This is a genomic window from Sediminicola luteus, assembly GCF_040566555.1.
Taxonomy (GTDB): domain Bacteria; phylum Bacteroidota; class Bacteroidia; order Flavobacteriales; family Flavobacteriaceae; genus Sediminicola.
In genome coordinates, this window is record NZ_JBEWYP010000002.1 from 173,015 (window position 1) to 288,357 (window position 115,343).

106 protein-coding genes, 2 tRNA genes and 1 pseudogene (2 of these 109 running past the window's edge) are annotated in these 115,343 nt (G+C 40.5%); 56 read left to right on the forward strand and 53 right to left on the reverse strand.

The window, feature by feature from the left end; genetic code table 11:
• From glgB to ppk1, 4 genes are all read right to left on the reverse strand, one after another.
• Positions 1-1,733, reverse strand: the 5' portion of a protein-coding gene (gene glgB / locus ABXZ32_RS04440; protein ID WP_354617465.1) for a 1,4-alpha-glucan branching protein GlgB. It extends 163 nt beyond the left edge of the window; the window shows 1,733 of its 1,896 coding nt (coding positions 1-1,733); its start codon is at positions 1,731-1,733; the stop codon falls past the left edge of the window.
• A gap of 8 nt (positions 1,734-1,741) precedes the next feature.
• Complete coding sequence (locus tag ABXZ32_RS04445; protein ID WP_354617466.1) at positions 1,742-3,373, reverse strand: trehalose synthase; 1,632 nt, start codon at positions 3,371-3,373, stop codon at positions 1,742-1,744.
• Positions 3,374-3,376: 3 nt separating this feature from the next.
• Positions 3,377-5,314 (reverse strand): alpha-1,4-glucan--maltose-1-phosphate maltosyltransferase, encoded by a 1,938-nt coding sequence (locus ABXZ32_RS04450; protein WP_354617467.1) that lies wholly within the window; start codon positions 5,312-5,314, stop codon positions 3,377-3,379.
• A gap of 898 nt (positions 5,315-6,212) precedes the next feature.
• Positions 6,213-8,270: a polyphosphate kinase 1 gene (gene ppk1, locus ABXZ32_RS04455; protein ID WP_354617468.1), complete on the reverse strand. Its 2,058-nt coding sequence runs from the start codon at positions 8,268-8,270 to the stop codon at positions 6,213-6,215.
• A 279-nt stretch (positions 8,271-8,549) separates the two neighbouring features.
• On the opposite strand from ppk1, the gene ABXZ32_RS04460 reads away from it, so the two are divergent.
• A complete protein-coding gene (locus ABXZ32_RS04460) occupies positions 8,550-8,999 on the forward strand; it encodes a ferritin-like domain-containing protein (protein ID WP_354617469.1) in 450 nt (149 codons plus the stop codon).
• Positions 9,000-9,270: 271 nt separating this feature from the next.
• On the opposite strand, the gene ABXZ32_RS04465 is transcribed toward ABXZ32_RS04460, so the two are convergent.
• From ABXZ32_RS04465 to ABXZ32_RS04485, 5 genes are all read right to left on the reverse strand, one after another.
• Positions 9,271-10,377, reverse strand: coding sequence for an endonuclease/exonuclease/phosphatase family protein (locus tag ABXZ32_RS04465; protein ID WP_354617470.1), 1,107 nt, complete (start codon positions 10,375-10,377; stop codon positions 9,271-9,273).
• 71 nt (positions 10,378-10,448) lie between these two features.
• Positions 10,449-10,985: a hypothetical protein gene (locus ABXZ32_RS04470; protein WP_354617471.1), complete on the reverse strand. Its 537-nt coding sequence runs from the start codon at positions 10,983-10,985 to the stop codon at positions 10,449-10,451.
• 233 nt (positions 10,986-11,218) lie between these two features.
• On the reverse strand, positions 11,219-12,523 hold the full coding sequence (locus ABXZ32_RS04475) for a hypothetical protein (protein WP_354617472.1): 1,305 nt from the start codon (positions 12,521-12,523) through the stop codon (positions 11,219-11,221).
• A 216-nt stretch (positions 12,524-12,739) separates the two neighbouring features.
• Entirely contained in the window at positions 12,740-13,474 is a 735-nt protein-coding gene (locus ABXZ32_RS04480) for a phosphatase PAP2 family protein (RefSeq protein ID WP_354617473.1), read from the reverse strand.
• A 19-nt stretch (positions 13,475-13,493) separates the two neighbouring features.
• Positions 13,494-15,059, reverse strand: a complete 1,566-nt coding sequence (locus ABXZ32_RS04485; RefSeq protein WP_354617474.1) for a hypothetical protein — start codon at positions 15,057-15,059, stop codon at positions 13,494-13,496.
• Between the two features lie 296 nt (positions 15,060-15,355).
• On the opposite strand from ABXZ32_RS04485, the gene sbnA reads away from it, so the two are divergent.
• The 7 genes from sbnA to ABXZ32_RS04520 all read left to right on the forward strand — a co-directional run bounded on the left by sbnA (position 15,356) and on the right by ABXZ32_RS04520 (position 22,045).
• Positions 15,356-16,360, forward strand: a complete 1,005-nt coding sequence (gene sbnA, locus ABXZ32_RS04490; protein WP_354617475.1) for a 2,3-diaminopropionate biosynthesis protein SbnA — start codon at positions 15,356-15,358, stop codon at positions 16,358-16,360.
• Positions 16,361-16,365: 5 nt separating this feature from the next.
• Positions 16,366-18,207, forward strand: a complete 1,842-nt coding sequence (locus tag ABXZ32_RS04495) for an FAD/NAD(P)-binding protein (protein ID WP_354617476.1) — start codon at positions 16,366-16,368, stop codon at positions 18,205-18,207.
• Positions 18,188-19,660, forward strand: coding sequence for a type III PLP-dependent enzyme domain-containing protein (locus ABXZ32_RS04500; protein WP_354617477.1), 1,473 nt, complete (start codon positions 18,188-18,190; stop codon positions 19,658-19,660). Before ABXZ32_RS04495 ends, ABXZ32_RS04500 begins: the two co-directional genes overlap by 20 nt.
• A gap of 1 nt (position 19,661) precedes the next feature.
• Positions 19,662-20,186, forward strand: coding sequence for a DUF421 domain-containing protein (locus tag ABXZ32_RS04505; RefSeq protein WP_354617478.1), 525 nt, complete (start codon positions 19,662-19,664; stop codon positions 20,184-20,186).
• A gap of 144 nt (positions 20,187-20,330) precedes the next feature.
• A complete protein-coding gene (locus tag ABXZ32_RS04510; protein ID WP_354617479.1) occupies positions 20,331-20,729 on the forward strand; it encodes a VOC family protein in 399 nt (132 codons plus the stop codon).
• 575 nt (positions 20,730-21,304) lie between these two features.
• A complete protein-coding gene (locus ABXZ32_RS04515) occupies positions 21,305-21,457 on the forward strand; it encodes a YqaE/Pmp3 family membrane protein (protein WP_354617480.1) in 153 nt (50 codons plus the stop codon).
• Positions 21,458-21,463: 6 nt separating this feature from the next.
• On the forward strand, positions 21,464-22,045 hold the full coding sequence (locus ABXZ32_RS04520) for a hypothetical protein (protein WP_354617481.1): 582 nt from the start codon (positions 21,464-21,466) through the stop codon (positions 22,043-22,045).
• A gap of 78 nt (positions 22,046-22,123) precedes the next feature.
• On the opposite strand, the gene ABXZ32_RS04525 is transcribed toward ABXZ32_RS04520, so the two are convergent.
• The 8 genes from ABXZ32_RS04525 to ABXZ32_RS04560 all read right to left on the reverse strand — a co-directional run bounded on the left by ABXZ32_RS04525 (position 22,124) and on the right by ABXZ32_RS04560 (position 29,341).
• The gene (locus ABXZ32_RS04525; RefSeq protein WP_354617482.1) at positions 22,124-22,576 is read right to left on the reverse strand and encodes a ferritin-like domain-containing protein; all 453 of its coding nucleotides are present in this window, start codon (positions 22,574-22,576) and stop codon (positions 22,124-22,126) included.
• Between the two features lie 269 nt (positions 22,577-22,845).
• Entirely contained in the window at positions 22,846-24,192 is a 1,347-nt protein-coding gene (locus ABXZ32_RS04530) for a GAF domain-containing sensor histidine kinase (protein WP_354617483.1), read from the reverse strand.
• A gap of 232 nt (positions 24,193-24,424) precedes the next feature.
• Positions 24,425-26,683, reverse strand: coding sequence for a xanthine dehydrogenase family protein molybdopterin-binding subunit (locus tag ABXZ32_RS04535; RefSeq protein WP_354617484.1), 2,259 nt, complete (start codon positions 26,681-26,683; stop codon positions 24,425-24,427).
• 26 nt (positions 26,684-26,709) lie between these two features.
• Positions 26,710-27,174 (reverse strand): (2Fe-2S)-binding protein, encoded by a 465-nt coding sequence (locus tag ABXZ32_RS04540; RefSeq protein ID WP_354617485.1) that lies wholly within the window; start codon positions 27,172-27,174, stop codon positions 26,710-26,712.
• A 116-nt stretch (positions 27,175-27,290) separates the two neighbouring features.
• The gene (locus tag ABXZ32_RS04545; protein ID WP_354617486.1) at positions 27,291-27,734 is read right to left on the reverse strand and encodes a putative quinol monooxygenase; all 444 of its coding nucleotides are present in this window, start codon (positions 27,732-27,734) and stop codon (positions 27,291-27,293) included.
• Positions 27,735-27,776: 42 nt separating this feature from the next.
• Positions 27,777-28,394 (reverse strand): flavodoxin, encoded by a 618-nt coding sequence (locus ABXZ32_RS04550; RefSeq protein ID WP_354617487.1) that lies wholly within the window; start codon positions 28,392-28,394, stop codon positions 27,777-27,779.
• A 14-nt stretch (positions 28,395-28,408) separates the two neighbouring features.
• The gene (locus ABXZ32_RS04555; protein WP_354617488.1) at positions 28,409-28,858 is read right to left on the reverse strand and encodes a nuclear transport factor 2 family protein; all 450 of its coding nucleotides are present in this window, start codon (positions 28,856-28,858) and stop codon (positions 28,409-28,411) included.
• 30 nt (positions 28,859-28,888) lie between these two features.
• Positions 28,889-29,341 carry a nuclear transport factor 2 family protein gene (locus tag ABXZ32_RS04560; protein WP_354617489.1) on the reverse strand — a complete coding sequence of 151 codons (453 nt, stop codon included), beginning with the start codon at positions 29,339-29,341 and terminating at the stop codon, positions 28,889-28,891.
• A 219-nt stretch (positions 29,342-29,560) separates the two neighbouring features.
• Between ABXZ32_RS04560 and ABXZ32_RS04565 the strand changes: the two genes are divergently transcribed.
• Positions 29,561-30,466: a helix-turn-helix domain-containing protein gene (locus ABXZ32_RS04565; RefSeq protein ID WP_354617490.1), complete on the forward strand. Its 906-nt coding sequence runs from the start codon at positions 29,561-29,563 to the stop codon at positions 30,464-30,466.
• Between the two features lie 180 nt (positions 30,467-30,646).
• Here the strand turns inward: ABXZ32_RS04565 and ABXZ32_RS04570 are convergent, their stop codons facing one another.
• From ABXZ32_RS04570 to ABXZ32_RS04585, 4 genes are all read right to left on the reverse strand, one after another.
• The gene (locus tag ABXZ32_RS04570; protein WP_354617491.1) at positions 30,647-31,393 is read right to left on the reverse strand and encodes a LamG domain-containing protein; all 747 of its coding nucleotides are present in this window, start codon (positions 31,391-31,393) and stop codon (positions 30,647-30,649) included.
• 91 nt (positions 31,394-31,484) lie between these two features.
• The gene (locus ABXZ32_RS04575) at positions 31,485-32,069 is read right to left on the reverse strand and encodes a Crp/Fnr family transcriptional regulator (protein WP_354617492.1); all 585 of its coding nucleotides are present in this window, start codon (positions 32,067-32,069) and stop codon (positions 31,485-31,487) included.
• A 917-nt stretch (positions 32,070-32,986) separates the two neighbouring features.
• Positions 32,987-33,060 (reverse strand) — tRNA-Ala (locus tag ABXZ32_RS04580).
• Positions 33,061-33,132: 72 nt separating this feature from the next.
• Complete coding sequence (locus ABXZ32_RS04585; RefSeq protein ID WP_354617493.1) at positions 33,133-33,933, reverse strand: universal stress protein; 801 nt, start codon at positions 33,931-33,933, stop codon at positions 33,133-33,135.
• A gap of 54 nt (positions 33,934-33,987) precedes the next feature.
• Here ABXZ32_RS04585 and ABXZ32_RS04590 point away from each other — a divergent pair, with 54 nt between their 5' ends.
• Genes ABXZ32_RS04590 through ABXZ32_RS04605 form a run of 4 tightly spaced genes read left to right on the forward strand, consistent with a single transcriptional unit; the run spans position 33,988 to position 37,132 of the window.
• A complete protein-coding gene (locus tag ABXZ32_RS04590) occupies positions 33,988-34,488 on the forward strand; it encodes a GNAT family N-acetyltransferase (RefSeq protein WP_354617494.1) in 501 nt (166 codons plus the stop codon).
• Positions 34,489-34,499: 11 nt separating this feature from the next.
• Positions 34,500-35,834 carry an MATE family efflux transporter gene (locus ABXZ32_RS04595; protein ID WP_354617495.1) on the forward strand — a complete coding sequence of 445 codons (1,335 nt, stop codon included), beginning with the start codon at positions 34,500-34,502 and terminating at the stop codon, positions 35,832-35,834.
• A gap of 25 nt (positions 35,835-35,859) precedes the next feature.
• Positions 35,860-36,627 carry an enoyl-CoA hydratase/isomerase family protein gene (locus tag ABXZ32_RS04600; protein WP_354617496.1) on the forward strand — a complete coding sequence of 256 codons (768 nt, stop codon included), beginning with the start codon at positions 35,860-35,862 and terminating at the stop codon, positions 36,625-36,627.
• Between the two features lie 28 nt (positions 36,628-36,655).
• Positions 36,656-37,132 carry a DUF4199 domain-containing protein gene (locus ABXZ32_RS04605; protein ID WP_354617497.1) on the forward strand — a complete coding sequence of 159 codons (477 nt, stop codon included), beginning with the start codon at positions 36,656-36,658 and terminating at the stop codon, positions 37,130-37,132.
• A gap of 141 nt (positions 37,133-37,273) precedes the next feature.
• Here the strand turns inward: ABXZ32_RS04605 and ABXZ32_RS04610 are convergent, their stop codons facing one another.
• On the reverse strand, positions 37,274-37,912 hold the full coding sequence (locus ABXZ32_RS04610; RefSeq protein ID WP_354617498.1) for a 2OG-Fe(II) oxygenase: 639 nt from the start codon (positions 37,910-37,912) through the stop codon (positions 37,274-37,276).
• A 234-nt stretch (positions 37,913-38,146) separates the two neighbouring features.
• Here ABXZ32_RS04610 and ABXZ32_RS04615 point away from each other — a divergent pair, with 234 nt between their 5' ends.
• Together ABXZ32_RS04615 and ABXZ32_RS04620 are read left to right on the forward strand one after the other, a co-directional pair.
• Positions 38,147-38,599 carry a 6-pyruvoyl trahydropterin synthase family protein gene (locus ABXZ32_RS04615; protein ID WP_354617499.1) on the forward strand — a complete coding sequence of 151 codons (453 nt, stop codon included), beginning with the start codon at positions 38,147-38,149 and terminating at the stop codon, positions 38,597-38,599.
• Positions 38,600-38,608: 9 nt separating this feature from the next.
• The gene (locus tag ABXZ32_RS04620; RefSeq protein WP_354617500.1) at positions 38,609-39,376 is read left to right on the forward strand and encodes a UDP-2,3-diacylglucosamine diphosphatase; all 768 of its coding nucleotides are present in this window, start codon (positions 38,609-38,611) and stop codon (positions 39,374-39,376) included.
• A gap of 446 nt (positions 39,377-39,822) precedes the next feature.
• Here ABXZ32_RS04620 and recJ read toward each other — a convergent pair whose 3' ends face one another.
• Positions 39,823-41,511, reverse strand: coding sequence for a single-stranded-DNA-specific exonuclease RecJ (recJ, locus tag ABXZ32_RS04625; RefSeq protein WP_354617501.1), 1,689 nt, complete (start codon positions 41,509-41,511; stop codon positions 39,823-39,825).
• A gap of 43 nt (positions 41,512-41,554) precedes the next feature.
• Positions 41,555-41,977: an OsmC family protein gene (locus ABXZ32_RS04630; protein ID WP_354617502.1), complete on the reverse strand. Its 423-nt coding sequence runs from the start codon at positions 41,975-41,977 to the stop codon at positions 41,555-41,557.
• A 55-nt stretch (positions 41,978-42,032) separates the two neighbouring features.
• Between ABXZ32_RS04630 and ABXZ32_RS04635 the strand changes: the two genes are divergently transcribed.
• On the forward strand, positions 42,033-42,623 hold the full coding sequence (locus tag ABXZ32_RS04635) for a carboxymuconolactone decarboxylase family protein (RefSeq protein WP_354617503.1): 591 nt from the start codon (positions 42,033-42,035) through the stop codon (positions 42,621-42,623).
• Entirely contained in the window at positions 42,624-44,249 is a 1,626-nt protein-coding gene (ade, locus tag ABXZ32_RS04640) for an adenine deaminase (protein ID WP_354617504.1), read from the forward strand.
• 30 nt (positions 44,250-44,279) lie between these two features.
• On the opposite strand, the gene ABXZ32_RS04645 is transcribed toward ade, so the two are convergent.
• The 3 genes from ABXZ32_RS04645 to ABXZ32_RS04655 all read right to left on the reverse strand — a co-directional run bounded on the left by ABXZ32_RS04645 (position 44,280) and on the right by ABXZ32_RS04655 (position 46,898).
• Entirely contained in the window at positions 44,280-45,407 is a 1,128-nt protein-coding gene (locus ABXZ32_RS04645) for a DUF819 family protein (protein WP_354617505.1), read from the reverse strand.
• 38 nt (positions 45,408-45,445) lie between these two features.
• Positions 45,446-46,117 (reverse strand): 16S rRNA (cytidine(1402)-2'-O)-methyltransferase, encoded by a 672-nt coding sequence (rsmI, locus tag ABXZ32_RS04650; RefSeq protein ID WP_354617506.1) that lies wholly within the window; start codon positions 46,115-46,117, stop codon positions 45,446-45,448.
• Between the two features lie 85 nt (positions 46,118-46,202).
• Complete coding sequence (locus ABXZ32_RS04655) at positions 46,203-46,898, reverse strand: hypothetical protein (RefSeq protein WP_354617507.1); 696 nt, start codon at positions 46,896-46,898, stop codon at positions 46,203-46,205.
• Between the two features lie 184 nt (positions 46,899-47,082).
• Between ABXZ32_RS04655 and ABXZ32_RS04660 the strand changes: the two genes are divergently transcribed.
• From ABXZ32_RS04660 to ABXZ32_RS04680, 5 genes are all read left to right on the forward strand, one after another.
• On the forward strand, positions 47,083-47,730 hold the full coding sequence (locus ABXZ32_RS04660) for a thymidine kinase (RefSeq protein WP_354617508.1): 648 nt from the start codon (positions 47,083-47,085) through the stop codon (positions 47,728-47,730).
• Positions 47,723-48,832, forward strand: coding sequence for an alanine racemase (gene alr / locus ABXZ32_RS04665; RefSeq protein WP_354617509.1), 1,110 nt, complete (start codon positions 47,723-47,725; stop codon positions 48,830-48,832). Before ABXZ32_RS04660 ends, alr begins: the two co-directional genes overlap by 8 nt.
• Positions 48,833-48,905: 73 nt before the next feature.
• The gene (gene mscL, locus ABXZ32_RS04670) at positions 48,906-49,328 is read left to right on the forward strand and encodes a large conductance mechanosensitive channel protein MscL (RefSeq protein WP_354617510.1); all 423 of its coding nucleotides are present in this window, start codon (positions 48,906-48,908) and stop codon (positions 49,326-49,328) included.
• A gap of 144 nt (positions 49,329-49,472) precedes the next feature.
• The gene (locus ABXZ32_RS04675) at positions 49,473-50,012 is read left to right on the forward strand and encodes a GNAT family N-acetyltransferase (protein ID WP_354617511.1); all 540 of its coding nucleotides are present in this window, start codon (positions 49,473-49,475) and stop codon (positions 50,010-50,012) included.
• Positions 50,013-50,106: 94 nt separating this feature from the next.
• A complete protein-coding gene (locus ABXZ32_RS04680; protein ID WP_354617512.1) occupies positions 50,107-51,096 on the forward strand; it encodes an aspartate-semialdehyde dehydrogenase in 990 nt (329 codons plus the stop codon).
• 83 nt (positions 51,097-51,179) lie between these two features.
• Here the strand turns inward: ABXZ32_RS04680 and ABXZ32_RS04685 are convergent, their stop codons facing one another.
• A complete protein-coding gene (locus tag ABXZ32_RS04685; RefSeq protein WP_354617513.1) occupies positions 51,180-52,430 on the reverse strand; it encodes a S8 family serine peptidase in 1,251 nt (416 codons plus the stop codon).
• A gap of 281 nt (positions 52,431-52,711) precedes the next feature.
• On the opposite strand from ABXZ32_RS04685, the gene ABXZ32_RS04690 reads away from it, so the two are divergent.
• The 3 genes from ABXZ32_RS04690 to arfB all read left to right on the forward strand — a co-directional run bounded on the left by ABXZ32_RS04690 (position 52,712) and on the right by arfB (position 56,346).
• On the forward strand, positions 52,712-54,868 hold the full coding sequence (locus ABXZ32_RS04690; protein ID WP_354617514.1) for a prolyl oligopeptidase family serine peptidase: 2,157 nt from the start codon (positions 52,712-52,714) through the stop codon (positions 54,866-54,868).
• 93 nt (positions 54,869-54,961) lie between these two features.
• On the forward strand, positions 54,962-55,936 hold the full coding sequence (locus tag ABXZ32_RS04695) for an ABC transporter ATP-binding protein (protein WP_354617515.1): 975 nt from the start codon (positions 54,962-54,964) through the stop codon (positions 55,934-55,936).
• Between the two features lie 5 nt (positions 55,937-55,941).
• On the forward strand, positions 55,942-56,346 hold the full coding sequence (gene arfB, locus ABXZ32_RS04700; RefSeq protein ID WP_354617516.1) for an alternative ribosome rescue aminoacyl-tRNA hydrolase ArfB: 405 nt from the start codon (positions 55,942-55,944) through the stop codon (positions 56,344-56,346).
• A 15-nt stretch (positions 56,347-56,361) separates the two neighbouring features.
• Here the strand turns inward: arfB and ABXZ32_RS04705 are convergent, their stop codons facing one another.
• The 8 genes and pseudogenes from ABXZ32_RS04705 to pdxA form a co-directional block, all read right to left on the reverse strand.
• Entirely contained in the window at positions 56,362-56,820 is a 459-nt protein-coding gene (locus ABXZ32_RS04705; RefSeq protein ID WP_354617517.1) for a 3-oxoacyl-ACP synthase, read from the reverse strand.
• A 14-nt stretch (positions 56,821-56,834) separates the two neighbouring features.
• Complete coding sequence (locus ABXZ32_RS04710; protein WP_354617518.1) at positions 56,835-57,947, reverse strand: NAD(P)/FAD-dependent oxidoreductase; 1,113 nt, start codon at positions 57,945-57,947, stop codon at positions 56,835-56,837.
• A 143-nt stretch (positions 57,948-58,090) separates the two neighbouring features.
• The gene (gene accC, locus ABXZ32_RS04715; protein WP_354617519.1) at positions 58,091-59,443 is read right to left on the reverse strand and encodes an acetyl-CoA carboxylase biotin carboxylase subunit; all 1,353 of its coding nucleotides are present in this window, start codon (positions 59,441-59,443) and stop codon (positions 58,091-58,093) included.
• Between the two features lie 91 nt (positions 59,444-59,534).
• On the reverse strand, positions 59,535-60,020 hold the full coding sequence (gene accB, locus ABXZ32_RS04720; RefSeq protein ID WP_354617520.1) for an acetyl-CoA carboxylase biotin carboxyl carrier protein: 486 nt from the start codon (positions 60,018-60,020) through the stop codon (positions 59,535-59,537).
• Between the two features lie 44 nt (positions 60,021-60,064).
• Positions 60,065-61,059, reverse strand: a pseudogene (locus ABXZ32_RS04725) (beta-ketoacyl-ACP synthase III).
• Between the two features lie 171 nt (positions 61,060-61,230).
• Positions 61,231-61,428, reverse strand: coding sequence for a 50S ribosomal protein L32 (gene rpmF / locus ABXZ32_RS04730; protein WP_062057070.1), 198 nt, complete (start codon positions 61,426-61,428; stop codon positions 61,231-61,233).
• 9 nt (positions 61,429-61,437) lie between these two features.
• A complete protein-coding gene (locus ABXZ32_RS04735) occupies positions 61,438-61,974 on the reverse strand; it encodes a YceD family protein (RefSeq protein WP_354617522.1) in 537 nt (178 codons plus the stop codon).
• Between the two features lie 179 nt (positions 61,975-62,153).
• Positions 62,154-63,206 (reverse strand): 4-hydroxythreonine-4-phosphate dehydrogenase PdxA, encoded by a 1,053-nt coding sequence (gene pdxA / locus ABXZ32_RS04740; protein ID WP_354617523.1) that lies wholly within the window; start codon positions 63,204-63,206, stop codon positions 62,154-62,156.
• A gap of 58 nt (positions 63,207-63,264) precedes the next feature.
• Here pdxA and ABXZ32_RS04745 point away from each other — a divergent pair, with 58 nt between their 5' ends.
• Complete coding sequence (locus ABXZ32_RS04745; protein WP_354617524.1) at positions 63,265-63,855, forward strand: riboflavin synthase; 591 nt, start codon at positions 63,265-63,267, stop codon at positions 63,853-63,855.
• Between the two features lie 8 nt (positions 63,856-63,863).
• Here the strand turns inward: ABXZ32_RS04745 and ABXZ32_RS04750 are convergent, their stop codons facing one another.
• The 5 genes from ABXZ32_RS04750 to ABXZ32_RS04770 all read right to left on the reverse strand — a co-directional run bounded on the left by ABXZ32_RS04750 (position 63,864) and on the right by ABXZ32_RS04770 (position 68,992).
• Positions 63,864-65,060, reverse strand: coding sequence for a hypothetical protein (locus ABXZ32_RS04750; protein ID WP_354617525.1), 1,197 nt, complete (start codon positions 65,058-65,060; stop codon positions 63,864-63,866).
• Complete coding sequence (locus ABXZ32_RS04755; RefSeq protein WP_354617526.1) at positions 65,057-65,929, reverse strand: type 1 glutamine amidotransferase; 873 nt, start codon at positions 65,927-65,929, stop codon at positions 65,057-65,059. Before ABXZ32_RS04755 ends, ABXZ32_RS04750 begins: the two co-directional genes overlap by 4 nt.
• Positions 65,930-65,962: 33 nt before the next feature.
• Positions 65,963-67,060 (reverse strand): carboxylate-amine ligase, encoded by a 1,098-nt coding sequence (locus ABXZ32_RS04760; protein WP_354617527.1) that lies wholly within the window; start codon positions 67,058-67,060, stop codon positions 65,963-65,965.
• 65 nt (positions 67,061-67,125) lie between these two features.
• The gene (locus ABXZ32_RS04765; RefSeq protein WP_408016693.1) at positions 67,126-68,250 is read right to left on the reverse strand and encodes an ATP-grasp domain-containing protein; all 1,125 of its coding nucleotides are present in this window, start codon (positions 68,248-68,250) and stop codon (positions 67,126-67,128) included.
• Between the two features lie 31 nt (positions 68,251-68,281).
• Positions 68,282-68,992, reverse strand: coding sequence for an alpha/beta hydrolase-fold protein (locus ABXZ32_RS04770; RefSeq protein ID WP_354617528.1), 711 nt, complete (start codon positions 68,990-68,992; stop codon positions 68,282-68,284).
• A gap of 104 nt (positions 68,993-69,096) precedes the next feature.
• Here ABXZ32_RS04770 and ABXZ32_RS04775 point away from each other — a divergent pair, with 104 nt between their 5' ends.
• Together ABXZ32_RS04775 and ABXZ32_RS04780 are read left to right on the forward strand one after the other, a co-directional pair.
• Positions 69,097-69,909 (forward strand): alpha/beta hydrolase, encoded by an 813-nt coding sequence (locus tag ABXZ32_RS04775; RefSeq protein WP_354617529.1) that lies wholly within the window; start codon positions 69,097-69,099, stop codon positions 69,907-69,909.
• A 128-nt stretch (positions 69,910-70,037) separates the two neighbouring features.
• Positions 70,038-70,775, forward strand: coding sequence for a sulfite exporter TauE/SafE family protein (locus ABXZ32_RS04780; protein WP_354617530.1), 738 nt, complete (start codon positions 70,038-70,040; stop codon positions 70,773-70,775).
• An 86-nt stretch (positions 70,776-70,861) separates the two neighbouring features.
• On the opposite strand, the gene ABXZ32_RS04785 is transcribed toward ABXZ32_RS04780, so the two are convergent.
• On the reverse strand, positions 70,862-71,095 hold the full coding sequence (locus ABXZ32_RS04785; protein WP_354617531.1) for a hypothetical protein: 234 nt from the start codon (positions 71,093-71,095) through the stop codon (positions 70,862-70,864).
• 128 nt (positions 71,096-71,223) lie between these two features.
• Between ABXZ32_RS04785 and ABXZ32_RS04790 the strand changes: the two genes are divergently transcribed.
• From ABXZ32_RS04790 to ABXZ32_RS04815, 6 genes are all read left to right on the forward strand, one after another.
• A complete protein-coding gene (locus ABXZ32_RS04790; protein ID WP_354617532.1) occupies positions 71,224-72,582 on the forward strand; it encodes a Kelch repeat-containing protein in 1,359 nt (452 codons plus the stop codon).
• A 130-nt stretch (positions 72,583-72,712) separates the two neighbouring features.
• Positions 72,713-72,889 carry a hypothetical protein gene (locus ABXZ32_RS04795; RefSeq protein ID WP_354617533.1) on the forward strand — a complete coding sequence of 59 codons (177 nt, stop codon included), beginning with the start codon at positions 72,713-72,715 and terminating at the stop codon, positions 72,887-72,889.
• A 332-nt stretch (positions 72,890-73,221) separates the two neighbouring features.
• The gene (locus ABXZ32_RS04800; RefSeq protein ID WP_354617534.1) at positions 73,222-74,013 is read left to right on the forward strand and encodes a protein-L-isoaspartate(D-aspartate) O-methyltransferase; all 792 of its coding nucleotides are present in this window, start codon (positions 73,222-73,224) and stop codon (positions 74,011-74,013) included.
• An 88-nt stretch (positions 74,014-74,101) separates the two neighbouring features.
• Positions 74,102-75,253, forward strand: coding sequence for a methionine adenosyltransferase (locus ABXZ32_RS04805; RefSeq protein WP_354617535.1), 1,152 nt, complete (start codon positions 74,102-74,104; stop codon positions 75,251-75,253).
• A gap of 298 nt (positions 75,254-75,551) precedes the next feature.
• The gene (locus ABXZ32_RS04810) at positions 75,552-76,853 is read left to right on the forward strand and encodes an APC family permease (protein WP_354617536.1); all 1,302 of its coding nucleotides are present in this window, start codon (positions 75,552-75,554) and stop codon (positions 76,851-76,853) included.
• 233 nt (positions 76,854-77,086) lie between these two features.
• Positions 77,087-77,476 (forward strand): hypothetical protein, encoded by a 390-nt coding sequence (locus ABXZ32_RS04815; RefSeq protein ID WP_354617537.1) that lies wholly within the window; start codon positions 77,087-77,089, stop codon positions 77,474-77,476.
• A 259-nt stretch (positions 77,477-77,735) separates the two neighbouring features.
• Here ABXZ32_RS04815 and ABXZ32_RS04820 read toward each other — a convergent pair.
• A tRNA-Ile gene (locus ABXZ32_RS04820) sits at positions 77,736-77,809 on the reverse strand.
• Positions 77,810-77,886: 77 nt separating this feature from the next.
• A complete protein-coding gene (gene mce / locus ABXZ32_RS04825) occupies positions 77,887-78,291 on the reverse strand; it encodes a methylmalonyl-CoA epimerase (protein ID WP_354617538.1) in 405 nt (134 codons plus the stop codon).
• A 71-nt stretch (positions 78,292-78,362) separates the two neighbouring features.
• On the opposite strand from mce, the gene rbfA reads away from it, so the two are divergent.
• A complete protein-coding gene (rbfA, locus tag ABXZ32_RS04830; RefSeq protein WP_062057041.1) occupies positions 78,363-78,755 on the forward strand; it encodes a 30S ribosome-binding factor RbfA in 393 nt (130 codons plus the stop codon).
• A gap of 2 nt (positions 78,756-78,757) precedes the next feature.
• Entirely contained in the window at positions 78,758-79,966 is a 1,209-nt protein-coding gene (locus tag ABXZ32_RS04835) for an ABC transporter permease (protein ID WP_354617539.1), read from the forward strand.
• A gap of 53 nt (positions 79,967-80,019) precedes the next feature.
• Here the strand turns inward: ABXZ32_RS04835 and dusB are convergent, their stop codons facing one another.
• The gene (gene dusB / locus ABXZ32_RS04840) at positions 80,020-81,018 is read right to left on the reverse strand and encodes a tRNA dihydrouridine synthase DusB (protein ID WP_354617540.1); all 999 of its coding nucleotides are present in this window, start codon (positions 81,016-81,018) and stop codon (positions 80,020-80,022) included.
• Between the two features lie 54 nt (positions 81,019-81,072).
• On the reverse strand, positions 81,073-83,487 hold the full coding sequence (locus tag ABXZ32_RS04845; RefSeq protein ID WP_354617541.1) for an outer membrane beta-barrel family protein: 2,415 nt from the start codon (positions 83,485-83,487) through the stop codon (positions 81,073-81,075).
• 195 nt (positions 83,488-83,682) lie between these two features.
• Between ABXZ32_RS04845 and lepA the strand changes: the two genes are divergently transcribed.
• Entirely contained in the window at positions 83,683-85,479 is a 1,797-nt protein-coding gene (gene lepA, locus ABXZ32_RS04850; RefSeq protein WP_354617542.1) for a translation elongation factor 4, read from the forward strand.
• A 41-nt stretch (positions 85,480-85,520) separates the two neighbouring features.
• On the opposite strand, the gene ABXZ32_RS04855 is transcribed toward lepA, so the two are convergent.
• On the reverse strand, positions 85,521-87,377 hold the full coding sequence (locus ABXZ32_RS04855) for a cation:proton antiporter (protein ID WP_354617543.1): 1,857 nt from the start codon (positions 87,375-87,377) through the stop codon (positions 85,521-85,523).
• Between the two features lie 109 nt (positions 87,378-87,486).
• Here ABXZ32_RS04855 and ABXZ32_RS04860 point away from each other — a divergent pair, with 109 nt between their 5' ends.
• Together ABXZ32_RS04860 and ABXZ32_RS04865 are read left to right on the forward strand one after the other, a co-directional pair.
• Positions 87,487-88,344, forward strand: coding sequence for a universal stress protein (locus ABXZ32_RS04860; RefSeq protein WP_354617544.1), 858 nt, complete (start codon positions 87,487-87,489; stop codon positions 88,342-88,344).
• A gap of 2 nt (positions 88,345-88,346) precedes the next feature.
• A complete protein-coding gene (locus ABXZ32_RS04865) occupies positions 88,347-90,575 on the forward strand; it encodes a SulP family inorganic anion transporter (protein ID WP_354617545.1) in 2,229 nt (742 codons plus the stop codon).
• A gap of 10 nt (positions 90,576-90,585) precedes the next feature.
• Here ABXZ32_RS04865 and ABXZ32_RS04870 read toward each other — a convergent pair whose 3' ends face one another.
• A complete protein-coding gene (locus tag ABXZ32_RS04870; protein WP_354617546.1) occupies positions 90,586-92,607 on the reverse strand; it encodes a cation:proton antiporter in 2,022 nt (673 codons plus the stop codon).
• Between the two features lie 246 nt (positions 92,608-92,853).
• On the opposite strand from ABXZ32_RS04870, the gene ABXZ32_RS04875 reads away from it, so the two are divergent.
• Genes ABXZ32_RS04875 through ABXZ32_RS04885 form a run of 3 tightly spaced genes read left to right on the forward strand, consistent with a single transcriptional unit; the run spans position 92,854 to position 97,249 of the window.
• Entirely contained in the window at positions 92,854-93,714 is an 861-nt protein-coding gene (locus tag ABXZ32_RS04875; RefSeq protein WP_354617547.1) for an MBL fold metallo-hydrolase, read from the forward strand.
• Between the two features lie 22 nt (positions 93,715-93,736).
• Positions 93,737-95,374 carry a S8 family peptidase gene (locus ABXZ32_RS04880; protein ID WP_354617548.1) on the forward strand — a complete coding sequence of 546 codons (1,638 nt, stop codon included), beginning with the start codon at positions 93,737-93,739 and terminating at the stop codon, positions 95,372-95,374.
• A 54-nt stretch (positions 95,375-95,428) separates the two neighbouring features.
• Positions 95,429-97,249, forward strand: a complete 1,821-nt coding sequence (locus tag ABXZ32_RS04885; protein ID WP_408016791.1) for a M1 family metallopeptidase — start codon at positions 95,429-95,431, stop codon at positions 97,247-97,249.
• Positions 97,250-97,317: 68 nt separating this feature from the next.
• Here the strand turns inward: ABXZ32_RS04885 and ABXZ32_RS04890 are convergent, their stop codons facing one another.
• Both ABXZ32_RS04890 and ABXZ32_RS04895 read right to left on the reverse strand, forming a co-directional pair.
• Positions 97,318-98,520, reverse strand: coding sequence for a succinylglutamate desuccinylase/aspartoacylase family protein (locus ABXZ32_RS04890; protein WP_354617550.1), 1,203 nt, complete (start codon positions 98,518-98,520; stop codon positions 97,318-97,320).
• Positions 98,521-98,522: 2 nt separating this feature from the next.
• Positions 98,523-100,382, reverse strand: coding sequence for a CBS domain-containing protein (locus ABXZ32_RS04895; RefSeq protein ID WP_354617551.1), 1,860 nt, complete (start codon positions 100,380-100,382; stop codon positions 98,523-98,525).
• A 130-nt stretch (positions 100,383-100,512) separates the two neighbouring features.
• On the opposite strand from ABXZ32_RS04895, the gene rnpA reads away from it, so the two are divergent.
• The 9 genes from rnpA (at position 100,513) to ABXZ32_RS04940 (ending at position 108,357) form a co-directional block, all read left to right on the forward strand.
• The gene (gene rnpA, locus ABXZ32_RS04900; RefSeq protein ID WP_354617552.1) at positions 100,513-100,899 is read left to right on the forward strand and encodes a ribonuclease P protein component; all 387 of its coding nucleotides are present in this window, start codon (positions 100,513-100,515) and stop codon (positions 100,897-100,899) included.
• Positions 100,883-102,511, forward strand: a complete 1,629-nt coding sequence (locus ABXZ32_RS04905; RefSeq protein WP_354617553.1) for a S41 family peptidase — start codon at positions 100,883-100,885, stop codon at positions 102,509-102,511. The genes rnpA and ABXZ32_RS04905 overlap by 17 nt, the downstream gene beginning before the upstream one ends.
• Positions 102,512-102,655: 144 nt before the next feature.
• On the forward strand, positions 102,656-104,662 hold the full coding sequence (locus ABXZ32_RS04910; RefSeq protein WP_354617554.1) for a S9 family peptidase: 2,007 nt from the start codon (positions 102,656-102,658) through the stop codon (positions 104,660-104,662).
• Between the two features lie 116 nt (positions 104,663-104,778).
• Positions 104,779-105,255: a nucleoside deaminase gene (locus ABXZ32_RS04915; protein WP_354617555.1), complete on the forward strand. Its 477-nt coding sequence runs from the start codon at positions 104,779-104,781 to the stop codon at positions 105,253-105,255.
• Between the two features lie 15 nt (positions 105,256-105,270).
• Positions 105,271-105,897, forward strand: coding sequence for a chloramphenicol acetyltransferase (locus tag ABXZ32_RS04920; protein WP_354617556.1), 627 nt, complete (start codon positions 105,271-105,273; stop codon positions 105,895-105,897).
• Between the two features lie 113 nt (positions 105,898-106,010).
• Complete coding sequence (locus ABXZ32_RS04925) at positions 106,011-106,202, forward strand: cold-shock protein (protein WP_354617557.1); 192 nt, start codon at positions 106,011-106,013, stop codon at positions 106,200-106,202.
• 88 nt (positions 106,203-106,290) lie between these two features.
• Entirely contained in the window at positions 106,291-106,749 is a 459-nt protein-coding gene (locus ABXZ32_RS04930; RefSeq protein WP_354617558.1) for a DUF4174 domain-containing protein, read from the forward strand.
• Positions 106,750-106,853: 104 nt separating this feature from the next.
• Entirely contained in the window at positions 106,854-107,462 is a 609-nt protein-coding gene (locus ABXZ32_RS04935) for a YkgJ family cysteine cluster protein (protein WP_354617559.1), read from the forward strand.
• 151 nt (positions 107,463-107,613) lie between these two features.
• Complete coding sequence (locus ABXZ32_RS04940; RefSeq protein ID WP_354617560.1) at positions 107,614-108,357, forward strand: LytR/AlgR family response regulator transcription factor; 744 nt, start codon at positions 107,614-107,616, stop codon at positions 108,355-108,357.
• Here the strand turns inward: ABXZ32_RS04940 and ABXZ32_RS04945 are convergent.
• Positions 108,354-110,315 (reverse strand): sensor histidine kinase, encoded by a 1,962-nt coding sequence (locus ABXZ32_RS04945; RefSeq protein ID WP_354617561.1) that lies wholly within the window; start codon positions 110,313-110,315, stop codon positions 108,354-108,356. The two genes, ABXZ32_RS04940 and ABXZ32_RS04945, sit on opposite strands and share 4 nt — an antisense overlap.
• Before the next feature lie 198 nt (positions 110,316-110,513).
• Between ABXZ32_RS04945 and ABXZ32_RS04950 the strand changes: the two genes are divergently transcribed.
• The 5 genes from ABXZ32_RS04950 to ABXZ32_RS04970 all read left to right on the forward strand — a co-directional run bounded on the left by ABXZ32_RS04950 (position 110,514) and on the right by ABXZ32_RS04970 (position 114,783).
• Complete coding sequence (locus ABXZ32_RS04950) at positions 110,514-111,059, forward strand: ester cyclase (RefSeq protein WP_354617562.1); 546 nt, start codon at positions 110,514-110,516, stop codon at positions 111,057-111,059.
• Positions 111,060-111,061: 2 nt separating this feature from the next.
• Complete coding sequence (locus tag ABXZ32_RS04955) at positions 111,062-111,832, forward strand: hypothetical protein (RefSeq protein WP_354617563.1); 771 nt, start codon at positions 111,062-111,064, stop codon at positions 111,830-111,832.
• A 28-nt stretch (positions 111,833-111,860) separates the two neighbouring features.
• Positions 111,861-112,781 (forward strand): nuclear transport factor 2 family protein, encoded by a 921-nt coding sequence (locus ABXZ32_RS04960; protein ID WP_354617564.1) that lies wholly within the window; start codon positions 111,861-111,863, stop codon positions 112,779-112,781.
• A 175-nt stretch (positions 112,782-112,956) separates the two neighbouring features.
• The gene (locus tag ABXZ32_RS04965; protein ID WP_354617565.1) at positions 112,957-113,994 is read left to right on the forward strand and encodes a methyltransferase; all 1,038 of its coding nucleotides are present in this window, start codon (positions 112,957-112,959) and stop codon (positions 113,992-113,994) included.
• Between the two features lie 24 nt (positions 113,995-114,018).
• Positions 114,019-114,783: a hypothetical protein gene (locus ABXZ32_RS04970; RefSeq protein ID WP_354617566.1), complete on the forward strand. Its 765-nt coding sequence runs from the start codon at positions 114,019-114,021 to the stop codon at positions 114,781-114,783.
• A gap of 84 nt (positions 114,784-114,867) precedes the next feature.
• Here the strand turns inward: ABXZ32_RS04970 and ABXZ32_RS04975 are convergent, their stop codons facing one another.
• On the reverse strand, positions 114,868-115,149 hold the full coding sequence (locus ABXZ32_RS04975; RefSeq protein ID WP_354617567.1) for a TIGR03643 family protein: 282 nt from the start codon (positions 115,147-115,149) through the stop codon (positions 114,868-114,870).
• A gap of 9 nt (positions 115,150-115,158) precedes the next feature.
• A protein-coding gene (locus ABXZ32_RS04980; RefSeq protein WP_354617568.1) for a DUF2452 domain-containing protein crosses the window boundary here: on the reverse strand, positions 115,159-115,343 show its 3' end. Its footprint extends 235 nt past the window's final position; the window shows 185 of its 420 coding nt (coding positions 236-420); its start codon lies beyond the right edge, outside the window; its stop codon occupies positions 115,159-115,161.

Here is a 115,343-nt window from a genome sequence, read left to right on the forward strand (position 1 = left end):
GGAACTCCAATGTGATAATTCTCCCTAGGCACCGGGGTAAAATTACAGGCGATGAAAAGATCGTTCTTTTTGTCGTGTCCTTTTCTGGTATAGGTAAGTACAGAATGTTCATGATCCCCATAGTCTATCCACTGAAAGCCCTCGGGACTGAACTGCTTCTCATAAAGAGCCGGATAACTTTTATAGATATTATTCAAATCCTTTACCATCTGTTGTACTCCCAAATGAACATCGTATTGGAGTAGGTGCCAATCCAAGCTTGTTTCGAAATCCCATTCCGAAGATTGTCCAAACTCCGCCCCCATAAACAACAAATTAGTCCCTGGATGGGTATACATATAGCCCAATAACAACCTAAGATTAGCGAAACGCTGCCATTCATCCCCGGGCATTCTGTAAAGAAGGGATTGCTTCCCGTAAACTACCTCATCGTGTGAAAAAGGAAGCATAAAATTTTCTGTAAAGGCATAGGTCATACTAAAGGTAATATCATTCTGATGATGTTTCCTGTAGATGGGTTCGTTTTTAAAGTAGGTCAGCGTATCATGCATCCATCCCATCATCCATTTCATACCAAATCCTAGTCCACCCAAATTTATAGGCTTAGAAACGCCTGGAAAGGCCGTTGATTCTTCTGCAATGGTCTGAACTCCTTTAAAACTCTTGTACACTTCCTCATTAAGCTCTTTGATAAAGGCTATAGCATCCAAATTTTCATTCCCCCCATATATATTGGGCTCCCATTCTCCATCTTCCCTTGAATAATCCAAATAAAGCATAGAGGCCACAGCATCTACTCTTAATCCATCTACGTGATACTGATCTAGCCAATAAACGGCGTTACTGATCAAAAATGCCTTCACCTCATTTCTTCCGTAATTAAAGATAAGGCTCTTCCAATCTTGGTGGTAGCCCTTTTTTCTATCCGGGTGTTCGTATAAGTGGGACCCATCAAAAAATCCAAGACCATGGGCATCTTCTGGAAAATGGGAAGGTACCCAGTCCAAAATGACCCCAATATCGTTCTGGTGCATTTTATCCACCAATAATTTAAATTCTGCCGGACTCCCAAAACGGCTAGTTGGGGCAAAATATCCTGTAAGCTGGTATCCCCAAGAAGGGTCATACGGAAATTCCATGATGGGCATGAACTCTACATGCGTAAAACCCATTTCCTTTACATAGGCGACCAGTTCATCGGCCATCTCCGTATAGGTTAGAAATTCCTTCTCATTTTTCTTTTTCCACGATCCTAAATGTACCTCGTAAACGGCATACGGTCTGTCCAATCCATTCTTATCCTCCCTGTAGCCCATCCAGGCGGAATCTTTCCATTTATAGTCGTCCTCCCATACCACAGAAGCTGTCTTTGGTGGATGCTCGCAAGATCTTGCAAAGGGATCCGCCTTTTCGGTTTTCATGTCATAGTTATGGGAATGTATTTTATACTTATAGACTGCACCTTGGCCAACATTGGGAACGAATCCTTCCCAAATACCGCTGCCGTCCCAACGCACATTTAATTTATGGTCACCTTCTAGCCAATAATTGAAATCTCCAACTACAGAGACCGATTTGGCCGTGGGAGCCCAGACGGCAAAATAAGTGCCCTTTTCCCCGTTTACTTCAATTTGGTGCGACCCTAATTTATCATATAACCTATAGTGTTTACCTGCCTTGAACAAGTTTATATCGAATTCTGAAAATAAACTATGTGGTATGACTTTTCCCATGTATCCTTCTAATTTGACTCGTTAATTATGCTCATTATCCCTTGTAGGGGAATTACTGCCCATTGGGGCCTTGAATTCATTTCATATCCCAATTCGTATACCGCTTTCTCCAACATGCAGTATTTCAAAATAAAGATGCGTTCCTGGGAGTATCCAATATTCAAATTGTGTTCCCTTACCAACCCAACGTAAGTTCCCATAAATACCCCTATAAAATAGCGGTACAAAATTTCTCCTGCCTTGAATAACTCTTCCTGGCTATATGGAAATTCTTCCCCATGGCTAAATATAGTTGAATATATGGCATAATGAAAGGAACGGAAGATTCCGGCCACATCCTTTAGTGGCGGTTGTTTTACTTTTCGGTCCCTAATGGTACTCTCAGGTTCCCCTTCAAAATCCAACAAGTAAAAATCATCATCCTTCACCAAAATCTGTCCCAAGTGATAATCTCCATGGATTCGAATCCGTTCTCCCTTTAGCTTGGTCCAATCAAAATTGATAAACCGCTTTCGGATTTCATTTTTCCGTTCTAAGAATTCCTTTCCAAGGTCCAAGGAAAGCCCCTCTAACCGATGCATGTTGTTCTCTACAATATTTAGCCTGTTCTGGAATTGATAGAGTAATCTATTCTTTAGCCATACCTCGTAATCCCCATTAAAATGGGTTGGCGTAAATGCAGTATCCCCATGCTCCGATCCTAGGGCAATGTGCATTTCTGCCGTACGCTTGGCCAATATTTGTAATTTCAGGAACACATTGAGTCCGGCCCAATCAATAATCTGATGAGGCACATCGTTAATCCCAAGACTTGCGAAAATGGGCACTTCTGGCAACATGTCAATATTTATATGCTTATACTCCAGATTGCCAAAGACCTTTTTCACCTCCTTCAACATATACTCCCAAGCATCTCCCTGGTTTGGAACCAGTTCCTGCATTAGGGCCACGGTGATGTTAAAGTCGTCCTCCACCACATTGATGCTCCCCTGATAGGCAGGTGTATTTTTAAATCCTTTAATCTCCGATAGGAAACAGCTCATTTCATAATCCGGATTCTTATCAGAATAGATACGCCTAAAGAATTTGATGACCGATCTATCATTGATAATAATGGAGGTGTTGCTCTGTTCCAGACCCATAAATCGGGAAGAAACGTACTCGGTATCGTGGAAATTAACGCTCTTATGGTACCTTACCTTGGTAGTGTCATTGGGAACAGAGTTCACTATCCGTTCAAAAACAAGTTTTCTGAATGCCTCTAAATTAAGGGCATCTACGATAAAGCCTTCCTGGTTCTTTATGGATAATGGCAAAATCCGTTCCTTCTCATCAAAACTTCCATCAGAGATAAAGGCAATGGGCAAAAAATAATGCTGAAAAAAAGCTTCTTCAAAATTCACTTCCAACAACAACCCATAATAGACCTCTTCGTTTTGTTGTATCCTAAAATATTTCTGAAGTTCAATATATTTCAACTTGCTGGACTTGCCTCCGTACCAACGTTGTTTTACAATATAGTTCTCCAGCACATCGGACAAAAAGGCCTTAGTGAATTTGGCATCCTCCATTAAGGATTCCCATGGAGTATCAAAGGTATAAGGGGGTTGTGCTATCGTATCTTTTTTTGCTTTTCCCATTATTTACTTATTTATATGAAACACGTGAAATGGCAACGTTGGATTTAATTCAACATAGTTCCATTCCGAATTCCAATTATAACTATTTCCTGTTATTGCATCCCTCATAGAAAATTGATGTCCATCGTTCACCCCCAAAGATGACAGCGGAAGCTGAACAAACCCTTGTTGGGTATGATGTGAATCTAGACTGATAACTGTTAAAGTCTCGTCCGAATTATCATCACTCCATTTGTAAAAAGCGATCAAATTATTGTTCTCTATATGACAAAATTGAATATTATTTGTCTGCTGTAAGGATGCATGCTTCTTACGGGCCTCGTTTATTTTGGTGATCAGGTAGGTGATTTTGTTTTCTATGGTCCAATCCCAATGCCTAATCTCGTATTTTTCGCAGTGGATATACTCTTCCTTCCCTGGCATGGCATCTGAAACCATGTATTCAAAGACAGGACCATAAATTCCCAAATTTCCACATAATGTACCCGCTAGAACGTACCTGATGAGATGCATTGTCTCATTTGCGCCCTGTAGATGATAAGGATTGATGTCTGGAGTATTTGGCCAGAAATTAGCACGGTAATATTCCTTCATATCCGACTGCGTCAGCTCAGTTAAATATTCCATAAGCTCACCTTTGTCCACTCTCCAGGTAAAATAACTATATGATTGTGAAAAGCCCTGTTTGGCCAATTGCTGCATTACCTTAGGCCGTGAAAATGCCTCGGCAAGGAACAGTACGTCTGGGTGTTTCTTTTTAACCTCATCAATTAACCATGCCCAGAAGTAATAGGGTTTTGTATGCGGGTTGTCTACCCTAAAAATGTTTACCCCACAATTGACCCAATGTAAGGCAACACTGAGCAACTCTTCCCATAATTCCTTGTACGCCTTGGTTTCAAAATAAAAATTGACAATATCCTGATATTTTTTAGGTGGATTTTCGGCATACTGCATGGTGCCATCCGGCCTTTTTCTAAACCATTCAGGGTGGTCCGTGATATAGGGATGGTCCGGTGCCGCCTGAAAGGCTAGATCCATAGCTATTTCAATACCATGGTTGTTCGCTTGTTGTATTAAATTCTTGAAATCGTCCTCTGTTCCCAATTCTGGATGAATAGACTTATGGCCTCCCAAATGGGAGCCTATGGCCCATGGCACACCAGAATCCCCTTCTTTGGCATTGGTAGCATTGTTCTTGCCTTTTCTGTTCTTTTCACCTATGGGATGTATTGGAGGAAAATAAAGCGTATCAAACCCCATACCTGCTATTCTTGGAAGTAAGCGTTCACAATCTTTAAAAGTTCCATGCTTTCCTGGTTCTGAAGCTGCCGATCGGGGGAAAAATTCGTACCAGGTACTAAAATTGGCTTTTTTACGATCTACATACACCTGTAGGATTTTGCTGGTATTGGCAAACAAGCGCTGTGGATGTTCTATAAACATTCTACACAGTTTTTTGGAAGTAGCCGTTTTCACAGCGCTGTCATATGAATGTTCATCCCCAAACTCTCTCATCCAAGTGAGCACCTGCTCCTTCTCACTTTCGGGTACCACTTCAGAAATATACTCTAGGTACTGTATGCCATCCAACAACTCGCTTTTTACATATTGCCCATCTTTTATCTTGGCCTCAATTCCATGCTGCCAGTTCAAGGAATAATCTACCCATCCTCTAACACTGTATTCGTAAAATCCTTGTTTTTCTACTTTAAATGAGCCGGTATACACGTCGTTTCCCACGTGCCTCATATGAATGGTTGAGGCACTTTTATCCTTTTCGTGCTTACATAGAATTTCCACCTGAATAATATCGTGACCATCGGGGAGAACATCTGCTGTAACCTTGACCGTTTCTCCAACGACCCTTTTGATAAAAAAACTGCCGCATTGCAATTGTGGTGCTACATTTTCTATTATTACACGATGTTGTCTTAACATAATTTAATTCGGTTTAGTTGTGCTATAAGATATTTCCAGTACTCAATATACATTATTTAATGACATTATTTTCTATGGTATGGCGCTAAAACTAATTGACAACAAAAAGTAATTTAATGCCTTCCTTTTTCTCTTTTGGTCTTAGGCCCTTCATTAAGATGCCCCTAAAATAATGGTATGGATCATCTGATCACCTGAGCTTCCAACAATTAAATTGGCATATCATCAATATTAAATCCTTGTGACCCTAAAAAAATGAAACGTATTGTCGTTCATTTGGAAAAATCCAAAACGAATCCTCACAAAACCAACACTCGTTTCCGGGATATCCCAGAAATTAAGTCGCGCTTTTGCATCATAGTAAAATAAATCATTACTATTTTGACAAGCATGTCCTCATCAAAACTTTTAGGAGAGAAGTAAAAATAAAAGTTCCGATAGTCGTAAATATAGGATAATTTTTAAAAATTTAAGAACTATACAAAAGATTCCGTAACCTAGTGGCACCTTCGGATCAAATTGAAACAACACCCTTTCTATGCTGGCGTCTGACAGACTAGCGATCATTAAATTCTCGTCAGCTTCCTTTTCAAAGGATCATTTATGTCAATAATTTGTAAAAGTTATCAACCGAAATCGATTTCTTTTCGGATGTTATTGTTTTTGACACAAAAAACAACACAATTGACAGTTTTTTATGAAGATTTATGTATATTTTTAAATCGAGAAGTAAAAATAACAATTAGATACGATCAAAAGTTATTGAGTTGTTAAATAAGGTTATGATTTTAAGATAGTTCACTGAGGTACTGCCTGGGTGGACTATTTTTTTTGTCTCCAATACTAGATTTAAAACCTATGTATTGAATTGTAATCTCCTATCGCCCAGGAAATATTCCTAACTGCCTTGGTTGGAACCCAAATATTCATAAATATCATATTGGGAACGAATTTTATCCTTTACTGCAGGTATCTCTAAATAATCATTATTGGATTCCCTATCCAAGATTCTTGCCTTGGTGTTATCTGAAAGTTGTATTTCCAGTATATCTTTAAGTTCGCGAAAAATATCTTCGTCTAAAATAGGCGTAACCACCTCAATACGCTTATCAAGATTTCTGGTCATCCAATCCGCACTACCCATAAAGAGTTCTTCCTCCCCATTATTGTGGAAGAGAAACACCCGGGCATGTTCCAGGAAGCGGTCAACTACACTGATAATCTCGATATTCTCACTCTGACCTTTGACATTTGGGACCAGGCAACAAAACCCTCGAACCAATAATTTAATACGGACTCCTGCATTACTTGCCCTATACAGCCAATCTATCATTGTTTGATCTTCCAAACTGTTCATCTTGGCTACGATAAATGCTGGTTTATCATTCTGGGCATGTTGGATCTCTCGCTGGATCATTTCCTCAAAACGGGAACGCAGGTTATAAGGAGAAATCAATAAGGTTTTAAATTTAGGGAGAAGCACTTCCCGTTTCAAAATTCTGAACACTTGCTCCAGGTCTTTTGTGATTTTTGGATTTACAGTAAAGAGGGCATGGTCACAATAAAATTTTGCCGTCATCGCATTGAAATTTCCTGTCCCGATATAGGCGTAACCCCTTACTCCATCGTCTTCCCTACGCCTCATATACAGGATTTTGGAATGCACCTTTATATTTGGAAAACTATAATACACATGTGCTCCCTTTTCTTCAAATATCTTCCCCCATGTTATGTTGTTTTCCTCATCGAACCTGGCCTTGGCCTCAACAAATATGGTGACCTCTTTCCCATTCTCCAGGGCTTCCAACAAGGCAGAGGTTAAACGCGACTCCTTCGCTATCCGGTACAACGAAATATGAATGGAAATTATATGCTGGTCTTTAGCCGCTTCTGCAATCCAATCTTCCAAATAGCTAAAATCCTGATACGGGAAGTGTAGCAAGCGATCCTTCTTTTTTACGAGCTCGAAGATACTTCCAGATGCCTCAAATGCCTTGTGCTTCAGGGGAGGAAACGGCTCAAAGTTTAAGCTGGGATTCTCATTTGGATTGGGGAATGAGAAAAAATCACTAAAATTATGTCGCTTCCCCCCTTCCATCAAATCTATTTTTCCAAGACCCAACAGCACTTTTATCTTGTTATATATTTCTTCTGGCATGCCTTTTTCATAAAGTAACCTGGTAGGCTGGCCGACCTGCCTTTTTGCCAAGGAATCATATATTTGCTGCACCCACTCCCCTTCATAGTCATCATCTAAATACAGTTCTGCATCTTTGGATAATTTTATGTTCCAGAGTGTTTCGATCTTGGAATTTGGAAATATTCTGTCAGTATTTAGTTTTAGAATGTCTTCCAGAAAGGTATACTTAAAACAATTACCCTCAGTGGTTAGCTCTTTAAATCGGCCTACGCTATCGGTGGGGACTTTCACAAATCTAATCCCATTCAAATTTTGATCGTAACCCACCATATAAAGTTGCCCCTCTTCAAAGGTCTCCGTTGTTATCCCATCACTGTTAAAGGTTTTTAGATGATCTAAAATGTGGCTCTCAAAATAATCTTTGAGCTCAGCTTTCTGTTCCTTGGTATAATTGGAAACCTGCAATATATGTATGTTGCTTTTTGCCAGTTCTGGTAGGATCTCGTCGTTAAAGATTTTACCGAAAAGCTCTTGTTGCCGGTCTATTTCCTCAAAAAGGATTTTTAAAGTCTTATTTGGGCGCAATCCCAAAGGTTTTCTGACCTTCTTCTTGACTTTCTTAAGTTGGCGAAGTTTTGAAATTCTGACCTTAAAGAACTCATCCATATTGGATGAAAAAATAGCCAGAAATTTCAATCGTTCCAATATGGGGTTTATATGATCCGCAGCCTCTTGCAGTACGCGTTCATTAAAACGGAGCCAATCCAATTCCCTATCCTTATATATAAATTTCTCTTGCTGATCTATTCCTTCCATAACCCCAAAATTATGAATTCTAAATAATCCATATTGGAAAATTATTAACTCTAACCACCAAGCCTTAACATGCGATCAATGTCCAAATTTTACTTGGGTGGGCGTGCTCGGATGCAAAAATAAGAACAAGGAAATAGGCCAATGCAATTATATAATTCCTCTTTTCACCAATGAAATTCTTTTAGTATCAAATCGATCAATAATTGAATTTTTAAGGTTAATCAAAAAACGATGTTATAGGTAATTTCACCATATACAATAATTTAAAACAACACTATTATGGATACAAGAAGTAAAGAACTGGTTGATCAGTTAGAAGAGATTTTAGAAAAAAACAGGGATGCCGAAAAGGGATATGCCAAAGCGGCCGAGAATGCAAAAAGTCATGGCTTACAGAACTATTTTAGGAGAAAGTCCGACGAGCGTAGGGATTTCAACAATCAATTGAGAAGAATGTTGGTTGCCAACTACGATGAGATTGACGAAAATGGAAGTTTTACCGGAAGCATACACCGTGCATGGATGGATGTTAAATCGTTCTTTTCAGGAAATGAAGATGAAGCTATGCTAGAAGAAGCTATTCGCGGAGATAAGGCTGCGGTTAAGGAATACGAGGAAGTTTTGGAAGACAATGTGTTGCCCGTTGCGATAGATACCTTGATTCGCGACCAAAAGGCAAGAATACAATCAGATTTGAATACGATCAAGTCTTTGGAAGATTTGGAATAGTAGTTAGTTGGCTTGTTTTAGAAGGGGCGATTCAATACGTTTGAATCGCCCCTTCTTTTTAGAGGCAGACTTTCAAGCCATAATGGGACTGGTCCAATAAGGAATAAACAGTGCCCAAATACACTGTCTTAAATATTTCTAGGGCGCTATATTATGAGAACGAACTAAAAAATTAATCGGTAGACATATGGGCAACACTTATTAAAGTCACCATCCTGTTTTTTGTAAACCCTAATAAGGCAGTGCCTTTATGTTGGAGGTACTTTTTAGATTAATTACCATTCGATTTATCATCTTCCTCTTCTTTGTTAATTTGTTCAAATGCCTCTTCAATTTCCTTTTTGCTAGGTCTTGGCAATTGCTGTTCCGAAGCCAGCTCAGGTTCCAAACTTAGTTTTGTATAAAACGGAAAGTGATCGGAGCCTGTCTTTTCACCTCTTTGTACATCCACAACCCTAAAATCAGCCGATGAAAAAACATGGTCTAGCGGCCAACGCATCAGCCAGCTCTTGGCATTATAGGTGCTAAAAAAACCTCTACCCTTTCGCAAGTCAAGCAGACCACTGAATTTTGAAAACAAACTTGTTGTTTCTGACCATGCCACATCATTAAAATCCCCCATCACAATCACCGGATATTCAGAGTTAAGGCTCAATTTTGCTGTTTTCATCATTTCAGCATCTCGGTCCACAGAAGAAGGATTGTGTTGGGGAGTCGGTGGGGCTGGATGTATGGCATACAATTGGATCTTTTTGCCCGAGGGAAGTTTTATCTTGGTATGGATAGATGGGATCGTATCTTCAATGAGATACTTAATGCTTTCTTCCTCGAAACTGTATTTTGAAAGTAAAAGCATGCCGTAGGTGTTTTCCAAAGGCACCTCAATTTTATGCGGATACTTATGACCCAATCCTTTATTCAGTGAATTTACCCACTTCATGTTCGTTTCCGTGAAAAGCACTACATCCGCATCGAATCTCTCAGTATCCTGGACCACCAAATCTACATTATCATTGTCCTGTAGTACATTAGCCGTATAAATGCTAACAAAATCTTCCGCTTCACTTGAAGCATCGTTCACCTCATAATTGGCGAAGGCAGTATATGGGAAAATTTTCATTCCTTGAAAAAGAAAGCAAGCGGAAAGTGCAATGACAAATAAATAATCTTTAAAATCACGAATGTCAAACCTATAAAAGTAGGTCAACAGAGCGAGCATTGTTAATAAAGTAAGCTGCAAATGAGGGAAGTCGAAAACCCTTACTGTCCAATGATCAACAGCTACAAAGGGAAATATGGTAAGTATGATTGCCACCACTCCAAAGATTTGAAGAAATAGCTTTAAAGAAAAACTGGACATTAACCTTGATAATTTCATCTCTAGTTATATTTTGTAAAATTAAGTAGGTTAAGTTAGGCTCTTTGCTTGCCTGCCAAAAGATGGAGCGATTATTTGGGATTATCGTCTTCCTCTTGAATAGCTAAAGGATGATCCTTATCCCCGAGCCCAACAATCTTTATGATATTCGCTACCGTATTATAAAGCATCAGCACAACAACGATTAGGGCAGAGCTCAGCACACTGGAAATAGCCAATGAAATATAATAAATGGTGCTGAACCAATTACCAGGCACAGAGTCGGATTCTGTTATGGGTAAATTAAGCAATAGAAACGCCATTACTGAAGCTATAAATACAGTGGTGTCAACTTTAGCTATCAGCAAAACATGCTTGTAGTGCTCCTTCTTCAATTTCGATGAGGAACTGGAGCTCAGGCTCAACAAGGTCAATAGAAGCGCCAAAATAGTTGCAGATGCCAAAGCAATGGTATTACAAAGGGTATTTAAACCGTCGATGGAGTTTTTAATCAAAACTTTAGCCTCGTACCCGCTGAGGTGTCCCAAAAGAAAAGTACCGGTAGTAATAACCATAAGTGATATTGCGCCCCCTAGAAGTGCCCTTTTAGTGTAAATGCTAATTTTCATTTTACAAATTTTTAAATCTGTTATAGTCTATGAATACTTAATTCTAAATTCTTTCAGCGTTTTTCTCCTATTGCACCAGTCAGTTATAAAGCTGTGCGGTCCCTGTCACAGTAGGTATGTTTACATAGCTTTGATACATTTCTTAAAGTACAAATCAGAGGGCCATCAATTCCAACGCACCATCCCATGTTTTTATCCCTAAATCAACGGAGTTAGGCCAGGCGAATTAAACATCACTCTTCAAGGGCCTTAAATTTATAATCTTCCTCTGTGCAATCGAAACACTTGGCCAACATCCCAGTAAGTTCAAGTTCATCTGTTCCTTTTAAAACAATATCTTTTTTAGGCCTTCGCTGAAGTATCCCGTAGAACTTCTCCGCAGTCACTACTAAATTTTCCCTTCTAGCCCTTATTTTCTCCCTTATTTCGGGTCCTTTAATACTATCTATCTCCTTTGTCCAGATTTTAAAAGAACTTTCAATTTTGGAATCAGTCATTAGCTCCTTTAATTTAATGGCCTCTTGTTTAAATTGTTCAAGGGATCCAGATCTCAAGAAATACTCGTCAAATTCAGAAACGAGCCCTGGCAGAAAACCAATTTCCTTTTCGAAGGTCTGTACCTTTGGATGTGAAATATCATTGGCGACCAAGGAAGGTATTACGCCTCCAAGATTAAAAAAAGCATTGTCGCGATCTGTGGGTACCGGAATGGCGGTAAACTTGCCGTCCTTTTCCTGCACTGCCCACCCCCATTGTTTTGCGTGTCTGTCCCAATCCCCGATAAGCAGATCGAAAAGTCGGGCCCGTATCATGGCGTTTATATCAATCGACACAGCTTCCCCTTTTTCCAACTTCAGTTTAAGAAGGCTTTCATTGTCCATGATTTCCTTTATGTCTTTAAGAGCCGTCCAATTGACCTTGCCTTCACTTTCGAATTCCAGAAAATAAAGCCGGTTCCCGTACTTTTCATTGAGCTTGCCCAAGGTCTTTTGTTTGGGGATGAACATTAATTTTGGATTTGTGTGCAATATTTCCGCTGCCTCCGATAGTTTAGCGACTACCAATGCCGCATAGGGATGTTGTGCGGACACCCCATCAACAACGATGTTTTCCAGCCCAAGCTCTTTGGCCATCTCAGGTACTAGTTTTACAGGATCCTTACTTAAGCTCCGAAGGGTATAACGAATGCCCCTTTTATCTTCCAATTCAAGGGAATGGGTTTGTTTTCCGCCCCCCTCTTCGATGACTTTTAGTCCACCTTTCAAGGTATCAAGAAATGCAATAGGAACGGTAACTGGCGTGGCCCAAGCCTCACGAAATTGCTCCCCTTGCATTATTTTCTTGAGGGGACTGGCCTTATAAAGTATGTTGGCAGCCACGGTGACCGAATCAAAATCCCCGAACTTAATTTTATCGAGATCGTCAATATCAAGTACCTCACTGGTCCGGAAGCTTTCCTTAGTTTCAGACACCGATAAATAAACCAATGCTATAAACACTAGAAGTAAGGTTGAGCCGATGATTATAAATTTACGCATAGTTGTTTGTTTCTTATTAGTTATAGGTTTCATTATCAAACATCCATTAATGGATTCCACCAATCGATTTATACATCTTGAACATCAGTGTTTACTTCCAAATCAATTACGGAACACAAGGTATCAAGGAATCAATATTTACAGTAAACCTGACTAAATTGCTGCGATAAGGGAAGACTTCTTTCAAATGCAACCTTCAGCGCAATTAAAATATGGTTATGTAACAGGATCCTTTCGAAAAACATCGATCAGATTGAAAATCAAAATGCAAAATATCACCCATATCAATCCGGCAATAAAACCCCCAGCGATATCCGAAGGGAAATGAACCCCTAGATAAATCCGGCTGATCCCTATGCTTAGAATGAACAGGACAAGAAAAACATATAAAGACCATTTTAAAATAGTGTTCATCTTGATCCTATATACCAGATAGATTAAAAAACCGTAAAAAGCCATTGCACTCATAGCATGACCACTGGGATAGCTCAATGTCTTTACAACCACAAGATGTTCAATACCAGGTCTTGCCCTATCGATAAATCTTTTTAACATGACGTTGGACAATGTCGCCAAAAGTAGCACTAGGGCAATCTGGGCGATATATTTCCACTTCTTGATGACCAAAGCCGTTAACAGTATGCTAATTCCCAATACAATTAAGTATCCATGCAAATCCCCAACCTCCGTTACAAACTTAAAATATGCGGTTAGCGCTGGATTGCGATGGGCAATGATGTATTGTGTTATTCTATGATCATAGTCGGCCAATGTATCTGTTTGAAGAGTTGCGGTTAGCTCTATAAACAGGTTTATTCCACCAATGACGACAATTAATGCAAAGGCAACCATAAGCACATATGGCATTTTCTGTTGGTAGGAGCCGAAAGATTCTAATAAGAAATTTCTTATTCGCCTTATGAAACCTCCAAGCATGTCCCTCATATTCATATCAATAATTTTAATTCAGTTATTTTTTCTCTTTTTTTCCATCCCCGGTTAAGGTGCTTACTATCCCGCTCTTTATGCCAAGCCATAAATAGTTGAAAAACGATTTGTCAATATTGCGTTCCGCTTTGATTTCGCCAAAGCGAAAGCCATCATCGTTGTTCTTTTCCCCATTGTTAACGAATAAGTTTCCAATGGCCGTCAAGATCTTATCAACCCTTTTGCCATCTTTTCGAAGCAGGTCAAATCTAAAATTCTCGTAACGCATTTTCATATCTCCGCTAGAGGTATGGGAATCTCCTGATATGGTAAAATACATTTCATCCACATTTCCCTCCGCCTCCACGTTGAGATTTGGCCTAAGAAAAGAATTTAGTTCTGCCGCCTGTAAGGAAGAAACTCTTCCCTTTACTAAAAACTCATCATATTCATTGGTCACATCGAACATATAATCAAGACTGATGGGAGCGTTTCCCACTAACAAGCCCTTTACTTTTAACTGGGTAGAATCACCTTTGGCAGCCTTTGTATCGAGGCCAAGAATTGAAGCATTAATATGATCAATAAATAACCGGCCAGGGATACCATGATCATTTATTTGCTCCTCATAACCTACGTGGGCCTCTGTAAATTCTATTTTGGGAACTTTTATATCAATGGGCAAATTTTTTATCAACTTGCTGTACATTTTCTTGTCGACGGTGTCATCAGCAAGCCTTTTGTCCCTAAACACTTCTAGCTTGGGGCTAGTAAATACAATTTCATCCGAGAGAAGGTAAAATTTATTCAAACTGAAGCCAAAACCTAAACCTCCTATATCTAACTTGGGAATTTCGAGCGTTACATGGTCTCGTTCACGCTCCAGATGTTTTGATGAGTCTTCTTTTTTGTACTTTGACTTAAGCTGAATATCATTAATTGCTACATTATTATTTTGAACGTTGATGCTCTTAATTTTCAATGTTTCAAAGGAGTCCAAATCAACGAAAGAATCATTTGCAGAAAAGGTGTAGGCCTCATGCTCAAACGGAATCTTCCTTTTAATGATATTCGGATCCGTCTTAAATTCGTTCAACGTAAAATTAATCTGGTGTGATTCCAGCAGCAAACTGTCCACCGCACCTTTAAGGATATAGAAACTACCATTCTCTATTTCAATTTGATCAATCATAATCGTTTTCAACAACTTCACTACCCCCAATGTATCGTTCTCTGATCTTTTGGACTTATTATCAGAAAAGTATTTAACCATGGGACGGCGTATGATTAAACTATTTATATCGAAGGTCTTATCAAATAAGAAATGCCAATGGTTCAATCCTTCAATTTCCAAATAATCTGCCTTTACCCTTGTATGAACTAATGTATCCCGCCTATTGGCTACGGTAATGTTTAATTCTTCTATCAGTACAGAGCCGGTAAGAATATTCGCGGAGATTTTTTCATAATCCAACTGAATATGCTGGGGGATTTTATTTCTTAAAAACTCCTCAACCTCCTTTTTTGCCGTTAACTGTAGAATAATTATAACAATAGTGCCTATGCCCAAAAACCCTATTAAAGATTTGAGTACTATACTTCTTGACATAGTAGCGCATTTATAATATCCATGTACCCTTTATTAATAGAGAGAGTCAATATTACAGAATAAAAAGTCTTTAGGGATGCGCTATAACTTAAGAAATTAGCTCATTCCAAACCTTCTTACTCAAGGATACGTCCTACGATTGATATCCTACTGTGCCAAGTAAAAATCACCACCCTTATTTTTCCGGTTAATAATTTAACTAAACCCGTTAACTATACGCCTATACTGCAGCTATCTTGTTGTCCCCTTACAGTGCTGGATCTTTTACGGGCTCGTTATTTTAACCTTGTTTAGCTATGATTACATTAGAATCCACTTCTTCGATTTCTCCAAACATTGTTTCAACCATTGGGGATACTCCATTGGTTCGTTTGGATAATCTATTCGAATCAACCTCCATTAATCTTTTCGGTAAGCTTGAAGCTGCAAACCCTTCGGGCAGCTTAAAAGACCGTACCGCAACATATATTATCAAACAGGCCATGGAGTCAGGAAAAATAAAGAAAGGGGATACTGTTATCGAATCAAGTTCGGGCAATATGGCGTTGGGACTTGCCCAGGCCTGTATATTCTATGGGTTGCACTTGGTGGTCGTTGTAGATCCAAAATTGAATAGCCATACCGAAAAGTTATTAATAACATATGGAGCCACAATTGAGTATGTACGAAAGCCCAAATTGGAAGGAGGATTTCTAGCAGCCCGCCTAGAAAGAGTTAAGCAGCTTTTGCAGGAAATCCCAAACAGTTTCTGGACTAATCAGTACGCCAACCCAAACAACCCCATGGCCCATTATAAAACTATGGAAGAGATCATGAGCGCTTTGGAAGCAAAAGTGGACTATTTATTCGTGGCCACAAGTACATGTGGCACTATTATGGGGTGTGCCGACTACATCCTCAACAATGGATTGTCTACTAAAGTGGTGGCCGTAGATGCTGAGGGCAGTGTATTGTTCGGGGGCAGGCAAAAAAAGCGACTTATTCCCGGTCATGGTGCAGGTGTCCCCTCAAATTTCCTGAATGTGGATAAAATCTGGGACCATGTTGCCGTGACAGATATAGACTGTATAAAAGGTTGTTGGCTATTATTAAAGAAAGAAGGTATTCTCTGTGGTGGATCTACAGGAGGCGTTGTAAGTGCGATTGAAGAATACATGAAAAAGATACCCCAAAACAGTAATTGTGTTTTCTTGCTCAGCGATCGTGGAGAACGATACCTGGATACAATTTATGATAAAAAATGGCTCTTAAAGGAATTGCCCGAATGTAAAGTGGCTTTTGAACCTATTAACGGCTGGTAACCTATATGGAAGAAAGAACCAAACATAAAGATGAGGCCTACAGAGTGGCTATTGTAGGTTTAGGACCTAAAGGGCTGTATGGCCTAGAGCGTCTTTTGGCGCAAATGGAGGACATGAAGTTGGATTGTCCTGTCCATATCCATGTATACAATCAAAACGAATTTTTTGGCGCGGGCGATATATACCGCAATGATCAGCCCTCCCACCTTATCATGAATTATTCCAATAGAAATATCGATATGTGGACCAAGGAGTTGCCCAACTGTATCTTAGAGGACACCCCTGACTTTACCACTTGGCTATCCTCAAAAACGGGTATCCCTGCGGCCCACAATAAAAACGGATTCTCATCAAGAGCAACAGTCGGAAACTATTTAATGGACGGTTTTATCCGTTTGTGTCAAAACCTGTCTCAGAACATAGAAGTATTCCCACATATTTCCGTGGTTACAGATATTGAAAACCGGCAGGATGGCTATGTTATAAGGACGAAGGAAAAAGGGGACGGTGACCAGAAACACTTTAAAAAAATACTTATGACCACCGGCCATTCTTGGAACGGGGCCAGGTTCAATACTGCTCATGGGACAGAACCGTATATTGAGTTTATCTACCCGACAAATAAGAATTTAGGTTCCATTCCCAAAGATGTGACGGTGGCTTTCAAGGGAATGGGGCTGACTTTCATTGATGCGGTTTTGGCTTTGACGGAAGGTTACGGTGGAACGTTCAGAAAGAAATCGGATGGAAGCTACCATTATGTCCCGTCAGGTAACGAACCAAAAAAATTGATTCCTTTTTCAAGAACCGGTATTCCAATGATACCTAGAAATGGAGAAGCCGATGATGGGATACCCCCATATTACCTGACCGAGGAAGTAGTAAAGAACTTAAAAATCCTCTCTCCCATTTGTTTTGAAAATCACATTCTACCCTTGATAAAAAAAGAATTCTGTTTCAATTATTACAAGGTGCTATTTAAAAGCAATAACAAGGAATTACTCTATAATGCCGATTTCACTGTAATTGAAAAACAAATTGATGATTACCATGAAACCTATCCAAAGGAAAAAAGGTTCAATTGGGAAATGCTTGAATGGCCTTTCAAGGCAGATGACCTTGTTTCTCATAAAGAAATAATCGAATACGTTGCTATGTGCATTCAACAGGTAGAAAAGGGCCCGCTTATGAGTCCAATATTGGCGGCAGCGGGTACTTGGCGAAAAATAAGCGCTGTATTCAATGAAGTGTATAGTTTCGGAGGACTTGACGCCGCTTCCCATCAATTGTTCGATAGCTACTATTTTGGTTTTTTTAATCGAATTGCCTATGGCCCCCCCCTAGAGAATATGAAAAAAATTCATGCCTTGGCCAAATGTGGGATCTTGGATTTTGATTTTGCAAGGAATCCCGAGGTAACTTTGGTAAAGGAAACCAACTCCTTTTTAATCACGTCGAGTGAAGTACAGAAATCCGCTCACGTAGATTATCTGGTCGATGCCAGGATTCCAAAAGGGTCTACATCGGGAAAGATCGGCACACTTTTTTCTAACCTTCTCAAAAGAGGCATCCTTCGTTTTTTCTGTAATGAGGACGACGTTAAATACACTCCTGGTTGTATAGATATTGATCATAAGGGAAGACCATTGGATTGTAACGGCACTGTGAATAAAGACATTACGTTTTACGGCACACCTACGGAAGGCATCACCTTCGATAACGACACACTGTCTAGAAAACGCAACAATTTTGCCTCACAATGGGCATTCGACGTGGCGATGGACATCAAGCACAATCATGAAAATATAATTAAAGATCAAAGGGAACATGGAATATTACAAAGGTAATCCAGAAGGCGGATTAAGCCCGATAACATCCAAATGGATGCATCAATTATTTGAGGATCAGGAAATCCTTAAAGCACTTGTTGAAAAATATGGGTCGCCTATAAATATTCATCACCTGCCCACATTTGCCCAAACTATAGCATCGTTCCAAGATGTATTTCAGTCGTACGGAATAAAGCACCAAATTTTCTATGCCAGAAAGGCAAATAAGTGCAAATCATTGGTAAAACAGGCATTTGCATCGGGAATAGGTGTGGATACTGCAAGTTATAATGAGCTAAAGCAATCCATAGCCCTTGGCGGCAATGGAGGGAATGTGGTCCTAACCGCTGCCATAAAGACTAAGGATCAAATAGAGTTGGCCGTGCGAAATGGAGTTGCCATAATTTTGGATAATGTGGATGAGTGCATGCTAACCGACTCCATTGCGAAGGAGTTGGGAGTAATTGCAAAAGTTGGAATTCGTATCAGTGGATTTCAAGTGGATGGTAAAAAGTTGTACAGTAGGTTCGGTTTTGATGTAGAGAAGGCAGGGGATTTTATCCAAACCCAGATCGGTGCAGAAAATACATATAGTAACCTATTGGTAACAGGGTTACATTTTCACCTTGATGGTTATTCTACCTTCCAAAGAGCCAGTGGGTTGTCGGCCTCAATTGCTCTTGCCAAAAACATGAAAGACCAAGGCTATCCGATTAGGTTTATTGATATAGGCGGAGGCATTCTAATGAACTATTTGGAAAGTGAAAAACAGTGGCAAGAATTCGACCTAAATTTGAGGACTGCGGTCAAAAACAATCATTCCAATTTAACCTTCAACGGTAATGGATTAGGATACCAATTAATTGATGGGGAACTGATGGGTGAACTGAAGACCTACCCCTATTACAATAAAGTAAGCGGAGAAAAATTTCTGCGTGAAATCCTTGATTATTCCGATTCGGAAACAAGAAAATCCAATGCTCAGCGGCTTATCGAAGAAGAATTGGAGCTGCGGATAGAGCCGGGCAGGTCGCTGCTTAATCAAACAGGAATAACTGTAGCTAAAGTTGCTCACAGAAAGAAAGACTCCAAAGGACAATGGCTTATAGGACTTGAAATGAATATGAGCCAGATGATGAGCTCTAGTACCGACTTTTTATTGGATCCTTTTGTGATGTATGCCAAACAAACCGAACCGCAGGAAATGATAGATGCATTTTTCACAGGGGCATATTGCCTAGAAAGGGACATCTTGCTCAAACGCATGATAAAACTGCCTAAGCTACCGGAAATAGGTGATTTGGTTGCCTTTGTGAATACCGCAGGTTATATGATGCACTTTTTCGAGACCGAGGCGCATCTATTTGAACTTTCAACCAACCTCAGTTTTTCCGATACTCCGAATTGGCCAACCGTACTCGACTTCCTACCAGACGAATTCATAGAAAAAGCAAGCGTAAAATTTATATAAGATGGGAAAATGGTTTTTAAGCAATAGTAATACACTAGGGTACATTGTGCTATCAGCAATCGGAATTTATATCGCTGTAATACTATTGACACGCATTTTTGGCAAGCGCAGTTTTTCCAAAATGTCAAGTTTTGATTTTGCGGGTACTATTGCCATCGGTTCCATTATTGCTTCAACCCTATTATCTTCGACCGTCAGCCTATTGGAAGGAATCGTTGGGCTCTCGGCGGTTTATCTTTTACAGGGATTAGTGGCCTTTGCCAGGAAATCCAAAAGCTTCAGAGCGATGGTCGATAATGCCCCTTTATTATTAATGGATGGCAAAGATATTCTATGGGACAATCTTAAAAAAGCCAATGTAACCGAAAATGATCTTAGGGCTAAACTCAGGGAGGCCAATGTCATAGATTTGGATGAGGTGTTTGCCGTGGTTTTTGAGACAACTGGGGATATTTCCGTATTGCATTCAGAACAGTCCAACAAGAAACTGGAATCATGGTTACTCAAGGGAGTGAAAGGGCATTAATTAAAAGAAGGTGATAAACATTGTAAGAGCCCTCCAAGTCCAATATTTTTAATTGCATCAATATTTTAATCTTTCGAATTATCAAACCATTCTCCTTTCCTATAATTTTAAGAAAAACAAATAATTATTACAAAAACAAACGACATGAAAGTACAATCTTATTTAGCATTCAATGGGAATTGCCAAGAGGCACTTAATTTTTATGGAGATTTATTTAATGCCGAAGTGAATAATAGGGTAACCTATGAGGATAAAAAAATAGATGTCCCATCCTCCTATAGACAAAAATTACAGCACGCAGAACTAAAGGGAAAAGGAGTACACTTTATGGCGTATGACGCATCACCAGACACTCCGATCAACCATGGTAATCAAATTCATATGAGTGTTGATGTACAAGATTCCAATGAAGCGGAATCCCTCTTTAACGAACTATCAAAGGGGGGTCAGGTCCATCATAACTTTAGGGAAAGGGAATGGGGTCATTATGGCCGTTGCACGGACAGGTTCGGGATCAATTGGATGGTAAACGCCAAGGATTAAATTACCCTTCAGGATTCAGATTTAGAGATTATTCTGTATCGATAAATCAGTGTTAGGTAATCTCGGTGAAGGATAAATTGGCAAACTAAACCATGAAGTTCATTGTCGTCTTTTTACTCCCCTACTTTTTAGAAGCCAGGGAAGATATTACCAAAATTGGAATTTGGTTTTTAACAATAACAGCGGTTGAGAATTTTAACCATAGACTACTAATTAATTTGACAAAAAAATGGGACTTAACAAACTTCTCCTTTACCGAGTATTAAGTAAAAACAGGAAATTAGGCCTCTTGTTTGTCGGTTATAAAGCTGCCAAATTTATGTTTGGGCTATATCAAAAAAGAAATACCGGCAACAGAAAGGTAGTAGGCAAAAAAAAGAATTGATCAAGTCAAAGATTACATGATTGGAGCAATAAAGTAAGTACTAAATGTGCTTAATTTTTCCATTGAAAAATTTCCATTTCGTGTGATTCATGCAGAAAATAGCATCTAAGCTAAAGTTTTTATTGATCACAATAATCACACAGAATTAGAATTGAAACCTTTGTAACATATTAATCATTACCATTATTTTATGTCATTACTAACCATCATCCTTAACATTTTATTACCGCCACTTTCGGTATTCATGAAGCATGGCGTTGGATCAATTTTGTTGATCAGTATATTATTAACCTTATTGGCGTGGTTACCTGGTGTAATCCATGCATTTATTGTAAACAAATAGAAAACTATGAGAAAATTAAGAAGTCTATCAGTCGTAATTGTTAGTGTATTGGCACTGCAAAGCTGTAAAATGAACAAAGAAGAATCGGGATCCCTTCCGGATGTGGATGTAGATGTCCAGGCCGACTCGGGGGAATTGCCCGAGTATGATATTGTATGGTCCGATATTGATATTACTACTACGACCAAAACGGTTAAAGTACCAAAAGTTGTGGTCGTCATGGAGGAAGAAGAAGTTGAGGTACCTGTTATAGATTTCGATATGCCTGGCGAAGACAAGGCAGAGCGAAGTTTAGTGGTAGAGGCCGAAGTTTCTGGAAAAGAACACGAATTGAATATCATGGAAATAAGAGCAACCAAAAATAGGCTGTACGTTATCTCCAAATTACAGGAACTGACCACTTCCCTTGGTGACAAAACTATGAGAATTCAAGATCAGGTTTATGTCAATGCACCTGACTTGGATGTTCAACATATTATCGTTGGAAAAAAAGCAGATCGCGTTTATAACAGCAACTATAAATATGTAGATAGCATGACCGAAGTGGATAACATTATTGGTGATGCCAAGACCATATATTCCGAATAAACCATACTAAATTTATTGGTCAAAAAAAGCCTTCCATAAAAATGGAAGGCTTTTTTTATAAGAGTACATTGAGATAGTCTACCTAAAGTCCTCCAAAATATCAGAAGTCTCTAAATCGTTTTGAATAGCGTCTCGTTGTTCTCTTAATATTTCCTTAACCCTGGCAGGCACATGGGTTTCTGCCAAGACTTCGTTATACTCCTCAACCGCCGACTTATCTCCCCGAACCGCTTCCTCTAGCATCGATTCATCGTTATCATTTGAAAAGAAAGCTTTGATATCCATCCAAGTCCTATGTGCGGCACCAGCAGTAGTTCCTTCAATTTCCTCATTGCCCAGACTAAGTTCTGGTGAAGCATTTTTCAATTGCGCCAAGAAATTTTTTCGATTTTTAACTCTTTCCAAAAAATAACTCTTTGTGCCAACATCTTTAGAATTCTCGGCAGCTTTCTGAAAGCCTTTGATCGCATCTTCATTTTTGTCAATGATTTCTTGTAATCTGTTTTCGATTTCCTTTACATCTTCGTTCATAGTATATCGCTTTAAATTTTTATTGAAACAATCCCCTTGATTGTTTTAAAGTAAAATAATAAAGCTGCCAAGATTGGATTGACGCTATTCGATATTATAAATGACGCAATAGCCTTTGTGGTTTTTTAATCAACCATTTATCTGTCTTTTTATTCTTTTTTAATATCTAGATTGATGGAATTAGAGACGTTTATAGAAGAACTAGATCACAAACTGTATAAAGTCTAAACGTTTCATGGAAGGAGATGAATCCTTGGCCGAACTTCTAATTATTCAGTTGTCCCGGAGTTAAGGGATTGTTTAACAGGAAGGAAAATTTCAAATTGCGCCCCATTGCCCGAGCTACTTTTAACACTGATAAATCCAGAGTGATTCTGAATCACCTTTTTTACTATTGCTAGGCCAATTCCTGTTCCTCGATATTCTTCGTGACCGTGCAAACGTTGAAAAATACCGAAGACTTGGTCGGCATAACGCTGTTCAAAACCGATGCCGTTATCCGATATCAATATCCTCGAATACCGTGTATCTTTTTTAAGGGGTACATCTGGGTATTGCGCTCCTGTAACAGTCTGCCCACTGATCTCAATAGAGGAAGGGCCTCCTACTTTGGCAAATTTAATCGCGTTGCTAAACAGATTATAAAAAAATTGTTTGAACTGGGATGGGACAACATCCAGGTTACAGTTTGCCAAAATTTCTACGGTAGTGCCCCTATTCTTTAGTTCTTCCTTAAGAGTGTCCATTGTTTCTTCAACCAAAGAATTCAAAGGCACATTTTCAGTATTCATTCCTATATTCTCTGCAACGGAATAGGCCAATAGATCTTGGATCAAATTTTGCATTCGAAAGGCAGCCAATCGAATCCTCTCAAATTTATATCGTCCATTTTCGGTAAGGGAATGGTATTCATTTTCCTCTAATTGAGAAATGAATATCTGGATCTTTCTAAGAGGTTCTTGTAAGTCGTGACTAGATATGTACGTAAAGGATTGAAGTTCTGCGTTCATAGCTTCCAGCTCCATATTCTTACTTTCCAGTTCACTTGTCCTTGAGCTAACCATTTTTTCCAATTTATCTGAAAACCTTGTCAGTTCTGAATGGGCATTATCCAGTTCTAGCTTGCTCTTTCTTAGCTCCAGTAGGCTCATAACCTGTTCTGAAAGGATATGGAGTGCTTCTATTTGATTTTTGGAAAGAATTCGTGGTACGTGATCAATAACACACAACGTGCCCAATGGCAGTCCCAACGCACTTTTTAAAGGTACTCCAGCATAAAAGATAATGTCGGATCTCCCAGTTACAAGAGGATTATCCCGGAATCGCTCATCCATCCTCGTATCTTCTATCATGAAAATTGATCCATCCCCATTTATGGCATGGGCACAAAATGACTGTTCTCTGGGTGTTTCTTCCAATTCAAATCCAAAATGCGATTTGAACAATTGCCTGCTATCGTCGACTAGCGAAATTAAGGAGACTGGTGTCTTGCAGATTTCGGCGGCAAGTTTTGTTAGGTTGTCATATTCTATTTCAGGTAGGCTGTCCAATATGGAATACGACTGAAGGAGTTTTATCCTTTCGGCTTCCCTTGCATGGTAACTGGCTTTTTGCATACCCTTATGACTGTCTGAGAATGGACCTAAATATTATGCTCATTGATTCAGATATAATTGGTTTAAATTATAGTGCAATCTATAACATAATACGATCATGACTAATTAATTAACTTTTAATGTTACTCTTCAAAAATCTATACCTCCCCAATAGGCAGATCATTTATGTCTCTATTCTTTAAAAGTTTTTTTGAATTATTAGTTGTATAATTTTATGATATCCGGAACAAATCTAGCCAACAATGACCCTCTCCGCAACAAAAGGTTGATGATAATGCCTTTGACCCGTCGCCTTGTACAAAGCATTTGCTAGAGCACCCATTATTGGTGGAAAAGGTGGTTCACCAAGGCCCGTAGGGTCAATATCGTTTTGTACAAAATGTGTTTCTATTGATTTTGGTGCCTCACTATGCCTTATCAACCGATACTTATCAAAATTATTTTGTTCAGGTACACCATCTTTAAAAGTAATGGCGCCATACATTGCGTTGCCAATTCCGTCAATTACCCCTCCTTCAGCTAAATTGGTTGCTGCATCCGGATTTACAACAATACCGCAGTCAATTGCTGTAGTTACTTTTTGAACAATAGGTTTATCGTTTTCTATGGTGATATCCAAAACTTGGGCTACATAACTGTTATGGCAGAAATAAGCCGATACCCCACGGTGCAACCCTTGTTGGTTGGTGCCCCAATTTGATTTTTCCTTGACTAGTTCTAAAACACCGGCATACCTACCAGCGTCATAGTCGTTGTTCTCGCCAACTGGATTTTCTTGGGCTCGTTTTAATAAGTCCAATCGCAGTTGAATGGGATCTTTACCGGCTACTTCAGCCACTTCATCCAAGAATGATTGTTCAGCTCCTGCGATAAAATTAGATCGAGGGGCCCTAAAAGCACCGGTAGTGATATTAGAATCAATTGTCCAATCCTCCGCTAAATAATTGTCCACCGCCCCTGCTGGAAATCGATTGGCAAATAATGGACTCTCGGGGATTCCTCCTGCCTTTACATGTAGTGCTGTTAGGTTATTTTCTGTGTCTAGAGCAGCTCTGTAGGTAGCATAATAGCTGGGGCGGTACATGCCTTGCGACATATCGTCTTCCCGGCTATAGACCAACTTTACAGGGGCCTTTGCTTTTTGGGAGATTGCGGCCGCCTCTACCATAAAATGGCCATAGAGCCTACGACCAAACCCACCGCCTTGACGGGTCAACATAATATCCACTTTTTCTATTGGAAGACCTAAGCGTTCTGCTATAGCGGGTTCCATAAATTCAGGTGTCTGTGTGGGCCCAAGCAATTCAGCATGGTCGTCAGTTACGTTGGCAAAGAAGTTCATGGGCTCCATGGTATTGTGCGCCAAGAAGGGAGCGCTGTAACTTCTTTCAATTATTTTGGCCGCGTTTTTAAATGCTTCCTCTGGGTTACCATCCTTACGAACTAAACGCCCTTTACGGGCATTCAGCTCTTCCATTTTTAAGCGATGGTCTGTTGTGTTTTCTAAACCTGCCGGGTGACTTACCTTCATTTCGTTACCAAACATGGTCATACCTACAACTGAATCACTAGTATTTTCCCACTCAACTTTTAATGATTTTTTAGCTTGCATCACTTGCCAAGTGGTTTCTCCCAATACGGCTACAACTTCGTTAAATGCGGTATGATGAAAAGCTCCACGTTTAAAATCATCATCATAAAGCTTTATGGAGAATACATCACGAATACCTGGCATCTGTTTGGCCGTCTCTGCATCGAAAGATTTCAGTTTCATTCCGAATGCAGGTGGATGCGCCAAAGTAGCGATCAACATACCTTCTCTTTGTACATCTATTCCAAACAAGGGCTGGCCTGTAACGATTTTTTTTCCGTCAACATTTTTTCGTGAGGTGCCAATTATGGAGAATTCCGAGCGCTCTTTCAATTCTACCTCTTCAGGCACCTCCAATAGGGACGCTGCAGAAGCCATATCACCATAACCCGCAGATTTGCCACTTGCTTCATGGGCAAGCATTCCTCCTTTGGCGGTAATTTCACCTACTGGCACCTGCCAGGCCTTTGCGGCGGCTTCCTTAAGCATATGACGGGCGGTTGCCCCTGCCATACGAAGACTTTGCCATGAACTGCTTATAGACCGGCTACCACCAGCAACCTGCCAACTATACAGGTTGGTATTTAGAGGAGCTTGTTCCACAATCACTTGATCCCAGTCGATTTCTAACTCGTCCGCAACAATCATAGGCATCGATGTCCTAACGTTTTGTCCTATTTCAGGATTTGGAGACATGATGGTTACCAAACCGTTATCACCGATTTTTAGATAGCCATTGATTTCGAACCACTCCTTCGGCATATCCCGAACAGCCATTTCTTCTACCTGCTTGGGCTTACAGGAATTTAAAAAACTAAACCCAAGTATAAGTCCGCCACTTGCAAGACTCGTATTTTGTATAAAGGCACGGCGGCCTATTTTTGTTTTTATGATACTCATTTCTGTAATTTTTTAAGGTTGTTAGTCTACGACAATTCAGAATCAGCAGCCATTTTCACGGCCTTTTTGATTCGAGTATATGTGCCACATCTACAGATATTACCGTTCATGGCCGTTTCAATCTCGGTGTCCGATGGGCTTGGATTTCTTTTCAACAAAGCAGCGGCAGTCATGATCTGACCGGCCTGACAATAACCGCATTGGGGCACATCGACTTCCAACCATGCCTTTTGTACGGGATGATCCCCGTTTTCTGATAAGCCTTCGATCGTAGTGATTTTCTGTTCGGCCACCGCCGATACCGGTAATTGGCACGAGCGTACCGCACTGTCGCCCAAATGGATGGTACAGGCCCCGCATTGCGCGATGCCGCAGCCATATTTGGTACCTACCAATTTAAAGTGGTCCCGAAGTACCCAGAGCATGGGAGTGTTGGGATCTACGTTTACCTCCTGTGTTTTTCCGTTGATGTTGAGTGCAAATGCTGCCATGATAACCTTGTTTTTATAGAGACTGTTCTAAAGTTACTGATTTTATGGGATTTAGAATTTCAAAACCCACTACTATTCTTGTAATTTTTATTGATTAAATGTTATTTTTAACATCTTCATTGCGTATTCAACTTCTTGAAGATACTTGACATGGTTTCTTTGTCAATCACCTCCATATCCACCAATTGCAATGATTTTACCATCGGAAGCGTGGACTCTTTATAATGCTTGAAATGTGGGCTCTGTAAATGTGATTCGTAGGCGGCCTTGTCCGCATAGATTTCCAACAACCGGATTTGGGTCGGATTTTCTTTTTGGAACATAGGATAGATACAGATGACCCCGGGCTCCAAACGGACGGAGGCTTCCGCTTCCTCTTTTAAAATGGAAATATATTCATCAAGGTAATCTGGTTCCACTTCAATTTCGGCGATTCGAACCATCATGTTTTCCAATGTGTATGCTTGATTATCGGACTCTTTTTCTTGGCCAGAAACAATAGCGGTCATCGTACTACATAGTACTATCAAACAAAGTTTATGTAAACCTAAATGTTTCATACAATTGTCATTATCGATTTTTACTTCTTTAAAATACGGTATTTAATCCTTTACCACTAGTATTCGTTTTAGCCATTTTTGAACTGCCTCCCTGACCTCGATTTCTCTTTTCCCCATTATCACAAACAGAATACCGTCCCTTTCCACGCCGCCTTTGACCGACAATTCATCCAGAATGATGCTATTCGGACTCAGCTCCTTCAGCGTCCTCAGGCTGCTGCCCAATCCGTATCCGGCATTGGTGTTAAAGGGAATTATCGTTTTGCCCTTCAAATCGTTTTCATTCAAAAAACTTTTCATGGGTGGTGGCAGTTGCATGCCCCAAGTAGGAAATCCGAAGAAGATGGTGTCATATTGCACCATATCCAACTTCGTTTTTAAGGTAGGCAAAAATCCGTTTGCATTTTCCTCGGCCACCTGTTTTACGATGGCATCATAGTTTTCGGGATAAGGGTTTTTCAATTCCACGGCAACCAAGTCGCCACCTACTTCTTTTTGAATCATCTCGGCAACCGTTTTGGTGTTGTTGGTACGGGAGAGATAGAGGATTAGCGTCCTTTCGGAACTTTGGAAATTTCCTATTGCACCGAACTCTTCCTCCTCCATGTTGGCTAAGCCAAGGAAGACAAATAGACAAAATGTGCAGAACGCAAATTTCATGATATCGAATTAATCTAATCCCTTGTCATAAGTTTGCTGAAGGTCAGATCGGCCAATTTCCAATTGCCATCTTCTTTTACATAGACTTCAGTGACCATAAAGGGGTTGGTTACTTCATTACTGCCTACAACCGCCAGCAACGTAATTCGATTCCAAAGAATAACGGTATTTTCGTTCAACACTTCGACCATGACTTCATGCACATCCGCATTTTTGTAATGGATGCCGCCGCTTCGGATAATATCCACTTCCCTATCCTTGCCCCAAGTACCGCCCATGTGGACAAACTTGGCCTTGTCATGGAAAAGTACAGCAAGGCTATCAGCATTTTTATCGGCCATCCATTGCCATTTTTTCTTGGATAGCTCTGTGATTTCTTTTTCTATTTCCGTGGATTGTGCCAAGGCAAATTGTCCGCTAATAAAAAAGACAAGGAGTCCAAAAATTGTTGCTTTTAAGTTCATGATCTAATTTTTTTTAAGGTTTGAAGTCTATTAATGTTCAATTTCATGGGTGTCCCGTACACTGCTAAAGGTCAGGTCCAGCAATTTCCAATCGTTCCCTTCCTTTTGGTAGAATTCCGTTACTGTAAACTCCGTCGTCACATCATTTCCCCTTACGTGGGCCGTAAGTGTAATGCGGTTCCAAAGTACTGCGGTGTCATCTCCAAACGTCTCTACCGCAACATCATGGACCTCGGCATTTTTGTACCAAATGCTTCCGGATTTGATAATTTCCAACTCCCTGTCCTTTTTCCAGGAACCGCTCATATGCACAAATTTTGATTTGTCATGGAAAAGTAATGCCAGTTTGTCTACGTCCTTATCCGCCATCCATTGCCATTTTTGCTTGGAAAGTTCCTTAATTTCTTCTTCAATGTTGGCATTTTGAGCAAATGATGAAGCACTGATTAATGCTAACAAGATTCCAAATACTAGTTTTTTCATTTTTATATGTTTAAGAATTACTTATGAATATTTTTAATTTTAGACCTTATCCCTAAAGTTACTTTTTTAGCATATAACTATATACTAATCAAACCTAAGAAATAGTTAAAACAGATGAGTTACCCTATTTACGGATTTACCTACCATTTTTACTGATTTTGAAGTGCTAAATGTTTTGTTCACAAAACTTTAACTAAATTCGGATAAAGGAATACGTTTATGGCCTCAATTAAAGATTTGGTAAAAGTGGATGATTATTGCTCCAAATTCAATCTGCCTACCTTGCACCCCCTGGTCAGTGTACATGACCTTTCGGAAGGCACCTTGGATGGGCGGGAACCAGCCGATGCCGTCCGCTATCATTTCTACGGAATTTTCCTGAAACAAGGGGAGGGCTGTATTTTAAGATATGGCCGTCAAAACTACGATTACCAAGACGGTACCTTGGTGTTTTTGGCACCAGGACAAGTGGTACATGTTGGGCATCTCGATGCTAGTTTTAAACCGTCCGGCCATGCGCTTTTGTTTCATCCCGATCTGCTATGGGGTACCCACTTGGCAAAAACTATGACCGAATACTCATTTTTTTCCTATCTATCCCATGAAGCACTCCATATCTCAAAAAAGGAACGGCAATTGGTGTTGGATCTGTTTGATACGATACGGAGGGAACTTTCCCAAGGAATAGACAAGCACAGCAAGGAACTTGTCGTTGCCACTATTGAACTATTCTTGAAATACTGTAAGCGGTTCTACGATCGGCAGTTCATTACAAGGGAAAAGGAAAATCTTGGTGTGATCCAACGGTTTGAAATTTCCTTGAATTCCTATATCCAATCAGGAAAAGGCAGGGAGCTGGGAACCCCTTCGGTCAGCTATTTTGCGGAGGAACAAAATCTATCCTCCAATTATTTCGGCGATCTGGTCAAAAAGGAAACCGGGAAAAGCGCCAATGACCATATTCAAGACCAGTTGATCGAGATGGCCAAGCAAAAAATCTTTGATCCGGAGAAAACGCTCAGTGAAATAGCATACGAGCTTGGGTTTAAATATCCACAACATTTTACCCGATTTTTCAAACAGAAAGTAGGGCATTCTCCGAATGAATTTAGGTCATTAAATTAAATTTTGAACCGAATTAGGGCATATGTTAGAGAAGACAGGAAACCAATTAACAAAATTTAAATATTAATAAAACCATCCGTCCCACTATACCCTCGTTTTATGGGACTGATCGTTTACAGTGCTATTCAAATCCGTGCGGATGACACTTATTATTTTAGCCTATCTTAAATAACTTTATATTTAAATATCGTCGACTTTTACATCCTGGGTTTTAGGCTGTTTAAACGAACGTTTGGTGACTTTCAAATCCTTGAAATAGCCAATGGTTCCTATATCTACATAAAGACCAACCCCGCCAATTTTGTTTGTCCCTAACATCTTGTCCACTACGAACGTGGAGTATTTCGTATCGTTGATGAACATTTCGGCAAAATCGCCATTGACCTCAATCCGCATTTTAATCCACTCGTTCAGGGATACGGGCGCCGAGCCTTCGTATTTACCAGGATCTGATTTTCGCAGTACATCGAATTTTGCATGTGGATATGAAATGTATTGAACGGCGTGATTTCTATATTGCTGATTGTTGACCCTGCCTACTTTGGGCCTAACATAAATGCCTTCAAAAGCCGAGTCGTCAGGTTTTATTCTAAAATATACCCCAATGAACCCAGCAATTCCTGGATACGGTGCCGGGTCTTGTAACTGGCTGTACATTTTTATTTCAATAGTGCCATTCTCAAAGTCTTCAAGCCCCGCCAAGCGGGCATAATGGGCTTCATCTACCGTTGCCTCTATATTGTTCTCATCAAAGGGAATAGCATCTAAATCCCTTTCTATTTTCAACACTTTTTTTCCTTCAAACCTAATGATAGATCCGGTGACATTGTGTAGTTCAAAGGTTTGATTTTTTAACTTGAGTGTATTTTGTCCAAATGCAACAATAGTACTCACCAATAAGAACGATAACGTAAGGTAATTTTTCATAGTCTAAATTGTTATTTTCAACTTTGCAAAGATGAGAACAACATAAAAGACCTACCCTTAAACTAGTTTAAGAAATGAAGATTAAACCTGACTACTTCGAGCTAACTATTTCCTTACGGATCATACTCAAGAACTCTGGTGTTATTCCCAAATAAGAGGCAATTTGGGTATTAGGCAGTCGATTTGCCAATTTGGGATATTGCATTAAAAAGGACAAGTACCGTTGTTGGGCCGTTGAACTTATGGCATGAAAGACCCTATTTTGAAGTTCCACATATTTCTCTTCAGTTATCACCTTGAAAATACGGTCGAGTTTAGGAATATTCTCATAAAGGAAGTATAAATCCTGTTGGGCTATTTGGATAATTTCGGATACTTCCACAGCTTGTATGTTAGAAATCCCTGGACTTGTGGCGTGAAAGCTGGTAATGTCATATATCCATTCATTTTCCCCTGCAAATAAAATATTGTGTTCCTTTCCCTGCTCATCTGTGACATAGAGCCGAAGAATACCTTTGACTACAAAATTATAATGGCGACATATATCCCCAGTGGTAGTAATATGTTCACGACGTCTTAATTCTTTTCTTGAAATTCTTTCTTTGATCAAGTCAACCTCTTCCTTTTCAAAAGGAAGGTAGGTTTCAAAATGCGCTATTAGAGGTTCTGAAATCAAGGTAGAAATGAATATTTAATAAAAATACAATTAAAGAATAGCTTAAAGATAATTAGGCATTTTTTATTTCCGAATTTGGTTCTAATCAATGGCCATTATATAGTACAATTTTTCAAAAGCGCTAAACTTTTTCTAAGGTATCCCATTCGTGCTCTCTTTAAGTGGTTTCGTTAATTAACCTTTAATGAGACATTGATTTCTTAATCTAAGATTGAAGTTAAAGCTACCAATGGATGAGATACTTTTCCAAAAATATTCTGTAAAGGTTAAAGGCTTGTAATTACTTGGTCGGGGAAATCGGAGTAACGGCGTTGCTCCGCGAAATATCCAGTACTGCAAATGCAATGGGCCATGCCTATCGACATGGGCATATTAAAACACAATCGCAATTGCGCTTGATCGTGGAGAATACCGCCCCGAAGCGTCGGGGGAAACGGTGACCTCATTAAAAGAAAAAACCATCACTCTGCAGTGATGGTTTGTGGAGAATACCGGAGTAACTGCGTTGCTCCGCGAAATATCCAGTACTGCAAATGCAATGGGCCATGCCTATGGGCATGGGCATTTTAAAACACAATCGCAATTGCGCTTGATCGTGGAGAATACCGCCCCGAAGCGTCGGGGGAAACGGTGACCTCATTAAAAGAAAAAACCATCACTCTGCAGTGATGGTTTGTGGAGAATACCGGAGTAACTGCGTTGCTCCGCGAAATATCCAGTACTGCAAATGCAATGGGCCAAGCCTATTGGCATGGGTATTTTAAAACACAAAAGCCACTCGAAAAAATTCGGTGGCTTTTCTTAGTTTAAAAACGCAATTGCAACTGCGCTTGATCGTGGAGAATACCGCCCCGAAGCGTCGGGGGAAACGGTGACCTCATTAAAAGAAAAAACCATCACTCTGCAGTGATGGTTTGTGGAGAATACCGGAGTCGAACCGGTGACCTCTTGCCTGCCAGGCAAGCGCTCTAGCCAGCTGAGCTAATCCCCCTTTTTGGCTGCGGCAAAGAAAATACATTTTCACATGGAATCAAAATGCAACCCCAACAAAAAACAACCAGTATTAATCTTTTTTCACACTTAGTACCAATACGGGTACTGGAGCGTAAAATTCTGACTTAAGAATCGTGTTCTTTTCCCATAAATTCTTAAAAAACCCTCGTTTTCTCCTAAATACACAGAGTAAATCTGGGTGCTGCGATCTAAAATGCTCCAAAACCCCTAAATAGGTGGTAGAGTTTTCTGTTAATGTCAGTTGAGAACTTATGTCCATCAATGCCGTATTGATCTTAAGATCATCATCGGAATACCCAGGGGTCTTTACCATTAATAAGTTCACTTTTGAGCCAAACTTCTTCTGAATATCCACTAATGGATCCAAAATCCTTTTCCTTTTTAAAACACCAGATTTAAATGCTGTCAATATGGATTTGAAAGGCTTAAAAACGGTCCCTTTAGGTACAATCAGGGTTGGTATATCTGTTCTTTTTACCACCCTTCCCGAAGTATGGCCCAAATACAATTCTTCTTTTATATCGTTGCTTCTTGGGGAGATGATGATCAAATCTATCCCCAATTCACTGTCGATAGATATTAGACCGTCGATCAAATCCCCATTATAGGTGGCAATTTTAATGTCGACCTTTTTTGCATCAACCTTATTTATTATTTCCAATAAACGTTCCTTACTACTTTCGGCCACTTTTTCTTGAAGGTTAGCCAACGTACCGGCACCAGTGCCCTTTACATTAAATACTTCCATCACAAAAACCTGAGAGGAAAATTCAGAAGCAAAATCAACAGCGTATTGCAATGTTTCGTGGGCTTCCGGAGAAGTCCCTATAGGAACCAAAATATTTTTCATAATAAGGTTTTAAAATTTTATAGGTTAAATTTACAACTAAAATAAAACCTACACATGATCCGACCCGCAAAGTTAGGAGAATTGACCGACATAATTGCAATCACAGAAGCCTGTGCAGCGCAATTGATCAAAAACAATATTTTACAATGGAGCACTTCCTATCCTACCATAAGCATCTTCGAAAATGATATTAAAAGAAAGGAGCTTTATGTCATGGAAGTGGAAGGAAAACTTGTAGGGACTATCGTTATTTCTACCCATATGGACGAGGAATACGTACCAGTTACATGGTTGACACCATCCGATAACAATCTATATATCCACAGATTAGCCGTACATCCGGAACATCAAAAAAAAGGGTACGCCCAAGAGTTGATGACTTTTGCCGAAAATTACGCTCGGGCAAACAACTATGCCTCCATACGTTTGGACACCTTTAGCCAGAACAAGCGCAATCAGCTTTTTTATGAAACTAGAGGCTATCAAAAACTGGAAGACATCTATTTCCCCGAACAAAGTGATGACCATTTTCACTGTTATGAACTGGTGCTTTAATCCTGTTATATTTGAAAACTGCCGTCAATTTTAAGACCATTAACAAACTTGCCGTTCCCGCTACCATTGCAGGAATAGCAGAACCCATTTTATCCATTACGGATACAGCAATTGTGGGAAATATTCCAGTGGACGGATTAGAATCCCTTGCCGCTGCAGGTATTGTGGGCTCCTTTTTATCCATGTTGATCTGGGTCCTTGGACAAACTAGAAGTGCCATTTCTGCCATTATTTCCCAATATTTGGGTGCGGGCAGACTGGACGAAGTTAAAACCCTGCCCGCCCAGGCCATTTTTCTGAATATTGCCCTGAGTATTATCATCTTATTATCCACCATTTTTGTAATCGAGGATATTTTTCGACTATTGAACGCCACCGGAAAGATTTTGGATTATTGTGTAAAATACTATGCCATCAGGGTGTGGGGATTTCCTTTGACCCTCTTCACATTTGCTGTTTTTGGAATTTTTAGGGGCCTTCAGAATACCTATTGGACCATGCTCATAGCTATTACCGGAGCGGTGCTGAACATATTTTTAGACTTTTTACTGGTTTATGGAGTTGAAGGTCTAATCACTCCCATGTATTTGGAGGGAGCCGCCTATGCCAGTTTGATATCCCAAGGTGTTATGGCACTTATGACCTTTATATTCCTGATTGTCAAAACCGACATAAGCCTTAAGCTCCGTTTTCCATTGCATCCAGAACTAGGGAAATTAGTGGTCATGAGCTTGAATTTATTTGTGCGGGCCTTGGCCTTGAATGCAGCTTTAATATTGGCCGTACGGGAGGCAGCAGCCCTCGGGGACCGTTATATTGGGGCCCACACCATAGCAATAAACCTATGGCTGTTCTCCTCATTTTTTATTGATGGTTATGGAGCGGCAGGAAATATTATGGGAGGGAAGCTATTGGGTGCCAAGGACTACGATGGCCTCTGGAAATTGGCAAAAAAAATTACCCTGTATGGGATGGCCGTAAGTGCGGTATTGATAGTACTTGCTTTTATCTTTTACTATCCTGTTGGACGAATTTTCTCTAATGAGACCATCGTTTTAAATACTTTTTATGGTGTTTTTTACATCCTAATTCTCAGTCTGCCCGTAAATACCGTAGCTTTTGTTTTGGATGGTATGTTCAAGGGAATGGGCGAGATGAAATATTTGAGAAACGTATTATTGTCAGCCACCTTTCTTGGGTTTATCCCTGTCCTGTTTTTAGGTAAATATTTTGGATGGGGCTTTAGTGGTATTTGGATAGCCTTTCTCCTGTGGATGGCGATACGTGGCGTTGCCCTGGTATGGAAATTCAGAAGGAAATTTCGCCCCCTCTTGCAAAACGCTTAATTTTGAAACTTACAATCTGATGAATATGGGTACAACCAGAACAAATGGGAGTTTGTACACTTCCATTGAGAACCGAATTGCCACTGTAGAATTCGGTCATCCAGCGAGCAATTCCTTTGTTGCGGAACTGTTGGCCAGACTTGCCGATGAACTGAAAGAACTTTCCAAAAAGGAAGAGGTTTCCTTAATCGTTCTTAAATCAGAAGGAGATCGGGCCTTTTGTGCAGGAGCTTCGTTTGATGAGTTGGTGGCGGTCTCCAATTTGGAAGAGGGAAAAGCTTTTTTTAGTGGGTTTGCCAATGTCATCAATGCCATGCGTACCTGCAAGAAATTGATCGTTGGCCGCGTACAGGGCAAGGCCGTAGGAGGTGGGGTTGGACTCATTGCCGCCTGTGACTATGCCTTTGCCGTTGAAGATGCCGCGATCAGACTCTCCGAACTCACCATTGGTATCGGTCCTTTTGTGATTGCTCCTGCCGTGGAACGCAAAATAGGGAATGCCGGACTGGCAGAACTTTCCTTGGCACCTACAGAATGGAAGAACGCCTATTGGGGAAAAGAAAAGGGACTCTTTGCCAAGGTTTTTGAAAACAGCAAGGCAATGGACGAAGAATTGCACCTATTTACCACAAAGTTGGCCTCTTACAATCCACAAGCTTTAATGGATATGAAAAGTATCCTATGGGAGGGAACAGGCCATTGGGATTCCTTGTTATCGGATAGAGCAGAGCTTTCAGGGAAATTAGTACTCTCCGATTTCACCAAACAGGCATTGGATAAATTCAAGAAATAAATTTTACTTTCACCTCAGAATTACAACTATGAAAAAGTACAGTACAGAAATCAAGTGGGGAGTCATTTTTGCCATTTCTACCTTGGTTTGGATGTATTTTGAGAAAGCCATGGGATGGCATGATGAACTGATTGCCCAACAGCTTATCTACACCAATTTATTTGCCCTTGTGGCTATTGCCATCTTTGTTCTGGCTCTTAAAGAAAAGAGAAAGAAGGATTTTGGAGGCAAAATGTCTTGGAAACAAGGTTTTATTAGCGGCATAATCATCAGTATCGTTGTGGCCATATTAACCCCATTGACACAGTATATTAGCAATACATGGATAGCCCCAAATTTGTTCCCCAATATCATCAACTACATGGTGGAGACCGGCAAAATGACTGAAGAAGGAGCTAAGAATTATTTCAATCTTAAAAGTTACATGGTGCAAGGGACCTTTGGTGCCCTAACCATGGGGGTGGTAACCTCGGCCATTGTGGCATTCTTCCTAAAAAAACAATAACAAACTCTATACATATTCAACAGCATGGATATATTATCATTCTTAAACGGAAATTTCATATTCCCAATCCTGGCCCTAATTCTAGTAGTGGTTTATTTCGTCAACAGGGTCAGAAACCAAAAAAGGTTCAAGAGATAAAAACTACCTCGTCTTTAGCCATCCGGTAATACTCATCCGGTTTTGATTGGCCGTTTTTACCTCGTGCTCCAGTTCCTGGCTTTCAAAAATGACCATACGCCCTTGTATGGGTGATATTTCTATGGTCTTTTCTTTAGTATCCTCTTGAAGGTATATTGCCAATTCCCCTCCATATTCGGGTTGCCAATTGGGTTCGTTCAGGTACAGGGCAATTGATAATTTGCGCCTATCATCGTTTTGAAAGGTATCCAAATGACGCTTATAGAAGGTGCCTTCCGGATAGAGGGCATAATGGAACTCCTTATGTAGGATGCCCAAAAAACAGGTTTTATTCAGATAGTTGGCAAATTCGTTTATTTTAGAAAAGAACAGTTTTTCTGCATCTTCCTGGGCTTTTTCATCCATCCAAAGAATAAAATCGCCCCGAATGGACCTTACGATCAACTCATTGGTTTTGCTCCCAATGGCCGCTTTCTTAAACTGGTCTTCTTCATATTTAAAAAGTAGGCTGTTTCGTAAGGTCAAGATCTCCTCAGCAGAAAAGAAATCATCCACAACACTATACTTTTGGACCAAAAGGTCATTAATGACCCCTTCATAAAGAGGGATTTCCTTAAATTCCAATTGTTCAAAAAGTTCCATATCCAGATTTTTAAAAAAGCCCGCAAATGTAAATTATTTATACTTCAAACCTACATTCAAAGAATTTTGCCCCAATATCATTTAGAAAAGCCAACGGGTTAAGACAAAGAACAACTATTCTGTCCTTCAAAGGACATCATTTGGCTCAATTATTTGAAAGGAAAATTGTTTTGGTGCACAACTAAATGGTTTGGTTTTGCAAGAATCCATACTTTTGTAGTGCAAATAAACAATATGGGCAATATCAGAATCACCAAACAATTCAGTTTCGAAACAGGCCACGCGCTTTTCGGCTATGATGGCAAGTGCAGAAATGTTCACGGCCATAGCTATAAATTATCTGTTACGGTCATTGGGAAGCCCATAACGGACACCTCCCATGTTAAATTGGGAATGGTCATTGACTTTACTGATTTGAAGAAGATCGTAAAAGAGGAGATAGTAGATCAATTTGACCATGCCACCGTTTTTAACAAAAATACTCCCCATATAGAATTGGCCAACGAGCTTATGGAAAGGGGACATAACGTTATTTTGGCGGAATATCAACCTACCAGTGAGAATATGGTTTTGGATTTTGCTGACAAAATAAAGCTGCGCCTACCGGAAAACATACTTCTACATTCCTTAAAATTACAAGAAACCGATTCTTCTTTTGCAGAATGGTACGCCAGTGACAACCTTTAATTTTGCCTTATGGAAAAGATAACGGTTGCCAAGGGGAAAAAAGTTTATTTCGCAAGTGACAACCATTTGGGGGCACCTACCATGGAAGAAAGTCTCCCTAGAGAAAAAAAGTTTGTCGCCTGGTTAGACCATGTGAAACAAGATGCTGCCGCTATTTTTTTATTGGGCGATCTGTTCGATTTTTGGTTCGAATACAAGACAGTTGTACCTAAAGGATATACCCGTACGCTGGGGAAATTGGCAGAGATTACGGATGCCGGAATTCCCGTTTACTTTTTTGTGGGCAATCATGATCTTTGGATGCACGGCTATTTTGAGGAAGAATTGAATATTCCTGTATTTCATAAGCCACAACAGTTTAAGTTAAATAACACCACCTTTTTTATTGGCCATGGAGATGGTCTAGGTCCGGATGACAAAGGTTTTAAGAGGATGAAAAAGGTGTTTACCAATCCTGTATCCAAATGGTTATTCAATTGGCTCCATCCAGATTTGGGGGTAAAATTGGGAAAATATCTCTCCGTTAAGAACAAGCTTATTTCTGGAGACGATGATGCCAAATTTTTAGGCGAGGACAAGGAATGGCTGGTGCAATATGCCAAAAGAAAATTGGAACAGGACCATTACGATTATTTTGTTTTTGGGCACAGACACCTTCCTCTGACCATTGCCCTGAACCACCAAGCTACCTATATTAACCTAGGAGATTGGATAAATTATTTTACCTATGGCGTTTTTGACGGAAACACCCTAACTCTAGAAACCTACAAACCATAGAGAAATAATCATATTTGCTCTATATTCATTAATGAATCAGCACTGGAATTTTCTTCTTAATCTCCGACTTTAATCTACAATTGGGCTTTCCCAGTAGAGGCTTTTCTTAAAAATGCTATTCTAACACCTTGAAAATGTTATAATTATATTAAACCTTATTTAGATTTATTAAAAATAATCTATATTTGTTCAAGTTTATTTAAACAGCATAAGTAAAACACTTTATGGTGTTTTTTAGAGGATTTTATCCTTTAAAAAGTAAGTATTCCACTAAGCGTAATCTTCAACGTTGGAATAATTAAAAAATGTGTTCGTTTAAGTTTGAGTTAGTTTAATTTCAGAACCTGGACAGGAGTGTCCAGGTTCGTTTTTGTAGACTATTCTTCAATTTTTTAATGACTCAAGGTTATCAAATTATAGTTTTTAATAACTATGAGTGTTTTATGCTAATGCAAGTCCCTGAGCTTCAATTGTAGGCTCACATTGCCCTGCCATTCATTTTCGTCCAAAGAATACACCGCACTAAAAGATTGTTGATTGGCCACTATCTGTAATTTATCCCCTAAATTAAAACCAATACCTCCAATAGGACCATTGCCATATTGAGTGGCGGTAAGTTTAAGATGTTTTTCATCTTGTCCCACCCCTTTGGCATACCCTGTATCCTTTAAATTATCCGTCATAAATACGGGTGACAGGTTTCCTGGACCAAAAGGGGCAAATTGTTTCAATATCCGCATCAATTTTGGGGTAATATCAGCGAGGTCAATTTGGGCATCTATCAGTATTTCTGGCGTCAATAGGTTGATGTCAATCGTTTCCGATACCACTTTTTCAAACTTCGCTTTAAAAGCCGCGTACTGCTCTTCCAAAAGGGTAAGTCCGGCTGCATATTTATGTCCGCCAAACTGTTCAATGCAGTCGGCACAACCTTCAAGGGCATTGTACACATCAAAACCCTTTACGGACCTGGCGGAAGCCGCTAGTTTGTCCCCACTTTTTGTAAAGACCAGGGTTGGCCTATAATAGGTTTCGGTGAGTCGGGATGCTACAATACCAATGACCCCTTTGTGCCAAGTATCCTTATAGACCACAGAGGTATAGCGCTCTTCCTCCTTGTTTTGTTGGATCTGCAATAGGGCTTCTTGGGTGATTTCCTGATCCAGTTCCCTTCTGTCGGCATTATATTTCTCTATCCCTGCAGCTAATTTTTCTGCCTGGGACAAATCTGTTTCGGTCAACAAATTCACGGCATGTTGCCCATGTTCCATCCTTCCCGCTGCATTGATACGGGGGGCGATGATAAAGACAACATCGGTAATGGTAAATTCTTGTTTTTTGGTCTGTTGCATGATAGCCCTAAAACCAGCCCTAGGATTAGAATTGATAACTTGCATCCCAAAATAGGCCAAAACTCTGTTCTCCCCTGTTATCGGAACAATATCTGCCCCAATGGCGGTGGCAACAAGATCTAAAAAGGGTATCACATCTTCTATGGTTTCCCCTTTTCTCGATCCAAGCGCCTGAATCAGTTTAAATCCTACCCCACAGCCACAGAGTTCGTCATAAGGGTAGTTACAATCATTCCGCTTTGGATCCAAAACTGCAATAGCTTGGGGTAATGACTCTCCCGGCCGGTGATGGTCGCATATTATAAAATCTACGCCCTTTTCTTTGGCATAAGCTACCTTGTCTATGGCTTTGATCCCGCAATCCAGGGCAATGATCAACGTAAACCCATTGTCTTCCGCAAAATCTATTCCAGCATATGAAACACCATATCCCTCCCCATACCTATCTGGAATATAGGTCGCAACGTTGGGATAGTACTGTAATAAATAGGACGATACCAAGGCAACTGCAGTGGTCCCATCCACATCATAATCTCCGTAGACCAAGATATTCTCCCCTTCAGCAATGGCCCGCTCAATACGCTCCACTGCCAAATCCATATCCTTCATTAAAAAAGGATTGTGCAATTGGGTCAGCTCAGGTCTGAAAAATGTTTTTGCAGCTTCAAAAGAATCAATACCGCGTTGTAACAATAAAAAAGCCACCAAAGGATCAACTTTAAGTTCGTAGGCAAACGCCATCACTTGTTTTTCTTCCGGTTTTGGTTTTAGCGTCCAGCGCATAGTATTGGTATAGGTTTTAGCGTTCAAAAGGTGTCAAAAGGGACTATTTATGGTGAAATATTGGCTTAATTTCCAGTTCGGCAAACTTTCTGAACATTTCCATCACCCCACAATATTTCTCAATGGACAAATCAATCGCCCTTTGTAATTTATGTTCCGACAAATTACTTCCATGAAAATGGTATTCTAGGGTCACCTTGTCATAAAATTTGGGATCCTCGTCGGTCAGGTTGGCTATGGTTTCCATATGAAACTCATCTACCTCCAATTTCATTTTCTTTATCATAGAAGCAATATCCAGCCCGGAACACCCAGCCAATGCCGACAACATAAGGGCTTTGGGTCTATACCCCTTTCCTTCGCCACCATTTTCGGGACCGGCATCTATAAGAAGATTCAACCCTGATGGATTAGTGCTTTCAAAGGCCATATTACCGAGCCATTTGGTAGAAATATGATTTGTCATGATCTTAATTTTTTGTTACTTGTAGGATTCAAAAATACAACATAAATATACAAATATGCCATTAGTCACACCCTTAGACCCATCCCATGATAACGAAACCGAAGAACTTGCAAAGTTCTTTAACGAGACCTTGGGATTCTGCCCAAATTCCGTGTTGACCATGCAACACCGACCTGCTATTTCAAAGGCATTTATCAACTTGAACAAAGCAGTAATGGCAAACGAAGGGAGGGTAACTTCCGCCTTAAAAAGAATGATCGCATGGGTCAGCAGTAATGCCACAGGATGCCGATATTGCCAGGCACATGCCATAAGGGCCGCAGAACGCTATGGGGCCGAACAGGAACAGTTGGACAATATTTGGGAATATCGCACCCATCCCTCATTTTCGGAAGCTGAAAGGGCCGCCTTGGATTTTTCCTTGTTGGCATCCCAAGTTCCCAATGCAGTGGACGAAGAGATAAAAAAGCGTCTGTATACCTATTGGAATGAAGGAGAAATTGTTGAAATGTTGGGCGTTATCTCCCTCTTCGGGTATCTCAACAGATGGAACGATTCCATGGGAACCACCATAGAAGAAGGGGCTGTGGAGAGTGGCAACCAATACCTCGGGAAACACGGGTGGGAAAAAGGGAAACACATTTAGATGAAAAAAATACTGGGCCAAGTAGTCTCCATAGAGAAGAAAAGTATCTTTTCCGCAGAGGTAACCATTGATAATGGAAAGATCCTTTCCATTGTAAAAAAAGAACACGATCACAAAAATTATATCCTCCCTGGCTTTATAGATGCCCATATCCATATAGAAAGTTCTATGCTGGTGCCTTCAGAATTTGCCAGGCTGGCGGTATGCCACGGCACAGTGGCAACGGTCTCCGATCCCCACGAAATTGCCAATGTATTGGGTGTGGAAGGCGTGCAGTTTATGATTACAAATGGTAAAAAGTCGCCTTTGAAATTTCACTTCGGAGCTCCTTCCTGTGTGCCGGCAACTTCTTTTGAAACTGCGGGTGCCATTATAGACTCAGAGGGAATAAAAGAGCTTTTGGCGTCGCCAGATATTTATTATTTAGCAGAAATGATGAATTACCCTGGGGTGTTGTACAACGATCCGGAGGTCTACAAGAAAATTGCCTGGGCAAAGCATTACAACAAACCCGTAGACGGTCACGCTCCTGGACTTCGTGGGGAAGAGGCTAAAAAATATTGTGCTGCGGGCATTACAACGGACCATGAATGCTTTACCAAGGAGGAGGCACAGGAAAAATTGGAATTGGGCATGAAAGTGATCATTAGGGAGGGAAGTGCTGCCAAAAATTTTGAAGCCCTCATCCCCTTACTCCCCGAGCATTTTGAAAAAATGATGTTCTGTTCGGATGACAAACACCCCGATGATCTGATCTTGGGCCATATTAACGAACTCTGTGCACGGGCCGTGGCCAAGGGAATCGATTTCTTTAAAGTGCTTAAAGTAGCTTGCATCAACCCGGCCAAACACTATAATATGAATGTTGGACTGCTCAAAGAGGGTGATGCCGCCGATTTTATTGTAGTGGATGATCTAAAGGATTTTAACGTAGTACAAACATATATCGATGGAGAATTGGTTGCAGAAAACGGCCGTTCCAAAATAGCGGCTATCCCCTTCGAAACTCCAAATAATTTTAAGGTAGAACCAAAAACAGCAAAGGACTTTTTCCTACAGCCCAGCGGGGGTCATATCCGTGTCATTGAGGCTTTGGACGGGGAACTCATCACCAAAGAGATTAAGGCAGAAAGTCTGGTTCAAAATGGCAACTTGGTGTCCAACACATCCGCAGATATTTTAAAAATGGCCGTGGTTAACCGTTACAGCAACAACCCCCCTGCCATAGGTTTTATCAAAAATTTTGGTCTGAAAAAAGGAGCTATAGCCAGCTCTGTGGCCCATGATTCCCATAACATTATTGTGGTGGGCACTACAGATGAAGAGATGTGTAAGGCGGTTAATCTGATTATAAAAAACCGAGGTGGTATTTGCGCCATTGGACCTGATGATAAAAAGAGTCTGGCCCTTCCGGTAGCAGGGATTATGAGCGATAAGGACGGCTGGGAAACGGGAAGGTTGTACCAGGAAATAGATGGTATGTCCAAAATATTGGGTTGCACCCTAAAAGCGCCATTTATGACCTTATCTTTTATGGCCCTCCTTGTAATTCCCGATCTCAAATTATCGGACAAAGGCTTATTTAGTGGGAGCACCTTTGAATTTGTAGACCTGCAGATTGGATGAAATGACAAAAATCAGCCTCGCCTAGAAAGCTTATTGAACTAAGAATTCCAGTAAAAAAATCGTCAGCATCCCCCAAAATGTACCAGTTGCCATACTGAGTATGGCCAGGACTATGGCGTGGGGCATCCATTTTTTATTATAGGCCGCAGTGACTGCCGGGGCCGTGGCAATACCGCCTACATTGGCCATACTGGCAATAGGAACCCATGCCATGTTTAGGTTCAACGCCTTTGCCAAGCCCATCATGAACACAAAATGACCCAATAACCAAACCACCAAAAATCCGAGGAACTGGGTGTCAAAACCAAGGGTCTTTATTTGTAATTTAAGGCCCAGGATGGCCATTACCACCAAAATAAGAACCCCACCAGCCCTTAATGCAAATCTAAAATTCCAGGACGGCAATACATTGCCCAATAGCAGCCCCAAAACAGAGAGCACCACTATCTTAACCACAAAAAGGGAAAACATCCAATTACAGAGAACCACAAATATTAACATCAAACACCCGCACCAAAAAGGCGGCAAAACCTTCCTTTCTTCGGTTCTGATCGTTTCAGGGAGGGCGACGTCTGAAATTTTAAACAAGGAATTTAAATACCTGCTTTTTTTAATGCATTGGAACATCAGAATGGTCCAAATATTCACCAAAACGGTATCCATGACCAAAACGGAAAGGAAAATATTTTCAGGACATTCAACCAATTCCTTTAATACCAGCTGACTGGTACTACCTCCGATCCAACTACCTACGATAGGCGGAATACCTTTCCAGTATCCTTCTTGAACCAAGGTATTGGTAATTAAATTTGTCTCGGAAAATCCCACCATCAAAAGCACAGGGAAGGTGGCTATGACCAAAGATCCAGAAACGAACAGCGCAATAGGCTTCCACCCGATGGACTTCAATTGTCCTAGGGACAAACTGCTCATCACGGCAATAATGGCAAGGGGTATAAAAAAATATTTGCTGTAATTATGAATAGTTGCCTGGGAAAAATCGGCACTTAGGATCACCGAAATCAGGGCGGGAATGACATAGGCAAGCAAGATGGCCGGGACCCAGTCAAAAAGGGATTTAATATGCTTATTTTCCCATCGATCAAGAAAATAAACCGCTACCACGGTGAACAAGGAAATGAGCCAGGGTGTAATCATTGCCCTCAATGTAGCACATTCCTCTCAATTTTGGGGAACTAATTTTTCCCTCCAACCACGATTACAATCTCTCCCTTTGGGGGCTTGTTGGTATAATGGGCCAAAACTTCTGTTGCTGTTCCCCGGACGGTTTCTTCATACATTTTTGTAAGCTCCCTAGAAACGGAAACTGGTCTTTCCGATCCAAAATATTCCACAATATTGGTCAGGGTTTTGATCAATTTATGTGGCGACTCATAAAAGATGATGGTTCTGGTCTCTTCTGCCAACAATAATAGGCGGGTCTGTCTTCCTTTTTTCACCGGTAGAAAGCCCTCAAAGATAAATTTATCATTGGGAAGGCCACTGTTTACCAAAGCAGGAACAAAGGCCGTGGCGCCAGGAAGGCAATCAACTTCAATTCCATTTTCCACACAGGCCCTTGTCAAAAGAAATCCAGGATCCGAGATGGCCGGGGTCCCGGCATCGGAAATAAGGGCCATGGTTTCCCCTGCTTGCATCCTTTTCACCAAGGCATCCACCGTTTTGTGCTCATTGTGCATGTGATGGCTTTGCATTGGAGTCCCTATGGAATAGTGATGCAGTAATTTGCCACTGGTTCTGGTGTCTTCGGCCAAGATCAAATCTACCTCCTTAAGGATTCTCAACGCTCTAAGTGTGATGTCTTCCAAATTGCCAATTGGCGTAGGAACTATATATAATTTACCCATGTGGTCATGTAAAGGCTCAAAAATAGGCAGCCGAAAATTGTTAACCCAATTTTCGGCTGCGGTATTTAATGATATTCAATATTTTTTATGAAAACCTGCGCTCGATCAATCCCATAAATCGTGCGGCATATTGCTCTTTCCCCTCCCAGTTATTATAATCTGGCTTTACCATGTTGACTATAAAGGCAATGGACCGCTCTTCTGAGGCAATGGTATTTAATTGGGATATTACCCTATTATAGTCTTCTGTACTACCATTGAACAAATGCTTTACAAATGCCAAACGGTCATTAAGATCTACTTTTATCTCTTTTGCTGTTTTGCTCTGGGCAGTCGGCTGTACGGGAGCAGTAAATTCTGGAATAGGCTGTTCCTTTTTTGGTGGCTCAAATAGCTCCTTATCGTTCTTGGCATAGTTGGGCTGTGCCATAAATTCTGCCAAAACCTCATCTATCCCTTTCCCGTTGGGCATTTCCGAGACCATGTCCTTAATGGTATCTATCCCCGGAATGATTATATCTTCCTGATGTGGGTTGCTTTCTGGAACTTTGGAATTTGCTTCCATTACAGCAGTGGCCATTTTCTCAAATTTTGCTGCTATGGCATTTTTTGAAACATCTACTTCTACATCGGTTAACCTCTCGTCTATAAATTTAAGTACCGCCAATTTTTCATATAGTCCCCTAGCTGCTTCATACATATCGGAAATATTGCTCAAGTCCCTAGAGGTAATAATATCTGTGGATATGCGAACCAATTCTTCTTTAAGTTTTCTTTTCATCTTTCTTTTTTTTAATATCCGTGAACACCTGAATAAATCCTTGTTTATCAACCCTATAATAAAGCGTTTTACGCTTATTTACAACTTTTTTTGGCAACTAACCTCAAAGGCGTAATTTTTTAATAATTTTATGGTTCTATAAAATAGGAACGAAAAACACATTACTTTCGTCTAAAATTACAAAATGTTTCTCGAAAATACTGTTAACCACAAAGAACAATTCGGCTGGATAGAAGTTATCTGCGGCTCCATGTTCTCAGGCAAGACCGAGGAACTGATCAGGAGGCTTAAACGCGCGCAATTCGCAAAACAAAAAGTAGAGATCTTTAAACCCATTGTGGATACCCGATACCACGAGGATATGGTGGTCTCACACGATGCCAATGAAATAAGATCTACTCCAGTACCGGCAGCAGCAAACATCCGACTTTTGGCCGATGGATGCGATGTGGTTGGTATTGACGAAGCTCAGTTTTTTGATGATGAAATTGTATCGGTATGTAACGATTTGGCGAATAAAGGGGTGCGGGTGTTGGTTGCTGGGTTGGATATGGACTTCAAAGGAAACCCTTTTGGACCCATGCCGGCTTTAATGGCAACCGCAGAATATGTGACTAAAGTACATGCTATCTGTACCAGAACCGGAAATTTGGCGAACTATAGTTTTAGGAAATCTACCGACGATAAATTGGTTCTTCTTGGGGAAACGGATGAGTATGAGCCTTTGAGCAGGGCCGCCTACTTTAAGGCAATGCTTAAGGAAAGGGTTCGGAATATAGAGGTTAAAGAGGAAGAAGAAATAAAGCAGGATAAAAAAAGGTCGGATGCCTAAAGCCACAGAAACGGTCCTAGAAATAGACCTAAGCGCCCTAGAACACAATTATCATTATCTAAGGTCCAAAATTAAACCTTCCACAAAATTTCTGGGTGTCGTTAAGGCTTTTGCCTATGGCAATGACTCAGTGAGGGTGGCACAGAAGCTGGAAAGTTTGGGAGTTGATTATTTTGCCGTGGCCTATGCCAAAGAAGGAGTGGTTTTGCGAGATGCGGGAATTACATCCCCCATTTTGGTATTGCACCCCCTTCCTTCAGGTTTTGATAGTATCATTGAACGATGTTTGGAACCTAGCATCTATTCAGAATATATTTTGGACGCCTTTTTGGAGACTGCCAAAAGGCATGGCCAAAAAGACTATCCCATCCATCTGAAATTCAATACAGGTCTTAACCGTTTGGGTTTTAAAAAAGATCAGGTTCCTCAGCTCATAGATAAGTTGACCCCTAGAAAGGAAGTGAAAGTAGTCTCCATTTTTTCCCATTTGGCCGCTACAGAGGACAAGAATGAGCGAGAATTTACGATGGGGCAGATCAATACGTTTAAGGAAATTATCCTGGAAGTTGAAGAACGATTGGGATACAGACCCAAATGCCATATTTTGAATACTTCCGGGATTATCAACTATCCCGAGGCCCAATTTGATATGGTGCGCAGTGGAATTGGCCTTTATGGCTATGGAAATGAGGCGAGGGTTGATGCAGAACTTCGCCCTATTGCGACCTTGAAAACAATCATTTCACAACTCCATGTTTTAGAAGCCAATGAAAGCGTTGGCTATAATAGAGCCTATAAAGTAGGTTCAAAAAAAGTTACCGCGACCTTACCTCTCGGCCATGCTGATGGCATAGGCAGACCCTATGGAAATGGAAAGGGTCAGGTCCTTATCAATGGCAAAATGGCGCCCATACTTGGGAACGTTTGTATGGATATGATCATGGTAGACGCCACCGGCATTGATTGTAAGGAAGGGGACGAGGTGATTATTTTTGGACCACAGACTTCCGCTGAAAAGATGGCAAATAGAGCCAATACTATTTCCTATGAATTGCTTACCGGGATCTCCCAGCGCGTAAAGCGTGTTTTCCTGGATGGCTGATATCTTCAAAGTTTTGTGACCTCCAGTATTTTTGGTTACATTAGTCAGATATCAACCATTAAACTATAATTACATGGGCTTTTTTAAAGATTTTAAATCCTTTCTGATGAAAGGTGACATTGTTAGCTTGGCAACGGCCGTTGTTATTGGAGCTGCATTCAGCAAAGTTGTCAATTCCGCAGTGAATGACATTCTTATGCCAGTAATAGGGATATTTACTGGTGGAACCGACTTTACACAAAAATTCATCGCCTTGGACGGGGAGAGCTACGAAAGCTTAGCTGCGGCACAAGAAGCAGGTGCAGCGGTAATGACCTATGGAAATTTAGTACAGGCCGTGATCAATTTCGTCATCGTTGGTTTGTTCATTTACCTATTCTTAAAGGCTTATGAGAACACCAAAAAGAAAGAAGAAGCAGCAGCACCTGCAAAACCGGCAGGACCAAGTCAGGAACAACTTCTTATGGAAATAAGGGATTTGCTAGCTAAAAAATAATTAAAATATACATCTATACCCTATAAGGGGTATTGGATGTACCGCTACACTACTGTAGTTTAACTAAAGCCACCTAAAGCGTTTCGCAGACGCTATAGGTGGTTATTTTTTTAAATTCTATTTTTGCAACTTTCGCCATTATTTATGATCCAAGTTTCAAAAGAAGTCGCCCTCAAGCCCATCCAACTGGAAGATCAAGGGGTGTTATTGGAAGTGATTCGAAAAATTTACCTTCCGGTGTACCGTCATTTATGGACGGACAACGGGGCGTTTTATTTTGAAAAAAATTATAGCATAGCCAACCTGAAGCAAGAGCTGGCCGAAAAAGGATCAGTTTATTATTTTATCCACTATAAAACCAAGATTATTGGGATTCTTCGAATCCAATTCGGCAAGGAGTGTGTTGACTTTCCTGGGGAGGCTGCTACCAAGTTGCACCGGATTTATTTGGATCCCGAGGTTCACGGATTGGGAATTGGCCAACTTTTACTGGATTGGACCATTGAACAGAGTAAGGCGCACCAAAGTTCCCTTTTATGGTTGGAAGCAATGGACACCCAAAAACAATCCCTTCAGTTTTATCAAAAAAATCATTTTCAAATTTCTGGTAGCTTCAACCTGGAAGTGCCCAATATCATTGAAAAATGGCAAGGGATGCACACTATGTTCTTACGATTGTTGTAAATATAACTTTTTGTTATATTTTGATTATTCTTCTCTATAATAATTGTCCAATCTTATACTTTAAGTACATTTGTCCCCATAAAATTAATACACAATGAAAGTAGCTGTTGTTGGTGCCACAGGCATGGTTGGGGAGGTAATGCTTAATCTTTTAAAAGAGCGCAATTTCCCTATAACTGAATTATTATTGGTAGCCTCTGAAAGATCTGTAGGCAAAAAACTGGCCTTTAACGGAAAGGATTATACCATTATAGGGTTGAGCGATGCTGTTACGGCAAAACCGGACATTGCCATATTTTCAGCAGGAGGGGATACCTCCTTGGAATGGGCCCCAAAATTCGCAGAGGTCGGTACTACGGTCATTGACAACTCCTCTGCATGGCGCATGGACCCAACCAAGAAATTGATAGTTCCCGAAATAAATGCCCATGAATTGACCAAGGAAGACAAGATAATAGCCAATCCCAACTGTTCCACCATACAAATGGTCATGGTTTTGGCGCCTTTGCATAAAAAATACAAAATGAAAAGGGTAGTTGTTTCTACCTACCAATCGGTTTCGGGTACAGGTTTAAAAGCTGTACAGCAATTGGAAAATGAAATAGCAGGGATACAGGGTGAAATGGCTTATCCTTATCCTATTGGCAGAAATGCTCTTCCACATTGCGATGTATTCTTGGAGAACGGCTATACCAAAGAAGAAATGAAATTGGCCAGGGAACCCCAAAAAATATTTAACGACAAATCTTTTTCAGTAACGGCCACGGCAGTAAGAATACCAACCGCAGGTGGACATTCAGAATCTGTGAACGTGGAGTTTGAAAATGATTTTGAACTTGCGGAAGTTCGAAAAATACTGAGTGAAACCCCAGGGGTGGTAGTGCAGGACAACACAGATACCAACACCTATCCCATGCCTATTTACGCCCATGGAAAAGACGATGTTTTTGTTGGCCGTATCCGAAGGGATGAGACCCAACGCAATTCTTTGAATATGTGGATTGTGGCAGACAACCTTAGAAAGGGAGCTGCTACCAATGCTATCCAAATTGGGGAGTACCTAATTGAAAATGAGTTGATTTAAATTAACTAAACAAAAAAGTTGATATAATTAGAAAGGGGGGCAAATGCCCCCCTTTTCTGTTGTAAAATTTAATGATTAATGTGTTATTGTTGGATCCAATGTATAATTATAGGATCCGGATTGCCATCAGGATCCCCGTTTACGGTTCCATCGATACTATCACTACCCAAAAGTAATACCCCTGCTGCATGTGGCGCAGCCATAGAAGTACCACTGATGGTATTGTAGCCTCCATCTTTCCAGGTAGACTTAACGGCCACTCCAGGCGCACAATAATCTACAGGAGGGTTTCCAAAGTTTGAAAAACTTGCCCAATTATCTCCATTGCTCATTGCGGAAATTGTATAAATATTATTCCCATTTACCCTTGCAGGAGAATGGTTGTTAGCATTATCTCCATCATTACCTGCAGCCAAAACAAATTTAATCCCACCTTGAGCTGCCGCAGATACTGCATCATCAACGGCTTGGGATGTAGGGCCACCCAAACTCATGTTGGCCACATCACCACCACTTCCATTTTCTAACACATGATTAATCCCTGCAATTACTCCGGAATAAGAGCCACTCCCCCTACTATCCAATACTTTCACAGGGACTACCTTGGCCCCGGAAGCGACCCCAATTACTCCTATTTCATTGTCAATTGCCGCGATAGTACCTGCTACATGGGAGCCGTGCCCGTTCCCATCATCCAAAGACCTGGCATCTTTTCCCGAAGTAAAGGCGTTAAATCCTCTTTCAGCATCAACAATTAAATCTGGGTGGTCCAAATCAATTCCTGTGTCCAAGATCCATGCGACATTATTTCCGGTATATGAGACACCTCCTTTAACTCGAGCTATTCCCCATGGTGTCTCCTGTGCAGCAGATCCTCCACCGCCGTTCCCTGGGCCTTTGCCCGGAGGCGGAGCCAAGGTGATCATTTGGTCTTTTTCTATATACGCAATTCTCTTATCTGTTTTTAGTCGAGCCACATCATCACTGCTAAGTTTTGTAGCCACCCCATTGAATACCTTACTATAACTGTTACTGATTTCAAATGTGCCTACTTTATTTTCAATAAACATTTTCTCGGCCGCTGATTGTACCGCAAGACGGGCAGCTTTATGGTCGTTCCCAAATTTAGCCCCAATATCACCTGTTACTTTTTGGTTAAAGACAATAATATAACTGCCTTCAATAGTTTGACTTGATTGGGAGACCATTAATTCTTCGGTTTCCAGTTGCCCATTTTCAATTTCAATAAATTGATCCTCCTGGTTGGAACAGGAAGTGATTACTAATGCCAAGGTAAAACCTAAGACAGCGCCTTTTAAAATACGTTTCTTCATAATTAATTGGTTATTGGTTTTTTCTAAAAATATATATTTTTTGTTAATTTTTTAACTTTTGTTAACACAATTGTTGTATTGTTTACTATTTACTGACATCTGTCAAACATTTGTTGCGAAAACAACCGCAATGCACAGAAAAAATATTCAATTCAGTGCCAACTAAATTATAGCATGAAGCAAATCCTCACATTCAATTTGAAATAGTGTTAAAACATTTATAATGCTTCAGTCTAAAAGTTTTTTATTGGTATTTTTAGCTGACCAAGCAATTAAAAACTATGAAAAAAACATTTTTACTCCTCGCGACAGCATCACTCTTTGTCGCCTGCGAAACCACTCCTAAAAAAGAAAAAATTTCCGTGAATTACCCTCCCACTAAAAAAGTAGATACCGTCAACACCTATTTTGGAACTGAAGTTCAAGATCCCTACCGTTGGCTGGAGGACGATAGAAGTGCTGAGACAGAAACTTGGGTGAAAGCCCAGAATACGGCCACTTTTGGATATTTGGAAAAAATTCCCTTCCGTCAAGACTTAAAAAATCGGTTGGAAAAATTATGGAACTATGAAAAATTGGGGTCTCCGTTTAATGAGGGGGATTATACCTATTTCTATAAAAATGACGGCCTGCAGAACCAATATGTGGTATACCGCAAAAAAGGAGAAGGGGAGGCCGAGATATTCTTGGATCCCAATACCTTCTCTGAAGATGGCACCACCTCTTTGGCCGGCTTAAATTTTACAAAGGACGGCTCTTTGGCCGCTTATTCCATCTCCGAAGGGGGTAGTGATTGGCGAAAGGTAATCGTCATGAATGCCGTGACCAAGGAAATAGTTGAGGACACCCTGGTAGACATCAAATTTAGCGGAGTCTCTTGGAAAGGAAATGAAGGGTTTTACTATTCCAGTTATGATAAACCCAAGGGTAGTGAACTCTCGGCAAAAACCGATCAGCACAAACTTTATTACCATAAACTGGGAACCCCCCAAAAAAATGACCTATTAATTTATGGCGGTACCCCGGAAGAAAAGCATAGATATGTCAGCGGTGGCGTAACAGAGGATCAGCGCTATTTGTTCATTTATCCAAGGACCTCTACTTCTGGCAATAAATTATTGATGAAGGACCTTACAAAGCCTAATAGCAAAATTAGTACGATTTTGGACAACACGGACACTGATAGTTATGTCATAGAAAATGTGGGATCCAAATTGTATATCATGACCAATATGGACGCTCCCAACCAAAAGATTGTGACAGTGGATGCCTCAAATCCAATGCCCAAAAATTGGAAAGATTTTATCCCAGAAGCTGAAAACGTTCTTAGCCCTAGCACTGGAGGCGGCTATTTCTTCGCCGAATATATGGTAGATGCCATTTCCAAAGTGTACCAATACGACTATAATGGCAAAATGATCCGTGAAGTAAAACTTCCAGGATTGGGAAGTGCCAGTGGTTTTGGCGGCAAAAAAGAAGACAAGGAATTTTACTTTTCCTTTACCAATTACAATACGCCCGGATCATCCTACAAGTACAATGTTGAAACAGGGGAATACACACAATATTGGAAACCAGAAATCGATTTTAATCCCAACGACTATGAATCCAAGCAAGTGTTTTATAACTCTAAGGATGGCACCAAAGTTCCCATGATCATCACCTATAAGAAGGGATTGGAACTCAATGGAAAGAAGCCGACTATTTTATATGGTTATGGCGGATTTAATGTGAGCCTTACCCCTTCTTTCAGCATTGTCAATGCTGTTTGGATGGAGCAAGGAGGCGTTTATGCTGTTCCCAACCTACGGGGAGGTGGGGAATATGGTAAAAAATGGCATGATGCAGGTATCAAGACCAAAAAACAAAATGTTTTTGATGATTTTATTGCTGCTGCAGAATACCTTATCGAGAACAAATATACCTCTTCAGATTATTTGGCGATAAGGGGTGGATCCAATGGCGGTTTATTGGTAGGGGCTACCATGACCCAGCGTCCAGATCTAATGAAAGTAGCCTTGCCAGCAGTTGGTGTACTCGATATGTTAAGGTATCACACCTTTACTTCTGGTGCCGGGTGGGCCTATGATTACGGCACTTCAGAAGATGATAAGGAAATGTTTGAATACCTCAAAGGGTATTCTCCAGTACACAATGTAAAAAAAGGGACCTCTTATCCGGCCACCTTGGTCACAACCGGTGACCACGATGATAGAGTGGTCCCTGCACATAGCTTTAAATTTGCAGCGGAATTACAGGAAAAACAAAGCGGGGACAATCCAACCTTAATCCGCATTGAGACCAATGCAGGCCATGGTGCAGGAACCCCAGTAAGCAAGACCATAGAGCAATACGCAGATATTTATGGCTTTACCCTTTACAATATGGGTTTTGAACAATTGCCCAACCAAGCTGTTTTAAAGGAGTTTAAAGACTAATGATCCTTTCTTAATTATTTAAAATCCGTTCCCTCTGGGAGCGGATTTTTATTACCATTTAATCTTAATCTGTTTTTTAAGTAATTTTGCACCATGCTAAACGTTAATTCCATATCCTTTGGGTACACCGAAAAAATGGTGTTAAAAGACCTAAACTTTACAGTCGGAAAAGGGGAGCACCTTTCCATTATTGGCGAGAGTGGGTGCGGTAAAAGTACTTTGTTGAAACTTGTTTACGGCCTACTTCAGCCCGCTGACGGGACCATTTCATGGAACGACAAACAGGTGCTTGGACCCGATTTCAACCTGGTTCCAGGGGAGAAATATATGAAATATCTTTCGCAGGATTTTGACTTAATGCCTTACACTACCGTTGAAGAGAACGTGAGTAAATTCCTTTCTGTTTTTTACCCTGAGGAATTGCAAGAGCGTACAGAGCAACTTCTGGAAATGATAGAAATGGAAGATTTTGCCAAGACCAAAGTCCAGTTTTTGAGCGGTGGGCAACAACAGCGCGTGGCCTTGGCCCGCGTATTGGCTCAAGAACCGGAAATATTATTGCTCGATGAACCTTTTGGCCATATCGACAACTTTAGGACCAACAGTTTTAGAAAAAATCTCTTCAATTATTTAAAGCGGAAAGGAATTACATGTTTGGTGGCGACGCATGATATGGACGATGTTCTGCCCTATGCCGATCAATTGATCGTTCTGAAGGATCAAGAAATACTGGCCCACGGCACTCCTAAAAACATATACAGACACCCCAAGGATTTATATACGGCATCACTATTCGGAGAGGTCAACGTAGTACCTATCCAATTGTTGAAACAGTACGCCAAAATCAACAAATCCATTTTGGTCTACCCCCATGAATTTCAGATTTCCGAAAAATCAGGATTACGGGTACGTGTTAAGAAGTCCTTTTTTAAAGGGAGCCATTACCTGCACGAAGGGTTAACAGATGACGGGGAAACACTGTCCTTTACTTCTAGGGAAAGTTTGAAACCGGAAACAAAGATCTATTTAAATGTGGCCTTAGAAACCATTAACGCAAGAATAGCATAGTCAATTTGGACAAAGAACGCATTTTACAGGAATTGGAATTTAAGGCGGTAAGGAGCAGTGGTGCGGGAGGACAGCATGTGAACAAGGTATCTTCCAAGGTGGAACTTTATTTTGATGTAGCAGCTTCCAAGGCGCTATCAGAAAATGAGAAAGAGCGGATCTACACCAAAATTGGAAATAGGCTCACCAAAGAAAATGTACTGATTCTATATTCTGATACGAGCCGAAGTCAGCACAAGAACAAGGAATTGGTCATTCAGAAATTTTTGGACCTTATAAGAAGTGCCTTAACGGTAGCTAAAAAAAGACGAAAGACCAAGCCTAAAAGGTCCGCCGTAGAAAAGCGTTTGAAATCGAAGTTAAAAAAAGCGCAGAAGAAAAGCTTAAGGGGCAAGCCCAAATTGGACTAAGGCCCAATCAACTACCTAAAGGATTGCTGTAATACGTATTTCCTTACCATTGAATTCTATGGTTTCATTTTCGGTTTTTCCCAACAATAATTTCCCTATTGGGGTATTGGGTGCGATGGCATAATAAACCTTCTCATCAATGCGGACCTCTCCTGCACTTATAGCCAAGTAATAGCTATTTGTGTTGGTCGTCACCAAACTGCCCAAAGAAACCGTTGTAGATTGCCCTGAGAGGGGCACACGCCGGAACAACTCTTGTACTTTCTGAATTTCGGATAATTGTACCCCCAATTTTTCTCGTTCCAATTGGATCATGGCACGCCCTGTTTCATGCTTGTCACCCGCACTGCTCTTGGTCTCGGAACCGAGGGCTTCTTGTATCTCCTGAATATTCTTTTGAATACGCCCCAATCTATTATGTATATAATCTTGGCAATGGTCGTATAACTGTTGTTTTAACGGATCTATTCCCATAGGTGCTCTATTACTTAAACTAGTTCTGCAAGTTCTTTGCCGATGAGGCTTCCGATAGCTATCCCCATGCCTCCCAAACGAACCCCACAGGAAACATTTTCTGAGATTTGCTTGATGATGGGCCTCTTTTGGGTTCCCATGCCCATAATGCCACTCCATCGATGGTCCACTTCAAATGGGGTATTAGGCAATATGATATGTTTTAGGATATCTTCCAACTTATTTTGTATCAATTGGGTCTCCCCAAAAGCCATGGTTTCTTCCCCTTTAAAATCCAAGTTGCGTCCCCCTCCAAACAAAATCCTGTCCTCAATGTTCCTAAAATAGTAATACCCTTCATCCAAATGGAAGGTCCCTATGACCTTTAAGTTTTCAATGGGCTTGGTAACGAGTACTTGTGCTCGGGCAGGCTGCACATCTTCTTTTATCAATTGGGAGGCAAAGCCGTTGGTGGCTACCAATAACTTCCCCGTCTTAAACTCAAACTGGTTCGTTTTTACCACAACATGCCCTTTTGTGTCTTCCAAAGCTTCAACCTGAATGGAATTTAAGATGACCACGCCGGCATTTTGGACCTTTTGCAATAAGGTAGACATCATCTTGCCCGTGTCTATTTGGGACTCAAAAGTATTGGTAATGTACTGTTGCTGTATGCCCTTGAAATTAAATGTATTGGGGTGGGCCCGGAAGCCGTCCTCACCAAAAACCGGAGCAAGTAATTGATTGACCAAGCCAATATTTCCCAAACAATTTTGATACAATTCGGTATGGGCCTCCATAAATACCTCATGCCCACCGTGATTTTGGAAATCCATATTGGCATCACCAATATTTTGTCGCAATAATTGTACTCCGTCCCAACGTTTTTTCACGAGTTGCAGCACCTCTTCCTCGGTATGCTGTTTTAGATCTGCCAATATCTCAGAGATACTTCCAAAGCAAGCAAACCCAGCATTTTTGGTGCTGGCCCCTTGGGGTAGAATCCCTTTTTCCAAGACCAATATCTTTGCATTTGGGAAACGTTTTTTAAGATGAAGAGCGCAGTTAAGACCAACAATACCACTTCCCACAATGGTATAATCTATATTGGACAACCATGTTTTATATTCCCAGTAACTTAAATTCACGTGAAGTTATTTTTTATGGTCATAAAAATAAGGGATATCCTTTTAGTAAGAACTATTTAAATAGTCTAAAGCTTGTCTGAAGCCCTCGTAATAGTGTAAATAAATTGCATAAAAAAACTCCGGCATTGGCCGGAGTTTTTGTCTTATTCTTCTGGTTGTGGATCCATGACCCAACTTTCCATGAATTTGGTGGTATAGTTCCCAGCCAAATAATCCGGATGGTCCATTAACTGTCTGTGGAAAGGAATGGTCGTTTTTATTCCTTCAATCACAAACTCGTCCAAAGCACGCTTCATCTTATTGATGGCTTCCTCTCTCGTCTGGGCCGTTGTAATAAGCTTAGCGATCATGGAATCGTAATTTGGCGGTATTGTATACCCGCTGTACACATGGGTGTCCAAACGGATCCCATGTCCTCCAGGCGTATGCAATGTTGTGATTTTTCCCGGAGATGGTCTGAAACCATTATAGGGATCCTCGGCATTGATACGGCACTCAATGGAATGTAACTTAGGTGTATAATTCTTTCCTGAAATTGGCACTCCTGCGGCAACCAATATTTGTTCACGGATCAAATCATAATCTATGACCTGTTCTGTAATTGGATGCTCAACCTGAATACGGGTATTCATCTCCATAAAATAGAAATTCCTATGCTTGTCTACCAAAAATTCGATAGTACCTGCACCTTCGTATTTTATAAATTCGGCAGCTTTTACCGCGGCCTTACCCATATCATCCCTCAATTTATCTGTCATAAAAGGAGATGGGGTCTCTTCGGTAAGCTTTTGATGACGTCTCTGGATGGAACAATCCCTTTCTGAAAGGTGACAGGCCTTGCCATACTGATCACCAACGATCTGTATTTCGATATGCCTAGGCTCCTCTATCAATTTTTCCATGTACATAGCCCCATTTCCAAAGGCAGCCGAAGCTTCTTGGACGGCACTATTGTACAATTTTTCCATTTCCTCCTCTTTCCAAACAGCTCGCATACCCTTACCTCCACCACCAGCGGTAGCTTTGATCATAACTGGGTACCCTACAACTTTGGCTACTTTTTTGGCATCTTCAACTGATTTTAAAAGCCCCTTTGAACCAGGTACAATAGGAACTCCAGCTTTTTCCATGGTTTCTTTGGCCGTAGCCTTATCTCCCATTTTATCGATCTGATCCCCAGATGCGCCAATAAATTTAATATCGTGCTCTGCACAGATTCTTGAAAACTTGGAATTTTCAGAAAGGAAACCATACCCAGGATGAATAGCATCTGCATTGGTAATTTCTGCCGCTGCGATGATATTTGGTATTTTTAAATAAGATTCGCTACTGGGGGCCGGGCCGATACAAACAGCTTCATCCGCAAACCTCACATGTAAGCTCTCTTCATCTGCCTTGGAATAAACGGCAACTGTTTTTATTCCCATTTCCTTACAGGTCCTGATAATACGCAGTGCTATTTCACCCCTATTGGCAATAAGTATTTTTTTAAACATCTCTTGAAGTTTTAAATTTTGAATTCTAAATTTTAAATGATTTTAAATGACCAAAAAAATTTGTCATTCAAAATTCAGCATTTAAAAATTCTTATGACGGATCTACCAAGAATAAGGGCTGATCAAACTCCACCGGAGAAGAATCATCCACTAATACTTTCACAATTTTACCAGAAACTTCAGATTCAATATCGTTGAAAAGTTTCATGGCCTCGATCACACAAAGGACATCTCCCTTGTTGATAGTGCTTCCCACTTCAACGAAAACAGGTTTGTCAGGGGATGGTTTTCTATAAAATGTTCCAATGATGGGGGATTTTATAGTGATGTATTTAGAATTCTCATCTGCTTTTGCAGGGGCTGCTTCCTTAGCAGGTGCTTCTGCTGCAGGTGCAGCCTGCATTGGGGCCATTTGGTTTTGTCCCATTGGGATTTGCTGTACGTAGGTGGTCTCGAAACCAGAACCTGCTGCTCCTGTACGGATGGTGATCTTAATATCATCCATTTCCAGTTTTACTTCGCTGGCACCCGATTTAGCCACAAATTTAATTAAGTTTTGAATTTCTTTAATATCCATGGAATTCGATTTAGTTTTAGTTCTATTATAAGTTAGTCAGTTTGTTATGAATTGTAGGCCCATTTCAGGTAAATGGAGCCCCAGGTGAAACCACCGCCGAAAGCGGCAAACACCAAATTATCACCTTTTTTGAATTTCTTCTCAAAATCGGCCATTAACAATGGTAAGGTTGCAGAAGTGGTGTTTCCATATTTTTCAATGTTTACCAATACCTTGGATTCATCAAGACCCATACGGCTTGCCGTAGCGTTAATAATCCTCATGTTGGCTTGGTGTGGCAATAACCAAGATACATCATTATCCGATAGGTTGTTGCGTTCCATTATTTTAGCAGCGGCATCCGCCATATTGGATACGGCAAATTTAAATACAGATTTTCCGTCCTGGAAAACATAATGCTGGCGATTTTTAACGGTTTCCAAGGAAGCGGGCAATTGCGACCCTCCGGCATCAATTTTCAGGAAATTTCTCCCCACCCCATCAGATCTTAAATACTCATCCTGAAGTCCAAGACCTTCCTCATTGGGTTCGAATAATGCCGCACCGGCACCATCGCCAAAAATGATACAAGTGGTTCTATCTGTATAATCTATAATGGAAGACATTTTATCTGCTCCAATAAGAAGTACTTTTTTATAACGTCCGGAAACAATATAACTTGAAGCAGTGGACATCCCATATAAAAAGCTGGAACAAGCGGCCTGAAGATCGTATCCAAAGGCATTGGTTGCCCCTATTTCTGAAGCGACATAGGCTGCGGTACAAGAAACCTGAAGATCAGGAGTTGCCGTAGCCACAATAATCATATCGATTTCGGTTGGATCTAGGTTGCTTTTTTGAATAAGCTCCTCAGCTGCCTTAATGGCCATGTAAGAGGTTCCCGCACCTTCCTTTTTTAGTATTCTTCTTTCTTTGATTCCAGTTCTACTGGTTATCCACTCATCATTGGTATCTACCATCTCTTCCAATAGCTTATTGGTCAAAATGAAGTCAGGAACATATGCTCCCACAGCGTTATTGCTGCTGATATTTTGTTCATCCTAAATCTGATTTTGAATCAAAAACATTAAAAAATGCTTCAAAAGTGGTGAAAATTAATGATTTTTTACGACTTATAGGGTTAAAAATTCTAGTTTTTGAATTTGACCCTGTGCCATAAAAAAACTCCCACTCTTTTAAAGTGGGAGTTCAATATTATATGAAAACCTAATTAAGCGGCAGCTTCTTCAGTTTTATCGATCAAAATTTGACCTCTGTAATATAATTTACCTTCATGCCAGTGAGCTCTGTGGTACAAATGCATTTCACCAGTTGTTGGATCTTTAGCAATTGTTGGAGCTACTGCTTTGTAATGAGTTCTCCTTTTATCTCTTCTGGTTTTTGAAATCTTTCTTTTTGGATGTGCCATTGTGAACCTTTATTTATCTTTTAATAACTTTTTTAAAGCATCCCATCTGGGATCTGTATTATCTCCTTTGTTTTCTTTAACCTCTTTTGGTTGTAATTCTTCTAACTTATCAATGACTTCCGATTCCAAGGTACCATCCTCAACTCCCGGATGCACTCTTTTTTGAGGTATTGCCAAAACCAACATTTCGTACACATATTGCGCAATGTTGATCTGATGTTCCCCATGGGGAACAATTAATATCTCATCGTTCTCATCGTTGTACTCATCCCCAAATTTTACCACCAACTCCAAAGAAGAGGTGATTTTTTGATCGAATGGTTCGTTAGTGATGTCACAATTGACGTTTACCGTCCCTTTTGCATACATCTCCAACTCCAACATAGTACTCATCTTGTTCAATGTAACCGACAAACTTATGTCCGCCCCATTGATGTCATCGTACTCAAAAGATTCAAAGAACTCGTTTTTTATTCTATACTCAAACTCATGCTTCCCCTGCTTCAATCCTGAAAAAGGAATAGCAAATTCCTTATGCTTCGTCATGTTTAACACTGGTTTAGAGTATCAGTCCCCCTAAAAGGCGGGTGCAAAGATACTATTATTTTAATAATTCCAAACTTTTTAAGGCTTATTTATACCTCTTTTTTGACCCTAATCCCAATTGGCACAACTTTTTACCTATTAGGGATCCAACAAAGATCAAATAATATTCAAAGATACAATTATCTCGTGGGTTTGAGTTTCTGCTTTTTTAAAGGATTACTCGTCAACTCCCTATACTCCTCTCTGTTCTTGAAAATTTGTAGCGCCGTGAACACCGCTTCCTTAAAAGAACTATGGTCTGCCTTTCCCTTCCCCGCGATCTCATAGGCCGTGCCATGGTCTGGTGAAGTCCTTACTTTACGCAGGCCTGCGGTATAATTTACCCCTTTCCCAAAGGATAGTGTTTTAAAGGGAATAAGTCCCTGATCGTGATAGGCAGCGAGGATGGCATCAAAATTCTTATATGCATCGGAACCAAAAAAGCTGTCCGCGGAATACGGTCCGTAGACCAAATGTCCGGCATCCATAAGCTCCTTTATCACCGGCTTAAGCACCTCATCATCTTCTTTGCCAATAACGCCATTATCTCCACTGTGGGGGTTAATCCCCAAAAGGGCGATACGCGGCTTTCGAATCCCAAAATCCATTTTCAAGGAATTCTCTATGGTCTTTATCTTGCTCTTCACCAATTTTGAAGTGATGGCAGCGGGAGCATCTTTAACGGCTACATGGTCTGTCAACAACCCTACTTTTAGGCTGTCCGTGACCATGAACATAAGGCTTTCCCCCTCCAGTTCCTTCGCCAAATAATCGGTATGTCCAGGGAAATTGAAGTCCTTGGTTTGTATGTTGTTTTTATTGATGGGCGCTGTGACCAAAACATCTATTTCGTCCTTTTTAAGCGCATCCACAGCTGCTACGAGCGACTTCAATGCATATTCTCCTCCTTGGGCCGTGGCCTCGCCGAATGTGATCTCCGGAGCATCCTTCCAAACATTCAATACATTGATCTTGCCGTCCAAAGCCTTGGAAACTTCCTGTATCCCGTTGTAATTGATATCAAGACCCAACTCGTTCTTTTGAAAGGAAATCACCTTGTTCGAGGCAAAAATAATAGGCGTGCAAAAATCGAGCATTCTGGCATCCTCAAAAGTTTTGAGCACCACCTCACATCCTATTCCATTCAAATCTCCAATGGATATGCCCAGTTTTATTTTTTCGCTTTCCTGCATGGTATCTTTACCTTTATGTCTAATTTTACACTACAAAACTACTTAATTAAAACGACACATGTTTACAGGTATTATTGAAACTTTAGGGGAGATAAAACAATTAAAAAAAGATGGGGGAAATTTACACATAACCGTATCCTCTTCTATAACCCAAGAGCTTAAAATAGACCAAAGTGTTGCACATAATGGTGTTTGCCTAACTGTTGTTGCCTTACATGGAGACACCTATACCGTAACTGCCATAGAGGAAACTTTACAAAAAACCAACTTGGGCCAACTCAGAGAAGGAGATCCTGTAAATTTGGAACGGGCCATGATCTTGGGCTCCCGCTTAGACGGTCACTTAGTACAAGGACATGTGGACCAAACTGGTACCTGTATTGCTATTGACCAAAAAGATGGAAGCTGGTTCTTCACCTTCGAATACGAGCCTTCAAAAAACAATGTCACCATAGAAAAGGGCTCCATTACCATAGACGGCACCAGCTTAACGGTTGTTGATTCTAAAAAGAACCTTTTTAGCGTGGCCATAATCCCGTACACCTACGAACACACCAGGTTCAACACCTACACTATTGGAACAGAGGTGAACCTGGAATTTGATGTTATCGGAAAATATGTCTCTAGATTGATGGGGCTACAGCAATAGATCTAGGCTTAATCTTCGAAAAAGGAGATGGAAGAGCCCACCCAGTCATCATTGGACAAATAGGATACATTGATCAAATCACCCTTGTTCATGCGGGTAAGGTTAATCACGGGCATTAATCTGTTTTCGGTATCGCTCCAAGTATATAGAATACGCAATTCCACTTTGGAATTCGTCCCGCTTGGGGCCTTTACGATTGGAGAGTACTTCACTTTTGATTGAAGAATATAATTATGCCTGTCCTTTATCCCCTCAATAAATTCCAAGGTGGGATTTAAATTGATGCCTTTCCCAGCAAAAGAAAACAAGGGTTTAAGAACATAGGTGCTCAAATCCAAATCCTTTGGGAAATCATTCAAATAGAAGGATTGTGGGATGTTTTTATGTGATAGCAGGGGCATGATGCATTTGGAGATCATAAAAAACCAATCTGGATGTGTCACCCATTCCACATCCACATCGTCGGTAAGGTTGAAATCTGTTTTTAAATCTGGCATCTGCAGCAGCTCATCCAGAATTACCCTGTTATAAATACGGTTGATCTTGACCTTCCTTCCGTTCTTTTCGTAGAATAAATTTTTTCCTTCCTTGATCACTTTGGTCAAACAAAGGACCTCTATTCCCAACGCCTGCTTTGTGGCCCAAAAGTCTATCCTCGTTTTTTGTTTCTCGGGATAAATTTCCAAGAGTATTACATTCTCCGGATTTTCGTCTCCAACTATAACTCGTTTCAGTTCCTCCAAATAACTGGCTTCATTGAGGTCATTTAAATAGTAATGAAAGCCTTCCTGGGGAATTTGAGGGTAATTTTTTAGAAATGACTTTCCCAACAATGCTTGATACAAAAACAGGGATGGAAAGGATTGGAGTTCGATCAATTTAGGGGCTATCCCACCTTGTCCGTCATCACAAAGCCCAAAATCTATTGCAAGAAAATGAGGTTTTCCCAGAGCCAAGGGAGATTGTAATTTTTTAGGGATAAATTTCTCCCGAATCTGCTCAAAGTCGATCTTCCACAATTGTTCTATTATGGTATCGCACGCATCAAAAACTTCTTGTTTTAGCTCTTTGCCAATAAAAAAAGGTGTTTCCGAAATTCGGAATGCACATGGTTCGCCAAATGATTGTGCCAGATCATTTTTGAGATTGTCGTAATACTCTTGTTTAAAATTTTCATTAAACGTTTCGCGAACCTTTTTTATCATATAGGCAGTAATTTAGATTCCTTTAGAGACAAGGCGGCCTGCTTTAGAAAAGCAGGTATCATGGTGTTATGTGTTCTCACGATTTTATCCTCATCCTCAAGGTGCTCTAGCATGTTTTGGTATTTTTTCTTCCCGTGATGCTCGATGACCTGTGATTTTTTATCTTCCCTATTGAAGTATTTCAACATTCCTTCCGAATCCGCTTCCGGATGAAATTGAACCCCGAATATTTCTTTGGAGAAACGTATGGCCATTACAGCCCTTTCGAGGTCTACATGTGGCCTTATCTTTTCTTTACATAAAATTTTTGCCCCGAACTTTTCCAATTTGTTGTACTTGGGCTTTATCACTTGATAATCTCTAGAATCCACGGCAAAAAATGGATTCATCAAACCTTCGAACAATGGCTCTGTTAGTCCGTCTTTGGTCTTGTGGATAGGCATAACCCCAAAGGAGGTGGACTTACGCTTGGTCACTTTGGCCAAATCCCAATGCAAACATGCCAATTGAAAGGAATGGCATATTAAAAACAGGTGTTTTTTATGCTGATGTTGCTCATTATGGTCTAAAACAGCATCCAAAAAGGCAAAAAATGGTTGTTCCCATTTTTCATCTGCAACAAAGGGAGCGCCTGGACCTCCTGATGAGATAAAAATATCGTAATCTGTAATATCTGGTAATTCTATGGCCTTGCGCACATCAAATACCGTGTATTGGCCATTTATATCTTCCTGGGATAAAAATTGCTCTACCAACTTCTTAATGCAGCGCATTCCCTCATTTACCTGGCCAGCATTCATGTCGAGCACTGCAATATTATAGTTCATCTTCATTAGATCTTTCTTTTTCAAGAGGGCAAAATTACTCATTTTACTTCTTATCTTTCTGAAAACCAGGTTAAATTATAATCCCTTGGAAGTTTGGTCAACTACATATTTGATAACTTCCTTTAAGTCATTGGTTTCATTAAAGATCTTAAGCTGTCTATCGGCTCCTGATCCCTGTTCCAACATTTGGTACACAAAATTAACTTCTTTGCGGCATCCCAACTCATCCACCACATCATCTATAAACTCCAATAATTCCTGTATCAATACTTCAAAAGGCACTTCTTCTTCTTTCCCAAAATCAATCAGTTTGGCATCCATGCCCCATCTAGCGGCCCGCCATTTGTTCTCGTTGATCAACACCCTACGGTACGATCTAAAGCTTTGGTTCTTCTGGTGCAGCCTGTGCAGTTTTGCAATAATACATTGCATAATGGCGGCAATACAGATAACTTCATCTACGGTCTGGACCATATCACAGATCCTGAACTCCACCGTTGGGTAGAAAGGGTGCAAACGAATATCCCACCAGATTTTTTTACCGTTATCTATACAGTTTGTTTTTACAAGTATCTCCACAAACTTGTCGTATTCGGCCACACTGGAAAAGTATGGCGGGATTCCGGTCCGTGGAAATTTGTCAAATATCTTGGATCGGTACGACTTAAACCCTGTCTCCCTCGCTTCCCAAAAAGGGGAGTTGGTTGACAAGGCGTAAAGGTGAGGCAGGAAATAACGTGCCACATTCATTATCTGTAAGCCTTCTTCCCGACTAGGTATTCCCACATGAACGTGTAACCCAAAAATTAAGTTGGACCTGGCCACATCCTTCATCTCTTCAATAAGGGCATCATACCTGGGATCAGGAGTTATCAATTGATCACTCCAATGCGAAAAGGGATGGGTGCCTGCCGCAGCCACCTTAAGTCCTTCTGCCCCGGCCAATTCTATGACCTGTTGTCTTAAATAAGAGACCTCGTCCCGGGCTTCTTGTATATTTTCACAAATATTGGTGCCCATTTCAACTACGGCCTGATGCATTTCTTCCTTGATCCGTTCCTTTAGGAGCACCTTTCCCCCTTCGTAAATTTTGGACATGTGCGACCTTAAGGTAAGCGAATCGCTATCCAAAATTTGAAATTCCTCCTCAATCCCCAGTGTGAACTTTTTCATAGAATTAATGCCTTAATAAAATTAGATATCCGCGTCCTATCTGAGATTTAGATATGGACCCGAGTTTATTTTTTTGTTGCCTTTTTTGGGGCAGCCTTTTTGGGCGCCGCTTTTTTAGCAGCCGGCTTCACCGTCTTTGCCAACACACCCTTACCTTTTGCCGGAGCCTTTTTCACTACTGTCTTTTTCGCCTCGGAGGCCGACTTAAGAGGACTTTTTATAGGTGCTTTCTTGGGCGGAGTCACAGCATTCTTGACAAAGGTCCCCCAACTACTATTGTTTTGTTGTGGCTTATGCGCATTGGCCATTTCAATGGCCAATTTTGCGGAATGTTCAACAATCCACTCAAAATTCTCCTGTCCAACCGAGTTGACATCCGCATCGGGTGCAGGGTTGCAAAAATCTATGGCAATAGGCACTCCGTTGCGAACTGCAAATTCAACCGTATTGAAATCATATCCCAAAGCCTTGTTCAGTAATAAGGTATATTCATGGATTGTTTTCATTAACTTTTTATGTTCGGCACCAGTTGTGTTTGGCGTGGTAGCATATCGCAAATGAGGTTCGTTCCTAGGCTCATAAGGCATAATATGTACATATTTTTGTCCCAAACAATAGACCCTGTAATAATCTTCAAAAACGATTTCTTCCTGTAGCATCATCACCAACTGACCCGTTTCCCCATATTTGTTGAAAAAATCATCCGGATTGTCAACCCTGTATACATTTTTCCAACCTCCACCTGAGTGCGGTTTCATATAGGCTGGAAATCCAATATAATTGAAAATATAATCCCAATCCAATGGCGCTTCCAAGTTTCGAAACGACTTCTCCGTGGTATCATCCGGTCTTTCCTTGGATGGCAAAAGAATAGTTTTTGGTACGGGAACCCCCAATTGAATGGACAAGCAGTTATTGAAAAACTTCTCGTCTGCACTCCACCAAAATGGATTGTTGACAATTGTTGTCCCCATTAAAGAGGCATTCTTTAAGTAAGCTCTATAGAATGGAACTTCTTGGGAAATCCTATCAAAAATAACATGATATCCATAGTCAATACCTTGTTGTACCTTATCGATTTTCACAGGTTCGGCAACGACCTTTCCATTACCTAATTCATTTACTTTATTTATAAATTCCCAAGGAAAGGTGTCTTCCATCCCAAACAATATTCCCACTTTCTTAACCATAATCTATATATTTTAAGTTTGTATTTTACATTTAAAAGAAGCGTTCCACATATTCTGGAAATGCCATTTTCCAAAGTGGCCAATCGTGTTCTATCCATTTTTTTTCATCGTACCAATGATGTATCCCTTTTTCATTTAATACGTGCGACATGTGCAGGTTTTTTGGCTGGCAACTGTCCCAATCGGAGGTGCTGAGCACAATCTCCATGTGATTGTATTTCCAAGGCTCTTCATTGCGCATAAACTCATCCGGACAATTAAAATATATGGCCATGTCATCGGAGAGGGGCGTAAAATTCCGAATATTGAAAACCCCCGACATGGAGAAGAGATGGGAGACCAGATCTGGAAATCTGAAAGCAGTGTTTCCAGCGTGATATCCTCCAAAACTGCAACCTCCAACAGCAATTCGTTCGGTATTGCATTGATTCTGAATATAAGGAATCAATTCCGTTTGGAGAAATTTCATATACAGTTCATACCGTTGGATTTTTATTTCCGAAGCCAAATGGTCGTCATAAAAGGTTAGCATGTCCAGCGTCTCCACATTATAGAGTTTGATCCGTCCCTGCTCAACAAACTGCATCACGGATTGGTTTAGCCCAAAATCAGTATTTTGGGTGTAAGACCCCCCCGAGGAAGGGAACAACAAAATAGGATATCCCCAATGCCCTGTTACCTCTAGGTTGATGTTTCTATCTAATGTGTTAGAATAATATTGAATGTGTTGAATTTCTGCCATAGAGTTAAATATACTTTAAAAATGTTAAAATACGCTTACATTCATGCATCTATTGCAATGGTTTTTTAAGTAATTGTTATACTTGCAGACCCTTAGAAGAAAAAATGCAATTTGAAAGTGAATTTATTGGATTAAAAGGAAATCTCTATTCAAAATATTTGGGTAGGAAGGTTACTTTTAGATTGGTCGCCCCACCTCACTACAAGGATTCCGAAACACCCTTCCCTGTTTTATTGATGAACGATGGGCAGGATTTTGTGAATTTGGAGTTGGAGAAGACCCTTCCTTCTGCATTTTCTTCAAAGACAGGCAAACCTTTCGTGTATGTCGGTATTGAGGCCAATAACAACCGCATTCAAGAATACGGCACCGCATCTTCCCCAGATTTCAAGGGACGTGGCGCTAGGGCCAAGAATTATTCAAAATTCTTGATAGAGGAGTTCATCCCCTTCTTAAGGGCCGAATTTAAAGTTTCCAAGGATGCCCAAGATTGGGTGTACTGCGGTATGTCCTTAGGCGGATTATCCGCTTTTGATATCGTCTACAACAATGCTCAGTATTTTGGAAAAGTAGGCGTTTTTAGTGGATCATTTTGGTGGCGCAACAAAGCCTATGCCGTCAATGATGTCGAGGACAGGAGCCGTATTGTATTGGATATTGTTAAAAAAGGGAGCTACAATCCCCATCTTAAATTTTGGTTTCAATGTGGAACGGAGGATGAAACGGCAGACCGGAACAATAATGGCATCATAGATTCTATTGACGATACTACCGACGTCATCAAAGAACTTCAGGAAAAGGGCTACTCCTTTCCTGGCGATATTACCTATGTGGAATTGGATGGTGGAAAACACAATTTAAAGACCTGGGCCAAGGTATTCCCAAAATTTACCAATTGGGCCTTTGGCACCAACTAAAACATTCCCTAAATCCCTTCTCGTGTTAATACATAGCAGTCTGTTTTGAAGGACGTGACCTGTTCATTAATTTTAGGTTATTTTTGTTTGATGTGCATCAAACCTCTATTATAATCACCCTTTCAACCTTGGATATTACAACCACCTCTTGGGTTCTGGCCATCACCGCTGCCTGCGTGATAGGGATCTCCAAAGCGGGCATTAAAGGGATTGCCATTATCAATGTCACCCTTATGGCCCTCGCTTTTGGCGCAAAGGAATCTACAGGCTTATTGGTCCCCCTCCTTGTTGTTGGGGATATCTTCGCCGTTATATACTACCATAGGCATACCCAATGGCGCTACATCATCCGCTTGCTGCCCTGGATGGTACTAGGTGTGGTTATTGGCGTCATCATTGGAAAGGATTTACCCCAAAAAATCTTTAAGATAGGGATGGCCAGTATTATTTTGGGCAGCGTGCTCATGATGTATTGGTGGGATCAAAGGAAATCTAAAGCGGTACCCACACACTGGGCGTTTGGAGGATTCATTGGAATTTTGGCGGGTATCACCACCATGATCGGGAATTTGGCCGGGGCTTTTTCCAATATCTTCTTTTTAGCGATGCGCCTCCCAAAAAATGAATTTATAGGTACCGCGGCCTGGTTGTTTTTTATTGTCAACCTTTTTAAATTACCCTTTCACATTTTTGTATGGGAAACGATTACCACAGAAACATTAATGGTTAACCTCAAACTATTGCCCGGTATTTTATTGGGGCTTTTTGTTGGGATCCGGTTGGTGAAAATTATCAAGGATAAACATTACCGAAAAATGATCCTGATATTGACCGCCATCGGGGCGGTCTTAATTTTATTCCGGTAAACAAACCATCTGCTTGAAGCACGAAAATGGGCTTTGGCTTTTCATAAATCACTTTACCATTGTTAACCTATGTTTCGGATTTGGTACTAATCAAATAGCCAATTGACTTCTTCCTTATTGTGCTCTTCCGCATGGGCCTGACTGCAATAATCCCCCTCATCAAATTGAATGGCCTCGCCCTTACAGTAAATAGCTAAGGATTGGGGAGCATCAGAACATTTCATCCAGCCCGCAATGTCTTTTTTACAATTGGGAAAGTTGCATCTATCGTTACAGGAATAAAACAAAAAACTTAATAAGATCCAAAGTGTGGTTTTCATAATTTTAATTTTTGCTGTCCCGACTTCATAATCTGTCAGTTGATAAAAGTTAATGTACAGAAGGAGGGGTCTTCTGTATATGTGAATAAAAATAGTGGGTAAAAATCATGTTTACACTATATTGCAATATGAAGCAACTATTTTTTTTATGGCTGTTGGCGTGTTTTACATCCCACTCCCAAACCATTGATATAGGTAATTTTTACCCGCAAAAAATAGCGCTTTTAAAGGAGAGTACATCAGAACTGTTCTTGTTCCAACCGGATAGCGTCTCCATTATAGACCTTAGAAATCCTGAAAAAACGAACAAGATCCCAATTCAAGTTCCATTTCAGAGTTTTGTGTATGATTTCCAGCCAATATCTTATAACTCCAAAATTTATTTTATAGAATATCATGGAGGAAGGGTATTTCAATATAGGGACAGCAAATTTATTAGAAAGGATAATTCCTTTACCCATAAAATGCAGATCAATTCCACAGTTTTCGTCCACCAGAACAGCATTTATAAATATGGGGGGTATGGATTTTGGTCCCATAGAAATTTTTTCACCTTTTATGACGAGATTACTTCAGAATGGCAGATGATAGCACCTGCTAACAGTAAAATCCTTCCCGAAGGGACTCAATATTCATGGGTAACCAACGTGGAGGATGATATATATATATTTGGAGGTATTGCTATGGATCGATATAATCCCGAACAATTTTACCCTTACAACAAGGTACATAGATTCAATACAGAGGAAGCATCTTGGCAAGAATTAGGGGATAGTAAGATGGATTTAAGTCAGTTCAATAAATCAATCCCTTTTGGAAACAAACATATATTTCTAGATAACAACGATGATTATATGTATGAGGTGGATATACTGAACAACACCTTAAAAACCTACAATAAATTACCTTTACAAAAAAGCAGTTTAGTTTTCGGTCTAGGTTCCTTTTATTTTGACGGATCCTTTTATTGCTTTATTTGGAATCCGCGCATAAATGGAGCGGTACAACTCAGTATAGTACCTGAAGACGAATTTTTTGGAAAACTGATCCGTGAGGAAGATTTTTATACCAATAATACTGTTAGCTCTTCAGTCATTTTGGGAATGATTTCCGCTTTGGTCATCTGCCTATTATTTTATTGGGCAAGAAGGTGGTATATGGGAAGAAACAAAATAAAGGTTACTTTAAAAGGGTTGTCCTATAAAAACAAAGCGGTTGATATAGACGATAAGTCTATTGCCACCATCAACTTATTATTGCGTTCAAAAACCGAAGTGAACTCTAAAGAGATTATGGATTTGGTAGAGAATAAAAACCTGAATTTTGCACACAACACAAAAATAAAAAATAAATTGATCGAGGAAATCAACTTTAAATTAAGGACCGTCCTCGGGATAAAAACAGACCCCATCACCTTCCAAAAGTCCAAGATTGATAAAAGAATAAAGACCTACACCATTGAAAGAAGGTATTTTTTGATCAGATAATTTGAGCTCCCTTAACCAAAAATAGATGTTAATGAGGAGGAGAAGTTAAGAAATATTCTGAACCCCTATTTTCTTAAATATTTGTTAAATTCGCCTATTTTCGTTATCTTGGGGAAACGAAAGCTTGACTATGGATACGTACACAAAAATAGTGGTAGATAAAATAAGTATTGGCGTCATGTTGATTGCTATTACCCTTCTGGTTGTGATGTTCTTTGAGGTGTTCCCAAAAGATTTTTTCAATGAGGTGGGACATTCCTTCGCTTCCTCCCTCAATAATTTTAACAACGGGGTAGCTTCAAATTAAGCTCCTCAGTCATCCCTTACCCTACAAACTTATTATAACAGGCCGATTACTCTTGTTCTTCTATAAAAATCGCTCGTCTTCTTTCCAAAAACATCTTAACAATTTGGGACTTTTGGTAGGACCGAAGGAGATATTATATGGACTTTCCTATATTGGAATAGGGCGATTTTTGCCTAGAACAAAAAAAGCGTATAAACAATGGCACTGTTGGGCTCAATTGTCAAAACAAGGGGCAATATGATGCATATCATAGTTCTGGAAGTGTAAATTTCTTATTATAAGAGTAGCCTATTATAGGTTGAAAAACACAATAATAACTTCAAAAGTTACTGATGGTAAAGCCACGGGCAGTTATGATCTGGAATACTTTGGTGATGGACCGCAACAAGCAAGATAGGACTACCTTGGGGCAAATAGCTTTAAAGGCAAAACTGTTGATTTCAGTTATCTTATGTTTGGCCTTTTCGATCGGATTTACCCAAGAAGACTACACTACCAAAAGGGAGCAAATGGTAAAAATGCAACTACAAGACAGGGGTATAAAAGACCTCTCTACACTTTATGCCATGACGAATGTCCCTAGGCACCTCTTCGTTCCTGAGAACATGCAGGAGCGCGCCTATATGGACGGACCCTTGCCCATTGGCAATGGCCAGACCATTTCACAGCCTTATATCGTTGCCTTTATGACTGAAGCCCTGCAGCTAAAATCAGGGGATAGGGTGTTGGAAATTGGTACAGGTTCGGGATATCAGGCAGCGGTACTGGCTAAAATTGTGGACTCTGTTTATACCATTGAAATTATAAAAGACCTTGCAGCAACCGCCAAAGACAGATTAAGAAAATTGGGCTATACCAATGTTACCGTAAAATGGGGCGATGGATATCATGGCTGGCCGGCAAAAGCGCCTTTTGACGCCATTATGGTCACCGCGGGGGCAGATTCAATTCCCCAGCCCTTGCTAGATCAATTGAAGGATGGGGGAAGGCTGATAATTCCTGTAGGTCCTTATAATGCAGTCCGACAATTGGTATTGGCCAAAAAGAAGAAAAATAAAATCACAACCAAAAATCTGATGGCCGTACGCTTTGTGCCATTTACCAGAGAGAAAAAACAGGATTGAGACTGACAATCTCTAGAAACGGAATTACAAGAATACCCACTGGCATAAATGTGGGCATTGAGCAAATAAAACACCTGGAAGAAATAAAATGACCAACAACATCATCATAGGGAACCTTGAAGATGACAGCATTGAAATGGCCGAGCGAAAAGGTATTGGTCACCCAGACACCATATGCGATGAGATTACCGAGCAAATTTCAACGGAACTCTGCCGCTATTATATTGAGGAGTTTGGGGCGATAATGCACTATAATGTAGATAAGGCACTTTTGATTGGAGGGCAATCGGCACCTGCTTATGGGGGCGGAAAAATAATTCAACCCATTTCCCTGATTATTGCCGGTAGGGCCACATCTCATATTAAGGACAAAAAAATTCCCATAGAAGAAATTGCTGTGGAAACCGCAAAAAAATGGATTCAAAAAAATATCCGGCACCTAGATATTTCAAAAGGGATTGATATTGTATCAAAAATACGTCCGGGAAGTGCAGATTTGGTAGAACTGTTCAACCGTTTCGGCAAAGGTGAGATTCCCTTAGCCAACGATACTTCTTTCGGCGCAGGCTATTATCCCACCACCACTTTGGAAGATAAAATCATTGGCATTGAACAATTATTGAATGCCCCAAGAACAAAAAACAGATTTCCCTTTATAGGGGAAGACATAAAGGTAATGGGCGTTAAAGATCCTTCTAAAAATTATTTTACCATCGCCATGGCCATGGTCGATAAATACATTGCTGATTTGAACGATTACATTACCAAAATAGAACAGGTAAGGGTATTTGTGACCACAAGTTTAAATCTATCCGGTTCTACCATTTACATCAATACAGCGGATGACTACGATCGTAAGAGCGTATACCTTACGGTGACCGGCACAAGTGCCGAACATGGTGATGACGGACAAGTGGGCAGGGGAAATCGAATCAACGGATTGATCACTCCCTACCAACCGATGAGTTTGGAGGCGACCTCTGGCAAAAACCCGGTAAGCCATATCGGTAAAATTTACAACTACCTGGCAATGGACCTGAGCCGTGCCGTTGTAGAAAACCATTATGCGGATTATGCCAGGGTCTTTATAGTGTCTCAAATTGGAAAACCCATTGACAACCCTCAAATCCTACATTTTCAATTGAAAAATAGGAAAGTGGAAAAAAAAGAAATTGAAATGTTAGCCAAAGAAAAGCTCAAAGAGCTTTCCGGTTACTGGAAGCGAATCATATACGCATAGGAAATGTGTCCCAAGGAACGAAGATTAAGACAGACTATACCGAAATTTCACAAGGGACACTTCCGCAAATGGAATCCGTTTTAAGACCGGGAGGGTTTTGGCTCAGAAGTCCTGAGTATAAGGACGATGACCATGATGAATATCATAGGTATTCCTTTTTGAATCGGTTAGTTTTCTACGCTCAATTGGTCCAACAAAAGATGTGATTCACCCATGCAGATCGATATCTTTGATAGCCTTCAAGGCCTGGCAACTCTTGTTTTTTATATTTTAATATTAATGAATTCTCTTAATTATTATGAACAAGCCTAATTCCATAGGATTGTCCACCTCAACAGCCCTCGTTGTGGCCAATATGATAGGCGCGGGAATTTTCACAAGTTTAGGATTTCAGTTGGTGGACACCATTAATACCTGGTCCATCATTATCTTATGGTCCCTAGGAGCCTTAATGGCATTGTGTGGGGCATTGAGCTACGCAGAATTGGGAACCTACTGGGTGCGCTCGGGTGGGGAATACCACTTCCTTTCTAAAGCGTTTCATCCCCTCCTTGGATATTTATCAGGGTGGGTCTCCCTTACGATAGGGTTTTCAGCTCCCATAGCCTTGTCGGCAATGGCCATGGGTGAATATGTAGGACCCTATCTTGGAATCTCTGATATGGCCTTGGCCTTCCTTACAATTTTGACCATCAGTTTTATGCATTCCATCAGCATTAAAAGAAGCAGCACTATCCAAAATTCCACGACCCTATTGAAAATCCTCCTAATTGTGTTGTTCGTCTATTTTGGTTTAACACAGATTCCAGAAGATTCCGCGTTTTTATGGGACCATAGCTGGAAAGAAGAAATCCTTCTGCCAACATTTGCAGTTTCCTTTGTGTATGTAACTTTTTCTTATTCCGGATGGAACGCCGCGGCCTACATTGTGGATGAAATCCGGGATGCCCATAAAAATTTGCCCAGGGCCCTTCTACTTGGGACTTTATTTGTAAGTGTATTGTATGTGTTATTGACCTTTGTTTTCCTAAGACAAAATCCGCTGGAAGCCATACAGGGACAATTGGAGATTGGACAGATAACTGCTATTTCTCTTTTTGGGGAAAAGGGTGGGGCGCTAATCAGTTATGGAATAGCACTAATGCTCATTTCAAGCATCAGCGCCATGGTTTGGGCAGGTCCCAGGGTAACCCAGGTTATGGCAGAAGATCATGGCCTTTGGAGGTGGTTTTCAAGAAAAACAAAAAACAAGGTTCCTTTACGCGCTATATGGCTTCAAACCGCCATCACCCTTATGTTGTTGTTCACAGGAACCTTTGAGCAGGTCATGATTTACAGCGGATTTGTACTTCAGCTGTTTGCTGCCTTAGCGGTAGCCGGGGTCTTCGCTGTTAGGCGAAAGAATACAACCAAAAGTGGATTTAGAAGCCCTTTTTTCCCTATTCCACAAATCATTTTTCTGGTTCTGAGCTTATGGGTGCTCATTTATTTGGTTTTTGCCCAACCCTTGGAAACCGGTCTTGGCCTTATAAATCTGTTGTTGGGCTTCTTGGTATTTAAATTGGATGGTTTCTATAGTCGAAAATTAGAAAAAAAATAACCTGCTTTGATAGGTGCTACAATCAGATGGATTTCGAAGTCTTATTTTTTATCTTGATACTAGTTGAAATGGCAGACCAAATTACTTCGAACTATTTACAATATTCCTATTTCCCTTTTTATTCATTATAACACCGGGCAAGTTTGTAATAACTTTATAACAATTTCCTTTTGACCGCTTTAAGACCAACCTAAACTTCGCTAACTTCATGTGTTCTAAAACAGTGAACTATTATGTGTAAAATTTCCGATGAGATTAAACTTTGCGCATGTGCGACAAATATTGAAAGTCTTAATAATATGTGGGTATTGAAGAACTATCTGGATCCCCCTAAAATTATTTTTGGCGAATTTTATCCCTCGCATTTTTTACAAAACGAACAAGAAATTTTGAACAGGCAGCTTTTTCTGGCTAAACTGAACAGTAAAAATTTATTCGATTTTGAATACACTCCTATTGACAATGACCAACTTGAAATATCTATTTGCGTTGATGAGGGCAGTGGTGAATTTCTGCATTTTACCTTCTATTTTTATGAACAAAAATGGTCAGATCGTAGACCACCTTATAGGCAGGAACAAGAGAAGGTCAAGAATGGAGGCTATATCAAAAATGCAATCTAAAACCCCTAAAGCACGTTCCCTATTTTTCAAAAACAAAAAATCCAACCTAAATAAATAGATTGGATTCAATTTCTGTGGTTCCACCTGCGTTAGTTCGCCATGCTCATGGACCAGAGAAAGACCACTCCTGCAAATAGAAAACTTCAATTCGCACGCGCGAAACTTTTCTTTCATTTCCGAACAAAAGCTAGGGTAAGCCCTGCTTTGTTTCCGAAAATGAAAAAACCCACACCATTGGGTGTGGGTTTTCTGATTGATGTGGTCCCACCTGGGCTCGAACCAGGGACCACCTGATTATGAGTCAGGTGCTCTAACCAACTGAGCTATAGGACCCGCAAATTGCGGATGCAATATTACTATTTATTTTTATACGTTGCAAGCAAAATCGCACCCTAAACACATAATAGAAATTATTCCCTTATTTCCTGACAGAGCTCTACCAAAACCCCATTGGAGGTTTTGGGATGTACAAAGGCCACCAACTTATTATCGGCCCCCTTTTTTGGCACTTCATTGAGTATTGTAAATCCTTCCCCCTTAAGTCTTTCCATCTCCAAAACGATATCATCTACTTCAAAAGCTATATGGTGAATCCCCTCTCCTTTCTTTTCTAAAAACTTGGCAATAGGGCTATCTTCATTGGTCGCTTCCAGCAACTCTATTTTATTGGGACCTACCTTAAAAAAAGAAGTTTTGACCCCTTCAGACAACACGTCCTCTATCTTGTAATGGGGGGCTCCCAACAATTTCTCGAACAGGATATTGGAGGTTTTCAAATCCTTTACGGCAATTCCCAAATGCTCAATTTTATTCATTTATCACTAATTTATGTCAGTATCTGGTAAGTATAGCGCTAAAATACACATATTGTGCGTATTTTTGTCCCATGGAAACACAACGACAAAAAAAGATAGCAGGCGTTATCCAAAAGGATATTGTAGATATTCTACAACGCGCAGCGATTGATGGAGGGTTGAGAGGAACGTTGATTTCAGTATCAAAAGTAAGCGTCCCAACAGACCTGTCCATGGCCAAAATATATGTAAGCATATTCCCGACCAAAGATGCAAAGGAATTGTTGGAAGGAATGAAAAGCAACCAATCCTTGATAAGGCATGAATTGGCCCAACGCACAAGACACCAATTGAGAAGGATCCCAGAACTTTCCTTTTACTTGGATGATTCCTTGGAATACATAGACAATATTGAAAAATCCTTGAAGGGAGAGGAAAACCCAATTTCCAATCCAGATCTACTGGAGAAAAGAAAAAAATCCTAAGATTGAATTTCCCCTTTTACATCGCACAGCGGTATGTTAGATCCAAAAGCAGCCAAAATGCGGTAAACATCATCAATTTTATAACCTTCTTGGTCATCGTCATCGGCTCTGCAGCACTATTTATAGTGCTTTCAGGCTTTGCGGGACTTAAGACGTTTAGTCTTTCTTTTAGCAATACTGTAGATCCCGATCTCAAGGCACAACCCGCTTCCGGTAAATTTTTTAGCGTTTCAACCCATCAAGAAGCCCAACTGAAAAACATTGAAGGAATAGCCTCTTATTCCAAAGAACTGGAGGAGCGTGTTTATCTTACGCACAGTCAAAAAAGCCATGTGGCCTACATTAAAGGGGTGGACAAAAATTATGGAAATGTCACTTCCATGGATAGTACCATTTATTTTGGGAACTGGGAATTAGACGAGCAGCATGGGGTCATAGGAATAGGTATTGCCAATCTTTTGGGACTGAGCACCAACAACTATAGAAGCCCTTTGGTCGTATTGGCGCCAAAGCCTGGTAAGGGTTCTATCTCACAGCAATCCCTTCGCAATAAGCCTTATAACCAATTGGAGGTCGTTGTAAGCGGCATCTATTATATTGAGGAAAATCTGGACAAAAAATACGTGTTTTCAGAACTTTCCCTGGTACAGAATCTTCTGGAAAAGGACAGCACCCAAGTTTCCGGAATAAATTTCAAGCTCGATGAAACTGTGGATGTTTTACAAACTCGGGAAGCGATAGAAAAAGTATTTCCCAATTCCATCATTCTCAAGGATAGACAGGAACTCAACAGCACCCTCTATAAAATGTTGAATACCGAGAATTTGGCCACCTACCTTATTTTTACCCTGGTGCTTATAATAGCCCTTTTCAATGTAGTTGGGGCCATTATTATGATGATCTTGGATAAGCAGCAAAATTCAAAAACCTTGTACAGTTTAGGCACCACTATTAAGGAATTGAGGCGCATTTATTTTGTTCAGGGAGTATTGGTCACCAGCGTTGGAGGATGTATTGGTGTTCTTATGGCCTCCTTATTGGTTTGGTCGCAACTTGCTTTTGGATGGTTGAAAATAACGCCTTCCCTGGCGTACCCGGTGGAATATAAATTGCTCAATGTAGGGATCGTGCTGGCCACCATCGTGATCCTGGGCATCATCGCCTCCAAAATAGCCAGTAGTAGGATCAACAAAAAATTGATCGCCCGATAATTGGATTGCTATTCAGCTTATCTCTATATAATTCAATAAGGGATCCTTATCTTTTAAACGGTAGTGAACTGGTGGTCGCCAAAAAGCTCCATCACCTCATCAAAGGCGGCGAAGACATCCACGGCATCATCACTGGTCACCATTTTCATTCTGTATTCCTTAAAATTGGGAATACCCTTAAAATAATTGGTATAATGCCTTCTGGTCTCAAATACACCAAGCTTTTCCCCTTTCCAGTCAATGGCCATCTGTAGGTGTCTGCGAGCCGCATCTACCCGCTCTTCCATGGTGGGGGGAGCCTTATGTGTTCCTGTCTTAAAATAATGCTTTACTTCATTAAAGAACCAAGGGTATCCTATACTGGCACGTCCTATCATGGCGCCATCCAACCCGTACTCATCACGCATTTTCATCGCCATTTCTGGGGTGTCCACATCGCCGTTCCCAAAAACGGGAATATGCATCCTTGGGTTGTTCTTTACGGCTGCAATAGGTCCCCAATCTGCACTGCCCTTGTACATCTGTACCCTTGTGCGGCCATGAATGGATATTGCTTTGATACCTACATCTTGCAAGCGTTCGGCGACCTCAACTATTTTAATGGAATCACTGTCCCACCCCAATCTGGTCTTAACAGTAATGGGCAAATGGGTGCGTTTCACCATTTCCTCCGTAAGCTTTATCATTAAAGGAATATCCTTGAGAATACCGGCTCCGGCATTTTTGGACACTACTTTTTTTACGGGACAACCAAAATTGATGTCGATGATATCCGGATTGGACTTTTCAACGATATCTATGGATTGAAGCATGGAATCCAATTCAGCACCAAAAATCTGAATGCCCACAGGGCGTTCCTTCTCGTAAATGTCCAATTTCATGACACTTTTTGCCGCATCACGGATAAGACCTTCCGATGAGATGAATTCTGTATACACCACATCTGCACCTTGTTCCTTACACAGGGCACGGAAAGGCGGGTCACTAACATCTTCCATTGGCGCTAGAAGCAATGGAAAATCTGGCAGCTGAATATCTCCTATTTTTGGCAAAACTTTTTCTGTTTTTGGAATGCAAAAATAGTAAATATCTCTTACATAAGAAGTTTAATTGGCTTCCAAGCGTTCCCGCTCTATTTTGTCAATGGTTCTTTTGCTGTCCTTTAACCCAAAATTTCCAAAATTATAGGTAAATCCAAATCGAATAAATTGGGTCTCGGGTTTGGGTAAATAGGAATTGTCCTGGTTCAAATATGTAGAGGTACGAGTACCATTGGCCCTGCCCAAAATATCCTCGGAGGATAAAGATATAGCGGCCTTATTGTTCCAAAGAGTCTTACGAAGCCCAAAGGTGAGGTTTGTTGTTTCTGATATCACATAGGACCCCAAAAGAAACTTGGAAATATAATTAAGTCCCAGTTCCCCGGTAAAGGTTCCGTCCTTGGAAAGCGTCAAATTGTTGCCCAACCACAAAAACACCCCTTCCACTTCATTGGTGACCGGGATATTTCCACTTTCTACCGCTAAAAAGGTCTCATCTTCATGAAAGAGAGAGCTTATGGCAATTAGGAACCAATTGTTGGTTATGGATTTTATATAGGTAAAATCCAACCCATACGAGGTGCTCTCCAAAGCATTCTGACGCACTTCCCTGACGGTTTGGGCCTGATTGTCCTGAAAACTAAGGGTACTTATAAAAGCACCATTATCACGATAATAGAGATCTAAGAAGTATTCTCCCTTATACGTATAGTTAAAATTGAAATTATGACTGAAGTTGGGCCTTAAATTTGGATTTCCCTGATTAAAATTATTCTCATTTAAAAAATATAGGAACGGATTCAGATCCTGATACTTGGGTCTAGATAACTTACGACCATAATCAAAGGAGAAAGAATGGTTGTCAGATTGATTATAAAGGAGATATAAAGACGGGAAAAGTTCAAAATAATCCTGTGTATTTGTTTCTACAACACTAAATGACCTCCCTTCAACATTGGTTTGTTCTCCTCTTAGGCCAGCCTTAAGAGAAAGTTTATCCCAATTCTGCACCAAGGTCACATATCCGGCCAATACCGTTTCGTCATAATCATAGATGTCAGATAATGCCCCGTTCAAGGTTTGGTTGTTCCCAACAACATCAAAATAATCTAAACCACTCCTAGAGTTGATATTGGAAAATTTTCCGCCTCCCTCAAAGGAAAGACTCCCAAAAGTCGCCGCATAATCTGCTTGTCCGGTATAGATCTTTATGTTCTGGTATGAGTTGGTTAGGAAACTGAAATTCCTCATAAAATTATTGGAGCTATCAAAATAATCCGAAGATACATTTTGATCTTGGTCTACGTCATAATCAGTGTAATGGGCATTTAATGACAGAGAGGCCCCTTCTCGTTTGAACTTATGGACATAATTTAAGTCTACCGCCAGATTGGATTGGTCATTAATTAGTCTACTTGTAGAAATATAGGTAGAGTCCAGCATATTTTGGGCATTCCGCATGAAGTTCTCCGATATATTATCAAAAGTCTTGTTTGGGGAAACAGCTAAATTGGAAGTGATATTAAGCGTATTCCTATCATCAATGCTATAGTCGAGAATAAGGTTTGCATTTTGGGCGTTGGATCTTGTGGTCCTATTAAAATCTGTCTGCCATCGTGCAAACACCCCATTATCATCTATGAAATTTATATACCCGTTATTATCCTTATATTCCTTTCTGGGGCTTATGGAATAATTGGCGAAGACACTCAGCTTCTCCGTCTTGAAATAATGACTGGTACCAAAACTGTATTTTGGAAAAATAGCCTGTATAAAATCACCATTCACACTTCCTTTATAACCTGGGGTAATGTTCTTACTGGTAATAATATTTAAAATTGGTCCTCCTTCGGCATCGTAACTTGCGGGAGGGTTCATGATTACCTCAACGGATTTTATATTGGCCCCCGAAACTCCCTCCAGTAAATTTTTAATTTCAGTATTGGTAAGTTGTACTTTTCTGTTGTTTAAGTACACTGTTGGGGTCTGGTTTTTTATTTTCAGTTGATCATTAACCATGATCACCCCAGGAGTTTTCCTCAGCACATCCCATGAATTTCCCAGGGAAGCAATCGTATTTTCCACCTTAAAGACCAAGCGATCTGATTTGCGGACTACCGTAGGTTTACTTACAACGACTTCCACTCCCTCAAGGTCAATGGAACTATCCTCAATGATAATCGAGCCAATGGCAGTGTTCTCCCTTACATCAACTGCTATTAAGTTGGAGGTTGAGCCGATATAACTCGCTCTTATAAAATAGGTCTTGGGTTGCACGTTGGAGATAACAAACCTCCCAACATCATCGGTGGAGGCTCCATGTATTACTGCGGAATCGGAAACCTGTAACAAAAGGACATTGGCGTAGCCAACAGCTTCATTATTTCTATCTTTTACAGCCCCAGAAACCTCGTAGGTTTGGGCAGATAGGAAGAATGGCATGATCAGGGGCATGATCAGAACTAAGAAGCTAAATTTCAAGTTATTCGGGTTGGTCCCCAAATCTAAGAAAATTTTTGAAGTGTTCTACTACAAAATTTGTAATCTCTGCGAATATTAGCTCCATTCTGGTCGTTTCATACTAATTTCTTGGGAACCGATATTTTATGCAGGTCAAATAAAGTATATTTGCATCTGCTTAAAACGTGTTTATAAGCTATTTCACTTACATCATTTATGAAGAATATTAGAAACTTCTGCATTATTGCACATATAGACCATGGCAAGAGCACCTTGGCAGATAGATTATTGGAATTTACAGGTTCCGTGACCGATCGTGAAAAACAAGACCAGCTATTGGATAGTATGGATTTGGAGAGGGAGCGTGGAATAACCATTAAGAGCCATGCCATTCAAATGGACTATATGCATAATGGGGAACAATATGTCCTAAATTTGATAGACACCCCTGGCCATGTTGATTTCTCCTATGAGGTCTCCAGGTCTATTGCTGCATGTGAAGGGGCATTACTTATTGTTGATGCGGCACAGAGTATACAGGCACAGACCATTTCCAATCTTTATTTGGCTTTGGAAAACGATTTGGAAATTATCCCTGTTTTGAACAAGGTAGATCTCCCAAGCGCCAACCCGGAAGAGGTGACTGATGATATTGTTGAATTATTGGGCTGCAAGGCCGAAGATGTTATTCCGGCAAGTGCCAAAACAGGTTTGGGAATCCAAGAAATTCTTACAGCCATTATAGACCGGATCCCTGCCCCTAAAGGAGTAGTTGACGAACCATTGCAAGCTTTGGTATTCGATTCTGTATATAATCCATTCAGAGGGGTGGAAACCTATTTCAGGGTCATTAACGGAGAGATAAAAAAAGGACAAAAAATAAAATTTGTGGCCACGGGCAAAAGCTATTTTGCGGATGAAGTGGGAACCTTAAAACTTACCCAACATCCCAAACAGGTAATCAAGGCCGGAGATGTGGGCTACCTGATAACAGGGATTAAAGACGCTAGGGAAGTTAAGGTAGGTGATACCATTACTGATTTTGCCAATCCTACAAAAAATCCCATCGGTGGCTTCGAAGATGTAAAACCAATGGTTTTCGCTGGAATTTATCCTGTGGATACGGAAGACTTTGAAGAATTACGTTCTTCCATGGAGAAGTTACAACTGAACGATGCTTCTTTGGTGTTCTTGCCGGAAAGTAGTGCGGCCCTAGGTTTTGGATTCCGTTGCGGCTTCTTGGGAATGCTCCACATGGAGATCATTCAGGAACGCTTGGAACGTGAGTTTGATATGACGGTGATCACCACCGTACCCAACGTAAGTTACCACGCCTTCACCCGCAAGGAACCAACGGTTCCGTTAATTGTGAATAACCCAACGGACCTTCCGGATCCCTCTACTTTGGACCATGTAGAAGAACCTTATATAAAAGCTACGATTATCACCAAGGCCGATTTTGTAGGAAACGTAATGTCCCTCTGTATCGACAAAAGGGGTGTTATTACACATCAGACCTATTTGACGCCTGAACGTGTGGAACTATCTTTTGATATGCCACTGGCAGAAATAGTATTTGATTTCTATGACAGATTAAAAACCGTTTCTAAAGGCTATGCCTCTTTTGATTATTCACCAATTGGCATGCGTACTTCAAAATTGGTACGTGTGGACATTCTATTGAACGCACAGCCCGTAGATGCACTTTCTTCCTTGATTCATGCCGATAATGCCGCCAATATTGGTAAAAAGATGTGTGAAAAGTTAAAGGAGCTGATTCCGAGACAACAATTTGATATCCCGATACAGGCAGCCATTGGTGCTAAAATTATTTCTCGTGAAACCATTAAAGCGCTCCGTAAAGATGTAACTGCAAAATGTTACGGAGGGGATATTTCCCGTAAGCGTAAACTTTTGGAAAAGCAAAAGAAAGGGAAGAAACGTATGCGACTCGTTGGAAACGTAGAAATACCACAGCAGGCATTTATGGCCGTATTAAAGCTGAACGACTAAAAGAAAAACCCCCAGATAATTCTAGGGGTTTTTTTATTGAATTAATTGTCTTCATGCGGCCCAGTGTTATCTTTATCTGATTCCAACATTTTGCCGAGGTACACTAACTTGGATCCTTCGGCTATATCTTCAAACTCCTTGCTGAAAGAAGGGATGATCTTAAGATCGCCACTCGTCGTCTTTAGAAATATGGGCACCATGTTTTTATCCGATTTGGTAATCTCTATCAACCCCTCGTAATGTTCCTTGTCCTTAAGTTCAATTTCATGAATGGAGGGATATTTTCTGGAGGCTTCCATCAATTTAATAAAATCATCTGTATGGGAGAAAAGACCTTCCTTGGGGTTGTTTTCCGGGTCATTCATTTCATCTCCCGTTACCAACCGGAAGGAACCATTTTCGCCAAACTGGTCCTTGAATTTTTTAATGGCGAACATATTGATGTCTGAATTTCCGGTGAGGGCCATTAAATATCCCATATCGTTCAATTCTATATTATCGGTCAAAGAATCGGAATAAATATTGGCTGTCATAGCCTCCAATCCCATTTTTTTTGCCTTATCTATATTCGATTGGTTGTTGTCTATCAAGACAACATGTCGTTTGTTCTGTTGCAGGTAACCCGCGATCAACCTAGAGGCCTTTGATGCCCCAATGATCAAGATCCCTTCAGATTTCGTCAGAAACACCCCAACCATTTTGGCAAACAACCGGGCCGTAGTGGCATTTAACAGCACCGTTCCCAAAACTACGGTAAATACAATAGGGGTTATATATTCGGCCCCCGGCTCGCCATTGGCAAGTAACTTGGATCCAAAAAGCGAAGCAATACCTGCAGCAACAATACCCCTGGGACCTACCCAACTGATGAATAATTTTTCCTTGAATTTTAAGTCGGACCCAGCCGTACTGAGAAATACGCCCAAGGGCCTGATCACAAATACGATGATGGCCAACAACACAACCATTTGCCAATTAAAAATTAGCTCCAATTCTTGTATGTTGATATTTGCTGCCAGCAGTATAAACAAAATGGATATCAATAAGACGCTCAGGGATTCTTTGAAATATAATAATTCCTTTAGATTGGGAAGATTGATGTTTCCCATCACCAACCCCATAACCACTACGGCCAATAGGCCGGATTCATGTGCAAATATATCCGATTCCACGAAGACCAGTAAGACTACGGAAAGGGAAACCACATTGAGAAGGTAGTGTGGGATAAAATTCTTTTTAATGGCAAAGGCCAGGGCATGGGCAAAGGTAAATCCGAAGGTAGTTCCGAAAAGGAGAATTTTCCCAAACTCGATCAAGGCGGTTTGCGTATAGGCCTCACCCTCACCAACGCTGATAAATTCAAATACCAATACCGCCACCAATGCACCAATGGGATCTATTAGTATTCCCTCCCACTTCAAAACCGCAGAGACATCTTTTTTTAGGGGGATATTTCTGAGGATTGGTGTTATAACTGTGGGGCCTGTAACAATGATAAGTCCCGAAATCAAGAAAGAAACTTGCCAGGTTAATCCAAATACAAAATGGGCAGCGACACCTGCACCAAAAAACGTCACCACTGAGCCCAGGGTTATCAATTTGGTGATCACCGGTCCTACATTTGCAATTTCGGATCGCTTCAATGTGAGTCCGCCTTCAAATAGAATAATACTAATGGCCAAGGAAACAAAATAATAGAGACCATCTCCAGGGAACAATCCCTTTTCTCCATTCCAAATAGGTTCTATCCATTTTTCACCATGATCAGTAAAAAGTGTGGATACAGGACCAACGAAAAGACCAATTAATATCAGAGGCAAAATAGCAGGTAGTTTTAATCGCCACGCTACCCATTGGGCTATAATTCCAAGTATGATAATTCCTGCTAATTCAACCATTCAATTTTTTTTGTGAAATTTAATGTTTTTATTTTAAAAATGTGCGCTCTAACACATCGTAGGCAGCCTCTAGTTTATTATTTGGTATATTGGGGCCTAAACAGGATTTATGTACAATGGTCACCAATCTTTTCGGAAAATTTTATTTGGTTTTGCATTTTCGCCAAAACTTAATATAAATCTTTTGGAGACTATCCGTATCGCTCATTTTTTTAATGCCAAGCTGATATTGCTCCATGTTGGTGAAAAAACCAAGAAGAAAGAGAATGAAATAAATGCCTTATTACAGGAAATAGACACCGAGGGTCTACCTATCGATATTCAATGGAAAGAAGGGAAGCCAATTAAGACGATTCGCAAGGCCTGCGATGAATTCAAGATTGATCTTTTAATACTGGGAGCACTACAACATGAAAATATGTACCGATTTTATGTGGGCTCTATTGCCAGGAAATTAACGCGACAGGTTTCATGTTCCGTTCTCTTGCTTATAAGACCTTCCGAGATACGCGTGGCCTGCAACCATTTGGTGGTAAATGGCCTAAATGCCCCAGATACCGCAAATACTATCGCCAATGCCTTTTATGTGGCCAATACCTTAGGCGCTAAACAAATTACCATTGTTGAAGAAATTTTAAACAAAGAGATACATGTGGACGTTGAGGACCACCGTTCTCTTAAAAAGGCCTATATAATAAAAGAACGCTTAAAGAACAGGGAGGAATCCAGGGTTCGTAAAATCGTAGGCGCTCTCCCAAAAATATACACCCAGTCCATAAAAATTAGGAATCAAAGTATTTTTGGAAAGAGGGGGTACTCCATTGGCCATTATGCCGAAGTGGTCCGTGCCGACCTATTGGTCATGAACGCACCATCAAAATCGACCATTTTTGACCGTATTTTTCCACATGACATTGAATATATTTTATCAGATTTACCAACCGATTTATTGATTATACGAAACTAACTTTGACTTCAAAAAAAACCAACCAGACCAAAAACTTTATCCACTCCTTACCTCAGAATATTTTTTCAGGATTTGTGGTTTCCCTTATCGCCCTGCCACTAGGATTGGGGTTAGCTATAGCGAGTGACGCACCCCCAATTTCAGGTATCATAGCCGCTGTTGTGGGTGGTATCGTCGTGTCTATTCTCGGAGGCTCCAATGTGACCATTACAGGGCCCGGCAACGGCTTGGTCATTGTATTATTGGGCGCCATAACCACGCTCGCCGACGGAGACCTCTACCAAGGATATCTATTTACGTTGGCGGCCATTGTATTTTCTGGAGGCCTAATGCTACTCTTAGGATTTTTAAAAATGGGAAGGTTGGCAGATTTCTTTCCCGCCTCTGCCATTGAAGGAATGCTTTCGGCCATAGGTTTGGGGATCCTAGCCAAGCAATTCCATATCATGATAGGCCACAATAATGAGCATGGCAGTATTTTATCGCTTTTGCTTCAAATTCCCAATGGGATCGTGAACCTATTGAGTTCTGACAATACCGCCGAACATGTAGCGGGAGGGATAGGGATTTTAAGTCTTTTAATAATGATCTATTATTCTAAAATTAGGAATCAATACTTCCAACTTATTCCTGCTCCCATGTGGATCTTGATCCTTACGGTAGGATTTAGTTATATTTTGGTGCCGATGAATATCCCGTATCCAATGGGAGCTTCCTTTTTGGTAGATATTCCTAAAAATGTGTTTTCTAATTTGGCTTTTCCAGATTTCTCCTTGGTCCTTAAGCAAGAATTTTTGATCGTTGTTTTTGCCATCACTTTAATTTCGAGCATCGAGTCCTTATTGAGTATTAAGGCAGTGGACAAATTAGACCCGGAGAACAGAAGGTCCAATGTCAATAAAGATTTAAAGGCATTGGGGGTGGCAACCATAGCAAGTGGACTTTTAGGAGGGTTGAATGTAGTCACCGTGATAGCGAGAAGTTCCGTAAATGTGAACAATAGAGCAACCAACAGGACATCAAATCTGTTTCATGGCTTGTTCCTGGTGCTCTTTGTCCTAATTTTTCAAGAACAGTTACGAAAAATCCCATTGGCTGCCTTGGCCGCTATCCTGGTGTATACGGGCTATAAATTGGCCACGCCAAAAAACTTTCGAAAAATAGCCAAAATCGGAAAAGAGCAGATCATCATTTTTCTCACCACCTTGATCACCACCTTGTTTACCAATCTGATTACTGGAATTAGTGCAGGAATCCTGATCACCATTTTGATCCACATTTTGATAAACAAGAGCTTTGGATTGTTCTTTAGCCATTTGTTTAAACCGAATGTGTTGCTTTTTAAAGAACAAATCGGAGGAAACTATTATGTAAGTGTCAAATATTTTTGCAGCTTTCTAAATTTCTATAAGCTGAAGTATAAACTGGATATGATTCCCGAAACCCAAGATGTCATTTTGGACTTTTCTATGTGTAGTTTTGTGGACCACACGGTTATGGAGGGGCTTGAAAATTACTCTGACACATTTACGGGTAAAGGTGGAAGCTTGGAAATTATAGGTCTGGATAAACATGAGGCAGATTCCATTCACCCCTTTGCCATTCGAAAAATTATCCCATTCAGAACTTTAAAACCCATAGAGCGTTATTTCACAAAACGCCAGAACCATCTAAAAGCTACTGCGAAAGAATACCATTGGAACTATATCCCCAAGAAAAGCTCCAACACCCATTTTCTGGATCATTTTGTGTTTTTCAAAACCCGAAAAATAAACTACTTATACAACCGTTTATCCGATCCCAATGGCGTATTTAATGTGTTCGATGTTGAGTTTACAGAAGGGGAGTTTATAGCCAAGGAAGTTGTGAAAACTACCATTGTGCATGTGCATTTACAAAAACCCATTCCCATTTTTTCTCTGGACAGGGAAGGGCTACTTCATTTTGTATATCACCTGGCAGGTTTTAAAGATATAGACATAGAGAACCATTCAGATTTCAACAAACGTTTCTATCTTAGTGGAGAGGACGTTCCTGAATTGGAAAATCTATTCTCCGATGAGCTCATTTTGTTTTTTGAGAGCAATCCCTATTACCATGTTGAATCCAACGGCACTACCTTATTGATCCAAAAAAAGGAGCGTTTGTTAAGTGTGCAGGAAATTAAGGCCATGATCTACTTTGCGCAACAATTGATAAATGTATTACAGCCAATTGAAGAAAAAGTGTAAATTTTTTAGGCTAGGGGTATATAATTATTTTACTATTGCGCGAATACTTTTCTTCTAGTTTTGCGGGTAAATTCTCCATCATGGACAGATAGGAGATACCACTTCTTCTAGACGAAATAAATAGCAAAAGATCATCTCTTTCTATAGGATGATTCCCTTCCAAAATTGATTCCCAAATTTCAAGAATCTGAAACTTGTTTTTCTGGGTGATTTTGTGCCTTTTTGTGTATCTCTCAATGGCATTCTCAGTTTCAGGGTTGCAATAGTATAAAATACTTATTCCCAGCTCGGATGCTAGTTTGGTTAGTTTACCCATCCAATTATCAAATCCCTTTTCCAATTCTGCCAAGGGTGGCAAAACAACAACAATTCTTTTGTGGTTGGACAAAGGCTGTTCAAAATGACAAACAAAGACCGTTTTGTCGGTGTTGGAGAGCAGGACTTCCAATTTCTTTCCAAAAAATTGATCGATAATTCCCGTGCGTTGCGGCCAACCAAGAATAATAATATTTGCCATTATTTCCCGGGCCGTTCTGGCAATGCCGCTAAAAATATTGAAATCTATGGCCGCTATTACCTCAGCCCGTGTTTCTGAGGCTGTGGCATGATCTATCAATTGCTTTAACTTCTGTCTGGCCCGAGTAATGTTTCTTTCCGCTTCCCTATTATTGGGAACCACTGTAAGAATGGAAAGAGGGTAACTAGATTTTTTATCCTTGATGAGCAGGGCAAAATCCAAAGCCTTTTCCAAGTTGATATTATTGGCTATTGGCAATAGGATATGTTCGTTTATTTCTTGGCTTTTGTTGTGGGAATAAGTCTCGTCCTCCATGGCAACCACCAAGTTTTTTGCTGCACGTTCCGTAACAAAAGAAGCTACAATACAGGTAGCCAAAATCAGGATCACCGTACCGTTCAATATGTTTTCATCCAAAATTTGAGCCTTATAGCCCACCAAGATAACCGCCAGGGTTGCCGCGGCATGGGAGCTGCTCAAGCCAAAAATGAGCCTCCTTTGCAGTTTGGAATATTTAAATATCAATTGTGTAAAAAAAGCCGCCAACCATTTGCCAAAAATAGCCACAATGGTTAATGTCGCTGCTACGATTAGGGCTGTTGGTCCGCTCAGGATCACCCTAAAATCTACCAACATCCCCACGCTGATCAAGAAAAAAGGGATGAATAAGGCGTTGCCAATGAATTCTATTCGGTTCATAAGAACAGAAGAGTGAGGAATAAGCCTGTTTAGAGCCAGACCGGCCACAAAGGCACCAATAATAGGTTCTACCCCGGCCAATTCTGCCAAGAATGCCGCAAAAAAGACTATCGCCAGAACAAAAATATAATGGGAGTGTTTTTCGCTTTCCAATTTTTTAAAAAACCACTTGGAAACCCGAGGGACCACCCCAAACATGATCACCATAAAAATGGAGAGTGAAATGAGGAGTTTAAGCCAAAAAACATACGTTAAGTTGCCCTCATGGGACCCTACCAGCACTGCCAAAATAATAAGCACAGCAGTATCGGTTAAAATTGTTCCGCCCACTGTAATGGCCACTTCCTGGTTTTTGGTGATCCCTAGCTTGCTCACAATAGGATAGGTTACCAGGGTATGGGTGGCAAACATGCTTGCCGTTAATAAACTCGCATCAAAATCGTACTCCAAAAAATAATAACACACCGGAAAACCAATCCCCAAAGGGATGCTGAAGGTGAAAAGCCCAAACCAAATACTTTTGTTCCTATTGGTCTTAAAATCATTAAGGTCCAGATCCAATCCCGCAATAAACATGATGTAGAGAAGTCCGATAGTGGAAAACAAATCCACAAAAAGACTTTTCTCCAATAAGTTAAAACCATTTGGACCAATAATGGCTCCAGAAATAATCAGTCCTATGATTCCCGGTATCCTTAATTTATTCATTAGGATGGGGACCATCAAAATGACAAATAATATCAACGAAAAAATGAGCACAGGTTTTTCCAGTGGCAATTTAAAATGATGCAATACCTGCTCTACTATTTCATCCATCTTAAGTCGATTAAATCAAATGTTCCATCAAATCATCGGTTTGGCCAACCCTCGAAAATTTTAAGGAAGCGGAGACTGTAATACCTAAAATTCCCGCTACTAAAATCCCCTTTTTACTGGGGAAATCTATGATTGAAAATCCGTTGGAAAATTAGTAGAAAAATGTTAAAAAACCACTAATAAACTACGGTTTATGAACAAAATACTATTTGCTTTGCTTAATTTGCGTCAATTGTTTTTCAACCTATGAAATTATACCCTATCGAAGCTGGGAATTTTAAATTGGACGGAGGGGCCATGTTCGGGGTCGTACCAAAGGCCATTTGGAACAGAACCAATCCGGCAGATTCCAATAACATGATCGATATTGCAGCAAGGTGCCTCTTAATTGAAGATGGGAACCGCTTGATCCTTATCGATACGGGAATGGGCAATAAACAGTCCGATAAATTCTTCAGTTATTATTACCAATGGGGCGACCATTCTTTGGACAGTTCCTTAAAAAAGGTAGGCTTTCACAGGGACGACATTACAGATGTGTTCATGACCCATTTACACTTTGACCACTGTGGGGGAAGTGTACAATGGAACAAGGACAGAACAGGCTACGAACCCGCATTTAAAAATGCCACTTTCTGGACCAATGAAGACCATTGGAAATGGGCCACCAATCCAAATCCCAGGGAAAAGGCATCCTTCCTAAAAGAAAATCTGTTGCCCATGCAAGAAAGTGGGCAGCTTAAATTCATTGAAAGGAGCAACACCCCATTTATGGAAAAATCCGAGCTTGGCTTTGGTATCCTATTTGTGGATGGGCATACGGATAAACAAATGATACCTCATATAAATTACAAAGGGAAAACTTTAGTCTTTGCGGCAGATCTCCTTGCCACGGCAGGCCATATTCCTTTACCCTATGTAATGGGTTATGATACAAGGCCATTATTGACCATGGGTGAAAAGGCTATTTTTCTGGACAATGCCGCCAATAATGACTTCCATATATTTTTGGAACACGATGCGCACAATGAAATATGCACACTTCAACAAACAGAAAAAGGGGTGCGCTTAAATGAGGTTCATTCTTTTGATTCAATTTTTAACTAATTCAAACAAATCATTATAACATATGACAATTACATTTTCTAAATCTTTTTTGGGGTTCTGTTCTGCCTCAATTTTTTTGATAGGTTGTGGCAGTTCAACCGGATTGATCTCTACTCCTATTGAAAACATAGATGCCGTTCCTTTAAAAGTCACGGAGCTTACAGAATCACAAAAGAAAAATTGGGGTCATGCTGATCTATTGCTCGATACCATACCCGGTATGAGCGTGGATAGGGCCTACAACGAAATTATTGGCTCCAAAAAAGGGGATAAGGTAATTGTAGCAGTTCTGGACTCAGGGATAGATCTAGACCATGAAGACCTTAAAGCTGTTATGTGGTCCAACACGGCTGAAATAGACGGAAATGGGATTGATGATGATAATAATGGATATATAGACGATATCCATGGCTACAACTTTTTGGGGGAATCTTACAACGAGCAATTGGAACACACCCGAATAGTGGCGAAAAAGATTGGTGATGCCACTTTACAGGCCAAGGCGAAGGCCAAGTTGGACATCGCCTATGCAGAGGCCCTGCAGAGCAAGCAACAGTACGAGCAGATCTTCCAAGCTGTAAAGAATGCCGACGTTGCGGTAAAAGCCGAATTGGGGAAAGAGGAATATACAAAAGCAGATTTGGCGGCCATCAAAACAGATGACACTGCCATGCAACAAAATGTAGGGATCTTGCTCCAAATGTTCAATTATGGAGAGAGCATCCCTGAAGTTATGAAGGAGCTCGAAGGAGGAATCAAACATTTTTCCGAAAGCCTTAATTACAACCTCAACGTGGACTTTAATGGCAGGACCGTGGTTGGTGATGACCCTTATAATTTAATGGATACTGCCTATGGCAATGGTAATCCAAACAACAGGGTGGAAGACGAAAGTCACGGTACCCATGTCGCTGGGATTATTGCCGCGGAGCGCAATAATGGAAAAGGTGCCAATGGTGTGGCAAACAACGTGGCTCTTATGAGCATCCGTGCAGTGCCCAATGGAGATGAATACGATAAGGATATAGCCTTGGGCATACGCTATGCGGTGGATAATGGTGCTAAAATCATCAACGGGAGTTTTGGAAAGGCCTTTTCGCCAAATGCGGAATGGGTATACGATGCCATAAAATATGCGGCCTCAAAGGACGTGCTTTTTGTTCATGCAGCAGGAAACGACGGACTTAATTTGGATGACCCAAAGAATTCAAACTTTCCCAACGATCAGATCAACAACGGAGCTGAAATAGCGGACAATGTAATTACCGTTGGTGCTTTAACGAGTAAATATGGTGGGGAAATGGTAGCCTCATTTTCAAATTATGGGGTTATCAATGTAGATGTTTTTGCTCCTGGAGCGGCTATCTACTCCACTGTCCCAAACAATGAATACGAGTTTTTGGGAGGTACTTCTATGGCGGCACCAGCAGTTGCAGGAATAGCGGCACTTATCCGTTCCCAATATCCAGACCTCAGCGCCCCTCAAGTGAAAAAAATCATCATGCAGTCTGGGATTTCTACCAACACATCCGTTGTATTGGACGGTGATCCATCAAACACATCACCATTTAATAAAATTTCCAAATCTGGAAAAATTGCCAATGCCTACAATGCCTTGATATTGGCAGAACAAGTATCAAAAGGAAAAATCAAACTATAACAAATGAAGGATAATAAAGGTTTAGTGTTAGGGCTATTTGTGGCCATAATTTCAATGTCCACCTCTTTGTGGGCGCAAAACAATACCAGTTACTGGCAACAACATGTAGATTACACCATGAAGGTAAATATGGATGTTGAAAACTTCCAGTATACCGGAACACAGACATTAGTGTATACCAATAATTCCCCTGATGTTTTGAACAGGGTATATTACCACCTCTTTTTCAATGCCTTCCAACCCGGTAGTGAAATGGACGTGAGACTTCAAAATATTGCAGATCCGGACGGTAGGATGTTTGTGGATGGCAAAAGCAGGATCGCCTCTCTTACCCCGGAAGAAATAGGATATCTAAGGGTGTCTTCCCTAACCCAAGATGGGGCAGCAACCTCCTTTGTAGAGGAAGGGACAGTTCTTGTTGTTGAATTGGCAAATCCGATCCAACCAGGTGCTAAGACCACCTTTGAAATGGAATTCAAAGGACAGGTTCCCGTTCAAATAAGAAGATCAGGAAGGAACAATGCCGAAGGTGTTGCCCTATCCATGAGCCAATGGTACCCAAAATTGGCTGAATATGATTTTGAAGGATGGCATGCCGATCCTTATATCGCCAGGGAATTCCACGGCGTATGGGGAGATTTTGATGTCTCCTTGACCATAGATAAAAAGTATGTGGTTGGAGGAACAGGGTATTTACAGAACCCACAAGAAATTGGTCATGGATACCAAGCCCCTGGAACCAAAGTAAAAAAGCAAAAAGGAAAGACATTGACGTGGCACTTTAAAGCGCCCATGGTACACGATTTTATGTGGGCCGCAGATCCCGAATACCTTCATGACACCTTACAGGTAAAAGACGGACCAGTACTTCATTTCCTTTATAAGAACAACCCTGAAATTCTTGAAAACTGGAAAAAACTTCAGCCCAAGACTGCTGAAATGATGGAGTTTTTTAGTAAAAATATAGGTGAATACCCATACGACCAGTACTCCGTAATACAAGGGGGAGATGGCGGAATGGAATATGCCATGAGTACCTTGATAACGGGAGAACGTAAATTTGGAAGTTTGGTAGGGGTTACGGCCCATGAAATGGCCCATTCCTGGTTCCAGCATATCTTGGCCTCCAACGAGTCCAAGCATGAATGGATGGATGAAGGTTTTACCTCTTTTATTTCAGGTCTTTACATGAACGAGTTTATGGGGGAGAAAAAGGACAATCCGTTTGAGGGTGCCTATAAGGGCTACTATAGATTAGCCACCTCTGGAAAGGAACAGCCACAGACCACGCATTCTGATCGCTACGACCTAAATTTTGCCTATGGGGTTACCGCCTATAGCAAAGGGGAAATCTTTTTGGCACAATTGGGATATGTGATCGGGCAGGACAAATTAATGGAAGCCCTTCGTAAATATTACGACGACTTTAAATTTAAACACCCTACCCCAAACGATATCAAAAGAAGTGCTGAAAAAGTCTCGGGCATAGAGCTGGATTGGTACTTGACCGATTGGACACAGACTACCAATACTATTGATTATGGCGTAAAATCCGTTAAGGAAATGGACGGAAAGACCCAAGTGACCTTGGAGAGAATTGGCCTTATGCCAATGCCACAGGATATACTTGTTGTTTATGAAGATGGAAGTCAGGAAACGTTCTATGCGCCTTTAAGAATGATGAGGGGTGAAAAAGAAAATCCGTATGCTTCCTTGAGCAGAACAATTTTGCCAGATTGGCCATGGGCATATCCAACCTATGATTTCACTATTGACAAACCGGTAAGTGAAGTAAAGGCCATTGTCCTGGATCCGTCGGAACTGATGGCAGATATCAATAGGGACAATAATGTCTACCAAAAAGAAGCACAATAGAAATTAAATTCCTAAATAGTCTAATTACTGTACTATTAAGGATCATTTATACCGCCCCAATTAAAACCCTATTCCAGGTGTTTTAATTGGGGTTCTTTTTTGAACCAAGGCGTATTTTTATACATAGAGGTCTTCGCAATCCGTTCTCTATTGGTCATTAAAATCCGATCCTTGTCCAGCACCCTGTTTCTATATCCGAAAAGGTGAAAAAATGGTTTGGTAAAGAACCTTGCCGTTTTCAGGTTCACCAAAAGCACACCATTTTTTTTGCTTTCCCATGTTATCCCTGGGAGTATGGTGAGGAGGGCATCCATACGAATTCCCCTTAATAAGGAAGAAAGTTTCAATGCAAACGAAGGGATCTTTTTGATCAGGAAAAATCCATCTTCCCCCTGCTTTTGATAAAGTGGCATAAAAATTCTTCCAGCTCTAGGGGTTCTTACTTCCCCTTCCTTTTCCCTGGCGATCACCTGGCCCTTGGCAATTTTTTCAAAACTGTTGAAACCTGTTATCATTGTAAACTCGTCCTCAGGTGTGATACTGTGACGATAGATGATTTCGTAAAACGTACGATTGTTCTTTGCCGAATTCCGAAGTTGCAAGTAATAATTAGAGAACCCCTTTACATCGTCTTTTGCCAACACTCCGCTGAAAACCAAAGTCAACCATAAGAAAGCGGTGCTGTTCAATACCGCATCTTCTTCCGTATGCTGCCCTGATTCGAAGCCAAGGGAAAGATATCCCAAGGTATTGATATAACTGAGCAAAGGGCCTTGCAGATATTCCTCCATTCCCAAAATAGTAGGTACTGGAAAGAGGGATGAAAATTTTCTGTTGATCAGGGCGTCGTTAATTGTAATAAAGGGCAGGGTTTTACTGGATGTGGTGTGAAAATCCACAAAATAATAAGGAGGTGCTTCCTCGGATAGGATTTGGAGAAGCAACCCATATATTTCACTCAACTGCCTTTCCTCTTCACCCAATTTAGTTGCCTCCTTGTTTAGGATATCCTTTATTTGGTCTTCTGTCCACATCCTATTGAGATCCTTCTCCAGAAATCTTTTCCCTTGTAATTGGGCCGGTATGTTTCCCCTTATTCCATAAATGGCCCCGGAAAGACTCAATGATTCTTCTATTATCTTTTGAAACACCTTTTGGATGGCTTCACATCCTGAGGGTTCGTTGCCGTGAATTCCTCCAAAAAAAACTAAGGTTGGTCCTTTCTGTTCCCCTTTCAAATACCCGATGACCCTGTTTTTAATTTCATTCATGGTTAATGGGAATGCAGGTCGTTGCTGGTAATAATGCCTACCAATTTTTTTCCGTTCACCACAGGAAGACAATTAATGGCCTTGGATTGCATGATACTCTTTGCCTTTACCAATTGCTCATCCTCCGTAATGGTAATTAGTTGTGTCTTCATGATATCCCGGATACTCTGTTCCAGCTCGCCTGGTTTTCCCAAATACTGCTCCACATCCGTCCAGGTCAAGAGCCCTACCAAATCCAAATCATCGTCTAGTATAGGCACGTGGTGTATATTTTTCCACTGCATCATTTTTAACACCAATTCCGCACTGTCGTTTTCTTGTGCTGTGATGGATTTGGTATTCATGGCCTGACCAACTTTTGATAATTCTTCCTGGAAACTGAGTTCATCTCCCCTTGGCAATTCCCAAGCATCAACGGTATATCCTTTCTTTTGCTGTTGATACATAGATGCCGTTAATATTGCCAATGCATTCAAGGGTTTATGCTCTTTTATTAATTTTCGATATGCCTTTACCGTCCATCTGGATCCATTATATGATTTTATCCTTTTCTCAATGATGGTCAAATAATGTTCAGCATCTTCGGGGGCTACATCCATGGCATACAATCCCCTATATGCCATTGGTAAGAGGACGTCCAAGAGCAGGTCGTGGCTAGACACTAATTTTCCGTCCCAATAAAATTGGGTCGCCATCCCATATCGTGCCGCATTGTAAAAATTGGTCTTTACATCCTTAAAATCCATTTTGGTGTGGAGGTCATTGTACTTTTTGGGCCTTCCCTTCATTATACCCACCCAAAACATCATATTGGCAATTTCATCGTCAGTGGTAGGTCCGGAGGGGATATACCTGTTTTCAATGCGTACATGTGGTTTTCCCTTGGCAGCCCCATAGCAAAGTCGGTTCCATTTATATACCGTGCCATTATGCAGGTTCAGGGCCCTCAGTTTTGGTATTTTTCCAGCCTTCAGTTCACTTAGGCTATCGGTCTCAAAATTTGTGGTCAACATACTCCTGAAACCAACAATCGATTCCTTATAGAAATCCACTATGCTTCCTCTGGCCCAGTCGTTGCCAAAATTCACCCTTGCTTCCCTTTCATTTAATAGAAAGGTGCTTGCCCTCGTATCTACACTTTGGGTGAAAAGGGCTATTCGTGTTTCTTGCCATAATTCCCTTCCCATGAGCATGGGCGCATTGGTACAAATAGACAGCAAGGGTCCGGCAATGGCCTGTGACCAATTATAGGTGTCCCTAAAATCATCTGGATCTATCTGCAAATGGGATTGGTAACTGGTGTTACACCCTTCGTACAGCACGGAATCATGGTGTACATTGAGCTCATCCACCCCTTTGATATGAAGTTCAAAATCATTTTTTCGCATCTGCTTTACGGCATCGTTCAATATTTGATATCGCTTTATTGGGGTCATGTAGGGCAGATCCAACTGCTTTTGGGTAATGGTAGGCAGTATTCCAGTAAGGATAATTCTATTGCCATGTTTTTCTGCTACCTGATCTGCCTTTTGCAACAAGTCATCCAATTGCTTGTGCATATCTGAAAAACACTTGCCTTTTAATGGCAGGGGATCGAGATTGATCTCCAAATTGTACAAGGCTATTTCCGTGGTAAAATGAGAATCGTTTATTTCCTCCAATATCTCCAGGGCCTTATTTGAAGGTTGCCATGCCCCGTCTACCAGACAGAATTCCTGCTCGGCCCCAATACGGATGGGGCTTTTCTCGAACATATCGTTTTCCAACATATGCTCCAAGGCTTCAATATCCGTCAGTAGCTGTTTTATGTATTTTGAATTATTTGGGCTTTTCAATAATGCCTCTACGTGTAATTCTCCCATTTTCTTCAATTTTGTTTGTGTCTATAACCTCAATTAAAACAACTTCCAAAATAGCTTCCTTTGAATTTTTGACCTATGATGAATGTCATAAATTAGAAACTGTGGTTTTTATTTTTACTTTTACGCCACCATGTCATTTACATTCCCCAAAAAAGAAAAATTAAAGAGTAAAAAGCTCATTGAACGGTTATTTGCTGAAGGGAAAAGTGTTTCCAATTATCCCGTAAAACTCATCTATCTTAAAACCGTACATGAGGACGGCTCTAAAATTAAAACAGGAGTTACCGCATCGAAACGTAATTTTAAAAGTGCCGTAAAACGAAATCGGATAAAAAGGCTGATGCGCGAATGTTACCGCTTGAACAAACCCTTAATTTTTAACAACATAGAGGGAGACTATGCGTTTATGTTTTTATATCTTGGAAAAGATATGCCAACATATGAGCAGTTAGAAACATGCTTTAAGCTCATTATAAAAAAACTTTTAACCAAAGAGAATCATGAAAATGTCGATTAAAAAAAAGGTTCTTATACCCATAATTGCCCTGGTATTTCTTGTTGTAGGCTCTAGTTATAAAAGTGATTTCTTTGAAATTGCAAAGCAGATAGAAATATTTACCACCTTGTTCAAGGAGTTGAACATGAACTACGTGGATGAGACCAATCCTGCAGAACTCATGGACAATGCCATTAAAAACATGTTAGAAGGGCTTGATCCCTACACCAAGTTTTTGAACGAGCAGGATGTTGAGGCTTTTAAGATCAACAACGCAGGAGAATATTCTGGTATAGGTGCGGTAGTACGTTCCTATAAGGATAAATTAGTGGTCATAGAACCTTATAAAAACTATCCCGCAGATAAGGCGGGCTTAAAGGCAGGGGACGAAATTATCAAGATCGGGGATATTGGCATCTCAGAATTCAAGGATAATGGCAGTGAACTTTTAAAAGGGGCGAACAATACATCCGTAGAGGTAACCTATAAAAGACAGGGGCAAATAAACACAACCACTATTGTTAGGGAAGCAATAGAAGTGGACGCTGTTCCTTATTATAAAATGGTGGATGCCAAAACTGGGTATATTGTATTGGCAAAATTTAATCAGAAAGCGACGGAACAGACAAAAGAGGCCCTGATAAATTTGAAAAACGAAGGGGCTGAAAAAATAATATTGGACCTCAGGGGCAATCCAGGGGGACTACTTTCCGAGGCCATCAATGTGACCAATATATTTATTCCTAAAGGCGAATTAGTGGTCACTACAAAATCCAAAGTCAAAAAATTCAATAGGGAATACCATACCAAAAACCAACCTGTAGATGAGGATATTCCTCTTGTGGTCCTGGTCAATGGACGAAGTGCATCGGCCAGTGAAATTGTATCTGGAAGTTTACAGGATTTGGACCGTGCCGTGATCATGGGAGCAAGAAGCTTTGGAAAAGGACTTGTACAAAGACCCTTGAAACTCACGTACGGAACACAGTTAAAAGTAACTATTTCACGCTATTATACTGCCTCTGGTAGGTGTATTCAATCCTTGGATTACTGGAACCGGGATGACGATGGAAAAGCCGTTAAAAATAGCAAGTTTACCGACTTTAAAACACGAAATGGTCGTAAAGTGCAAGATGGGGGTGGGGTTTTGCCAGATATAGAGATCAGCGCCCTACGAACCAACGCCATGACACAAGGACTATTGGACAGCAATGTAATTTTTGATTTTGCCACCCAATATTACTATCAAAATAAGTTAAATGCCCCGTCCGAATTTGATTTTACGGATAACAACTTTGAGGCCTTCAAAACCTACGTGAACCAAAGTTCTTTTAGCTTCGAAACCAAAACGGAAAAGGCTTTGAAAGAAGTGATGACGCCGGAAGAAAAGGCTATCTATGGGGCGGAGGTAGAAGAGGGGTTTAAAAACTTGTTGGTACAGATCAACAAAAGTAAACTCACTGCCTTGGACAAGTACAAAAACGAGCTTCAGAAAAATTTGGAGGATGAAATCATCAAGCGCTATTTCTACAGGGAAGGCCTATATGATTATTACCTGGGTCATGATGACGCCATCTTGGCGGCAACCGCATTACTGGCAGACACATCCAAATACAAGGATGTTTTAAGGTAATTTTCCAAAAAAATATAAATAAATTGGTTTTAAAAAGGTAGAATTTTTCTGCCTTTTTTGCTTTTTATGTGTTTACAGAAATACGATATTACAACACATATATTTTATATCTTGGGGATGGTCTTTTTTAAAAAAATCGTCTTTATGATACCCAACCGTATTCCACTTTTTCTCCTGATCATTTCTTTTGCCTATCCCTGGATGGGCGATGCCCAATCCGATAAGAAATCGGTAACCATTGAAGAGCTCATGCAGCTTAAAACGGTAAAAAATCCAGTAATCAGTCCAGACGGACAATGGGTTGCGTTTACGGTCGCTGAAATGGACTTAAAGAAAGATGCTTGGGAGACCCGAATTTGGATGGTTCCCTCTAAAGGAGGAGAAGCGATCCCTATGACCGCAAAAGGTTATTCTGCCTCGGAGCCCAAATGGAGCTCAGACAACAAATACCTCTCCTTTCTGGCATCTAAAAAGGAAGGTGATAAAACCCAAGTATGGACGCTGAACCGACAAGGCGGGGAGGCGGAACAGCTCACCAAAATCCCACAAGGAGTAACATCCCATGAATGGTCGCCCAAGGGCAGGGAATTGATGCTGCGAATTAAAGATCCCAAACCCGAGGAGCTCACAGAGGATAAAGAAGATGATAAAAAAGCGAAACCCTATGTGGTAGACCGCTTACAGTTCAAGCAAGATTACCAAGGCTATTTAGACAGTTACAGAACCCATCTCTATGTTATGACCATTGGCGATTCTATCCCCAGGCAGATCACCTCTGGCGATTTTGATGACGAAGACCCGGTTTGGAGTCCGGACGGAACCCAAATTGCCTTTACCAGCAATAGATCGGACAATCCGGACGGAAATTCGAACACCGACATCTGGATTGTAAATACGGCCAATACGAATAAAGGGGAATCATTACGCCAGGTCACTACTAATCCCAATGCCGATTTTTATCCCTGTTGGAGTCCGGATGGCAAACATATTGTTTATAGAACCGTCACGGATAAAAAAGCCATTTGGTATGCCACACAAAAATTGGCTATTATCCCAGTGGATGGTGGACAACCGAACCTGTTGGCAGAAGCCTTGGACAGGAATATCAGCAAGCCGAACTTCTCGGACGACGGGAAGCTGATTTATTTTATTTTAGAAGAGAGCGGCACTAGTATTCTGGCTTCCATTGACCCTGCCGGAAAAAATTTAAAAAGGGTTATTCAAGGAGATATCAGTATCTCAGATTATGATCTAAAAGGGGAAAGTATCTTTCCTCTTTTGGGTAAAGCAAACCAACCCTACGAGGTGTATAATTTTACCAAATCATTAAAACAACTTACATCCCTAAACGATGGACTTCTGAACAAGATGGAGAAGCCCAGCATTGAAAAAATACATTTTAAGAGTGCCGATGGCACCGAAATAGAAGGGTTTGTGGTAAAGCCCATTGGTTTTGACGCTAGCAAAAAATACCCTACCATCCTTTGGCTTCACGGAGGGCCCGTAAGCCAATATCAATTTGAATATGACATAGAGCCCCAGCTATTTGCTTCTAATGGCTATGTGGCTCTTTTAATCAACCCCAGGGGCTCCTCTGGCTATGGCCAGGCCTTTTCGGAGGCCCTTATTGCAGATTGGGGCAACAAGGATTATCAAGATGTTATGGCCGGTGTAGATTATGTGATAGGACAAGGGTATGCAGATCCCAATAAATTGGGAGTAGGGGGCTGGTCCTATGGCGGAATACTGACGAATTATGTCATCACAAAAACGGATAGGTTCAAAGGGGCCATTTCCGGTGCCAGTGAAGCTTTATACCGATCCAATTATGGTCATGACCACTATCAACTCACATGGGAATTGGAATTGGGACTGCCATGGGAAAATGCAGAAGCTTGGGAGAAAATATCCCCCTTCAACCAAGTGGCAAACATTACAACCCCAACCTTATGGATAGGGGGAGAAAAGGACTGGAACGTTCCCATCCTCAATTCCGAACAGATGTACCAAGCCATGAAGAGATTGGGTAGGGAGACACAATTGGTTGTTTATCCTGGAGAGCACCATGGAATTAAGCGCCCATCTTTTGTTAAAGATCGTCTGGAACGATACCTCCAGTGGTTTAAGACATATGTTGAAGGGGAAAAGTAATCCTCCTGTATTTCAGGTTGATAATAATTAAGGTTTTATCCTAGGTAAACCAAACCGCATTTCTATTTTTGTAGCCTATTATTTCTAGAATTATTTAGAAAAAAAAAGATCAAAACATGACAGAGAGGGACGAATATTTTATGCGTAGGGCCATTGCCTTATCTGCAGAAGGAATGAACGCCAATGCCGGCGGACCCTTTGGTGCGGTCATTGTAAAAAATGATGAGATTATTGCTGAAGGTTACAATAGGGTGACTTCAACGAATGACCCCACCGCCCATGCCGAGGTCGTAGCCATTAGGCGCGCCTGTGAAAAACTAGGAACCTTTCAATTGGATGATTGCACCATATATACATCTTGCGAACCTTGCCCCATGTGTCTGGGAGCCATCTATTGGGCACGTCCCAAACAAGTATTTTTTGCATGTGATCGTGAGGATGCGGCAGCTATACAGTTCGATGACCAATTCATTTATGACGAGTTAAAAAAGGACATGGGAGACCGTGAGATTAAATTTGTCAGCCTTCTTCGAAAAGAAGGGGTGAAGGTCTTTGAGCAGTGGGCCCATAAGTCAAACAAAACCGCTTACTAAATACCCATCCATACCATGGAAACTTATTTGGACTTGGAGAACTGGGACAGAAAGGATCACTTCCATTTTTTCAACGGATTTGAAGAGCCATTTTGGGGGGTAACAGTGGATATTGATTGTTCCATTGCATATACCAAGGCGAAAGAATCCCAGGTTTCCTTCTTTCTGTGGTATTTGCACAAATCCATCATGGCCGTCAACCAGATCCCTGAATTTAAATACCGAATTGATGATCAGAACAGGGTGGTGATTCATGATACCATTTGTGCCTCCGCCACCATTCAAAGGCCAAATGGAACTTTTGGGTTTAGTTATATTGATTTTTATCAAGATTTTGAAACCTTTAAGGCGGAAGCCCAGAAAGAAATAAAAAGGGTGCAAAATGCCAATGATTTAATGCCAGCTACAAACTCTGACGCAGTTGTCCATTATTCCTCTTTGCCCTGGTTGAAATTTACTTCCTTCTCCCATGCCAGAAGATTTTCCACAAAGGACAGTGTTCCCAAAATATCTTTTGGCAAAATGACGGAGACCGATGGAATACAAACTATGCCCGTCTCCATTCATGTGCATCACGGCCTTGTTGATGGTATTCATATGGGCAAATATGTGGAACTCCTTCAACAGCTCATGAACGAATAATAGCATATTAACCCACTTAGCGTTAGTAGCTTATCGAAAAAAAATAATATTCAAAAAATAAAACAATTAAATTTTTGTATTATTTTTAATACGAATATTTATTAATTTTTATCATGGGTAGAGGCACAGTAAAATTCTTCAATGAATCCAAAGGATTTGGTTTCATCGTTGAAGATGGTTCAAAGAAAGAACACTTTGTTCACATTTCGGGATTGATCGATGAAATCCGCGAAGGTGATGAAGTTGAATTCGAACTAAAGGAAGGTAAAAAAGGATTGAATGCCGTAAATGTATCGGTGATATAATTTACCGGTTATCTCAACTTTTTAGTACCGCATCAGCCCGTTTCCAAGACGGGCTTTTTTTATCTCCAGTAATTAACAGCTTGTGGTTATGAACACCGAAAAATTAATTCAACAGTCCGGAAAGGGTACACATATAGCTATTATGTTCTTACTACTCATAGTCCTTGGGGCTAACAACCTTCAGGCCCAGGATCCATCATCCTTTCAATGGAAAAATAGGCTATTATTGATCCTTGTGAACGATCTGTCGGAAGAGGTTTATATTAATCAGTTGGCTGAATTAAATGCGCATAAAAAAGGGTTGGAAGAGCGAAAACTACTAGTGTATCAAATACAACCCAATAGGTATACTGTTGGCTTGGCAGACCAGAGGTGGCAGCAGTCAAAGCGGCTGTACAAAAAATACAAGAAAACAAAAGCGCCCTTCGAGATCATTTTGGTGGGTTTGGATGGTGGCAATAAACTTCATAGAACAAAATTTCTTGGGTGTAAAGAATTGTTCAACACCATAGATGCCATGCCCATGAGAAGATGGGAAAAACAATAACCCACAACAATACTTACTGAAAATCAATACTATAGCTTTCGAAAAATAGGCTGTACTTGGTGTTCATCATGAAATTTAATAGCGTACATTCGCCGAAAAAATAAATGACCATAGAAAGTAGGGTATTGGCAGTGGAAGCATTGTACGATCAACTTGAAAAGGAGATTTCCGGATTTCAATCCCACACCAATCTACATTGTGTCACCGGCTGCGGAAAATGTTGCACCAAACCGGATATTGATGCCTCCCCTCTGGAATTTCTACCATGGGCATTTCATCTTTTTTTATTGGGAAAAGCAGAAGAAACCTTGGGAACCTTAAAGGAGCGTTCCGCTGCCCAGTGTTTTTTGTACAACCCCGTTTCACTTTTAGGTGGCAACAATGGTAGTTGTGGCCAATACAAATACCGCGGATTGATCTGTCGTCTTTTTGGTTTTGGTGCCAGTAGGGATAAGATGGGACAGTTGCGCTTGGCAACCTGCAAAATAATTAAGGAAGGACAACAAGAAAACTATCAAAAAGCTTCTCAAGATATATCCATGGGGCTGCCAGTACCCATTTTTATGGATTACTATATGAATCTTTCACAAATCGACTTTAGAATGGGGAACATTATTGTTCCCATCAACCAAGCTTTAATATTGGCCATTGAGGAGGTCTTACAATATTACGCTTACCGCCCGTTTCCTGGGGGTCTTAAAATTACGGCATAAATAAGAGATTGGTAATTGGCATTGCTATTTTTGGGTAGGACAACCATTATAAAAAACACAATCATTCTCATGGTTATGTTTCTGATTATGTGTATCTTACTTAACTGCTTAGTATAAAAATCCCCTATTTAGTTACTAAAAGCTGATACCTATGGGGGAACAAATAAAAATTCTTATAGTAGAGGACGAGATGCTGATAGCGGCAAACATCTCCTTGCAACTACAAAATTTGGGCTACGAAATAGGAGGCGTTTTCCCTAGGGGAGAGGAAGCTTTAGCTCACTTAAAAGAACATTCGGCAGATATTGTTTTACTGGATATTCAGTTAAAAGGCGACTTGGACGGCATTGAAACGGCGGCAAAAATTAAGGAGCTATATAAGCTACCTATCATTTTTCTGACGGCCAATACAGATGATGCGCATTTCAATAGAGCAAAAGAAACCCATCCGCACGCCTTCATCTCCAAACCCTTTAAAAAATTAGATTTACAACACGCCATAGAGCTGACTGCCGAAAACAGTCTGCGCGATATATATGCAGATCCTTCTTTGCCAAAACCCGCTAGTTCAACGATTGTCTTGGAAGACCGTATTTTTGTGAGGCATCATGAAAAAATGGTGAAAATTATAATCAAGGACATCCAGTATATTGAAGCCGAAAGAAACTATTCCAGGATCTATTGCTGTGATAAATCCTTTTTATTGGTCGTTACCTTAAAGGACCTGGATAAAAAACTACCACAAGAACACTTTATACGTATTCACAGATCGTACGTCATCAATCTGTCCCAAGTAGATGAAGTAGCCAATACCCATGTGGTTATTGCCAAAAAAGCAGTGCCCTTGAGCAAATCATACCGGAAAAATTTTATGGAACGGCTTCAGACCATTTAAGGGTGTTGCCACTTAAATTTTAGCGTGGCCTTTATTCCTTTAGTATTTTCATAGGTAAGTTGTCCGTCTAATTGATGTACAAGCAAGTCAATCATGTGCTTTCCAAATCCTTTGTTTTTGGCATGTTCTTCTTGTTTTTGGCCCACCCCGTCATCGGCGACGCTCAAAACCATGAGACCATCATATTCACGCTCCATGATCAATTCTATTACACCTTTTCTGTTGTTTGGGAAAGCATATTTAAAGCTGTTGGTCAACAATTCATTCACGATTAGGCCAATGGGTACTGCTGTATCCATATCCAGTTCTATATTTTTAATTCCATAGTTGATCTTGATCCTATTTTCGGCCCCGAACGATTCCAGCACATGGGTACCCAAATCTTTAAAATAATCGTTCATATCAATGGCGGCCAAATTTCTATCCTGGTACAACCTCTTATGGATCATGCTCATGGAGTATACCCTGTTCTGTATCTCTTGCATGGCAGAGCTTAGGGTATTGTTCTTTAACTGTGAAGCCTGAAGCGCTAAGAGACTGGATATAATCTCTAAATTGTTTTTGACCCTGTGGTGCACCTCCTTTAAAAGATACTCCTTTTCTAAATTTTGTTCTTCCAGCCTTTTATTTTTTTTTCGGTTATTCTTGAAGGCCACGTAGCCCATCGCCAAAAACATCATAAAGAGGACAATGGCAATGGTCATAAATTTCTGTCTTATGTTCTGTTGGATCAACCTGGTTTCCTGTAGCTGAATCGTATTTTCCTTTTGGGCCACATCATATTGCGTTTGAAGCAGGGAAATTCGTTGATCGGCCTCAGCTGTAAAAATCTCCTTTTCCAGTTTGTCATACTGCTCAAAAGCTCCATATGCCTTTTGGTAATTGTGGTTTCCGGCATACGCCCTGCCCAATGCCTCATAAGCCTGGCTGAGATAGAAAATATCTCCAAAGTCATCTGTTGCAATAACTAAACACCGTTCCAAACTTTCAATAGCCGAGATATATTTCCCCTCCAAAATTTGAAGTTTGCCAAGAGATAGCCATGAACGCATCAATAAGAACTGATTGTCCAGCAGTTTTGAGTATTTAATGGCCGAACTTCCTGCCCTATCTGCTTCATCGAATTTCCCCATGAAGGAATAAAGATCTATCAGGGAAATATAGACATCTGCCAGATTGTTGTAAAAACCATAGCGTTCACCAATCACGTTGGATTGTTTATAATATTCCAACGCCTTTTCATAGTTCGCTGTCCCCAAATAGTTGTTTCCAACCACATAAAGGGCAAAACCATAATCGAGATCATTGATGCCCCTTTCCTTAAATAGACGAACCGATTTTAGGCCGTGTTGTAATCCAATCTCAAATTTTGATTGTTTCCAAAATATGTTGCTCAAATCACTGTAGGCTTGGGCAATGGCCCATTTGTCTTTTAATGCTACTCCAAGGTTCATCGTTTCCATGGCAAATTCCGCCGCCTTCCCCAAATCTCCCCTACGCTCAAAAACATATCCAAGTTGGGTGTTTAAAAAGGGGAGGTCCACTTGTTTTACCTTGGATTTTGCCTCTTGAAGTAACTGTTCCGCCATATTCAAACGCTCCATTCTAAGTAAAATAGCCCCTTGGGTCACCTGTAACCTTCCTTCCCATAGCGTATTTCCCAACCCTTTTGCAAGCAAGATGCCCTTTTCACTAAATTCCAAGGCAGTGTTTAGGTTACGGGTGTGCCAATAATATGCCAGATCGTTGATTACCTTCAGCTTTACCGTGTCATTGGCGATGGATGTAAGTCCCTCCTCCAGAACATTGAGGTAAGAGCTCCCGAAATTATCCGTTTCTACAAAAATTTGTTGGTAAGGGTGTTCTTTGTTAAAATCAAAGATTTGCGCATGGGAGAGCGCATTGTTTCCAATGGCCAATACCGTGATACAAATCAATTTTAGAATAGCTTTTTCCATTCATTTAAACGTATTCCGGCAAGATCCTAGGTATTTAAAGGTACAAATATTAATAATGTAAACCCCCTGATAATGAAATGCCTAGGTTCGGTAATAAATCAATGGCACTCGTCCCAACACGATTGCTTTTATAGTATTAAAGTCTTTACTTAAGTAATCCAAAGTCTCCCCTTTTTATTTTTATTAATGTGTCGCTTTATGAAAGCACTGCTCACTTTTACTATGATATCTTTTTTTCTTGGTTATTCCTGTAACGGTATTACCAAGCAAATGGAGCAGGAAAGGAAACAAACCGAGCAGCTTGTTAAAAACAATATTGACACCTACATTACCTCTTGTTGGAACCAAAATGATGGTGCTGCCTTAGATGCAATTACCGCTTCTACCTACATCCGCACCTTAAACGGCATTAAAGTGGTGGCCACACAAAAAGAGCTACAGGCACATATCAACGTATTTGCCAAAGGATTCCCCAATATGAAGGTTTCTTTGGAAAACATGTCCCTCAAGGAGGACAAAGTTTTTTTAAAATGGCATTTTACGGGATTGAACTCTGGAATTTATGGTGAATGTGCCCCCACCCACAAGAAAGTTAAAATAAGCGGATTAAGCCATCTCACGTTTGATAAGAATGGGATACTGTTAAAGGAAGACACCTATTTCAACGAGTTGAGCCTTATGCAACAATTGGGCTATCATTTGAGTCCACCTGAGCAAAAAACATCTATTAATCAACCAAAATAATTATGAAAACACTACTAAAGAAAACCATTTTAACTGCCGCACTAATTCTATTGTTGCCCTTAGCGGGTATTGCACAAGAAAGCAGTATGAAGTCTTTTTGGATACACGAAGATGTGGTAAAACCATCTATGGTCATGGAATATGAGACCGTATGCAAAGAACTAGTTTCCAATATGAAAAAGTATAATATCACAGAAGCTGATTTTATAGTATCAACCTTATCCGGATCCCGCTATCTTTATGTAGGCGGCATCTCCAACATGGCCGACTTGGATAAAAAGGTCTTCAGCACCCTTGCGGAAAAAATGGGGGGCGATGCAATGTCGGACCTCTTTAAGAGAATGGATAAATGTTATGATATAGAGCATGACTATGTGATTCACTTAGATTCTGATCTGTCCTATATGCCAAGTGGCATGACCCAAACTCCAGAAGGAAAAAATTACCGAAAATTCCATTATTTATACATAACACCTGAAAATCGCGATATAGTCAAAGAAAAAATGAAAGCGATAAAGGCACTCTGGGCCAGTAAAAATTCCAAGGTAGAATACCGGGTATACAAGAGCGGTTTTGGGACCAAGGGAGAGTTTTATATGGTCGCTGTTGCGGCCAAAGATGCCGTGGACTATGCCGTTAGTGCAAAGGAAAACCAAGACCTTTTGGGGGAAGAGGGCAAAAAAATAATGGGAGAGCTCTATAAAAACCTATTGAAATATGAGGAATATGTTGGAGAAATGAGACCTGATATGGCCTATTCCCCTTCAAACTAAATTAACAGACGCAAAAAAATAAAAAACCATGAAAAAAATAATCACTATTGGGATCATAGCCATCCTTTTTATTACATGCCAGAGCAAAGGACCCGAACGATATTCGACCACAGGACCCGAAATAGACCTGGTCAAGGAACTAATTCAAAATTATGAAGCTGGGGATTGGGATAATTGGATCTCCCATTATGCAGATACCGCAAAGATCCACCATAATACCTGGGAAGAAACTTCAACTACCCCTGCAGAAACACGGGACGGTTTTAAGACAAATCTCTCAGCCCTATCCTCTTATCAATTTGATGATGACCCAATTTATTACGAAAAGGTGCTTACCGATGAAGGCAAGACTTGGGTCAATTTTTGGGGAAACTGGAGAGGAGTTATCGCAGCCAATGGAAAAGAGTTTACAATCCCGGTACATCTGAGCATCAATATAGAAGATGGAAAGATACAAGAGGAATTCGGAATGTATGATCTGACCGCCTTTACCATGGAAATGAATTCCTTGAACAATATGTCTGTCGATGAAAAAACAGTGTTATCCTCCATTCAAAAAGTTGTCGAAGCTTGGAACAAAAATGACAAAGCACTTTTTGAATCCATTTCGGTCAAAGATTTCATAAGGAACGGGAACGGACTTCGTGTGGCGAATAATCCCGAGGAATACGGTGGTTTTATGGATCTCTACCATGGTGCTTTCCCAGATTTTAAAGTAGTTGCGGACAATTCTGTCATTATGGGGAATACAGCCTATATAAATTGGACCGTAACCGGAACCAATACAGGAGAATTTATGGGCAATCCAGCAACGAACAAAAAAATAAAAACACACGGGTTGAGTGTCTGGACTTTTAACCCAGAAGGTAAAGTCGTCCAAGAAAATGCATTCTCGGATAATTTGGAAGTATACAAACAGCTGGGCTATACAATGCCAACGCCCCAGTAAGAAATTAAAAAAAGCCTAACGGAGATTCTATTTTGATTTGTTTTCGGGGGGAAAAAATCAGAAAGTTCGTTAGGTTTTTTTTAACGTATTTGTATACGTAATTATCACAGCCGTGACAGACCCACATTGATGTTGCGCAAGAGTATCCCCAGCATAAACCCTTAAAAATAAAGCTATGGAAACCAGCACAAAGACAAAAATAAGCCCGTCCAGAATCATAGAAACCGGAATGGGCTTTTGGGCATCAAAAACGCTTCTGACAGCAGTTAATCTTGGGCTGTTTACCCATTTGGCCAAGGGGGCACTGACTGCAAAGGAAATAAAGGAACACTTGGAATTGAACGAAAGGAGCCTTTATGATTTTTTAGATGCCTTGGTGGCCCTTGGGTTCTTAAATAGAAAAGGATTGGAGCAAACTGCCGTCTACAGTAATACCGCGGAGACCGACCTATATCTTGACAAGAACAAAGCCACATATATAGGAGGCATGTTGGAAATGGGAAACAACAGACTATATCCTTTTTGGAATAATTTGGAGGATGCCTTAAAGACGGGACTTCCCCAAAATGAGGTTAAAAATGGAAATATGCCCTTTTTTGAGGTCTTGTATTCCAATGAAAAAAGACTGCGACAGTTTATCAGTGCAATGGGAGGTTTTCAAATGGGAAATTTTATCTCTTTTGCCAAATCTTTTGATTTTTCAAATTATAAAACACTTTGTGATATTGGGGGGGCAGGATGTGAATTATCTATGCAGGTTTCTACCCACCACCCCCATATGGAATGTATTTCCTTTGACTTGCCCAAGGTATCGGAAATTGCGCAAGAGAAATTGGAGGAAATGGACTATTCCCCAAGAATAAAGATTGTTTCCGGCAACTTTTTTAATGAAGATTTTCCAAGCGTTGATGTGATCACGATGGGAAACATACTTCATGACTGGGGGACTAGAGATAAAAAACTATTGATTTCCAAGGCGTACCAGGCCCTGCCCAAAGGAGGGGCATTGGTGGTGTTGGAAAACCTAATTGACGATGAGAGAAAAGAAAATGTATTTGGACTCTTAATGTCTTTGAACATGCTGATTGAAACCTATGAAGGATACGATTTTACTGCCTCTAAATTTAAAAGATGGGCCAAGGATGCCGGTTTTCAAAAAACAGAGGTAATTCCCTTGGCGGGCCCTACAAGTGCCGCTATCGCCTATAAATAAACAGTAACCATTAAAATAGATCAAATGAGAAAACTAATCTTTTCGATATTGCTAATACCATTATTGGTAGTATCACAGAGCACAACGGAATATCCCGTTATTGAAAATGGAATGATTACGGCAAACCCGACAAAGATCAAAGAATTTGAAAAAGGGGTGGCTGCCCACAACAAAAAGTACCATGCGGAAGGTGCTTATGGGGCAAGAGTCTATTGGATTTCCAATGGCACCAATGTGGGTAAATATATGTGGGTCATGGGGCCATTGCCCTGGAGTGCTATGGATACAAGACCGGCCAAAGAAGGTCATGACGAGGATTGGAATACCAATGTTTTGCCCTATACCATGGCGGAAGGTGATCAAACGTATTGGAGATTCCATCCGGCCCTATCAAACTTTCCAAAAGATTTCAATTTGAAATATTTAAGAGTAATGATGTTGGATATGGTGTCTTTTAAAGAACAACAATTTTTAGAACAGCTCGATAAGGTAGCCGCAGTGATGAAAGCTAAATATGCCAACGAACCTTATGGCATGTATACGAATGAAATGCCAAATAGTAAGGATGGAAGGGACTTTGCCTTTGTTGATTTTTTTGATAAAATGAGCTTTTTGGGAAGGGAAGATACCTTTCCAAAGGATTTTGAAGCTGTGCATGGAGAAGATAGTTGGGAATCATTTTTAAATGTGATGGCCGAAACCACAAACGGCATGCAATCGGAACTATGGATGTTTCGGGAAGACCTGAGTGGACTTAGCCCTAAAGTAATCGCCATGGAAAGACAGTAGCTTCTAGAATTAGCAGTGTAATGACCATTAGATAAACACCAATGATAAGACCCGGGTAATCCTGGGTTTTATTTTTTAAGATTATTATCTTTTGCTGATTTTATTCCCGGAGATAGCCTTTTGGCGGGAACTTTTGAACCTGCTAATCTCAGGATTGCGCTTCTTAAGATGCTTTTGGCTTACCCCGCTATTGACCCTTTTACGCCAGCGCTTAAAACTACCTTCTTTAAGATTGGTACGCATCAATTTTATGACCTCTTTTTCTGGAATTTCAAATTGAAATTCAATAGCCTCAAAGGGCGTGCGGTCTTCCCATGCCATTTCTATGATCCTATCCAATTCCCTTTCGTTAAACGCTGTTCTCATCTTGTTTTTTTATTTCCTTGAAACCAAGTTGATTTTCTCCCACATTTGATCTGCGTTCAGCCTAAAACTGCCCACATAATCAAAACTACATTCGTGGGGCGCTATTACGGATAAAAAAGGTTCCTGCTTCTTATCCCTATATAAATGATATGTTTCACCTACTACGGGTTCAAAATTAAACCGGGCCCCATAGA

Bases quoted from the DNA above. Each gene is read 5' to 3' on its own strand.
- ABXZ32_RS04790 (WP_354617532.1), top strand. From the start codon at position 71,224: ATGAAGCAACTATTTTTTTTATGGCTGTTGGCGTGTTTTACATCCCAC.
- ABXZ32_RS04905 (WP_354617553.1), top strand. From the start codon at position 100,883: ATGAAAATGTCGATTAAAAAAAAGGTTCTTATACCCATAATTGCCCTG.
- ABXZ32_RS04950 (WP_354617562.1), top strand. From the start codon at position 110,514: ATGAAAGCACTGCTCACTTTTACTATGATATCTTTTTTTCTTGGTTAT.
- ABXZ32_RS04445 (WP_354617466.1), bottom strand. From the start codon at position 3,373: ATGGGAAAAGCAAAAAAAGATACGATAGCACAACCCCCTTATACCTTT.
- ABXZ32_RS04940 (WP_354617560.1), top strand. From the start codon at position 107,614: ATGGGGGAACAAATAAAAATTCTTATAGTAGAGGACGAGATGCTGATA.
- ABXZ32_RS04875 (WP_354617547.1), top strand. From the start codon at position 92,854: ATGAAATTATACCCTATCGAAGCTGGGAATTTTAAATTGGACGGAGGG.
- ABXZ32_RS04935 (WP_354617559.1), top strand. From the start codon at position 106,854: ATGACCATAGAAAGTAGGGTATTGGCAGTGGAAGCATTGTACGATCAA.
- ABXZ32_RS04610 (WP_354617498.1), bottom strand. From the start codon at position 37,912: ATGGAACTTTTTGAACAATTGGAATTTAAGGAAATCCCTCTTTATGAA.
- accC (WP_354617519.1), bottom strand. From the start codon at position 59,443: ATGTTTAAAAAAATACTTATTGCCAATAGGGGTGAAATAGCACTGCGT.
- lepA (WP_354617542.1), top strand. From the start codon at position 83,683: ATGAAGAATATTAGAAACTTCTGCATTATTGCACATATAGACCATGGC.
- mscL (WP_354617510.1), top strand. From the start codon at position 48,906: ATGGGCTTTTTTAAAGATTTTAAATCCTTTCTGATGAAAGGTGACATT.
- ABXZ32_RS04680 (WP_354617512.1), top strand. From the start codon at position 50,107: ATGAAAGTAGCTGTTGTTGGTGCCACAGGCATGGTTGGGGAGGTAATG.
- ABXZ32_RS04765 (WP_408016693.1), bottom strand. From the start codon at position 68,250: ATGGTTAAGAAAGTGGGAATATTGTTTGGGATGGAAGACACCTTTCCT.
- ABXZ32_RS04810 (WP_354617536.1), top strand. From the start codon at position 75,552: ATGAACAAGCCTAATTCCATAGGATTGTCCACCTCAACAGCCCTCGTT.
- ABXZ32_RS04965 (WP_354617565.1), top strand. From the start codon at position 112,957: ATGGAAACCAGCACAAAGACAAAAATAAGCCCGTCCAGAATCATAGAA.
- ade (WP_354617504.1), top strand. From the start codon at position 42,624: ATGAAAAAAATACTGGGCCAAGTAGTCTCCATAGAGAAGAAAAGTATC.
- ABXZ32_RS04860 (WP_354617544.1), top strand. From the start codon at position 87,487: ATGTACAATGGTCACCAATCTTTTCGGAAAATTTTATTTGGTTTTGCA.
- ABXZ32_RS04530 (WP_354617483.1), bottom strand. From the start codon at position 24,192: ATGCAAAAAGCCAGTTACCATGCAAGGGAAGCCGAAAGGATAAAACTC.
- ABXZ32_RS04815 (WP_354617537.1), top strand. From the start codon at position 77,087: ATGTGTAAAATTTCCGATGAGATTAAACTTTGCGCATGTGCGACAAAT.
- ABXZ32_RS04565 (WP_354617490.1), top strand. From the start codon at position 29,561: ATGGCCTCAATTAAAGATTTGGTAAAAGTGGATGATTATTGCTCCAAA.
- ABXZ32_RS04585 (WP_354617493.1), bottom strand. From the start codon at position 33,933: ATGAAAAATATTTTGGTTCCTATAGGGACTTCTCCGGAAGCCCACGAA.
- ABXZ32_RS04450 (WP_354617467.1), bottom strand. From the start codon at position 5,314: ATGTTAAGACAACATCGTGTAATAATAGAAAATGTAGCACCACAATTG.
- ABXZ32_RS04870 (WP_354617546.1), bottom strand. From the start codon at position 92,607: ATGGATGAAATAGTAGAGCAGGTATTGCATCATTTTAAATTGCCACTG.
- ABXZ32_RS04655 (WP_354617507.1), bottom strand. From the start codon at position 46,898: ATGAAAAGAAAACTTAAAGAAGAATTGGTTCGCATATCCACAGATATT.
- rbfA (WP_062057041.1), top strand. From the start codon at position 78,363: ATGGAAACACAACGACAAAAAAAGATAGCAGGCGTTATCCAAAAGGAT.
- ABXZ32_RS04975 (WP_354617567.1), bottom strand. From the start codon at position 115,149: ATGAGAACAGCGTTTAACGAAAGGGAATTGGATAGGATCATAGAAATG.
- ABXZ32_RS04690 (WP_354617514.1), top strand. From the start codon at position 52,712: ATGAAAAAAACATTTTTACTCCTCGCGACAGCATCACTCTTTGTCGCC.
- ABXZ32_RS04885 (WP_408016791.1), top strand. From the start codon at position 95,429: ATGTCCACCTCTTTGTGGGCGCAAAACAATACCAGTTACTGGCAACAA.
- ABXZ32_RS04760 (WP_354617527.1), bottom strand. From the start codon at position 67,060: ATGAAAAAGTTCACACTGGGGATTGAGGAGGAATTTCAAATTTTGGAT.
- ABXZ32_RS04675 (WP_354617511.1), top strand. From the start codon at position 49,473: ATGATCCAAGTTTCAAAAGAAGTCGCCCTCAAGCCCATCCAACTGGAA.
- ABXZ32_RS04520 (WP_354617481.1), top strand. From the start codon at position 21,464: ATGAGAAAATTAAGAAGTCTATCAGTCGTAATTGTTAGTGTATTGGCA.
- rpmF (WP_062057070.1), bottom strand. From the start codon at position 61,428: ATGGCACATCCAAAAAGAAAGATTTCAAAAACCAGAAGAGATAAAAGG.
- pdxA (WP_354617523.1), bottom strand. From the start codon at position 63,206: ATGCAGGAAAGCGAAAAAATAAAACTGGGCATATCCATTGGAGATTTG.
- ABXZ32_RS04505 (WP_354617478.1), top strand. From the start codon at position 19,662: ATGGGAAAATGGTTTTTAAGCAATAGTAATACACTAGGGTACATTGTG.
- ABXZ32_RS04465 (WP_354617470.1), bottom strand. From the start codon at position 10,377: ATGAAATTATCAAGGTTAATGTCCAGTTTTTCTTTAAAGCTATTTCTT.
- ABXZ32_RS04480 (WP_354617473.1), bottom strand. From the start codon at position 13,474: ATGAATATGAGGGACATGCTTGGAGGTTTCATAAGGCGAATAAGAAAT.
- ABXZ32_RS04945 (WP_354617561.1), bottom strand. From the start codon at position 110,315: ATGGAAAAAGCTATTCTAAAATTGATTTGTATCACGGTATTGGCCATT.
- ABXZ32_RS04515 (WP_354617480.1), top strand. From the start codon at position 21,305: ATGTCATTACTAACCATCATCCTTAACATTTTATTACCGCCACTTTCG.
- mce (WP_354617538.1), bottom strand. From the start codon at position 78,291: ATGAATAAAATTGAGCATTTGGGAATTGCCGTAAAGGATTTGAAAACC.
- ABXZ32_RS04635 (WP_354617503.1), top strand. From the start codon at position 42,033: ATGCCATTAGTCACACCCTTAGACCCATCCCATGATAACGAAACCGAA.
- ABXZ32_RS04805 (WP_354617535.1), top strand. From the start codon at position 74,102: ATGACCAACAACATCATCATAGGGAACCTTGAAGATGACAGCATTGAA.
- ABXZ32_RS04525 (WP_354617482.1), bottom strand. From the start codon at position 22,576: ATGAACGAAGATGTAAAGGAAATCGAAAACAGATTACAAGAAATCATT.
- ABXZ32_RS04560 (WP_354617489.1), bottom strand. From the start codon at position 29,341: ATGAAAAAACTAGTATTTGGAATCTTGTTAGCATTAATCAGTGCTTCA.
- ABXZ32_RS04880 (WP_354617548.1), top strand. From the start codon at position 93,737: ATGACAATTACATTTTCTAAATCTTTTTTGGGGTTCTGTTCTGCCTCA.
- ABXZ32_RS04510 (WP_354617479.1), top strand. From the start codon at position 20,331: ATGAAAGTACAATCTTATTTAGCATTCAATGGGAATTGCCAAGAGGCA.
- ABXZ32_RS04970 (WP_354617566.1), top strand. From the start codon at position 114,019: ATGAGAAAACTAATCTTTTCGATATTGCTAATACCATTATTGGTAGTA.
- ABXZ32_RS04895 (WP_354617551.1), bottom strand. From the start codon at position 100,382: ATGGGAGAATTACACGTAGAGGCATTATTGAAAAGCCCAAATAATTCA.
- ppk1 (WP_354617468.1), bottom strand. From the start codon at position 8,270: ATGGAAGGAATAGATCAGCAAGAGAAATTTATATATAAGGATAGGGAA.
- ABXZ32_RS04960 (WP_354617564.1), top strand. From the start codon at position 111,861: ATGAAAAAAATAATCACTATTGGGATCATAGCCATCCTTTTTATTACA.
- ABXZ32_RS04800 (WP_354617534.1), top strand. From the start codon at position 73,222: ATGGTAAAGCCACGGGCAGTTATGATCTGGAATACTTTGGTGATGGAC.
- ABXZ32_RS04855 (WP_354617543.1), bottom strand. From the start codon at position 87,377: ATGGTTGAATTAGCAGGAATTATCATACTTGGAATTATAGCCCAATGG.
- ABXZ32_RS04645 (WP_354617505.1), bottom strand. From the start codon at position 45,407: ATGATTACACCCTGGCTCATTTCCTTGTTCACCGTGGTAGCGGTTTAT.
- rnpA (WP_354617552.1), top strand. From the start codon at position 100,513: ATGTCATTTACATTCCCCAAAAAAGAAAAATTAAAGAGTAAAAAGCTC.
- accB (WP_354617520.1), bottom strand. From the start codon at position 60,020: ATGGATATTAAAGAAATTCAAAACTTAATTAAATTTGTGGCTAAATCG.
- ABXZ32_RS04785 (WP_354617531.1), bottom strand. From the start codon at position 71,095: ATGAAAACCACACTTTGGATCTTATTAAGTTTTTTGTTTTATTCCTGT.
- ABXZ32_RS04570 (WP_354617491.1), bottom strand. From the start codon at position 31,393: ATGAAAAATTACCTTACGTTATCGTTCTTATTGGTGAGTACTATTGTT.
- recJ (WP_354617501.1), bottom strand. From the start codon at position 41,511: ATGCGCTGGACGCTAAAACCAAAACCGGAAGAAAAACAAGTGATGGCG.
- ABXZ32_RS04485 (WP_354617474.1), bottom strand. From the start codon at position 15,059: ATGTCAAGAAGTATAGTACTCAAATCTTTAATAGGGTTTTTGGGCATA.
- ABXZ32_RS04770 (WP_354617528.1), bottom strand. From the start codon at position 68,992: ATGGCAGAAATTCAACACATTCAATATTATTCTAACACATTAGATAGA.
- ABXZ32_RS04545 (WP_354617486.1), bottom strand. From the start codon at position 27,734: ATGAAACATTTAGGTTTACATAAACTTTGTTTGATAGTACTATGTAGT.
- ABXZ32_RS04470 (WP_354617471.1), bottom strand. From the start codon at position 10,985: ATGAAAATTAGCATTTACACTAAAAGGGCACTTCTAGGGGGCGCAATA.
- ABXZ32_RS04955 (WP_354617563.1), top strand. From the start codon at position 111,062: ATGAAAACACTACTAAAGAAAACCATTTTAACTGCCGCACTAATTCTA.
- ABXZ32_RS04910 (WP_354617554.1), top strand. From the start codon at position 102,656: ATGATACCCAACCGTATTCCACTTTTTCTCCTGATCATTTCTTTTGCC.
- rsmI (WP_354617506.1), bottom strand. From the start codon at position 46,117: ATGGGTAAATTATATATAGTTCCTACGCCAATTGGCAATTTGGAAGAC.
- ABXZ32_RS04685 (WP_354617513.1), bottom strand. From the start codon at position 52,430: ATGAAGAAACGTATTTTAAAAGGCGCTGTCTTAGGTTTTACCTTGGCA.
- ABXZ32_RS04620 (WP_354617500.1), top strand. From the start codon at position 38,609: ATGGAAAAGATAACGGTTGCCAAGGGGAAAAAAGTTTATTTCGCAAGT.
- ABXZ32_RS04735 (WP_354617522.1), bottom strand. From the start codon at position 61,974: ATGACGAAGCATAAGGAATTTGCTATTCCTTTTTCAGGATTGAAGCAG.
- ABXZ32_RS04750 (WP_354617525.1), bottom strand. From the start codon at position 65,060: ATGATAAAAAAGGTTCGCGAAACGTTTAATGAAAATTTTAAACAAGAG.
- ABXZ32_RS04555 (WP_354617488.1), bottom strand. From the start codon at position 28,858: ATGAACTTAAAAGCAACAATTTTTGGACTCCTTGTCTTTTTTATTAGC.
- alr (WP_354617509.1), top strand. From the start codon at position 47,723: ATGCCTAAAGCCACAGAAACGGTCCTAGAAATAGACCTAAGCGCCCTA.
- ABXZ32_RS04615 (WP_354617499.1), top strand. From the start codon at position 38,147: ATGGGCAATATCAGAATCACCAAACAATTCAGTTTCGAAACAGGCCAC.
- ABXZ32_RS04915 (WP_354617555.1), top strand. From the start codon at position 104,779: ATGACAGAGAGGGACGAATATTTTATGCGTAGGGCCATTGCCTTATCT.
- ABXZ32_RS04550 (WP_354617487.1), bottom strand. From the start codon at position 28,394: ATGAAATTTGCGTTCTGCACATTTTGTCTATTTGTCTTCCTTGGCTTA.
- ABXZ32_RS04605 (WP_354617497.1), top strand. From the start codon at position 36,656: ATGAAAAAGTACAGTACAGAAATCAAGTGGGGAGTCATTTTTGCCATT.
- sbnA (WP_354617475.1), top strand. From the start codon at position 15,356: ATGATTACATTAGAATCCACTTCTTCGATTTCTCCAAACATTGTTTCA.
- ABXZ32_RS04930 (WP_354617558.1), top strand. From the start codon at position 106,291: ATGAACACCGAAAAATTAATTCAACAGTCCGGAAAGGGTACACATATA.
- ABXZ32_RS04795 (WP_354617533.1), top strand. From the start codon at position 72,713: ATGGATACGTACACAAAAATAGTGGTAGATAAAATAAGTATTGGCGTC.
- ABXZ32_RS04755 (WP_354617526.1), bottom strand. From the start codon at position 65,929: ATGAGTAATTTTGCCCTCTTGAAAAAGAAAGATCTAATGAAGATGAAC.
- ABXZ32_RS04925 (WP_354617557.1), top strand. From the start codon at position 106,011: ATGGGTAGAGGCACAGTAAAATTCTTCAATGAATCCAAAGGATTTGGT.
- ABXZ32_RS04500 (WP_354617477.1), top strand. From the start codon at position 18,188: ATGGAATATTACAAAGGTAATCCAGAAGGCGGATTAAGCCCGATAACA.
- ABXZ32_RS04660 (WP_354617508.1), top strand. From the start codon at position 47,083: ATGTTTCTCGAAAATACTGTTAACCACAAAGAACAATTCGGCTGGATA.
- ABXZ32_RS04695 (WP_354617515.1), top strand. From the start codon at position 54,962: ATGCTAAACGTTAATTCCATATCCTTTGGGTACACCGAAAAAATGGTG.
- ABXZ32_RS04590 (WP_354617494.1), top strand. From the start codon at position 33,988: ATGATCCGACCCGCAAAGTTAGGAGAATTGACCGACATAATTGCAATC.
- ABXZ32_RS04920 (WP_354617556.1), top strand. From the start codon at position 105,271: ATGGAAACTTATTTGGACTTGGAGAACTGGGACAGAAAGGATCACTTC.
- ABXZ32_RS04600 (WP_354617496.1), top strand. From the start codon at position 35,860: ATGGGTACAACCAGAACAAATGGGAGTTTGTACACTTCCATTGAGAAC.
- ABXZ32_RS04890 (WP_354617550.1), bottom strand. From the start codon at position 98,520: ATGAATGAAATTAAAAACAGGGTCATCGGGTATTTGAAAGGGGAACAG.
- ABXZ32_RS04705 (WP_354617517.1), bottom strand. From the start codon at position 56,820: ATGGGAATAGATCCGTTAAAACAACAGTTATACGACCATTGCCAAGAT.
- ABXZ32_RS04475 (WP_354617472.1), bottom strand. From the start codon at position 12,523: ATGCGTAAATTTATAATCATCGGCTCAACCTTACTTCTAGTGTTTATA.
- ABXZ32_RS04775 (WP_354617529.1), top strand. From the start codon at position 69,097: ATGCAATTTGAAAGTGAATTTATTGGATTAAAAGGAAATCTCTATTCA.
- ABXZ32_RS04540 (WP_354617485.1), bottom strand. From the start codon at position 27,174: ATGGCAGCATTTGCACTCAACATCAACGGAAAAACACAGGAGGTAAAC.
- ABXZ32_RS04745 (WP_354617524.1), top strand. From the start codon at position 63,265: ATGTTTACAGGTATTATTGAAACTTTAGGGGAGATAAAACAATTAAAA.
- ABXZ32_RS04460 (WP_354617469.1), top strand. From the start codon at position 8,550: ATGGATACAAGAAGTAAAGAACTGGTTGATCAGTTAGAAGAGATTTTA.
- ABXZ32_RS04535 (WP_354617484.1), bottom strand. From the start codon at position 26,683: ATGAGTATCATAAAAACAAAAATAGGCCGCCGTGCCTTTATACAAAAT.
- ABXZ32_RS04495 (WP_354617476.1), top strand. From the start codon at position 16,366: ATGGAAGAAAGAACCAAACATAAAGATGAGGCCTACAGAGTGGCTATT.
- ABXZ32_RS04630 (WP_354617502.1), bottom strand. From the start codon at position 41,977: ATGACAAATCATATTTCTACCAAATGGCTCGGTAATATGGCCTTTGAA.